The organism is Actinoplanes sp. NPDC051388, from assembly GCF_055586225.1.
In genome coordinates this window covers 741,819-852,035 of sequence record NZ_JBVJIP010000001.1, presented here as the reverse complement: position 1 = coordinate 852,035, position 110,217 = coordinate 741,819, and the positions used below count along the sequence as shown (strand labels likewise).

The window sequence follows — 110,217 nt, the reverse complement described above, 5'->3', positions numbered from 1 at the left end:
GCTGGAGCGCATCTCGGCCGATCCGGAGATGCAGCGCGGCCTGAGCGAAGAGATGCTCCGCACCTCGATCTACACCGGGGTGGGCGTCGCACTGCTCTTCTCGGCCGTGATCAGCTGCCTCGCCCTCTTCAGCGTGGCCAAGTTCGTGCACCGCCGGGCCTCGGACAAGGCGCGGGCCTTCGACCGGCGCAACGGCGCGCTGCTCTACGTGTTCGCGTTCGCGCTGCTCTGGCCGGACGTGTGGGCCGCGTTCGGCATCATCCAGCCGCTCGTGCTGCCGCTGTTCTGGGTCAGCCACCTCGCGCTCGCCTCGGTCATCGCCTGGCGCACCCGGGACGGCCGTCCCGCGGTCCGGCACTTCGCCTGGTGCCTCGGCATCTCGCTGCTGGGCGTGCTGCTGTGATGCGCGCCGTCGACCGCTGGTCCGCCGTCCTGGCCGGTGGCCTGCTTGCCGGCGCGGCGGCGTGGGCCTTCAGTTCAGCCGTCACCGAGAAGGAGAAGGGCGCATGCGCCGTCCTGCTGCTCTGCGCCCTCCTGGTCGCGGCCACCGCCTGGCTGGTCCGGGTCAGCGTGGCCGTCACGTTCATGATCCGGGCCCCGGCCGCGATCGCCGCGTTCGCGATGACTGTTGTCGTCCCGGCCGAGCCCCGCGTTGTGGTCTACGCCGCACTGGTCGGTCAGGCCGTCTCGTTGACCACCGTCGTCGGGCAGGTGATGGAGGAAACCAAGAACCGGCCGGTGTCCCACCTGTGACCGGGCGGCCCCTGCGCTCGGCGTTCGAGTCGGCCGTCATCCGCAACCTCCGGGCGTTCGGACTGGACATGGCCTTCAGCACGGCACGAACCCTGCTGATCGCAGTCGCGCTGGCCGCCATCGTGCCGATCGTCTGGCTCGCCACCGTGGCGATCGCCCTGGTCTCCGAGGGCGGGCAGACCGCACCGATCACCATCGGTGGCCGGCCTGCCAGCATCGCCGCGGCCGTGATCGCGTGCTGGTGGCTGGCCGCCGCGCTCGGCGAGTGGGCCCGCGCCAGTCGCTGGGCGGCCCGGCCGCTGGGTCGCCGGGAGCCGGCGTTGCGCTATGCGCAGGCGGCCGTCGGGTGCGACGTCCGCGGCGTCGCCCTGGTCGAGGTCGTGCTGCCCGGACTGGTCCGGATCGGCCCGCTCGCGCTGTGCACCCTGGTCGTCCTCGCCCGGCCGCCCGCACCGGCCGACCGGCTGCTGGTCGCAGCCGCGGTGGGCATCGGGCTCACGATGCTGCTGTCGGCCTGGCACCGGGCGGTGCGCCGGATCGGCGACTTCGATGTGACCGACCGCCCGCGCCTCGGCCCGGTGCTCGCGCCGGTCGTCGCGGCCGGCGCCGGTGTCCTGATCGGACTCCCCATCGGGGGCTGGCACAGCGGCGCCTGGGACAGCACGGCACCGAAAATCCTTCTACCTTCGTCGTTCACGCTCGTCCTGGTGTTCTTCGTCGCGGCCGCCGCGCTCGCCTGGAGCCTGACCCGAGTGCTGATCGCGGCGGGCGGGCAGCCGTTGCGGCCGGGCGTCGTGCCGGGCCCGGCAGGCGTCTCGAACCGCCACTGGACGACGTCCTTCTGGCTCCAGCCGCTCGCGGTCGGCGCGCTCGGTTCACGGGCGCTCGTGTTCGCCGCGGCCGTCGTGCTCAGCAGCCCGGTGATCGCCGGGCTCCTGGGCGGGCTGCGGCCCGCCCCGGTGATCGCCGGCCTCCTGGTGCTCTCCACCTTGGCCGCCGCGGGTGGTGTGGCGCCCGCGGGCGGCCTGGCCGGATCCGGTCCGGCCCACCGCACGCTCTACGAGATCGGCCACGCCGGCCGCTCCGGCTTCTGGCTGTGCGGCGCCGCCGACCTCGCCCGGGTGCTGGTCCCGGCGGCCGCGTCCACCGCGCTGTGGTCCGCGATCTGGCCCCGCACCTGGTACGTGCCGGTCGCCATCGCGCTGGCCGTGGTCGCCGGGTCCCGGCTCGCCGACGCGCTGACCGGCAGCACGTCGAACACCGCAGTGTCCGAGCTCCAGCGGGTGGCGTACGGCGCGATCGTGCTCGCCGTCGCCTATCCGGCCTGGCAGCTCGGTGTGCACGCCCTTCCCGCGGCGTTGGCAGTCATCGCCGGGGTCCTACTGATTGGCGAGGAGCTATGGGCTCAGCGGATTCAGAAAATGCGGTGGAGCTGACCCGGGTGTCGGCCGGCTACGCCGCGGGCTCGCCGATCATCGACGCGGCATCGGCGACGCTGCGCGGCCCGGGACTGCTGATCGTCGACGGGCCGAACGGCAGCGGCAAGTCGACCCTGTTCGAGTTGCTCAGCGGTCACCTGCGGCCGTGGTCGGGCACCGTCTCGGTCGGCGGCGAACAGCCGCGGGCCGGCCGGTCCCGGCGGATCGCGGTGGCCCGCACCGAACCGGCGTTCTTCCCGCACGTGTCCATGCGGGATCACTGTCACCTGTTCGCCCGCGGCACCGGGACCGTGCTGTCCGCGATCGCCGGCGGGGTGCGCGAACTCGAGCTCGGGAAGTTCCTGGATCAGTACCCGGAACAGCTCTCCACCGGCACCCGGAAGAAGTTCTGGTTCGTCCTGCACGTCCATCAGCCACCACCGGTGCTCGCCTTCGACGAGCCGTTCAACGCTGTCGACCGGCAGTCCCGGGAGTGGATGCGCGACCGGCTGTGGCAGGCGGCCGGGCGAGCCCTCGTGCTGCTCGTCTCGCACGAGATCCCGGCGGCCTGGGCGACCACCGCCGAACTGCCGATGTTCGGCGACATCCGCGCCGTATCCATGACACCGCACCCCGAAATGGTCAGGAGCTGAACATGGGAGGAAACCCCGTCGCGGCGCTCGAGAGCCGGGATCTCTCGGTGACGATCGGCGGCACCCGCATCCTGCGCGAGCTGAGCTTCGCGGTGGACACCGGCGCGGTCTGCGGGCTGCTCGGCGCCAACGGCAGCGGCAAGACCACGCTGCTGAAGGCGATCGCCGGGCAGCTGCCGCACTCCGGCTCGGTGCGCTGGCACGGCGGGCCGTCCCGGCCGCCGGGCACGGTCACCCTCGGGCTGCAGTCGAGCGGATGCCATCCGAAGCGGCGTACCCGTGATCATGTCGCCTTTCTTCTTCTCACCGGCCTCGTCGACGCCGCGGTGCTGGATCGGCTGATCGACCGGCTGGATCTGCGCAAGGCCTGGCAGGCACGGCCGGCCGCGATGTCCTTCGGGCAGCGGCAGTCGCTCAATGTGCTTGGCGCGCTGTCCGCCCGGGCCCGCGTCTATCTGCTGGACGAGCCGTTCGCCGGCCTGGACGCACGCCGGGTGGCGGTGGTCCGGCAGCGCATCCTCGAGCTGCGCGCGGCCGGCGCCACCGTGGTCGTCACCTCGCACGACCTCGCCCCGATCGAGAGCATCCTCGAGACGGTGGTGGTGTTGGACGCCGGAGAACTGCACTTCGCCGGGCCGAAGGCGGGCTTCGTGCGGCACACCGACGAGGTCGTCGTCCAGATCGCCAGCGCCGACGCGGACGGGCTGGGCCGGGCGCTCGCCGACACCGGGCTGGACCAGACGGCCTGCACGGTCTCCGACGGCGTGGTGACCGTGACCCATCCCGACTACCGAGAGGTGATCACCTTGGCGCTGCGCACCGGCGTGGAGATCGACGGCGTGGTGGTGAACTCGAGCCCGCTGCGGTCCGCGCTCGAACGCAACCTGGCCGCCTATCGCGACGAACCCGCGGAGGTGCGGGCATGATGCGGCCGACCGTCCTGCAGGCTCAGCTCTTCTGGTCGATCCGGCGCAATCGGGTGGTCGCGGTGACCATGGTCGCGGCCGGCGTCCTGTTCCTGATCGGCATGCACTACTTCATGCGGTCGCTGGTGAACGGCAACGTGATCGCGGCCGACCCGCAGGACGTCGCGAAGCTCGCCACTCGCAATCTCACACCGATCTACGCGTTGCTGACCATGGTCGGCCTGCACGTCGTCGCCTCCGACCGGCGGCACGGCACGCTGGGCTGGCGGGTCACGCTGCTCGGCGGCAGCGCACCGGTGTTCCGGTCCATCTGGGTGTTCGGCACGCTGGTCAGCGCGGGTGCGGCGGTCGTCCTGACCGCCCTCTCGACAGTCTTCGGCCAGATCGTGTGGCCCGGCACCGGGATCCCACCGGCGCCGGCCGTCGCGCTCGACGCGGCGTTGCTGTTCGCCGCGCTGCTCACCTTCTTCGCCTGGGGCGCGCTGGTCGCGTCCCTGACGTCGGAGACTTGGGCGCAGATCGTGTTCGGCTTCATGGTGCCGTGGATCCTGCTGCCGATCGCGCGCGCCACGGTGGTGGCCGCCGCGCCGGAGACCTGGACGGCGATCCGCCGCCTGGTGCCCTTCGAGGCCGCGCTGTCGCTGAGCTCCTGGATCGGCCGGCCCAACCCGCTGATCGACGAGTCCGGCGCGCCGCCCCTGCAGCAGCTGCTCTCCTGCGCGGCGCTGGTCGGACTGAGTCTGTTCCTCTGCCGCCGGCGACTCCGAAGTGGACTGATCGACGGCTAGTCCTTTCGTCCCATCTCTAGCATGCAAGCAGAGGAGGTTCCCCCTGATGGATGTCTCTCGCAAGGACGGTCTCGGCTGGACCGCCGCCGCGCTGGCGGCCTTCGGCACCTTGATCATCCTGATCAACGCCCTGGACATCGACTTCTGGTTCTTCGCCGCGCTCAACGCGATCCCCACGATCTTCGGAGTGATCGTGCTGGCCTGCGCGGCGGCGGTGCTCCTGACCGGCCTGTTCGGCGGCCGAGAGCACGGCAACAACCGGTGAGACTCTCGTCGTCGCGATGAGTTTCGGCGGGCCGCGGGGTTATAGGGGAATGAGCGACGACGAGAAAGAGATCCGCGACCTGATCGAGCGCTGGGCGGCCGCCGTGCACGCCGGGCGCATGGCCGAGGTGCTGGACCGGCACGCCGACGACATCGTCATGTTCGACGTGCCGCCGCCCTATGCCGGCGTGCGTGGGATCGAGGCCTACCGGGCGACCTGGCCGGACTTCTTCGCCTGGCAGGCCTCCGGCTCAGTCTTCGAGATCGTCGAACTGACGGTCGAGACCGGTGGCGACGTCGGCTTCGCCTGGGCGCTGCTGAAGTGCGGCAAGCCGGCCGACATCGGCGAGCAACGGCTGCGGCTGACGCTCGGGCTGCGGCGGGTCGACGGGCGCTGGGTGGTCGCGCACGAGCACCACTCGTTCTCCGACACCAGCGGCGACCCGGCCGCGGAGGCGGAGATCCGGGAGGTGCACGAGCGGTGGGCGGTGGCCACCGAGACCAGGGATCTGGACGAGATGATGACGTCCATCGCCGACGACGTTGTCTCCTACGAGCACCAGCCGCCGATCGAGTACCGCGGCATCGACGCGGTGCGTGAGTCCTGCCGCCAGGGTCTCGACTACGGCTCCGGGCGGGTCACCTTCACCGTGCCGGAGATGACCGTGCGGGTCACCCCGGACCTGGCGGTGATGTGGGGGCTCAACCGGATGACCCACGAGGAGCCGGACGGTTCGGAGACCGAGTCCTGGTCACGCGGCACGCGGGTGTTCGAGCGGCGCGAGGGCAGATGGATGATGATCCACCAGCACGTTTCATACCCCGTCGGATAGCACCGGCCGGAGCGCGTCCAGGACGGCCGGGTCGTCGATCGTCGACGGCACCGGCTCGTCCCGGCCGTCGGCGATGCCGCGCATGGTCCGGCGCAGAATCTTGCCGGAGCGGGTCTTCGGCAGGCCGGCCACCACGTCGATCCGGCGCAGCGCGGCCACCGCGCCGATCTGGTCCCGCACCATCGCGACCAGCTCGGCCGAGAGCACGTCCGGCGCGATCGTCTGGCCGCTCTTCAGCACCACCAGGCCGCGCGGCACCTGGCCCTTCAGCGGGTCCGCCACCCCGATCACCGCGCACTCGGCGACCGCCGGGTGCGCGGCCAGCACCTCCTCCATCGCCCCGGTGGACAGCCGGTGGCCGGCCACGTTCATGACGTCGTCGGTGCGGCCCATCACATAGAGGTAGCCGTCCTCGTCGAACCGGCCGCCGTCACCGGTCAGATAGTGGCCGGGATACGCCGACAGGTAGGACGCGACGTACCGCTCGTCGTCGCCCCAGAGCGTGGGCAGGCAGCCGGGCGGCAGCGGCAGGCCGATCACGATCGCGCCGTCCGCGCCGGGCGGCACGTCCGCGCCGGCGCCGTCGACCACGCGTACGCGGTAGCCGGGCACCGGGAACGACGGTGTGCCCGGCCTGGTGGGCAGGTCCTCGAGGCCACGCGGGCTGGCGGCGATCGGCCAGCCGGTCTCGGTCTGCCACCAGTTGTCGATCACCGGGACGCCGAGGCGGGCGCCCGCCCACGAGTACGTCTCCGGATCCAGGCGTTCCCCCGCCAGGAACAGCAGGCGCAGGCTGCGCACGTCGTACCCGGAAAGCAGTTTGCCCTCGGGGTCTTCCTTCTTGACGGCGCGGATGGCGGTGGGCGCGGTGAACATGACGTTGACCCCGTGCTGCGCGACGACCCGCCAGAACGCGCCCGCGTCCGGAGTGCCGACCGGTTTGCCCTCGTAGAGCACGGTGGTCGCGCCGGTCAGCAGCGGCGCATAGACGATGTACGAGTGGCCGACCACCCACCCGACGTCGGAGGCGGCCCAGAAGACGTCGCCGGGACCGGTCGCATAGATCGCGTCCATCGACCAGCGCAGTGCGACCGCGTGACCGCCGTTGTCCCGGACGACGCCCTTCGGCCGGCCCGTCGTACCCGAGGTGTAGAGAATGTAGAGCGGGTCGGTCGCGGCCACCGGCACGCACTCGGCCGGCTCCGCGCCGTCGATCGCCTCCGCCCAGGTCAGGTGCGCGCCGTCGAAGAGCCGCTCGGGCCGCTGCTGCACGATCAGGTGCTCGGGGCGGTGGCCGGCCGCGGCCAGCGCGGCGTCGAGCATCGGCTGATAGGGCACCACGCGGGTGGGTTCGAGACCGCACGAGCTGGCCACGATCACCCGGGGCCGGGCGTCGTCGATGCGGGCGGCGAGCTCCTTCGCGCCGAAACCGCCGAAGACCACCGAGTGCACCGCACCGAGCCGCGCGCAGGCCAGCATCGCGATCACCGCCTCGGGCACCATCGCCATGTAGATGACCACCCGGTCGCCCGGGCCGACGCCCAGCCGGCGCAGCCCGCCCGCGAAGACCGCCACCTGATCGCGCAGCTCGCGATAGGTGTATGTGCGCACCACGCCGGTCACCGGGCTGTCGTAGATCAGCGCGGCCTGCTCGCCCCGGCCTCCCTCGACGTGCCGGTCGAGCGCGTTGTGGCAGGTGTTGAGCGTGGCGTCCGGGTACCACCGGTAGATCGGCGCGGCGCTGTCGTCCAGGATCCGCTGCGGTGGGCGCACCCAGTCGATGCCCGCGGCCGCGTCCCGCCAGAAGCCGTCCGGGTCCTGGATGCTGCGGTCGTAGGCCTGCCGATACTCACCCATCAGGCCATCTGATCAGGCCAGGTGGCGGGTGTCCACCACAACGCCACCGGCGCCGTCGGGGTGGCCGACCCGGTGGATCTGCCGGTCGCGGGTCACCAGGAAGACGTCCGGCAGCAGACGTTGGCGCTCCGGGACCTGCGTCACCGCGTCGGCCGACAGCTCCGCCATCCGCCGCGCCGCCTTCAGTGCCGGCCCGCTGCCCTGCACATGATGGGTCATCGCGAGCCGCCAATAGGGCACGGTGAGCAGAAAGGCGGGCTTGCCGCGGCCGACGGTCGCGCGCTGGAACAGCTCGAGATCCCACAGGTGCGAGGCGAGGAACGGATGGTCGGTGGTGTGCGCGAGTATGGTCGCGTCGACCAGGTCGATGCGCGGTCTCTCCTGCCGCTTCAGGTTGCCCAGCGCCAGCGCGCGCGCCCGCTCCGGCCCGCCGATCCGGTCCATCAGCAGCTCCGGAAAGAGTCCGGCCTGGCCGTTGGTGAAGAGTGCGATGCCTTTCGTCAGCCCGGGCAGCGCCTCCTCGCCGGGTGTCACGTCCCGCCGCCAGACGAAGGGGAAGAGTGCCGCCTCCACGTCGGTGTCGGGCTGCACATCGGGTTCGGCCTTGCGTCTGCGCCCCCACATCGCGCCATGGTATCGATAGGCATGGCGTTGACCATCCGTCTCGCGCGGCACGACGACGTGCCCGCTCTGATGCCGCTCATCGAAGCGGCCACGATCCACCTCCAGAAGTCCTTTCTGGATGCTGCGCAGATCCGGTCCAGTCAGGCGATCATGGGCCTGGACACGCAGCTCATCGACGACGGCACCTACTACGTGGTCTGCGCCGACGACGAGCTGGCGGGCTGCGGAGGCTGGAGCCGGCGCGCCACCCTCTACGGCGGCGACCATTCCGCGGGCCGCGACGCCGCTCTGCTCGACCCGGCCCGCGACCCGGCCCGCATCCGCGCGATGTACACCCACCCGTCCTTCGCCCGCCGGGGCGTGGGCCGCCTGGTCCTCACCCGATGCGAGTCCGCGGCCGCCGCCGAGGGGTTTCAGGTGCTGGAGCTGATGGGCACGATGTCCGGCCGCCCCCTCTACGAATCCGCCGGTTTCGTGGTCTTCGAGGAGGTCATGGACTCGACCGGCGGCGCGGCGGTGCCCTTGGTGCGCATGCGGAAGAAGATCTGAATCGGGGTTATCTCGGGGCTCAACCCTGATGGGTCTGCGCCGGTGCTGGGACGAGGCTGCTGGCATGACCAGATTGATCGCCTTCGCGGCGCCCGCGCTGATGTTCGTTTATGGACTGTGCCGGTTCGGCGACGGCTTGGACGGCGACCGCGGGAACGGCTGGGCCTGGGATGTCGGTCACGTGGCGTTCTTCGTGGCGATCGTGCTCTTCGCGGTGCTCGGCGAGCTGCTGCGCCGGCGGTCGCCGAGCCTGCTCACGGCGGTCGCCGAGGTGGCCACGGTGCTCGGTGCGCTGTGCTTCCTGTGGGTCATCGTCGGCGACCTGTCGTCGTCGTTCCACGACGCGTATCCGCTGCCCGACGTGCTGGAGATGATCGGGCCGGCGCTGTTCCAGGTCGGGCTGCTCACGTTGCTGGTGCGCGAGTGCGTGGCGCGGCGGCTGCCCTATTGGAGTCCGATCCTGGTGCTGCTGGGCTTCATCGCGATCCCGATCAGCCTCGACCTGCTGCCGATCTCGGCGCTCGTGGTCGGTGCGGGCCTGTCCCCGCTCTTCCTGCCCCGCGCACCGGCCGCCACCGCGGCGCCGGCGGCACACCGCTGACCTTCCGGGTCCGGACGATGCCGGCCGAGCGGACGTCAGCGCTGGGCCCGGCGGCCGCGGGCGCCCAGCGGGACCTCGGACATGTCGACCGTCTGCGTGGTCAGGTTCTTGTAGCCGTAGCCCCGCTCCTCGAGCCAGGCCATCGCGTCCAGCTCGGCCTGAGCCGCCGCATCCGGGATGTCCTTCTCCTCGGCGACCTCCGCCAGGAACCGGAAGGTGAAGAACGGGCGGGCCGCGATGTCGTAGGCCAGGAAGCCCTCCGTCGTGTAGACCGTGTTGCCGAAGTCGTGCTCGGCCTGGGCGGCCAGCAGCGCGTCGCGCTGCGGCTCGGTGAGGCCGTCGAAGGCGCCGCGGACGGTGACCCGGATCGGACGAGTGCTCATGACCCGAGAAGGTAGCCGCCCGGGAGCCCGAAGCCCGAGTGATTTCACCGAGCAAGCCTCAGTGACCCAGCAGCCAGCCGTGCGGGGCGGCCAGTTTCCGAGCCCGGGCCGGTCCCCACGAGCCCTGCGGATAGGTCGCCAGCCGGGGGCGGTTCGTGAGCAGCGGTTCGGCCACCTTCCACACCGCGGCCAGGCCGTCCGGGCGGGTGAAGAGCGAGCGGTCGCCGATCAGCACGTCGTGGATCAGCCGCACGTAGGGCGGCAGCGGCTCGGCGTCGGGCAGTTCGGCGAGCGGCAGCCGGACCGACGCCGGGTCCAGATCGAGGGCCACGCCGGGCTTCTTGGCCAGCAGCGACAGGTCGATCTCGCCGTCGCCGGCGAGCGAGAAGGACAGCACGTTGGAGCGGGCCGGCAGCGCCGGGAAGGGTCCGGTCGGGGTCTTCAGGATCAGGCTGACCCGCTGCGCGCTCTGCGCCAGGCGCTTGCCGGTGCGCAGCAGGAAGGGCACGCCACGCCACCGCGGGTTGTCGATCCACAGCTTGGCCGCGACATAGGTGTCGGTCCGCGACCGGGCCGCGATGCCGTGCACGTCGCGGTATCCGCCGAACTGGCCGAGCACCACCTCGCTCGGGTCCAGCGGCCGGAACCTGCGGATCACCCGTTCCCGGGCGGCCTGCAGGTCCTCCGCCGCGAAGCTGGCGGGCGGCTCCATCGCGACCTCGGCGGCCACCTGGAAGAGATGCGTGACCAGCATGTCCAGCACCGCGCCGGTGGCGTCGTAGAAGCCCGCGCGGTCGGCCACGCCGAGCGTCTCGGGCACGTCGATCTGCACCGCCTCCACGTGGTCGCGGTGCCACATCGCCCCGATCATCTCGTTGGCGAAGCGCAGCACGTGCAGCTCCTGGGTCGCCTCCTTGCCGAGGAAGTGGTCGATCCGATAAACCTGGTCCTCGCTCAGCACCGAGTGGGCGAGCCGGTCCAGCTTGCGGAACTCCTCGGGCGACGTGCCGAAAGGCTTCTCATAGACCACCCGCGCGCCCTCGGCCAGCCCGTGCGCGCCGAGCGCCCGGGTGGTCTCCGGAAACGCCACCGGCGGAATCGCCAGGTAGTGCACCAGCTGCGCGTCCCGGCCGGCCTCGACCCGCGCCTCCGCGATCACGTCGAGCAGGCTGCCCGGGTCGTCGGACTGGAAGCCGCCGCCCGCGAAGCGCAGCCGCCGGGAGAAGTCCGGCCACAGCTCCTTCGACGGCTGCACCACGCTGCGCACGTGGCCGCGGAAGTCCTCGTGCGAGACGTCGCCGCGGCCGTTGCCGACCAGGATCCATTCCTTGGGCAGCAGGCCGGCGGCGGCCAGTTGATAGAACGCCGGCAGCACCATCCGCCGGGCCAGGTCACCGGTCGCGCCGAAGAGCACGAACACCGTGGGAGTCATGGTCGCCATCTTCCCCGGCCGGGGCGCGATCACACCGAAAGTGACCGGAACGTCCCGCGGTAGGCCTGCGGCGTGGTGCGCATGCGCTGCGCGAAGTGGTGCCGCAGCGTGGCCGCGCTGCCGAACCCGGCCCGGGCCGCGATGGTGTCCACGCCGAGATCGGAGTCCTCGAGCATCTGCCGGGCGAGCAGCAGCCGCTGGCCGGTGAGCCAGTCGTGCGGGGTGACCCCGGTCTCCGAGCGGAACTTGCGGGCGAAGGTGCGCGGCGCCATGTGCGCGAGCTCGGCCATCGTCTCGACGGTGTGTGCCGCGTCCAGCGTCTCGAGCACCCGGGCCAGCACCGGCTGCAGCGTCTCGCACTCCACCCCGTGCACCGGCGTCTCGATGAACTGCGCCTGGCCGCCCTCGCGGTGCGGCGGCACCACCATGCGCCGCGCGATGGCGGTGGCCACCGCGGAACCGTGCAGCAGGCGGATCAGGTGCAGCCCGGCGTCCACGCTGGCCGCGGTGCCGGCGCTGGTCAGCACGTTGCCGTCGAGCACATAGAGCACGTCGGGATCGACCTTGGCGGCCGGATAACGCTCGGCCAGGCTGTCGGTGTGCCGCCAGTGGGTGGTGCAGCGGCGACCGTCGAGCAGGCCGGCCGCGGCGAGCGCGAAGGCGCCGGTGCACACGCTCATCACCCAGGCGCCGCGGTCGTGCGCCCGGCGCAGAGCGCCGATCACCTCGTCGGGCGGCGGCGCCAGGTCGTTGTAGGGCACGACCACGACCAGGTCGGCCTCCTCGACCGGCGCGAGGTCGTGGTCGGGGACGATGGTGAAACCCGCATGGGTACGCACCGGAAGCCCGCCCGGGGTGCACACCGCGAACTCGTAACCCGGCAGCCCCTCGGCGGTGCGGTCATATCCGAACAGCTCACACATCACGCCGAGCTCGAAGACCGCGACATCGCCGAGCGCGATGACGGCCACTTTCCGCAACATGGCACCAGCGTACTCAAGGTTGGCAGGATTTTGTAGGCCTATGGCATCACTGCCACTGTCGCCGTGCCTCCGATCGGCGGATGCTGATGAGTAACAGCAGCTCAGGGCACAACATAGGGATGGTCGTCATGGCACTCGCACTCCTCACCTTCTTCGTCCTCATCGCCCTCGCCTCCGCCTTCGGGCTCGTCGCGGACAGCCGGGACGGCGCCGACTGGAACGCCTCGGACCACGGCATGCGCGTGGCGAGGCGGCATTGAACCGGGGAACTATCCGCTCTCGGCGAACACGCTCAGGGCGAACAGGCGGGCCGATCACCGGCCCGCCTGGCTACATTTCGGGGATGAACCCCGAGAGCCGCTATGTCGTGCCGCAGTTCACCGAGCGCACCTCGTACGGGACCATGTCCAAGGATCCGTACACCAAGATGTTCGAGGACCGCATCATCTTCCTCGGCGTGCAGGTCGACGACACCTCCGCGAACGACGTGATGGCCCAGCTGCTCACGCTGGAGGGCACCGACCCCGACCGGGACATCACCATCTACATCAACTCCCCGGGTGGGTCCTACACGGCGATGACCGCGATCTACGACACGATGCAATATGTGCGGCCGGACATCACCACGGTCTGCCTCGGCCAGGCGGCGTCCGCGGCGGCGATCCTGCTGGCCGGCGGCACCAAGGGCAAGCGGCTGGCGCTGCCCAACTCGCGCGTCATGATCCACCAGCCCGCTCTCGGCGGCTCGATCCAGGGCCAGGGCACCGACCTCGAGATCCAGGCCCGCGAGATCATGCGGATGCGCAGGCAGATGGAGCAGCTGCTCGCCGACGACACCGGGCAGTCGCTGGAAAAGGTCACCCGCGACATCGACCGTGACAAGATCCTCACGGCCGAGGAGGCCAAGGAGTACGGCCTGGTCGACGTGGTGCTGCCGACCCGCAAGAAGAGCCTGCTGATCGGCGTCGGCAGCTGACTGCCGGTCTGACGAAGCTCCGGGGGCGGGCCCGGTTGCCCACCCCCGAAGGAAGGCGTCAGGCGCCGCCGGCGGTCAGGGTGACCGTCTGCGGCTGGAAGGCTGTGCCGTTGACGTCGATGCCGGCCGTCTTGGCCTGGTCGATGGCCTGCTGGATGTAGTCGTTGGTGAAGGCCAGGCCCTCCGGCTGCTTGGTCAGGACCGTGTCGCCGGTGGCGTTCTTCGTGGTCATCGACAGGTCCACGGTCTGCTTCCAGGCCGCGTCCTCGATCAGGCCGACCCCGCCGGTGGACGGCCAGACCAGCTTGTTGACCTCGTTCATCTGCCAGAGCTGGTGGCTCTTGCCGAGCTTGGAGCCCTTGGCCACCACCAGGTCACGGCACTTCTCCGCGTTGTCCCGGCAGAACGCCCAGCCCTTGATCGTGCCGAGCAGGAACTTCACGGTCTGCTGCTGATAGGCGGGATCGTTGAGCTTCTCGGTGTTCGCCCAGACCGCGTCCTGCAGCATCGACGAGCCGGCCGTCTTCCAGTCGATGATCTGGAAGTCGTCGGCGGTGTAGAGCTTGCCGGTGGCCGGGTCGGTGGCCTCGAGCAGCTGCGCGTACTCGTTGTAGCTCATCGCCTGGGCGGCGTCGATCTCCTTCTTGAGCAGCGCCTGCATGTCGAACTGCTGCTGCACCAGGGTGACGTCCTTGCCGGGGTCGAGTCCGGCCTTGGTCATCCCGGCGAACAGCTCGAACTCGTTGCCGAAGCCCCAGTTGCCGATCTTCTTGCCCTTGAAGTCGGCGGCCGAGGTGATTCCGCTGTCCTTCCAGGCCACCTGGTAGGTGCCGCTGCGGGCGAAGATCTGGCCGACGTCGGTGATGCCGGCGCCCTGCTCGCGGGAGGCCAGCGCCTTGGGCACCCAGGCCACCGCGTAGTCCGCCTTGCCCTGGGCGAGCACGGTCTGCGGCACGATGTCCACGCCGCCCTCGAGCAGCTGGACGTCGAGTCCCTGCTCCTTGTAGAAGCCCTGGTCCACGGCGGCGATGTAGCCGGCGAACTGGGCCTGATAGAACCACTGCAGTTGCAGCTTGACCGGGGCCAGGGCGCCGCCGCTGCCGCCCGGTGCGGGGGTGGTCGGGGTGTCGGCGGTGCCGCACGCGGCGAGGACCAACAGGGAGGCCAGGAACAGACGGGATTTACGCACGCCAACCACCTAAGAGATCAGTTTGGTTTGCCAGGGCATTGCCAGGCGCTCCACGATGAGCGTCGTGAGATAGAAGACGAGTCCGAGCAGGCAGGCGCCGACCACGAAGGCCCAGGCACGGGGGTAGGCGGTGAACGCGGCCGCGGAGGTGATCCGGGCCCCGAGACCGTCCTGCAGCCCGCCGAAGTACTCGGCGACGACCGCGGCGATCACGGCCAGCGACGACGCCTGCCGCAGGCCGGTGAAGACGAAGGGCAGCGCGCCGGGCAGGCGCACCTTGCGGGCGAAGGTCCAGGAGCTCGCGGCATAGCTGGTCATCAGCTCGCGGTGCACAGGTTCGACCTCGCGCAGCCCGCGCAGGGTGTTGATGAAGACCGGGAAGAACACGATGATGCCGGCCACCAGCCGCCGCGGGAGGCTGCTGGTGGACTCGAACATGTTGTTGAGGATCGGGGCCAGCGCGATGATCGGGAGCGCGTTGAGCACCGCGGCGAACGGCACGCTGACTTCGCTCAGTGTCCGCGACCGGCCGGCCAGCAGGGCGGCCAGCACACCGAGCACGGCGCCGCCGGCCAGGCCGATCAGCGCGTTCGTGCCGCTGGCCAATGCGGCGTCCCAGATGTTGCCGCGCTGAAGAAGCAGCTCGCGCCAGATCGCGGAGGGCGCCGGCAGAATGAACGGCGCGATTCGCCCCAAAGAGACGGTCAGCTCCCAGGCGATCAGCGCGATCACGCCGACCACGACAGGCGGAAGCACGCGCCTCAAAAAAGTCATCCGCGCAGCGCCTTCCGCACGGTGGTGACCGCGTCGAAGTACGCCGCCGACTGCCGCACCGCGTCGTCGCGGGCCGGCAGGTCCACGTCGATCGCGGCGGTGATCCGGCCCGGCCGCGGCGACATCACCACCACCTTGCGGGAGAGGAACACCGCCTCCGAAATCGAGTGGGTCACGAAGACCACGGCCGCGCCGGTCTGCGCGCAGATGCCCAGCAGCTCGGACTGCAGCCGCTCGCGGGTCATCTCGTCGAGCGCGCCGAACGGCTCGTCCATCAGCAGCAGCGGCGGCGACACGGCCAGCGCGCGGGCGATCGCCACCCGCTGCTGCATGCCGCCGGAGAGCTGCGCCGGGTAGTGCCCGGTGAAGTCGCCCAGCCCGACCAGGTCGAGCATCTCGCGGGCCCGGGCCCGCCGGTCGGCGCGGGACATGCCGCGCAGCTCCAGCGGCAGCTCGACGTTGCGCTGCACGGTCCGCCACTCGAAGAGGCCGGCCTGCTGGAACGCGATGCCGTACTCCTGCTTGCGGCGGGCCTCGGCGGCCGGCATCCCGGCGACCGACACCGTGCCCGTGGTGGGCGGGATCAGGTCGGCGATCAGCCGCAGCAGCGTGCTCTTGCCGCAGCCCGACGGCCCGATCAGCGAGACGAACTCGCCGTCCCCGACGGTCAGGCCGACCTCGGACAGCGCGACCACCTCGTCGGCGCGGCCTTCATTGAAGATCTTCGTCAGTCCGTCGATGACCACAGCGGTCACAGCGTCACCACCTCCACCCGTCGGCGGTGCCGCATCAGCGGCAACTCCAGCAGCGACACCAGGCCGGCGACCACCAGGCCGAGAACGGCGGCGCCGAGCATGGCCGTGTAGACCTTCGCCGGGTCCGAGGTGGCCTCCCGCGAATATTCGATGATCAGGCGGCCGATGCCGCCGCGCGTACCGGTGGAGATCTCCCCCACCACCGCGCCCACGACGGCGGCCGCGCCGGCCAGCCTGAGCGCGGGGAACAGATAGGGCAGCGACGCCGGCAGGCGGAGTTTGACCAGCGTGCGCCACCACCCGGCGGCATAGCTGCGCATCAGCTCGACCCCGGCCGAGGCGGGCGATTGGAGGCCGCGCAGCATGCCGACCGCGATCGGGAAGAAGGCCAGGTAGGCCGCGATCACCGAGACCGTCATCCAGGCCGGCCAGATGGTGCCGCTCCAGCCGGCGATCAGCGGCGCGAGCGCGACCAGCGGCACGGTCTGGGAGAGGATCACGTAGGGCAGCAGGCCGCGCTCGACGATCCGGAAGCGCTGCATGGCGATCGCGAGCAGCAGCCCGACGACCGCGCCGGCCAGGAAGCCGGCCGCGGTGATGCCGAGCGTGAAGAAGCACCCCGACAGCACCACGAGCCAGATCGGGCGGCCGCCGGCCAGCTCGGGGTCGCCGAGCCGGGACAGCACCGTCCACAGGTGCGGCATGGACAGGTCGTCGGCGCGCGGCAGGATCCGCACGCCGAACAGCACCGTCCCGTCCGGATTTCCGACCGCCTTGTAGCCCTCCCAGAGCACGACGAAGGTCAGCAGAGCGGCCAGCGCGACGAAGAACCTTCTCACGGCAGCGCCGGGATGATCCGCGAACCGTAGGCCGCCAGGGTCTCCTCTTTCGCGTCGTGCTGCAGATAGACCGCGAACTGGTCGACGCCCAGCTCACGCAGCTCGGCCAGCCGCTTCAGGTGGTCCTCGACCGGGCCCAGCACGCAGAACCGGTCGACCACCTCGTCCGGCACGAAGGTGGTGTGGGTGTTCCCGGCGCGGCCGTGCTCGCTGTAGTCGTAGCCCTCGCGGGCCTTGATGTAGTCGGTCAGAGCCTTCGGCACGGCGCCGTCCGAACCGTAGCGGGCGACGATGTCCGCGACGTGGTTGCCGACCATCCCGCCGAACCACCGCGTCTGGTCGCGCTGGTGCGCCAGGTCGTCGCCCACATAGGCGGGCGCGGCCACGCAGAACTTGATGGCGGCCGGATCGCGCCCGGCCTTCTCGGCGGCGCTGCGCACCGCCTTGATCATCCATTCCGCGATGTCCGGATCGGCGAGCTGCAGGATGTAGCCGTCACCCACCTCGCCGGTCAGGGCCAGAGCCTTCGGACCGTACGCGGCCACCCACACGTCCAGCCGGCTGTCGGGCGCCCAGGCGAACTGGAGCTCCTGCCCGCGCAACGTGACCTTCTCGCCGTTCGCCAGCCCGCGGATCACGCCGATGCTCTCCCGCAGCCGGGCCAGCGAGTCCGGTTTCAGGCCGAGCACCCGCAGCGCCGAGTCGCCCCGGCCGATGCCGCAGACGGTCCGGTTGCCGTACATCTCGTTGAGGGTGGCGAACTGGGAGGCGATCACGGTCCAGTCGCGGGTGCCGGGGTTGGTCACCATCGGGCCGACGATCACCCGGGACGTCTCCGAGAGGATCTTGGAGTAGACGACGAACGGCTCCTGCCAGAGCACGTGCGAGTCGAACGTCCACACGTGGCTGAAGCCGGCCGCCTCGGCCTTCTTCGCCAGCTCGACCACCGCAAGAGCCGGCGGGTCGTTCTGCAATACGACACCGATGTCCATGCGCACCCCTCAGATCAGGTAGTCGGAGAGGCCGCGCTTGACGAACCGGCCGTGACCCTTGCGGCCGGTGTATTCGCCGCCCGCGCTGATCACCTCGCCGCGGGACAGCACGGTGTCGACCTTGCCGTCGATCTCCCAGCCCTCCCACGCGGAGTAGTCCATGTTCATGTGGTGTGTCTCGACGCTGATCCGGGTGCGCCCGTTCGGGTCGTAGACCACGATGTCGGCGTCCGAGCCGGGCGCGATGACGCCCTTCTTGGGATAGAGGCCGAACATCCGGGCCGGCGTGGTCGCGAGCGTCTCCACCCAGCGGGCCAGCGACAGCTTGCCGTCCACCACGCCTTGATAGAGCAGGTCCACGCGGTGCTCGACGCTGCCGATGCCGTTCGGGATCTTGGAGAAGTCGCCGACGCCGAGTTCCTTCTGGTCCTTCATGCAGAACGGGCAGTGGTCGGTGGAGACCACCGACAGGTCGTTGGTGCGCAGGCCCTGCCACAGATCGGCGCGGTGGCTCTCCTTGCCGGAGCGCAGCGGCGTCGAGCAGACCCACTTGGCGCCCTCGAACCCGGGCGCGCCGAGCTGGTCCTCCAGCGTCAGATAGAGGTATTGCGGGCAGGTCTCGGCGAACACGTTGCGGCCCAGGTCGCGGGCCGCCTTGACCTGCTCGAGCGCCTTGGACGCGGACAGGTGCACGATGTAGAGCGGGCAGTCCGCGGCCACACTGGCCAGCCAGATCGCCCGGCTGGTGGCTTCCGCCTCGAGCTCCTGCGGCCGGGTGATGCCGTGGAAGATCGGATCGGTCTCACCGCGCTCCAGCGCCTGCTTGACCAGCACGTCGATGGCCGGGCCGTTCTCCGCGTGCATCATGATCATCGCGCCGTTGCCGCGGGCCTTCTGCATCGCCCGCAGGATCTGCCCATCGTCGGAGTAGAACACCCCCGGATATGCCATGAACAGCTTGAAGCTGGTGATGCCCTCGTCGTTGACCAGCTGATCCATGGCCTTGAGCGACTCGTCGTCGACCCCGCCGAGGATCTGATGGAAGGCGTAGTCGATGTGGCAGTTGCCGCCCGCCTTGCCGTGCCAGGCGGCGAGCGAGTCCTGCACCACCTCGCCGTAGCGCTGCACGGAGAAGTCGATGATCGTGGTGGTGCCGCCGATCGCCGCCGCCCGGGTGCCGGTGTCGAAGGTGTCGCTGGCCTCGGTGCCGCCGAACGGCAGCTGCATGTGGGTGTGCGCGTCGATCGCGCCGGGGATCACGTATTTGCCCGTGGCGTCGACGACTTCCGGCCCGTCAGGGGCCTGGCCGGGGGCGAAGATCGCGGCGATGGTCTCACCGTCGACCAGGACGTCCGCCGCACAGGGGCCGGAGGCGCCGATGACTGTGCCGCCCTTGATCAGCTTGCTCACAGCTCCACCGTCCGGGTGTAGGACTCCGGGCGGCGGTCGCGGTAGAACTGCCAGCGCTCGCGCACCGTGCGGATCAGCGACAGGTCGAGGTCGCGCACGATCAGCTCGGGCTCGTGGGTGTCGCCGACCTCGCCGACGAACTTGCCCTCCGGGTCCACGAAGTAGGACTGGCCGTAGAAGTCGTCGTCGCCGAGCGGCTCGATGCCGACCCGGTTGATCGCGCCGATGAAGTACTCGTTGGCCACCGCGCTGGCCGGCTGCTCGAGCTGCCAGAGATAGCTGGACAGGCCGCGGCTGGTGGCGGACGGGTTGAACACGATCTGCGCGCCGCCCAGGCCCAGCTCCCGCCAGCCCTCCGGGAAGTGCCGGTCATAGCAGATGTAGACGCCGACCTTGCCGACCGCGGTGTCGAACACCGGGTAGCCCAGGTTGCCCGGGCGGAAGTAGAACTTCTCCCAGAAGCCGTTCACCTGCGGGATGTGGTGCTTGCGGTACTTGCCGAGGTACGAGCCGTCGGCGTCCACCACCGCGGCGGTGTTGTAGAGGACGCCCTCCTGCTCCTTCTCGTACATGGGCAGGACCATGACCATGCCGAGCTCGGCGGCCAGCGCCTGGAAGCGCTCGGTGGTGGGACCGGGGATGGACTCCGCGTACTCGTAGTAGGCCGCGTCCTGGACCTGGCAGAAGTAGGGTCCGTAGAACAGCTCCTGGAAGCAGATCACCTTGGCGCCCTGCGCCGCGGCGTCCCGGGCATACCCCTCGTGCGCCTTGATCATCGACTCTTTGTCGCCCGTCCAGGTGGTCTGGACGAGGGCGGCGCGGATGACGTCAGTCATGCGGCTGAGCCCCTTTCTGTGCCTGTGGCGTGGGTCACCAGACGATTGTGATCGTCCTTCCACAGCCTGTCATCGTCCCCGGGCCTTCGGGTTGACAACAGGGGCGGCTGCGGTAGGACACTACGACACAGATGATGGCGAACAATTGCTTGATCGTTACGTATTGTTTCGGAGATGTAATTGCTCTCGCTCATAACGGGCGCCGTGGAGGACCGCAGCGCCCGCGGAATCGCCGCGGCCGTGAGCCGCCTCGTCACCGCCGGCGACCTGCCGGGCGGGGCGCGGCTGCCCACCGTGCGCGATGTCGCGCGGGAGCTCGGGGTCAGCCCGACCACGGTGTCCGAGGCCTGGCAGAGCCTGCTGCGGGCGGGCGCGATTCAAACCCGCGGGCGGTCCGGCACGTTCGTCGCCGCGCTGCCACGGCAACGCCTCCGGTACGTGCGGATGGGCGGGCCGGCCCTGGCTCGGGACCTGTCGTCCGGCGTACCCGATCATGATCTTTTGCCGGATCTCACCGAAGCCCTCAAACGCATCGGCGACGGTCGCCTGACCAGCAGCTATCTGGACGCTCCGGTGCTGCCGGCACTCGAGCGGGAACTCCGCGAGCGGTGGCCCTTCCGGCCCGAGCGGCTGACCGTGGTGGACGGCGCGATGGACGCGCTCGACCGGATCACCGGCGCCGTGGTGCGCTTCGGCGACCGGGTGCTGGTCGAGGACCCGGCCTTCCCGCCGATGCTCGACCTGCTCGACGCGGTCGGCGCCCTCGCGGTCGGGGTGCCGCTGACGCCGACGGGCCTCGATCCGGCCGCGTTGCAACAGGCGCTGAGGTCGTCCGGAGCCGCTGCCCTCTTCCTGCAGCCGCGAGCGCACAACCCGACCGGCGTGAGCATGACCGCCGAGCACGCCGTCGAGCTCGCAGACGTCCTGCGCGACTTCCCGGACGTGGTGATCGTCGAGGACGACCATGCCGGGGACATCGCCACCGCGCCGCCGGTCAGCCTCGGCGCCCACCTGCCCGAACGCACCGTGCACGTGGCGAGCTTCTCCAAGAGCCACGGCCCGGACCTGCGGCTGGCCGCGATCGGTGGGCCGGCCCGGGTGGTCGACGCAGTGGCCGACCGCCGCCTGCTCGGCCCCGGCTGGTCGTCCCGTCTGCTGCAGGCCGTGCTGCTCGACCTGCTCACCTCGCCGGCCGCTACCGCGCAGGTGGCCGCCGCCCGCACCGAATACGCCCGGCGCCGCCGCTGCCTGCTCACCGCCCTCGCCGCGAACGGCGCGCGGGCCACCGCGGACGACGGCATCAACCTGTGGCTGACCGTCCGCGACCAGCAGTACGCGCTGGTCACGCTGGCCGGGCACGGCATCACCGTGGCGCCCGGCGCCCCCTTCCTGGTCTCCCCAACCGGAACGGACCACCTACGGGTGACCGCAGGCCTGGTCGCCGACGGGTTCGACGAGCTGGCTCTCATCCTGGCGACGGCGGCGGGCGCCGCCGACGCTTCCCAACGGAGGTATTGATGCACGACGACCTGCTCGCCCGGCACCAGTCCGTGATGCCCGCGTGGATGCCGACCTACTACGGCGACGAGGCGCTCGAGTTCGTCTCCGGCGCCGGCCGCCACCTGACCGACGCGCACGGGCGCCGCTACCTGGACTTCTTCGGCGGCGTGCTGACCAACATGATCGGCTACGACATCCCGGAGATCCGCGACGCGGTCGAGCGCCAACTGGCCACCGGGGTCGTGCACACCTCCACGCTCTATCTGATCCGGCAGCAGATCGACCTGGCCGAGAAGATCGCGCGGGTCTCCGGCATCCCGGACGCCCGGGTCTTCTTCACCAACTCGGGCACCGAGGCGAACGAGTCGGCCATGCTGATGGCCACCAACATCCGCAAGAGCAACCAGATCCTGGCGATCAAGAACAGCTACCACGGCCGCACCTTCGCGACCATGGCGATCACCGGGCACCGCAGCTGGTCGTCCAGCTCGCTGAGCCCGGTGCAGGTGTCCTGGCTGCCGTCCGGCGACCGGCTGCGCGGGCGGATGGCCGGGCTCTCCGACGGCGACCAGATCGACGTCGCGGTGGACGAGCTGCGCGAGACGCTGGCCACGGTCACCGCGGGCGACGTGGCGGCGCTGATCGCCGAGCCGATCCAGGGCGTGGGCGGCTTCGTGTCCGCGCCGGATGGGACGCTGGGTGCGTACAAGAAGGTGCTGGACGAGACCGGCATCCTGCTGATCGCGGACGAGGTGCAGACCGGGTGGGGCCGCACCGGCGAGCACTTCTGGGGCTACCAGGCGCACGGCGTGGTGCCGGACCTGATCACCTTTGCCAAGGGCATCGGCAACGGCTTCGCGCTCGGCGGCGTGGTCGGCCGCGCCGACGTGATCAACGCGGTGCCGGCGATCAGCTTCTCGACCTTCGGCGGCAACCCGGTCTCGGCCGCGGCCGGCAACGCGGTCCTCGACTACGTGCTCAACCACGACCTGCAGGCCAACGCGCTGCGGGTGGGCGCGATCCTGCTCGACGGGCTGCGCGCCGCGGCAGCTGAGCTGCCGATCGTCGCGGAGGTGCGCGGCCGAGGACTGATGCTCGCGGTCGAGATCGTTCGCCCGGGTACGACTGAGCCGGACGCGGCCGCCACGACGAGGGTGTTCGACGAGTGCCGCAAGAACGGCCTGCTGGTCGGCAAGGGCGGCCTCTACGGCAACGTGCTGCGCATGGGCCCGCCGCTGACGCTGACCGAGGAGGAAGCCCGCGAGGGCCTGACCGCCCTGGTCACGGCACTGCAGACGGTGCACGCCGAAGCGCTCTGACCACGGCGGCGGTGGTCAGGGTCAGTCCGACCGCGATCGCGATGTAGGCGTAGCGGGCGGCGAACGACGCGGTCTCGTTGCCCAGCAGGAAGACGCCGAAGCCCAGGACGATCGCCTGGGCGGCGGCGGCGCGCTCCAGCCAGACGGTCCGCTCGTCGCCGCCGATCGACGCCAACGCCAGCACGGCGCCGATGGCCAGCCAGATCAGGTAGAGCGGTGTGCTCTTCAGGTGGGCGTAGTCGAGTGGCACCAGCGTCTTGGAGTCCAGCACCAGCGAGCCGGCGGACGCGAAGACGAGAACACCGGCGGGGCCCAGCAGCCAGCGTCGCCAGTCCGGCACCTGGCCGGCCTGGCCGGCCCACATCACGGCAACGGCGGTGAGGTGCCAGAAGACGGCTTCGGACGCCGGATTGAACAGCAGGAAGAGGGCCGCGACGACGGACAGCGGAGCGCCGAGCGCGGCCGCCAATCCGCCGGCGAACTGGGCGGTGGTGGGTTCGGCGACGGCGTCGGGCGGCTCGGAGACCAGCGGCCGGACGGATGGTGATGGTGCTGCCCGGCCCTCGACTGCCCGGCCCTCGACTGCCCGGCCCTCGACGAACACCCGGATCGGCGTCGCGCCGGCCGACCCCCGCAGCGTGATCAGACCCTCCGCGGCGTGCCGCGGGCTCACCGAAACGGTCAGGTCGTCGCCGTCTCGGGTGACGTCGATCCAGTCGTCCGAGACCTCGACGCTCAACACCCGCGCGATCGCCGGCCCGCTCACCGTCAACACCGTCGATCGGGTGCTCGCATCGAAGTGGATCTCCGTCGACTCGACCCGCGGCAGGGCCTGGGTGAGCGCCTTCCGGGCGCGGGTGGCGACCTCCTCGACGTCGTGCGCCTCGATCTCGGTGAGCGCCTCGGCCGCGCCCGCCGCCACCGGCACGTTGTCGCTGAGCAGCCGGGTGCGCAGCTCCTCGACCGCGCCGATCCGGCCGTAGCGGTTGGGGTCGCTCAGCGCCGCCCGCAACTCCTCGGGGATCGGCTGCGGCTTGACCTTCATCCGGCCGCTGCGGGCGATCCACAGGTCGCCGTGCATCTCCACGGTGCGTTCGGGGGTCTGCTTGGGACTGCGCTCACGGACCCGTTCGTAGAGGTAGTCGTAAAGCTCGTCGACGGTGACCGTGCCGTCCTCGTCACGGTCGGCCTCACCCGTCCGCAGGCCCTCGACCAGGGCCGCGGTGAAGATGGACGGTTGCGCCGCGTTGTCCTCGGCGAGTTGGTCGCCTTCGAAGGCGTACTCGACGGCGCCGGACGCGGTGATCACGGCGCGTCCGCGACCGCCGCCCTTGAACTTCTCCAGGACGCCCGCGTCGCCGCCGGCGCGGGGCCGCATGCCGCGCGCGAAGGCGCCGCCGTAACAGCAGTCGAGCAGCAGCACGACCCCGCCGGCGCGGCTGTTGCGCATGCACTTCTGCACCAGGTCGGAGGGCACCGCGCTGCCCATCAGGCGATCCGGGCGGGTGTTGGCGGCGGCGAAGTAGAGCTCGTTCGACTCGTCCTTGAGCCCGTGGCAGGAGAAGTGCAGCAGCAACATGTCCTCGCGGCCACGGTCGGCGAAGAAGTCCTCGATCCGGGCCGAGATCTCGTGCGCGGGTTCGTTGTGCACGACCGCGACCTCGTCGAAGCCGCCGATCTTCGGGTCGGCGAGGACGCGTTGCAGGGCCTCGGCGTCCGCGGCCGGTGAGCGCAGGGCGCGCAGGCCCTCGTTCGAGTAGCTGTCGTTGGCCACGATCAGGGCGAGGCGGCGGCCGGTCACGGCGCGAGCCGCCTCTCCAGCCCGGCGCCGGCCCAGAGCAGGCCCAGCACGATCACGAAGAACGCATAGGTCCTGGCCAGAGCGGTGTCGGACGTTCCGGCGATCAGCACCGGCACAATGGTGCCGAAGACCACGGTGACCGCGCCGGACACCTGGTCCAGGATGGTCCACGGGCGGCGCGGGCCGAGCGTAGCGGCCACCGCCAGCAGGCCCGCGACCAGCCAGAACCAGGCCATCGGGGTGCCGACGAAGGCGTAGCCCTCCAGGTAGTACCAGTTGTTCACGATCATATAGATCACTGTGGTCAGGGTGCCGGCGCCGATCACCGCGGGCAGCACCCGGCGGGCGCCCTGCTCGATGGCGGCGCGGGCGGCCCCCACCGCGGCGTAGACGAACAGGTGGATCTCGGCGAGGCGCACGGCTTCGTCGTCGGTGCCCGCGCCGAGCAGGATCGCGCCGAGGATCACCGAGATGACGCCGGCGGCGATCAGGCCATAGTCGACGTAGGTCGTCGCCTTTTCCGCCTTCACCACCACCGGCCGAGGAGCGGCGGGCGGCGCCGGGACTTTCACAACCGGGGCGGACTCTTTCAAAGGCGGGGCCGGCTCGTCGGACAGGGCCGCGGTCGCCGCGTCGGCCACGTACCGGATGTCGCTGCCGGCGATCTCGCGCAAAGCCTCCGCCGCGCCCGCGGAGACGCCCTCGTCGGGGCTCTTCAGGCGGGCGCGCAGCTCGGTGACCGCGCCCATCCGGGCGAACATGTTCTCGCTGCGCGCCGCGGCCCGCAGGTCGGCCGGGATCGGCTGCGGTTTGACCCGGCGCCGGCCGCTGCGCGCGACGAAAAGATCGCCCTGCATCTCGACGTCGCGGCTCGGCGTCTGCCCGGCGTTGCGGTCGCGCACCCGGTCGAAGACGTAGTCGTAGAGCTCGTCGAGCGAGATCCAGCCGTCCTCGTCGCGGTCGGCGTCACCGGTGGACAGCCCCTCGACCAGGGCCGAGGTGAAGACCGACGGGGCCGGGGCGTGGTCGTCGGCGAGGCGGTCGCCTTCGAACGCGTACTCCATGGCGTTGGACGCGGTGATCACCGCGCGCCCCCGGCCGCCGCCGCGGAACGTGCCCAGCACGTCGGCGTCGCCGGCCGCCCGCACCGCGACGCCCTGGCCGAACGCGCCGCCATAGCAGCAGTCCAGCAGCAGGACGATGCTGCGCGACCGGCTGGCCCGCATGCAGCGCTGCACGAAGCCGGCGGCGACCGCGGTGGAACCCAGCCGGTCGGGACGGGTGCCGGTGGCCGCGAAGAACAGCTCGCCGGCCTCGCTCTTCAGTCCGTGGCAGGAGAAATGCAGCAGGAGCAGATCGTCCGGGCGCGCGTCGGAGAAGAAGTCCTCGATCCGGGTGGAGATCACGTGCGCCGGTTCGTTGTGGACCGTGGCCACCTCGAAGCCGCCGATCGCCGGGTCGCCGAGCACACCGGCGAGCGCGGCCGCGTCGGCCGCCGGCGAGACGAGTCGCCGCAGGCCCTCGTGGTCGTAGCGGTCGTTCGCCACGATCAGCGCGGCCCGCCGCCCGGTCATCGGCGGTGCCGCTCCAGGAAGGCCTCTACGAGCTCGGTCTGCTGCGCGCGGGTCGCGTTCGACAGCTCGAGGGTGTCGCCGTCGAGGGTCAGCTTCACCGTGCGCGGGCCGCCGCTCACCCACTTGCGGACCACGGTGACGATCTCGTCGATCGCGGTCGCCATGCTCGCCGCCGAAACCAGCAGGGCGCCGATCAGGGCGACGTCGACCGCCCGGGAGTCCTCCGGGGCGGGCCCGCCCGGCGCGCGCCGGACGTCGTCCACATCGAGCTGCAACAACTCGTCGCGTAGATATCCGGTGAGGACGTCCACCCGCTCGGGGTCCGCATCGTCCTCAGTGATCGTGATGTTCAGCTGCGTGGTCACGCGCCCAGTCTCTGCCGGTCACACCGGGTCAGGGAATAGCACGTCCGGCCGACAAAGCGGGCCGGCTGGATTCCAGCCGGCCCGCCCTTTCCACTGACGACCGTCAGCGGGTGCCGTTCAGGATGGACCGTGGGGCCGGCGTGGCCACCGGCGGCCGCCCGGACTCCACCGTGGCGATGCCGGTGGTGACCGCGGCGGAGAGCGGCTCGGCGAACGGCTGCGGCGCGTCGTCGCAGACCTTGCCCTTCGGCGGCAGGGCTCCGGTCAGCAGATACGCCTCGATCGCCCGGTCCGCGCACGGCGAGGTCCCGTACGCGGTGTGGCCCCAGTTGGTGCTGGACAGCAGGCGGCTGCCCGGCTGGCGCCTCGAGGCGGACACCGACGCGTCGTAGTTGGTCGCCGGGTCCCAGAAGCTGCCCACATAGAGCACCGGCGCCGCGGTCCGGCGGTCGAACGGCCCCCGGTACGCGTCCTCGTCCCGGACCGTCCAGCTGCCGCTCGCACACGGCGACGACACCCAGCTCCAGGCCCGCCCGAAGTACGGCGCCCGCCGGTCGGCCCGCGCGCCGGCCGGGATCCACTTGTTCGTGTCCTTCGGGAACGTGCCGTCGGTGCAGGTCACGCCGAGGAACGTCTCGAGACCGTTTTGATAGGGCTCATCCGCGGCGGCCAGTCGCGCGGCGGTGATCCGGCGGACCAGTGCCTCGTTGGCGCTCTCGCTGGACCGGTCCTCGAGCAGCGCCCAGAGCTCGGCCGCCAGCTGGGTCACCGAGTCGCCGGCGTCCGAGCCGTACAGGCTGCCGAGCGCGCCGCCGATGAAGTCCGCGTAGGTGATCCGGTAGGTGAACTCCCCGTCCACGATCTCCAGCGGCTCCGCCTTCAGCTGCCGCGCGATGCTCTCCCACCGGGCGAACGGATCGCCCGCCGCGAACGCGCAGTATTCCTCGCCCACCTTGTCGCACCGCTTCAGCACCTCGGCCAGCGCACGCCAGGCGCCGTCCGCCGAGTGCATCCGCTCGTCCAGGATCTCGGTGCGCCCGGTCTTCGACCCGGTCCACGCGATCGGGTCGATCACGCCGTCGACGACCAGCGCCCGGAACCGGTCCGGGAACATGTTCGCGTAGTACTGGCCCAGCGCGGTGCCGTAGCTGAAGCCCAGGTAGGTCAGCTTGCGGTCGCCGACGGCCCGCCGGACGACGTCCATGTCGCGGGCCACCTCGGTGGTGGACATCGCCCCGGACAGCGGCTTGCCGGTGGTCGAGCAGCCGCGGGCGATGCGCTGCGACGCAGCCACGTACGCCCGCTCCTCGGCCCGTCCATAGGGGAACGAGACGTTGAAGCCCTCGTATGCCGCCGCCTGTTCCTCGGACGACGCGAAGCACCGAACGTTGGCGCTCGCCCCGATGCCGCGTCCGTCCACGCCGACGATGTCGAACCGGTCGAGGATCTCGGCGCTCAGGAACTGCGGCGCGGCCGCCGCCATCTGGGTCGCGGAACCGCCCGGCCCGCCCGGGTTGACGAACAGGCTGCCGATCTTGTGGGCCTGGTCCCGGGCCTTCACGCGCAGGACGGCGACGTCGGTGGTGGCGCCGCGCGGCTGGTCGTAGTCGAGCGGGAGCTTCGCGGTCGCGCACTCGGCGCTGTCGAAGCAGGACGACCAGGCCAGGTCGGGCGTCGGCACCCGGTCGACCAGCCGGGCCTCGGCGCCGGGCCCGGCCGCCGGGGCTGCGGCCGCCGCGGGCACGGCGGCGCCCCCGGCGATGAGGACCCCGGTCACTGCCGCGGTCAGGACACTTCTGGTGCGGAGCAGCATCACGGCCACCCTTTCTCAAGAGGACCGGACACATAGTAGGAGATGGATGCCTACTACCCGATTCGTCGAGTGGGCGGCAGGCCCGCGGCCGCCTTGAGGCCGCCCGGTGTGGCCTTGTAGGCGGCCTCGGTGCGGATCACCTCGCGCTGGGCGTCCGCGTCGCCCGCCCAGGCGGCCAGGCACTTCTCGGGTACGACGTTCGCCACGGCCAGGATCGCCCCGGTGGCGCCGAGCCAGGACGCGTACCCGGCAAGGGCCGCCGATCCGGTGTAGACCGCGCCGTTCCAGTCGACGTCGAGTTCGGCCGCCAGGCGGCCGGGCTCGCCGGAGGAGTCCTTGATGCCCTGCAGGGGCAGATCGGCCAGCGCGTCGACCGGCACCGGCCCGCCCGCCCGGCCCGGGAAGTGATAGGCCAGCACCGGCGCACCGCCCGCCGCGTCGGCCACCGTCCGGTAGTAGGCGCCCAGGTCACCGCCGAGCCGTGGCGGCGCGACCAGCACCGCGTCGGCGCCCGCCTCGAGCACCAGCCCGGTGCGCGCGGCGGCCTGCCCGTGCCATTCCCCGGAGGAGCCGGCCACCACCGGCACGTCGGGGCAGGCCTTTCGCACGGCGGCGACCAGGTCGGCGCGCTCCCGGTCGGCGAGCGCGGCCGCCTCGCCGGTGCTGCCGGCCACCACCACGGCCCGCACGCCGGCCGCGACCAGCCGGGCGGCGTGCGCCCCGGTCTCGGCGGCCAGCAGAGCGCCGTCGTCGTCGAAGAGAGTCACCACGGCCACCGCGGGCCCGGTCCAGATCGGCTCAGCCATGCGTCCCATCTTCTCCCGTACGAACGGCGATTCGGTACGCACGAGCTGGTCCGTCCCCTACCATCAGCCGGTGCGTACCCCGCGCGTTGCCGCATCCGTCCTGGTCACGATGGTGATGCTGGCCGCCTGTGGCAGCGATCCCGAGTCCGATCCGCCCGCTTCGCCCGTCTGGTCCGATGGGCCGTCCGGGGCCGCATCCGGTGCTGCGCCGCCCTCCGGCCCCGGATCTGCGTCTCCGTCGGCGAAGCCCACCCCGACCCCGACGAAGAAGGCGGCGCCGCGCACCCTGCCCAAGCCGGGCAATCCGGCGGGTAAGGCGTCGATCCCGGACGAGGCGAAGGCGGTCGACACCAGCAATCCGACCCGGGTGATCGGCAAGGGCAACCCGGCGAGTTGCACCTCGGCCGCCGTGGTGGCGGCGGTCGCGGCCGGCGGGACGATCACGTTCAACTGCGGCCCGGCGCCCGTCAAGATCACCATGACCGAGACCGCGAAGATCAAGAACGCGAACGGCCCCCGGATCGTGCTGGACGGCGGGGGCCGGGTGACGCTCAGCGGCGCCGGCAAGCGGCGGATCCTCTACATGAACACCTGCGACGAGAAGCAGGGCTTCACCACGTCGCACTGCCAGGACCAGGACCACCCGCGGCTGACCCTGCAGAATCTGGTGTTCGCCGACGGCAACAGCACCGGCCAGAAGCAGGAGGGCGGCGGCGGGGGCGCGGTCTTCGTGCGCGGCGGCCGGGTCAAGGTGGTCAACTCGCGCTTCGTCGGCAACCGCTGCGACACCACCGGGCCGGACCTGGGCGGCGCCGCGCTGCGCGTGCTGAGCCAGTCCGGCCACAAGCCGGTGTACGTGGTGAACAGCACGTTCGCCGGCGGCCGCTGCTCGAACGGCGGCGCGCTGAGCAGCATCGGCGTCTCCTGGGTGGTGCTGAACAGCGTGTTCACCGGCAACCAGGCGATCGGCAACGGCGCCAACCCGGCCCGCGGCGGCACGCCCGGCGGCGGCAGCGGCGGCGCCCTCTACGGTGACGGCGACCTCTTCACCGTGACCTTCGCCGGCAGTGTCGTCGAGGACAACCGGGCCAAGGAGGGCGGCGGCGCGATCTTCTTCGTCAGCAACGACCGCACCGGCACGCTGACCATCAAGGACTCCCGCCTGCGCCGCAACAAGAGCGAGGGCTTCGAGACCGTGCCCGGCATCTTCTTCCTGGGCGCCAAGCTCAACCGCTAGCGGCTCGGCTGCGGCACCCGGGCCCGGCGGGTATACCCGATCGCGGGTTGCGGCTGACACAATCGCCCTGGTGACGTCCGAGTCGACCGCGCGGCCGCTGCTCGCGGTGAAGCGGATCGTGCCGCCACTGCGCGCCGGCGCGGTGCCCCGGGCGCGCCTCGAGCATCGCCTGCGGGCGGCCGGCACCCGGCTGACCGTGGTGGTGGCGCCGGCCGGGTGGGGCAAGACCAGCCTGCTCAGCGGGTGGGCGTCCGATCCGGACGAACGCGACCGCATCGCCTGGGTGTCCCTGGACGAGACCGACGACGAGCCGGGCCGGTTCTGGAGCTACGTGCTGACCGCGCTGCACGAGACCGGCGTGGTCAGCGATGCTCCGTTGCGCGCTGCGCAGACCGCCCGCATCGCGCCGGTCGACCTGGCCCTGCCGACGTTGCTCAACGAGCTGGCCGAGTCCACCGGCCGGCACGTCCTGGTGCTGGACGACTACCACGTGCTGCGCGACCCGGGCATTCACGAGTCGGTGGAGTTCCTGCTCGCCTATCTGCCGGCGGCGTTGCGCCTGGTGATCGCCGGGCGGGCCGATCCGCCGCTGCCGCTGGCCCGACTGCGCGCCCGCGGCGAACTGACCGAGGTGCGCGCCGCCGACCTGCGCTTCTCGGCCGACGAGGCGGTCGCGCTGGTCGCGTCGGTGGCGGGCGCGCAACCGGCCCCGGCGCAGGCGGCCACCCTCTGGGCGCACACCGAGGGCTGGGCGGCCGGCCTGCAACTCGCCGGGCTCGCGCTGCGCCTCGATCCGGCCCGCACCGGCGGCGACGGCCGGCACGTGCTGGACTACTTCACCTCGGAGGTGCTGCCCAGCCTGCGGCCGGAGCAACGCCGGCTGCTGGTCCGCGCGGCGCCCCTGGAACGGCTCTCCGGTCCACTGTGTGACGCCGCCCTGCGGGTGACCGGGTCGGCGGCGGTGCTCGAGGAACTGTCCCGCGCGGACCTGTTCGTGGCCGCCCTGGACGGCGACCGCGAGTGGTATCGCTGCCACGCCCTGCTGCGCGAGGCGCTGCTGCAGGACCCGGCCGCCGATCCGGCGGACGTCCTGGTGCGGGCCGCGGAGTGGTTCGCCGGGCAGGGCCGGATCGACGACGCCGCCGGGCACCTGCTGCGGGCCGGCCGCGACGACGACGCGGCCGCACTGCTGCTGCGGCACGCCGAGCCGCGGTTCCTCGACCTCGGTGACTCGGCGACCTACCTGATGCTCGGCGAACAGGCGGCCCGCCACGACGCCAGCCCGGAGATGGCGTTCACGCTGGCCACGGCGGCGAGCCTGTGCGGCCGGCAGGACCGGGTGATCCACTGGCTGGACGTGTGCGAGGCGGGCCGCACCCCCGGAACCGCCTTTCCCGGCTGGCGCGACGCCCGCGCCGCCACCCTGTGCCTGCGGGCGACGTTCGGCCTCTCCGACGGCGAGTCCGCGCGGTCGGTGGCGATGGCGCGGGAGGCCTTCGAGCTGGAGACGGCGGACGGTCATCCGACCGCGCACATCGCCCTCGGCTCGGCGCTGACCCGGGACGGGAAATTCGACGAAGGCCTGACCATCCTGCTCGACCGGTGGCAGCGCGAACGCCCGCGCTGGCAGCCGTGGATGCTGATGCAGACCGCCGGGAGCCTGGCGATCAGCCTGGCCGAGAGCGGCCGCGGCGAGGAGTGCGACCGGATCCTGCGCGAGATCGCGCCCCGGGCCGACGCGATCGAGCGGGACGGGCTGGCGGCGACCGTGCTCGGGCTGGCGTCGTTGCGCACCGCGGCCGGCCGCCGCCGGGACGAGCGCGGCGACCCGGAATCGGCGGTCGAGCTGCTGCGGCAGGCCGTCACCTATGCCGAACTGCACCCGCGCCCGCTCCTGCTGGTGCTCGCCCTGATCTATCTCTCCGACGCCGAGCTGGGCTGCGGCCGGCGGGCCGAGGCGCGGGCCGCCCTGACCCGGGCCCGGGACCTGGTCGAGGACAGCCCGGTCAGCGCCTTCGCGATGCGCCGGCTGGCCGACGCCGAGACGCGGCTGGGCCGGGGTGCGGCACGCGCGGCGGTGCGCTCCCGCGGTCTCGCCGAGGAGCTGACCGACCGTGAGCTCTCCATCCTGCGGGCGCTGCGTGGCACGGCCAGCCGGCGGGAGATCGCCGCGGCGCTGTTCCTGTCGATCAACACCGTCAAGGCGTACACCAAGAGCCTTTATCGCAAGCTCGGCGTCGCCTCCCGCCAGGACGCGGTCGCCACCGCTCGCACCCTGGGTTTGATTTGAGAGAGTGGAGCGGTGGAGATCCAACCGCCATTGGTGCTGTGGAACCGCTGGGTGACGCTGGCCTCGGCGCTCACCGCGGTCGGCTTCGGTGATGTCTGGACGGTCGGTGAGACCGGGGCGCACCACGACGATCACGGCGGAAACTGGGCGCATCTCTCGCTGATCGAGGGTGGCCGGGCGGTGTTCTACGGCTACGACCACGAATACAGCGAGACGGTCGACGCCGACCCGCCGATCGACCTGCTCGCCGCGGCGCCGGACTGGGTGCCGTGGGCCGAGCTGACCCGGCACGCCGGCGAGGACCAGCTCGGCTACCTCTACTGGCACGACGGGTCCGGCTGGGGACGGGCCGACTATCGCGAGACCGACGGGCTGATCGCGACCGCGGCGGCGGTGCTGGACGACGAGGCCGCGCTGGGTGAGCTGATCGACTTCGTGGTCGAGTGGGGGGACGCGCCGGAGGTGGACAAGGCGCGGCTGCGGGAGGCGGCGGTCGAGCTGCTGGCGGCGGGGGCTCGCCGGGAGGTGGACGATCGGGCGCTGCGGGCGTACCCGGGTCGTGCGGTCGAGGCCGGGATGGCCGTGGCCGCGGCCGGGGGGATCACCCGAGGCACCTATCCCCCGGTCCTGCTCGCCGGGCAACGCCCGGAACGACGTCGCGTGCGGCGGCTCAGCGACCGCGAGCACGACCGGCTGGTCTGGCGGGCGATGCGGGACACCGCGGAGTTGGCGAGGCCGGCGCCGATGCCCTCGCCCGCGCTGGACGAGCTGGTGGTGTGGCTGCGCGGGCGCGCGCCCGGCGGGGACGGCCGCTGCACGCTGTTGTTCTCGATGATCGGGAACAGCTCGTCGCAGCAGTCCGGCGAACGGCCGCCGGTCGAGCGGGCCGGCGAGCGGTCGTTCGACGTGTTCCGGCGGCTCGGCGAGCTGGTCGAGGCGGTGCGCCGCGAGGAGGGGCGCTGGCTGTTCCTGCGCGTCGAGACCACGGCGGAGGGTGCGACCGTCGAGCGCCGCTGGGACTCGTGGCCGCCGTGGTGGGAGGACAACGGCATCTCCGGCCCGCGGCGCGGCGACCTGCGCGACGAGCTGGACCGCCGGGACGAGGCGCTGCGCCCGGGGTGGGCGGCGCTGCTCTCCCCGGACGTCGCCTACCACTACGTCTGACGCTCGGAAACGGCCGTTCCGCACCTCAGTACAGTGTCCGCATGTCAGCGGTGGGAGACGACGTACTGCCACCGGACCAGCAGCACGCCTACCGGTTGCTGGTCCGGCATTCCGGCACGGACGCGGAGGGCCTGGCGGCCGACGCCGGGGTCACGGTCGACGAGGCGACCGCGATGCTCGAGTCGTTGCGTGACAAGGGTCTGGCCACGCCGGGCCCGGTGTTCCATGCGCTGTCGCCGGAGCTCGCGCTGGGCGAGATCCTGTTGCGCCGGCAGCAGGACCTGCAGGCGGCGCGGCAGATGATGGCCGCGCTGACCGAGGACTACCGGCTCAACACGCGGCGGCGCAGCGTCGAGCATCTGGTCGAGATCGTGGTCGGGGTGCCCGCGCTGCGGCAGCGGCTGCGCGAGATGCAGGACTCGGCGCAGCACGAGATCCTGTGGTTCTGCCGGGCGAATCCGATCGTGATGGAGGGCCCGGCGAACACCGAGGAGACGCCGGCGCTGACCCGCGGCGTGAAATATCGGGCGATCTATGAGCGCGCGCTGCTGGACATGCCGGGCGAGATGGAGAGCATCCTCGGCGCGATCGAACTCGGTGAGGAGTCGCGGTCACTGCCGACGCTGCCGGTGCGGCTGGCGATCGCGGACCGGTCATTGGCGATCTGCCCGCTGGTGCCGGACGACGACGCGATCGTGGCCGGTCAGCCGACGGCCGCGCTGATCCGGTCGAGCGAGCTGCTCGACGCGCTGGTCGCGCTCTTCGAGAGCCACTGGGAGCGGGCCATGCCGGTGGTCACCGGCAAGCGCGACGACGAGATCGACACGTTGCTGCTGTCACTGCTGGTGGCGGGCATGCCGGACAAATCCATCGCGACGCACCTCGGGGTGAGCCGCCGAACGGTGCAGCGCCGGCTCGACCGGATGATGGATCTGGCCGGTGTGGACACCCGCACCGGCCTGGCCTATCAGGCCGCCCGCCGAGGCTGGCTCTAGCGCTGTTTCCCGGCGGCGAGCGTCGTCACGGACTTGGCGATGCGCCGCTGCCGGGTCTCGTCGGTCTTCGCGCCGGCGATCTGGTCCACGTGATAGCGGCGGTTGCTGAAGGAGAGCTTGTCCCAGGTCGCCTGGGCGGCGGGCTCAGAAGCAAGAGCAGAAGCCAGATCCTCGGGTACGTCCAGAGTCCGCTCCGCCGTGTCGAGCACGATCTCCAGGTCGAGCACGTCCCCCGCCCGCACGCCCGCGGCGGCCCGGCGCTCCGAGCTGACCCCGAGCCAGAATTCGCCGCCCATCTTCGCGATCGACGACCGGAATTCGTAGCCCTTCATCGTCACCTTGACCTTCGGCCGGCCGCCCCCGCCGAGCTCCGCGACGAACTCGTCCGGAATCCGGAAACCGGTCGTCTTACCGCCCGTGGCCTGCAGCTCCGCCGTCATCCTCATGGCGGTGAGGATAACGGCGGAGCGCGGCCGTCATCCGCGGTCGAAGGCCCGGATGACCGTTTGTGTGACCGAATTGCCATCCCGGTCGGCGGCGGTCACCCGCAGCGACAGCGGGCCCTGGCCCGCCGGGATCGGCGCGGTCCAGGCCGCACCGCTCCCGCTCGCCTCGAGCAGCCGCCACGTCCTGCCGTCGTCGTCCGACATCTCGGCGGTCAGTGCGGTGCCGCGGGCCGGCTTGCCGGCCACGCTCAGCGCGAGCGCCACCTTGCGCGGCGCCACGTCATAGCCGATCTGCAGCAGCGGCAACCTGGCGTCGCCGGCCGCCGACCGGAACTTCCAGGTGGACGTGGTCGAGGTGCCGTAGATCCAGTCGTCGTTGCCGGGCGCGGTCCGCACGGTCAGCTCATATCGGCCGCTCGCCGGCGTGGTCGGCACGTCCTGCCAGCCGTCCGGCAGGGTGGCGACGGTCTGGCCGTCCCGGCGCAGTTCGGCGCTGGTGCCCACGTCGAAGGTGCCGTGCGCGTCGGACGAGTCGACCAGGTCGGCGATGCGCAGCCGCAGCGTGTCGCCGGCCCGGGTGGAGGGGTAGCCGGCCACCTCGGCCGGTCGCACCACCGGCGCCGCCCAGGACTCCTTGACCCGGCCCGCCCGCACACTGTGCGGCTGGTCGGCGAATCCGCTGAGCAACGAACCCCAGACGCCCGGGTACGCCGGGTGCACGAGGTGCTGCCACAGCGAGTCGCCGGAGGACACCCACTCGACGCGGGTGGACGGCGTCCGGACCGCGCGGGAGGTGTCGTTCCAGGCGTACTCCTGCCAGGGGCGCCAGCCGAAACGCTGCTCGTGCACCCAGTCGAAGCCGCCGTTGTGCGCGTAGTCGGTGACGATCCGCTGCGCGTTCGCCGGGGTCACCCGGTGCACGATCCGGTCCGGCACCCGGTTCTTCGACACCTGGATGACGTCGTAGAGGTAGGGGCTCGACACACTCAGGGTGAGCTGGACGGTCGCGTTCGGACGGGCCGCGCGGGTCAGCAGCCGCTCGCCGGTCTCGTGCGCGGCCAGCAGGGTGGGCAGCGGCAGCCGGTCACCCAGCGGCTCGATCACCGACCAGTGCGACCAGTCGGCCGGCCGGATCAGGATCGCGACCGCGGCGCCGGCCTCGTGCGCCTGCTGGATCTGGTCCTCCTCGCTCACGTCCAGCGACGAGGGGATCAAAACCGCTTTTCCGCGTACGTCCGCGGCGCCCCACGTCACCAGCGGGAAGCGCCTGTTCCCGTCGAACACCGGCGACGTCCCGCGCAGGTTGATCCGCAACGGTCCGGCCACCCCCGGCACGGCCGCCTGCACGTCCGGCTGGACGAGCTGCCACCGCGAGGAGAACTCGAAGCTGCCGTTGCGCACCCGCCTGGTCGGCGTCACGTTCACCTGCTGCACGTTGCTGAAGTGCATGACGCCGTGCGCGATCGACCGCCCCTCGCCGGTGACCCGGTGCACGTAGTAGCTGAGCACCGACTGCTGCTCGGCCGGCTGCGGTGTCTCGATCCGGATCGGGGTGCCGAGCCGGGCGTCCAGCACCACCTCGACGTCCCCGGCGACCGTCAGCTCCGGGATCACCACGAGCGTGGCCTGCTCGAACTGCGTGTTGTTGTCCTCGATCAGCGCGTGCAGGAGGTAGTCGCCCTCGCCCACCTCGAACGTCCGGCTCTCGGCGCCGAGATAGTCGATCAGGTCGGCGCGCATGTCCTCGCCGAACAGGGTGAAGAACGGCACCCCGGTGGGCCTCCCGTCGCGGTCGACGGCCCGCACCGTGACGGTGTGCTTCGGCGGGTCGAAGACGGCGCCGAACGCGGTGGTCACCTTCTCACCGGCGGGCCCGGTGGCGACGATCCAGCCGCTGTGCGTGCCCGGCTTCAGGGTGGCCAGGCCGAGCCGGAACGAGGTGCCCTGCGTGCCGTGCGCCGGCACGGTGACCGTGGCCGGCCCGTCCAGCTCGGCCGGCTTGGCGATGGTCAGGGTGACCGGCGCCGGGCCGTCGTTGGTGTAGGTGACGGTGCGGACGACCTCGCCCGGCGTCTCGCCGGCGCTGTGCAGGCCGAAGTCCGCGATGCCGGTGCCACGGACGGTCTGGCTGGTCGCCCGGGCCACGTCGACCCGGCCGGCGCCCTGCGTGTAGACGTTCGCGCCGGGACCGGTCCGCGCCGTGCTGATCAGGGCTTCCTTGATCTGCGCGCCGGTCCAGTCCGGGTGCTGCCCGGCCAGGATCGCGGCGGCGCCGGCCACGTGCGGCGTCGCCATCGAGGTGCCGGACATCGCGGTGTAGTTCGCGTCCACCGGGTCGCCGATGACGGCGCCCTCCGAGCGGGCCGCCACGATGCCGACGCCGGGCGCGGTGATCTCCGGCTTGAGGCCCAGGTCGCCGATGCGCGGGCCCTTGCTGGAGAAGTCGGCCGGTCGCTCGTCGCGATCCACCGCGCCGACCGCCAGCGCGGACGGGGCGACCGCGGGCGAGCTGACGCTGGACGGGCTGCCGTCGTTGCCGGCCGCCGCCACGAAGAGCGTGCCGGTGGCGGCGCTGATCCGGTCCAGGGACTCGCTGACCGGGTCGGTGCCGTCGGTCGGTCCGGCGCCGAGGCTCAGGTTGACCACTTTGGCGCCGGCGTCGGCGGCCCACTGCATGCCCTCGATGACGCCGGACTCCGAGCCGTACCCGTCGTCGCCGAGCACCTTGCCGATCAGCAGCTCGGCGCCGTACGCGATGCCCTTGCGCAGCCCCGCGGAGCCGGCGCCGGACCCGGCGACCGTGGCCGCGACGTGGGTGCCGTGCCCGAACCGGTCCACCCCATCGGGGCTGCCGCTGAAGTTCTGCGCCGCGGAGACCTTCCCGGCGATGTCCGGATGGTTCGTGTCGATGCCGGTGTCCAGCACCGCGACCTTGACGCCGCGGCCGTCGTATCCGGCCGCCCACGCGTCCGGCGCACCGATCTGCGCCGCGCTGCGGTCCAGCGACGCGCGCACCCGGCCGTCCAGCCAGACCTTGCCGGCGCCGCGCATCGACGTCCCGCGCCAATATCCGGCCAGCGATTTCTTGTCCGCCCGCACGGCGGTCGCGCCGAGCGCCGGCAACGAGCGGGCGGCGGTGGTACGCATCCCGCCCGGCGACGTGACGATCAGCGGGAGGGTCGTCGACGTGGCATCCCCATACCCGTCGGCGACCAGTTTCTCGACGTCGAACAGGTCGGCGTCGACCCGTCCGTCGCTGATCAGCGGAACCACGTCGCCGGGCAGGATGCGCAGTCCCCCGTCCGCCTCCACCGTGTGGAAGGTGATCCGTTCCCGGCCCGGAGCCGGCTTCACGGTGGCGGCGGTCCTGTCACCGGCCTTGCTGAGAGTGACGACATCGCCCGTGATCAGGGTGATGGTCTGAACGCGGGATGTCGTCGGGGCGACCGGCGGCGCAGCGGTGGCAGCGTCGGCGGCCGCGATGACCAGGGCACCGGGTCCGATCAGGAGGGTGGCGACCACTCCGGTGATGCGGCGCATGTGACAGGGCTCCTTCGCGTGGGCGATGCACGCATTCTGTAGCCCATCGACGCTGGTGGAACCGGTCCCGGCTTACGGCTTTGCGACATGGCGCGATGTGGACACGCCTCTCTAATCAGCGTCCGCGGGTCCTTCGAGGCCGGCTTTCTCGTCTCGCTCGGCCCATTCCAGCAGCGTGTCCAGCCGATGCGCGGTGTCGTCGATCGTGGCGTGCAGGTCGCCCAGCGCGGCGAACCGGGCGGGCACTGTCCGCAACGTGAAGTCGTCCGGCGCGACGTCGGCGATCTCGTCCCAGCGGATCGGCGTCGACACCGTGCCGCGCTGGTTGCCGCGCACCGAGTACGCGCTCGCGATGGTGTGGTCCCGCGCGTTCTGGTTGTAGTCGACGAACAGCGCCTCGGGATCGCGGTCCTTGCGCCACCAGGTCGTCGTCACGTCCCGTGGCGCCCGTCGCTCCACCTCGCGGGCGAAGGCCAGCGCGGCCCGCCGCACGTCGCCGAACCCCCACTCCGGCGCGATCCGGACATAGACGTGCAGCCCGCGGCCGCCGGAGGTCTTCGGGTAACCCACGATGCCCAGCTCGTCGAGCACCTCGTGGGCCACCCCGGCCACCTGGCGCACCCGGTCGAACGGGCACTCCGGCATCGGGTCGAGGTCGATCCGCCACTCGTCCGGCTTCTCGGTGTCGGCCCGGCGGCTGTTCCACGGGTGGAACTCGACGGTCGACATCTGCACCGCCCAGATCACGTCCCCGATCTTGGTGACGCACAGCTCGTCGGCCGTCCGGTTGTATCGCGGGAACTTGATGCGCACAGTCTCCAGCCAGGGCGGGGCGCCGTGCGGCACCCGTTTCTGGTGCACCTTGTCGCCGGCCAGCCCGTCCGGGAAGCGGTGCAGCATGCACGGCCGCTCGCGCAGCGCCCGGACGATGCCGTCGCCGACGCTCAGGTAGTAGTCGACGAGATCCCGCTTCGTCAGTCCGAGCTCCGGGAAGTAGACCCGGTCCGGATTCGAGACGCGGACGGTGTGGTGCCCGGCCTCGATCTCCACCGACGGGCTCTTGGTCGCCATGGACCAAATCTAGGTCAGGTTTCAAATTCGCACCCGGGGCTTGGCCTCGCGAGGCGAATTTGGAACTTGACCTTGTGTGATCGACTTCTTGACTCCGCTTCAAAACTGCATACACTTTTGCCCAAGCGAGGCCCTCAGTTCCCTCGGCCCGCTGGTCACGGACCTGCCCGGTCCCGCAGCGGCGCGCTCCTTGAGAGGTGATTCCTTCATGACGTCCACGGTCGAAGACAATCTGGCCACCCGCCTGGCGGGACAACTCGCCGGTTTCCGGGGCGAGATCATCACCCCCGAGGACCCCGGGTACGACCAGGCGCGGCGGCTCTGGAACGCGATGGTCGACAAGCGGCCGGGGGTGATCCTGCGGCCGCTGGACGTCGACGACGTGGTGCTGGCCGTCAAGGTGGCTCGCGCCAACGGCATCTCTCCCGCCGTGCGCGGCGGCGGCCACTCCGTCTCCGGCCGGGCCATGTCCGAGGGTGGCATCACCATCGACCTGCGCAACCTGCGTCAGGTCACGGTCGACGTGCCCGGCCACCTGGCGCACGTCGGCGGCGGTTGCCTGCTCGGCGACGTGGACGCGGCCACCGGCCCGGAGGCGATGATCGTGCCGGCCGGCATCATGTCGGAGACCGGGGTGGCCGGGTTGTCGCTCGGCGGCGGCATCGGCTGGTTCTCCCGCAAGCACGGCCTCACCTGCGACAACTTCGTCTCGCTCGAGGTGGTGCTGGCCAGCGGCGAGGTGGTCGAGGCGTCCGCCGATTCGCACCCCGACCTGTTCTGGGCGCTGCAGGGCGGCGGTGGCGCGTTCGGCATCGTCACCCGGTTCACCTACCGCACCTATGACTTCGGACCCAAGATGCGGATCGGCGTCTCGCTCTACCACCCCGAGGACGCCCGCGAGGCGCTGCGGCAGTACTCGAAGATCTACGGCACGCTCGGGCGGGACGTGGGGTGGCACGCCGCGTTCAAGCCGGAGATGTCGCCGCTGCCGTTCGTGCCGCCGGAGCTGGTCGGCAAGCCGATCCTGATGCTGATCGGGATGTACCTGGAGGACGCCGAGGCGCCCGCCGGCGTCGAGCTGATCGACCGGCTGATCAACGTCGGCGACCCCTGCGTCAAGGCCGCCACCGTGCTGCCCTTCGGGGCCGGCGTGCAGCACCTGATCGACGACGACTTCCGCGACGGCCACCGGTACTACACGAAGGAAGCGCACCTCGAAGAGCTCACCGACGAGGTGATCGACCGGCTGATCGCGTTCTGGAAGGACATGCCGCCGGCGCTCGGCGGCGAGATCGAGATCCTCGGGCTGGGCGGCGCGATCCTGGACGTCGCCGAGGAGGACACCGCGTTCTCCAACCGGAACTACGCGATGTGGCTCAACCTCGCGATGAGCTGGGACGACCCGGCCGACGACGAAGATTTCATGGCACGGTCGCGGGCCGTGATCCAGGACCTCAAGCCGTGGACCGGCAAGGGGGTCTACCTCAACATGCTCAACGCCGACGAGCTCGACCGGGTGGTCGAGGCCTTCGGCCGGGAGAAGTACGCCCGCCTGGGCCGCGTGAAGGCGCAGTACGACCCCGAGAACCTGTTCAGCACCGGCTACCAGATCATCCCGGAGAAATAAGATGCGAGACGTCAAGCCCATCTTCGCCGCGATCGACGCCCAGCAGGCCGACGAGTTCGTCGCCTGCCTGACCGAGGACGTGACCTTCCGCTTCGGCAACAACCCGCCGGCCCACGGCCGGGAAGAGGTCAAGCAGGCCGTGATCGCCTTCTGGGGCATGATCGGCGGCCTGTCGCACCACTTCCTCAACACCTGGGACGTCGGCGACACGACCATCTGCCAGATCGACGTGGAGTACAAGCGCCAGGACGGCGGTGTCGTCGTCACCCCGAACTGCGACATCCTGGTCTTCGAGGGCGACCTGGTGAAGAACTGGCAGATCTACATCGACCTGGCCCCGGTGTTCGCCTGACATCCCACGTTCGTCGTCGTTGAGGGAGGCGCCATGATCGAGTTGACCGACATCGCCTACGTGCGGTCCGGCGTCGCGGACCTGGACAAGGCCGTGGGCTTCGCGACCGAGATCGTCGGGCTGGAACTGGCGGCGTCCACCGAGGACGGTGTCGCGCATCTGCGAGCGGATGCGCGGCACCACTGCCTCTCGCTGGTCGAGGGCACGTCCGGGGTGATCGCCTCCGGCTTCCAGGTGGCCGACGGCGATGCCCTCGCCGCCGCCGAGACCGAGCTGGAGGGCGCCGGCTTCCGGGTGCGGCGCGGCGATCCGGCCGAGGCGCGCAGCCGGCGGGTGCGTGACTTCATCGCCTTCGACGACCCGTTCGGCAACCGCCTGGAACTGGTCTCCCAGCAGGAGTCGATCACCCGGCCGGTGCGGTTCGGGCGGGAGGCCGGCATCACCGAGTTCGGGCACCTGTGCCTGGACGCGCCGGACGTGCACGAGGCGTACCGGTTCTGGAACACCCGCTTCAACGCGCGCGTCTCGGACTGGATCGGCGACAAGGCGTGCCTGCTGCGGATCGACCCGGTGCACCACAAGCTGGCCGTGTTCCAGGCCGACGGTCCCGGGCTGTGCCACATGAACTTCCAGGTGGCAACCATCGACGACGTCTTCCGCAACTGGCACTTCCTGGTCGAGAACGGCGTCGAGATCGAGATGGGCCCGGGGCGGCACCCGCAGTCGACAGCGGTGTTCCTCTACTTCCTCGGGCCGGAGGGCTTCACCTACGAGTACTCGTTCGGGGTGCGCCGGATCGAGGACGAGGCGGCGTGGCGGCCGCGCACGTTCGACCCGGACGAACCGGGCTCGATCGACATGTGGCTCGGCCCGACCCGCCGCACCACCAGCCAGGCCCAGATCCCAGCCCAGGAGGCTTCATGACGGTGGATGTCGGCGGGGTGCCGACCGCGGTGCTGGACACCGGCCCGGCGGACGGCGCCGAACCGCCGGTGCTGCTGCTGCACGGCTCCGGCCCCGGCGTCAGCGCCCAGGCCAACTGGCGTCCGATCATCCCCGCCCTGGCCAAGACGCGCCGGGTGATCGCGCCGGACCAACTCGGTTTCGGGGGTACGGCGGACGGCAGCGACCGCACCTACGGCCGGGAAGCGTGGACGTCGCACGCGCTGCGGTTGCTGGACACGCTGGACGTGCCGCAGGTCGACATCATCGGCAACTCGATGGGCGGCGCGATCGCGCTGTCGCTGGCGGTGGCCCGGCCGGAGGCGATCCGGCGGGTGGTGCTGATGGGCACGATGGGCGTGGCGATGGCGCTGCCCGACGGGCTGAACACCGTGTGGGGTTACCAGCCCGGCGTGGAGAACATGCGCGAGGTGATCGGGCTGTTCGCCCACGACCGCTCGCTGATCACCGACGACCTGGTCCGGATGCGTTACGAGTCGAGCCTCGACGAGCCGGTGCGCGACTCGTGGGCGGCGATGTTCCCGGCGCCGCGTCAGCGCTGGGTGGACGACCTGGCCCTGTCCGGCGCCGAGCTGGCGTCCATCACGCAGCCGGTGCTGATGGTGCACGGCCGTGACGACCGGGTGGTCCCGTGGCAGCGTTCCTCACTGCCGCTGGTCGACCTGCTGCCGGACGTGCGGCTGCACGTGATCGGCGGCTGCGGCCACTGGACGATGATCGAGAAGACCGCCGACTTCCTGGCGGTCGTCGAGCCCTTCCTGGGGTGAGACGCAAGTGGTGGCTCAGGCGTGCATCGGCAAGCCGGATGCACGCCTGAGCTACCAGTGGGTTGCGCCGCCAACCCGAGTGGTAGGGCAGCCGTGTATCGCGTGGGCGGATGCCCGGCTGGCCTACCACTGCGGGTTTCTGTGGATCAGAGGCGGAGGATCGCCAGGATCTGGTTGAGCAGCTGCACGATGAACTGCAGCGGGAGGTTCACTCCGCCGTTCAGCAGGTTCGTGATGGCGCACAGCAGGTTGCCGAGCAGGTTGCCGGCCCCGGTCTGCGCCACGATGTCGAGGACGACCCGGTTGAGGTCGACCACGAGGCCCAGCAGGTCCAGGTGCAGCGGACCGAGGACCAGGTTGAGGATGTCGCAGGTGATCTGCGGCGCGTTGCCGTTGGCGGTCTGCGTGGCGGGCAGCACCACCGGCATGGTGACGGTCTTCTGCACGGTGCCCAGCACCGTGCCGGCCGAGTCGGTCAGCGTCGAGGTCAGCGTGCCGGTCGCGGTGATCTGCCGCTGCGCCGACTGGAACTTGGTGGGGCTGAACGTGCCGGTGACCGAACCGAGCCCGCCCAGGACATCGGTGAAGGAGCCGGTCACCTGCGACGTCATCGTCCCGACCGCTTCGGCCTGGGGAGCAGGAGCCCGGTCGACCGCCGGCGCAGCGGCGGCGCCGCTGCCGGTGACGGCCACGGTGGACAGCACGAGCGCGCCTGCCACCAGCACCTTCGAGATAAAGCCAAGTCTCATGTGGATTCCTTCCATCGATGAATGACGAAGCCCGCAGTGCCCGCAGCGACCATCCGAAAACACTCGATTAACGGAAAGAGATTCATTTAGCGCGAACTTGACCTTGGAGTCCGAGTCGTCACCGATGCACGGAACGACCGTTTCAGGGCGCGCGGCGACCCCGGCCGCGCTCGGCCGGCCAGTGGTCCAAAATGGATACAGGGTGCGCTGGTCGGGCAAAGCTGTCAACTCGAGAAAAATCAGACCAACCAGCGCCTGAAAATAATCTCGCCCAGAAAAGTGTGATCGACGGGCGTGGATCCCGTCAGGCGACCGTCAGGGATCGCTGATCCACCAGCGCGACCGCGTGGGTGACCGCTTCGATCTGATATTGCGGCGCGCAGTCGGCCAGCACGCGCTCGGCGGTGCGGGCCAGGTGATGGGCCAGGTTGGTGATGGCGGCCGGGCGGTCGTGCGCCACCACCGCGTCGAGGATCGCCTGGTGCTCGGCGTCGCCGGCCATCTGCCAGCTGTTCGGCTCGGACAGCTGATAGATCCGGATGTAGCGGATCGACCGGTCCGCGAACGTCGCAAGCTGGCGCCGCATCGGGTCGCCCACGCCGGTGTACATCAACCCGTGGAACTGCGCGTGCGAGCCGAACCAGGTGCGGAAGTCACCCTTGCGCGCGGCCGTGCGCATGCCGGCCAGCAGCGACTTGGCCTGCTTGGTGTCGGCCGGGGTGAAGCTGTCGATGGTCAGCGAGAGGGCCAGCGTCTCGAGCAGGATCCGGCTGGCATAGAGCTCGTCCAGCTCCTGCGGGTCGAGACCGGCCACCCGGGTGCGCTGGTTGGGCTCGATCTCGACCAGGCCCTCCTCCTGCAGCATGCGCAGCACCTCGCGCAGTGGCGTGCGGCTGACGCCGAGCTGCTCGGCGAGGGCGACCTGAGACAGCTTGGTGCCGGGCTCGAGGGTGCCGTCGAGGATGCACTCGCGGAGATATCCGTGCAGCACCGGGATGGCCTGGCGGACCTCGGGGAGATGCAGCTTCTGCAACTGGGGCGATCGAGCGGCGGCATGTGGCATGCAGCAATTATCACTGATGTCTCCGGCAAACTGCATACACCCTGGTAGTGGAAACACACTCTTGACGCCGCCGTAAAACTGCATACAGTTTTGGGCATGGAAAACGTTGATCGCGCGAAGCTGCTCGGCCGGGACTACTGGCTGGTGCGATCGACCCCGCTGCCGGCCACCACGGCCGCCGACGTCGAGGCACACGTCGAGGCCCACCTGCGCTGGCTGCTCGCCCTCGAGGCGGACGGCACGCTGCTGCTCAGTGGCCCGCTCACCGAGGGGCCCGGGGTCGGCCCCGGCGCGGGGGTGACCGTGCTGCGGGCGGCCGACGCGGAGCAGGCGGCGAAGCTCGCGGCCACCGACCCGTTCGTGGTCGCCGGGCTGCGCACCGCCGAGGTCTTCGGCTGGCGGGTCAACGAGGGATCCATCCAGGTCCGGGTGTCCCTGGGCACCGGCACTTACGCGTGGGAGTGAGGCGGCGATGACCGACGTAGGCATCATCGGGCTCGGCAAGATGGGGATGCCGATCGCGCGCAACCTGATGGCCAAGGGCTTCGGGGTGGTCGGTTACCGGCGCACGGCCGGCGACGGGCTGGCCGAGGCCGGCGGGCTGCGGGTCGACTCCCCCGCGGCGGTCGCCGAGCGCGCCGACGTGCTGCTGTCGATCCTGCCGGACGCCGCCGCGGTCGAGGAGGTCGTCTGCGGGCCGCGCGGCACGCTGGCCGGGTTGCGGCCGGGCACCGTGCACATCGAGATGAGCACGGTCGAGGTGGACCGCAAGGCCAAGGTGCGCGACGCGGTGCGCACGGCCGGTGGCGACCTGCTGGACGCGCCGATCAGCGGCAGCCCGCCGATGATCGAGCCGCGGATGGCCACCACGTTCGTCTCCGGCGACGAGGAGGCGGTGGAGCGGGTCCGGCCGGTGCTGGAGGCCATCTCCGGCCCGTGGGTCTACGCCGGCGCGTTCGGCAACGGCGCCAGCCTCAAATACGTGTCCGCCATGCTGATGGCCGCGCACACCGTGGCCGCCGCGGAGGCCCTCGCCTTCGCCCGCCGCCAGGGCCTCGACCTGGAGCTCGTGCAGCGCACCCTGGACGGCTCGATCGCCGCCTCCGCCCTGCTCAAACAGCGCGGCCCGTGGATGCGCGAGGGAAGGTACGAGCCCGCGCCCGGCCCGATCGACACCCTCCAGCAGATTCTCGACCAGGTCTCCGGCATCGTCCCGGCGGACCGCGCGCCGGTCTACGCGGCCGCCAAGGCGGTCTTCGACCGGGCCCGGGCCGACGGCAACGGCCACAAGGACATCGCCTTCGTGCACGACCAACTGGCCGGGGAGGCCCTGTGACGTTCTCGTTGGTCACCTATCGAGCGGGCGGCGAGCCGCTGCTGGGCGCTCGGCTCGACGACGGCACGGTGGTCGCGCCGCCCGAGCTGAAGCAGTGGTCCGGCATGCTCGAACTGCTCGAGGAGTGGCCGGCCGACGGGCTGCTGGAGCTCTCCCTGACCGGCGCGCCGGTGGTCGCCGACGCGGAGCTGCTGGCGCCGATCCGCTATCCGCGCAAGGTGCTGTGCGCGGGCGTGAACTACCGCCGGCACATCCGGGAGATGGGCGGCGAGGTGCCGGACTCCTCCTGGCGCCCGTTCTTCTTCATGAAGCCGCCGTCCACCGCGGTGGTCGGCCCCTACGACCCGATCGTCATCCACAACGGCGACGCCGCCCGCTACGACTGGGAGGCCGAGCTGGCGGTGGTGATCGGGGCCGGTGGGCGGGACATCCCCGTCGGCCGGGCGTGGGAACACGTCGCCGGGTACAGCGTCGCCAACGACGTCACCGCCCGCGGCTATCACAAGCGGGTCGGAGTGCCGATCGAGGCGTTCGCCTATGACTGGTTCGCATCCAAGGCGATCGACGACTCGCTGCCGCTGGGTCCCGGCATCACCCCGGCGGCGCTGGTGCCCGATCCGCACGACCTGCGGCTGCGGCTGTGGGTCAACGACGAGCTGCAACAGGACGAAACCACCGGCGACATGATCTGCCGCATCGACGAGCTGATCGCGGCGGCCAGCAGCATCACCACCCTCGAGCCCGGCGACGTCATCTGCACCGGCACGCCGGCCGGTGTCGGCGCCGGCCGCGGGCTCTTCCTCAACCCCGGCGATGTGGTCCGCGTGGCCGTCGACGGCCTCGGCGAGATCAGCAATCGCGTCGTCACCTCCCGGGAGGCACAACCATGATATTCGTGACCCACCAGCTGCCGGTGAACGAGTCCGGCCACCCGCACCTCGACCGCGCCGCCGTCTGGGACGGCCTGGTGATGAAGGCCAACAACGCGTTGCCGTTCGTGCCCGCGATGACCTTCTGCGAGGTCACCCAGCGGATCTCGGACACCGTCTTCGACCGCGACATCGACTTCCGCGGCGACCGCTTCACCGAGCGGATCACGCTGGAGGAGCCGCACCGGGTGGTCTTCACCCGGATCGCCGGCCCGGTGCTCGGCACCATCGCGAACGAGATCGAGGAGACCGCCGGCGAGCTGTCGCTGCGGTTCAGCTTCGCGCTGGTGGTCTCCGGCGTCGAGGGCGGCTCGGCCGAGGAGCGCGGATACGCCGACGGCATGACCGGCGACTACCTCAAGGCCGTGGCGGCGACGCTCGCCGCCATGCGCCGCGTCGCCGCGGGTGAGAGCTCGGTGCCGGCGTGAGCGGCCGGCTGTCCGGCCGCGTCGCGGTGGTCACCGGCGCGGCCTCCGGGATCGGCCGGGTGTACGCGCAGCGACTCGCCGCCGAGGGCGCGGACGTGGCGGTGCTCGACATCGCGGACGGTTCCGCCACGCTGGCCGACATCACCGCGGCCGGCGCCAAGGGCCTCGCCCTGCGGGTGGACGTGACCCGTCCCGACGAGGTGGCCCGCGCGGCCGACGAGGTGCGAGCCGGGCTCGGGCCGGCCGACATCCTGGTGAACAACGCCGGGATCTATCCCAACCAGGCGTTCCAGGACATGAGCTTCGCGGACTGGCAGCGGATGTTCGCGGTCAACGTCGAGTCGATGTTCCTGCTCACCCAGGCCTTCCTGAGCCAGCTCAAGGAGCACGGGCACGGCCGGATCGTGAACATGACCTCGAACACCGTCGGGCTGGTCATCCCCGGCTTCACGCACTACATCGCGTCGAAGATGGCGGTCATCGGGCTGACCCGCGGGCTGGCCACCGAGCTCGCCGCGGACGGCATCACGGCCAACGCGATCGGGCCGTCGCTGGTCCGCACCGCGACCACCGAGGCCGGCCCGGAGGTGTTCTTCGAGGTGGTGCCGCAGATGCAGGCCATCAAGCGGCTGCAGACGCCCGCCGACCTGGCCGGCACCCTGGCGTTCCTCGCCTCCGACGACGCCGCGTTCATCACCGGGCAGACCTTCTACGTCGATGGCGGGCTGGTTCGCGCCGGGTGATGTAGACCTTGAAGGTATGACACGAGTTGCAGTGACCGGTGGCAGCGGGAAGCTGGGCCGGGCGGTCGTCACGCACCTGCTCGACCACGGCTACGACGTGACGAACCTGGACGCCGCCGCGCCGCCCGGCGACCAGGGCTGTCCGTGGCGGCGCATCGACCTGACCGACTACGGGCAGGTGATCGACGCGCTGACCACGATCGACGAGGGCGGCGGGGCGTTCGACGCGGTGGTGCATCTGGCGGCGATCCCGGCGCCGGGCATCACCGCGAACGCGGCCACCTTCGCCAACAACGTGCCGACCACCTACAACGTCTTCGCGGCGGCGCGGGCGGCCGGCATCGTCAACGTGGTCTGGGCGTCCAGCGAGACGGTGCTCGGGCTGCCGTTCGACACCCCGCCGCCCTACATCCCGGTGGACGAGGACTACCCGGCCCGGCCGGAGTCGACCTATTCGCTCGGCAAGCATCTGGAAGAGCAGATGGCGGCGCAGTTCTGCCGGTGGAACCCGGCGCTGAAGATGATCGGTCTGCGCTTCTCCAACGTGATGGAGCCGCACGACTACGCGAGGTTCCCGTCCTTCGACGCGGACCCGTCCCTGCGCAAATGGAACCTCTGGGGCTACATAGACGCCCGAGACGGCGCCCAGGCAGTCCGCAAGGCACTCGAACACCAGGCGACGGGCGTCGACGTTTTCGTCATCGCCAACGCCGACACCGTGATGAGCCGGTCGTCGGCGTCGCTCGCCGCGGAGGTCTACCCCGGCGTCGAGGTGCGCAAGGATCTGGGCGAGCACGAAACGATGCTCGGCATCGACAAGGCGAAACGAGTGCTGGGCTTCGACCCCCAGCACTCCTGGCGAGACCAGGTTTAAGCGCAACCAGAGTCGCATTTCGCCGCCGGTGACTTGCGGCCGAAAAAGTGCTAGGCGAAGCCGAGGGACTTTTTCGGTCGCAAGTCACCGGGTAAAAGGCGAAATGCCGGAGGAGCGAAGCGACGACCAGCTAGCTCTGCGGTTCCTGGTTTGCCAGGAACGTTTCCGGCGGCGGGCCGCCCCAGAGGTGCGGTGGGACGTCGTAGTCGCCGGCCACCCAGCAGTCGTCGATCTGGTCGATGTCGGAGAACCACTCGATCCAGCTGCCCCACGGGTCGGGGTTGTAGTGGAAGAAGTTCGATCCGATGGTGTGCCGGCCCAGCCCCCAGCCCGGTTCGCGCCCCTGTGCCCGCATCCGCTGCGAGCCCAGCGCGATCGCGTCGATCGACGGCACCTCGAAGCTGGAGTGGTGGAAGCCCGGGTGGGTGCTGTTGATGAAGCCGAACACGTGGTGGTCGCCCGGTCCCGCGTTGAGGAACGTGACCATGCCGCCGTGGATCCGGTCGCTGACCCGCAGCCCGAGCACGGTGGTGTAGAACGCGGTCATCTGGGCCGGCTGCGGGGTGAACAGCAGCGTGTGCCCGAGCCGCCGGGGCAGCACGTCCTCGGTCGCCGCCAGCCACTGCGCCGAGCCGATGCGCTGCCTGCTCGCGCCGATGTTGACCAGCACCTCGGCGATCGGGCGCGGCTTGGCCGGCTCGGTCTCGTGCAGCTGCACCGCGGTCCCGTCCGGGTCGCGGGTCCACAGGCCGTCCTCGGGCGCGCCGTCCGGCGGGTCGATCACCGCCGATCCGTTGCGCTCCAACGCCTCGCGCAGCCCGTCGAGCGTGCCCGGCTGCACGGTGAACGACACGTAGTGCAGCTGTTTCGCCGCGCCGCCGTTCTCCACCAGGCGCACCTGATCCTGACCGCGGCCCGGGCAGCGGGCGACGAGACTGCCCTGCGCCTCGGCCGTTTCCAGACCGAAGTCGCGCAGGAAGCTGTCGGCCACCCCGAGGTCGGGCACCCGCAGTGAGTAGTGATGCAGACCGGAGATCATGTCTTCCCCTTTCCCGCCAAACTGCATACAGTTTAGGGCGTGACGGTGCATGCGCAAGGGTCCGCGACCGACGTGTTCGCCGAGGTGGCGGTGGCCGCGCGGGTGCTCGGCCGGCTTGGCCTGGTCACTGCGTTCGGGCACGTGTCGGCGCGTACCGAAATGGGTTTGGTGATCACCCCGGCCACCGACCTGGCCGCGGCCTCTGCGGAAAGCCTGATCGAGATCTCCGCCGAGGCCTCTGCCCTGCCGGTCGGCGCGCCCGCCGAAACGTGGGCCCACCTGGCAATCTATCGCGCCCGGCCGGATGTCGCGGCCATCGCGCGGGCGCAGCCGCCGGCGGCCTTTCCGGCCGCGGCGCCCGGCGAAACCATCTTCCCGCTGTACGGGCAGGCGTGCTGGCTCGGCGCCACGGTGCCGGTGCACGACAACGCGCGCTTGTTGCGCAGCCTGCCGCTCGCCTCGGCCGCCGCCGAAACGTTCGCCGAAGGCGCGGCGCTGCTGCTGCGGGGCAACGGCGGCATCACCACCGGCGACTCCCCCGGCCTGGCGGTGGCCCGGATGTGGCTGCTGGAGCAGGCGTGCCGGGCCTGGATCGCCCTGACCCCGCCGGAACGCCGCGCGCTGGACGCCGACGAGATCGCGTCCTGGCGCGCGGTCGCCGCCGAGTTGCTGCCGCGGCTGTGGCGCCATCTGTCAACGGAGGTGCATTGATGACCGACCTCGAAGCGATCGCCGGCGATCTGCGGGATGCCTACGACGCGAAACCGATCGCGCCGATCTCCGCCGGGCTGTCGGTGGACGACGCCTATGAGATTCAGCAGATCCAGACCCGCCGCCGGATCGCCGAGGGCGCTCGCGTGGTCGGCTGGAAGGTCGGGCTCACCTCCGCGCCGATGCAGGAGCAGCTCGGCATCGACCAGCCCGACTTCGGCGTGCTCTTCGACGACATGGCCTGGGCGGCCGACGCGCCCATCCCGGTCGGCCGTTTCCTGCAGCCGCGCGCCGAGCCGGAGGTCGCGCTGGTGCTCGACAGGCCTCTCGACGGCCCGGGACTGAGCGTGGCCGACGTGCTGGGCGCGGTCCGCTACGCGCTGCCGGCCATCGAGATCATCGACAGCCGGATCGCGGACTGGAAGATCGGGCTGGTCGACACGATCGCGGACAACGCTTCCAGCGGCGGGTTCGTGCTGGGCGCGACGCCGTTGCCGCTGAGTTTCGACGCGGCGCTGATCGGTTGTGTGTTCCGGCGCAACGGCCGGATCGTGCAGACCGGCGCGGGGGCGGCGGTGCTGGGCTCGCCGCTGCACGCCGCGACCTGGCTGGCGAACACGCTCACCGCGCGCGGGGCTCGCCTGGAAGCCGGTCACGTCATCCTGACCGGCTCGGTGACCGCGGCGGTGCCGGTTTCGGCGGGCGACACGGTCACCGCGACCTTCGATCGGCTCGGCTCGGCGACGGCGGTGTTCTCGTGACGCTGAACGCGGCGATCGTCGGCTCCGGCAACATCGGCACCGACCTGATGATGAAGCTGTTGCGCAGTGACGGCGCCGTGGTGCCGCGCTGGATGGTCGGCGTGGATCCGGCGTCCGACGGGCTGGCCCGGGCCCGCAAGCTCGGCCTGCTGGCATCGGCCGAGGGCGTCGACTGGCTGCTGGCCCAGGATCCGCTGCCCGATGTCGTCTTCGAGGCGACCAGCGCCGGTGCGCACCTGGCGAACGCGCCGCGCTATGCCGACGCCGGGGTGCGCGCGATCGACCTGACGCCGGCCGCGATCGGACCCTACGTGTGCCCGCCGGTGAACCTGGACTCGCTGGGCGCGGCGATGAACGTCAACATGATCACCTGTGGTGGCCAGGCGACCACGCCGATCGTGGCGGCCGTCAGCCGCGTGGTCCCGGTGGAATACGCCGAGATCGTGGCGTCGATCGCGTCGCGGTCGGCCGGGCCGGGGACGCGGGCCAACATCGACGAGTTCACGGTGACCACGGCGCGGGCGCTGGAGGTGGTCGGTGACGCCTCGCGGGGCAAGGCGATCATCCTGCTGAACCCGGTGTCGCCGCCGATGATCATGCGGAACACGGTGTTCTGCTCGGTTCCCTCCTCGGTCTTCGACTCATCCTCCCTGCGGGCCGCCGTTTCGGCCTCCATCCACGAGATGGTCGCCACCGTGCGGGGTTACGTGCCCGGCTATGCGCTGCGGGCCGATCCGCAGTTCGATCCGCCGACCGCGCTGTGGCGCGGGATGGGCCGGGTGGCGGTGCTGCTCGAGGTCCGTGGCAACGGCGACTACCTGCCGGAATACGCCGGCAATCTCGACATCATGACCGCTGCCGCCGTGGAAGTGGCCCGCTCGCTGGAGAGGACGCCGGCATGACCTCCGTGAGGCTCACCGACTCGACCCTGCGAGACGGGTCGCACGCGCTCCAGCACCAGTTCACCTCCCCGCAGGTGCGGGCCATCGTGCACGCCCTGGACGCCGGGAACGTCGATGTCATCGAGGTGGCCCACGGCGACGGGCTGGGCGGGTCCAGCTTCAACTACGGGTTCTCCAAGGAGGACGAGTTCGACCTGATCGCGGCGGCCGTCGACGAGGCGTCCCGGGCCCGGATCGCGGTGCTGCTGCTGCCCGGCGTCGGCACCACCGAGCACCTGCGGCACGCCCACGACGTCGGCGCCTCGGTGGCCCGGATCGCCACCCACTGCACCGAGGCGGACGTGTCGCTGCAGCACTTCGCGGCGGCCCGCGAGCTCGGCATGGAGACCGTCGGCTTCCTCATGCTGAGCCACCGGATCGGCCCGGCCGAACTCGCCGCGCAGGCCCGGATCATGGTGGACGCCGGCGCCCAGTGCGTCTACGTGGTGGACAGCGCCGGCGCGCTGGTGCTGGCCGACGCCCAGGAACGGGTCCGCGCCCTGATCGACGAGATCGGCACGCAGGCCGAGGTCGGCTTCCACGGCCACCAGAACCTCTCACTCGGCGTGGCGAACAGTGTGCTGGCCGTGCAGGGTGGGGCGCGACAGGTGGACGGGGCGTTGTGCGCGCTCGGGGCCGGTGCCGGGAACGCGCCGACCGAGGTGCTGGCGGCCACCTTCGAACGGCTCGGCATCAAGACCGGACTGGACGTGAACGGCGTGCTGGCCGCGGCGCAGGACGTGCTGCGGCCGATGATCCCGCGGATGCCGGTGATGGACCGATCGGCGATCGTGCAGGGCTACGCCGGGGTCTACAGCAGCTTCCTGCTGCACGCCGAGCGGGCCGCCGAGCGCTACGGCGTGCCGGCCCACGAGATCCTGCAGAAGGTCGGCGAGGCCGGCTACGTGGGCGGCCAGGAGGACATGATCATCGACATCGCGCTGCAGTTGTCTCAGGCGGGCGGCTGATCGCCGGTTCGCTGAACACCCACGGCCGGCAGGCACAACAAGCGTGTGGCCCGCCGGCCGTGGGTGTCTTCGACGCCTAGAGCGTGCCCACGTAGAGCAGACGGTTCGGTGAGCCGCTGCCCGGGCTGGTGACCACGCCGGTCGTCGCGCCGCCCACGATCGCCGCGCTCACCTGTGCGGGCGTGTCGGTCGGGTGCGCGGCCAGATAGACCGCGGCGGCGCCGGCCACGTGCGGCGTCGCCATCGAGGTGCCGCTGATCGTGCTGGTCGCGGTGTCGCCGGTGCCCCACGCCGAGGTGATGTTGATGCCCGGCGCGAACAGGTCGACGCAGGTGCCGCGGTTGGCCCAGCTCGGCTTCGCGTCGGTGTTGTTGGTGGCGGACACCGTGATCGCCTCGGCCACCCGGGCCGGCGACTGGGTGCACGCGTCCAGCGCGAAGAGGCCGAGGAACCCGTTGCCGGCCGCGATCGCATAGCTCACCCCGGACCCGATCGACCCGCGCACCGCGTTGTCCAGCGCCGTGTCCGCGCCGCCGCCCAGACTCATGTTGGCCACCGCGGGCTTCTGCGCGTTTGCCGTGACCCAGTCGATGCCGGCCACCACCTGCGCGGTCGTGCCGCTGCCCTCGCAGTTGAGCACCCGCACGGCGACCAGATCAACACCCTTCGCCACACCGTACGCGCCGCCGCCGACCGTGCCGGCGACGTGCGTGCCGTGCCCGTTGCAGTCGTCCGCGGCGCCGCCGTCGATGGCGTCGAACCCGCTCACCGCCCGGCCGCCGAAGTCCTGATGGGTGGTGCGGATGCCGGTGTCGATGATGTAGGCGTGCACGCCCGATCCGTTGCGCGGATAGGTGTAGGAGTTGTTCAGCGGCCGGTTCCGCTGGTCGATCCGGTCCAGGCCGTAGGACGGCGGGTTGGTCTGGGTGTCGCTCGCCCGGTGAATGACGTTCGGCTGCACGAACGCGACCGCCGGGTCGGCCGCCATCCGCCGCGCCTGCCGCGCGGTCATCGAGGCGGCAAAACCATTCAAAGCATGCCGGTACGTGGCCCGCACGGTCGCGTCATGCTTTCCGGCGAGCGTCCTGGCGTCCCCACGCCCGGCCTTGAACACCACCACGTAGCTGTCCGGCACGACCTCGGCGCCGGCCACCGAGAGCACATCGGCCTCGGCCGCGGCCGGTGCCGGGCTCGGCATCCCGAGCAAGCCGATCGCGACGGCTCCCGCAGCCGCGATCCCATAACGCACGATCCGATTCATCAGCGCCTCCCCACCTGGGCAACCAGTGAGCCGACGCTAACAAATCCATCGATCAATGAGAATGTCCATCTGCCGCACCCGCTCCTCGACCGGTGCGGGCGGCACTTCGATCAGCTCGAAGCCGTGCTCGCGGTAGGCGTCCACATGGAACCTCTCGAAGCGGATCGACTGTTCGAGCGTGATGCGGCGGGCGGCGGTCGGCGTGATGAAGCCGAGCAGGTGCACGAAGAACACCCGCGGCTGGTAGATCCGCTCCGCGACGATCCGCTCGACCTCGCGGGCCAGCGCGTCCGGCACCGGTTGGCCGCCGTAGCGGGCCAGGGCGACCGTGCAGATCGGCGACCGGTCGAACACCTGCACCCGGGTGCCGGGCGGCACCGGGCTCAGTTGCCGCTCCCGCTGCAGCGCCGTGATCGCCTCCAGGAATCCGGGCTCCCGCCAGGCCTCTTGCCGGCCCCGCGCCTGCTCCACCGCGATCACGTCGGTCGCGGCCTCGTCGACGACCGGGTAGCCACGCGCCCGCAGCCCCGCCAGGATGCTGGTCTTCCCGGCCCCCGGCGCGCCGGTGATGACGAATCTCTTGATCGTGGTCATCCGATCTCCGCGGTGACCATGCCGACCTCCAGGTCCGGCACCTGCGCGACGACCTCGCCGGCCGGGCTGATCACGCTGGTCGGCCCCAATCCGATGTGGTCCGTGCCGCGCAGCCCGGTGACGTCCGCCGAGACCAGCCACATCCCCGTCTCGCGGGCGCGTTCGGCCCGGATCGTGTTGTGCAACGGTTGCCAGCGCCCGGCGTTCACCCGGCGCATCATGTTCTGCGCCGGCACCAGCAGCACCCGCGCGCCCTGCTCGGCGACCGCCCGCGCGGCCGCCGGGAACCTCGAGTCGTAGCAGATGTTCACGCCGAACCGGACGCCGCCGACCTCCCACACCGGGTATGCGTCCCCGGCCGTGAACGTGCGCTCCCCCTCGGTCAGGTGCGTCTTGCGATAGGCGCCGAGCACCCGCCCGCCGGCGATCACGACGGCGGTGTTGAAGAACACACCGGCACGCTCCTCGATCATGCCGAGCACCAGCGTCTGCCGGATCCGCGCGAACCGGGCCAGCACCGCGCCGAACTCGTCGGAATCCAGCGCCAACCCGTTGCCGCGCAGGAACTCCGGCGTCGTCAGATAACCCTGCAGAAAGCACTCCGGGAAGACCAGCAGGTCGGCATCCGCCTGCGCCGCGAACGACTCCACCACATCGAGCGCGGCCGGCACGTCCGCCAGCAGCTCAGGAGTCTGACACGCACCGATCCGCATCCCCTGACCCTAGGGCGGTGCACGACTGGGATCACGAGGGTATGCGGACTCCGGTGACCGTGGAACGCGGCAGGCGGCCGGCCCGCGCCGTGCCGGTCATCGTGTCGCCGTCGACGACGACGTCGAAGTGCAGGGTCAGGCGCATCGGCCTGGTGACCGACTGGCGCCAGGTCAGGTGGTCGCCGACGGCCTCGAAGTCCTGCAGCGGGACCGTCTCCGCGTCGCTCGCGGCGGAGCCTCCGGAGCCGGTCAGCGTCAGCGTGACGGGCAGCGTACCCAAAGGGGTTTTGATCTCGAGGGCCCAGGCGCCGGTCATGCCGGCACCGGGTCGCGGCCGGTCTCGCTCCAGACGACCCCGCGGCGTTCGTATTCGAAGAGGCGTTCCACGGCGTGCGCGACCCGCGGGCCGAAGGATCGTTCCAGCAGGTACAGCCCCAGATCCAGGCCGGAGGTGACGCCGCCGGAACTGATCAGGTCGCCGTCGTCCACCACCCGCGCGTCGATCGCCCGCACCCCGGTGGCGTCCAGCAGATCCATCCCCTGCACGTGGGTGACGGCGGCGCGGCCGTCCAGCACGCCGGCCATCGCCAGAGCCAGCGCGCCGCCGCAGACCGTGGCGACCGTGACGTCCGGCCGGGTCAGCGCGTCGGCGATCAGGCCGGGCAGGGCGGTCCCGCCGACCCGGGCCAGCAGCACCGGAATCGTGTCGACCTCGTCCGGGTCGGCGGCGACCGGACCGGATGCGCCGGGCACCACGATGTAGCCGGGCAACCCGGGGTCGAGCGCCGCGGTGGCGTCGAGCGCGATGCCGGGGGTGCCGCTGACGACGCGGCGCGGGCCTTCGGCGGAGACCAGCCGGACCTGGAGAGCCCCGCCCGCCGCGGCCCCGCCGGCGGTGAGCACCTCGTAGGGCGCGACGACATCGAGCGGGTCGAACCCGTCGAAAAGAACGAATTGTGCGTGCATGTGGTCGACGCTAGCGATCACCGCCGGGCCGCAGGAGTGGCTGGAATGCCACGTCTCAACGGTTTTCCGCCAACCAGGCGGCCCCACGACGGGCCGAGGCCTGGGCCAGCCACGCGTCCTGGATCACCTCGGCGAGCTCCTCGCGGCTCAGCTCACCGAGCCGCGACGCCCGGACCAGCACCGACGGGTGCCCGTTGAAGTGCGCGGTGGTGAAGAACGGCGTCGACTCGTCCTGGATCAGGGCCTGCTTCTCAGCCTCCGAGGACACCCAGAACACGATCACGTCCGGCAGACGCTCGCCGGTCTCCGGGTCGACCGCGTCCGGGCGGGGGTTGCGGAAGAACACGAACGACTTGCCGCCGACCTGGTAGACGGGATTCTCACCGGTGCCGTACTCCACCTTGACGTGCGGCATCCCGGACGCCAGCTCATGCACATCATCGACGGTCGCCATGCCGCCCACCGTAGAGTATGTACTCGGTGTATACCTCGGGTGTATGGTCCTCCGCATGAGCGTTCCCCTCACCCTGCTGGGGCTCCTCGACCGGGAGCCCAGCCACGGTTACGACCTCAAGCGCGAATACGACACCTACTTCGGCCGCGGCAAGCCGTTGCCGTTCGGCCAGGTCTATTCGACGCTCGGCCGGCTCGCCCGCGACGGCAAGGTGGTGATCAGCGAGGTCCGCCCCGGCGACGGTCCGGACCGCAAGCGCTACATCATCACCGACACCGGGGCGACCGAGGTCGACCAGTGGCTGACCCAGCCGGTCGAGCCGGAGCCGCACCTGCAGACCACGCTCTTCGCCAAGGTCGTGCTGGCCCTGATGCTGGACCGCCCGGCCGAGGAATACCTCGACACCCAGCGCCGCGCCCACCTGCAGCGGATGCGCGAGCTGACCGAGATCAAGCGCACCGGCGGCCTGGTGGACGGGCTGCTCGCCGACCACGGCCTCTATCACCTCGAGGCCGACCTGCACTGGATCGAGACCACCGGCGCCCGGCTGGACGCCCTGCGCAAGGAGGTCCGGCCATGACGATCGCGGTGGAAGCGCGCAACGTGGTCTATTCGTTCGGCGAGACCCCCGCGCTGCGCGACGCGAGCATCGCCGTCGAGTCCGGCGAGATCGTCGCGGTGATGGGCCCGAGCGGCTCGGGCAAGTCGACGCTGCTGCACTGCCTGGCCGGCATCCTGCTGCCCGACTCCGGCGAGATCCTCTTCGACGGCGACCGGGTGGACACCATGTCCGAGACCCGGCGCAGCGCGTTGCGCCGGGAGCGCTTCGGGTTCGTCTTCCAGTTCGGACAGTTGGTTCCCGAGCTCACCGTGGTGGAAAACGTCGCGTTGCCGCTGCTGCTCAGCGGGGTGCGCCGGGGCGAGGCGGTGCGCCGGGCGAGCGCCTGGTTCCCGCGGCTCGGCCTGGACGGCATGCAGCAGCGCCGGTCCGGCGAGCTGTCCGGCGGGCAGGCCCAGCGGGTCGCTCTCGCTCGCGGGCTGGTCGCCGAGCCCCGGGTGCTGTTCGCCGACGAGCCGACCGGCGCCCTCGACTCGCTGACCGGCGAGCAGGTGATGGACCTGCTGGTCGCGTCGGCGCGCGAGCAGGGCACGACGGTCGTCGTGGTGACCCACGAGCCGCGCGTCGCGGCCTATGCGGACCGCGAGGTCATCGTGCGCGACGGCAAGGTCAACGCACCGGACCGGATCGCCTCGTGATCCGCTTCGGACTGCGCCTCGCCGTGGCCGGCGGCCGGGAGGCGCTGACCCGCCTGATCGTCGTCGCCGTCGCCGTCGCGATGGGCTCCGGCCTGCTGCTGGTCACGCTGGCCGGGGTCAACGCGGTGAACGCTCAGCTCACCCGTTACGCGGCGCTCTATCCCAGCCCCGCGCCGGAAGGCGCCGCCGATCCACTGTGGTGGGTGACCCGCGCGGACTTCTTCCAGGGCGACGAGATCTCCCGGGTCGACGTCGCCGCCACCAGCCCGGCCGCGCCGACGCCGATCGGCATCCCGCGCACCCCCGGCCCCGGCGAGTTCTACGTCTCGCCGGCGCTCGCCGATCTGATCTCGGACCATCCCGCGGAGCTCGGCGCCCGCTATCCCGGGCGCAATCTCGGCGTCATCGGCGATGCGGCGCTGTCCTCGCCGGACACCCTGGAGATCATCGTCGGCGGCGCCCCCGCCCAGGTCGCCGAACTGCCGAATGCCAAGCCGATCACCGAGGTCGTGGCGGCCGCACCGGCGCTGCCGGAGGCGGTGATCGACCTCATTCTGGGGGTCATCGCCGGCGGTCTGCTCTTCCCGGTGCTGATCTTCATCGGCACCGCCACCCGGCTCAGCGCCGCGCGCCGGGAGCAGCGCTTCGCGGCCATCCGCCTGGTCGGCGCCACGCCCCGGCAGATCTCGGTGATCGCGGCCACCGAGGCGGTGGTGGCGGCCGTCGCCGGGGTGGCGATCGGCTTCGCGCTGTTCTTCGCCTTCCGCGGCCAGGTCGCCGCGATCCCGTTCACCGGCATGAGCTTCTTCCCGTCGGACGTCTTCCTGCGCCCGCTGGACGTGCTGGTGGTGGCGATCGGCGTGCCGGCCGGTGCGGCGCTGGCGGCGTGGGTCTCGCTGTCCCGCGTGCGGATCTCCCCGCTCGGCGTCACCCGCCGGGTCACGCCGCGCCCGCCCCGGGCGTACCGGCTGATCCCGCTCGTGCTCGGCCTCGCCGAGCTGACCTACTTCCTCGGCCGCCGGCCGCAGACGTCGGACGGGCAGACCGCCGCCTTCCTGCCGGGCCTGCTGCTCGTCATGATCGGCCTGGTCGTGGCCGGGCCGTGGCTCACCATGGTCGCCGCCCGGGTGATGGCCCGGCGCGCGCGGCGACCGGCCGCGCTGATCGCCGCGCGGCGGCTGGCCGACAATCCGAAGGCGGGCTTCCGGGCGATCAGCGGCATCATGGTCGCGCTCTTCGTCACCAGCGTGGCGGTCGGCGTGATCACCACGATCGTCGCCGAGCGCGGCCCGGCGGCGGCCGGTTCGTTCGACGCGGGCTCGCTGTCCACGGTCTTCGACGACGGACCGCGCGAGGTGCCGGAGACCGTGCTGGCCGACCTGCGCGCGATACCCGGCGTGCGCACCACCACGGTCGTCTACGCGAACCCGGACATGACCGTCGACGTCGGTGCGATCGCCTGCGCCGACATCCCGCCCGCCTACGGCCACTGCGCCGGCGGGGTGACCTATGCCGCCGTGCCGAGCAACCTGATCCCCTGGGGCGAGAGCGCCTCGGCGACGCGGATCTGGCCCGCCGCGACGCTTTCCGCCGACCAGTTCGCGAAGCTGCCGGCGAACGCCGTGGTGGTCGACACCGACGGCTCGCCGGCCGCGATCGAACGGGCGCGCACGATGCTGTCGCTGGCCTTCCCCGACTTCTGGGTGGCGCCGAACACGGCCGGCGACTTCGAGTCGAGCTTCGCCGACCAGTTGCACGGCTGGCAGCAACTCGCCGACGTGATCATCATCGCCGGTCTCGTGCTGGCCGGCTGCAGTCTGGCGGTGAGCGTGATCGGCGGCCTGACCGAGCGGCGCCGCCCGTTCAGCCTGCTGCGGCTCAGCGGCGCGCCGGTGCGCACGCTGCGCCGCGTGGTCGCCCTGGAGAGCGCCGTCCCGATGCTTACCGTCGCGGTCGTGGCGATCGGCATGGGCCTGCTCTCCGCGCAGCTCTTCCTCAAGGCCCAGATGGACTACACGCTGATCCCGCCGGGCCCGGCGTTCTATCTGATCGTGATCATCGGCCTGGCCGCCTGCCTGGCCATCATCGCCGCGACCATGCCGCTGCTGGAACGCATCACCGGTCCGGAAACCGCCAGAAGCGAATAACGGGATAGGCCGATAGGCATAGGTGTAGTTCCGCCGCCCGCCAGATGTGCGGCGGGCGGCGGTTCGGCGAGGCTCTGCGGCATGACGAGACCGCCGGCGCGATTGACCGACCGGATGATGCCGGTATCGCCGGACGGGCAATTCGCCGTCGAAGCGGCAGAAAACCGACCGACCGGATGAGGCCGGACGACCCTCGCGGCCCACACCATATCGACGTGATACGAAAACTGCTGGGTCTTGGGCTGGTCGTCGCCGCGGCGACCGCCGGCCTGGTCGCGAGCGGGTCCCAGCCGCTCGCCGCGGCCGGCAGCCCGGCCGCCCTGGACGTGCTCTTCGTCGGCAACAGCCTGATCGGCACGCCCGCGGTCAGCGGCGAGGACACCCCCGACGTGGTGCGCCGGCTGGCCCGGGCGAGCGGCCGGATCGTGCACACCACCAAGGTGATCCGGTTCGGCAGCACCCTGCAGAAGAGCTGGGACTCCGGCCGGGCGCGAAACGCGCTGAACGGCGCCACCCAGTACGACTTCATCGTGCTGCAGGAATACAGCACGCTCGTCGCGACCCGGCCGGCGATCGCGCAGGCGACGCTGGACACGTACGCCCCGGCGCTGGCCCGGTCGCTCAAGCCCGGCGGCAAGGTGGTGCTCTTCAAGAACTGGGCGCTGGTCAAGCCCGCGCCGTTCGCCACCCGCCGGCAGAACGTGGCGGCCATCAACGCCGGCTACGCGCGCCTCGCCACCGCGCTGCCGTTGCCCACTGTGGTCGCCCCGATCTGCGACGAGTTCGAGGCGGTGGTGGCCCGCGCCGGCACGCGGTCGCTGATCAGCAAGGACGGCAAGCACCCGACCAGCCAGGCCGTCTACCTGGACGCCGCCACGCTCTACGGCGTCTTCTTCCAGGACTCGCCCCGCCATCTGCCCGACCTGTTCCTGCCCCCGACCACGGCCGCCCAGCTGCGCGACGTGGCGGCGACGGCGCTCAGACTCTAGGCGTCGAACCGGACATTCAGCGCTCGACCAACCAGACGAATCCGAGCGCCGGCAGGTGGGCGCGTCCCTCGCGCACTTGCAGCGGCCCGTCGCTGCTCAGCGCGGTCTCCAGCCAGCCGTGGCGGCCGATCGGCCCGGCGTCGATCGACCGCGGCTCGTCGCTGAAGTTGGCCAGCCCGATGAACGTGCCGCTGCGGGGATGGCGGCGCCGCCACGCGAAGACCGCCGCGTCATCGACCCCCAGAACCTCGATCTCCCCACCCGTACGCAAGGAGAGAAGGTCTTTGCGGGCCCAGCAGAGCTCCCTGATCCGGGTGAACACCCGGCCCTCGATCGACGCCGGATCGTGCCGGCGCGCGGCCGCCGCCCAGTCCATGTGCGGGCGGTGCATCCAGCGGTTGTCGCCGGCCAGCGCGGGATCGTCGAGATAGGAATGGTCGTTGCGCATCGCCAGCTCGTCGCCCATGTAGATCAGCGGGATGCCGCCGAACGCGAACGTCACCGCGTGCAGCAGCGTGAGCCGGCGGACCGCGGCCTCCAGGTCGGCGCTGTCGAAGCCGGCCAGCGACGCCGCCGTGCCGGAGATGCGCGCGTCGCCGGTTTCCGGGTTCTCCTGGAACAGCGCGCCACGGGCGAACGACCCCGGGAAGCGGCCGGAGAAGAAGGCGTTCAGGAAGTTGCGATGGTTCCACCAGTCCCAGCCGACCGCGGCCGCGTCCTCGGCGCTCACCGCCCAGCCGATGTCGTCGTGCCCGCGCACATAGGTGCACCAGGACGCCTCGGCCGGGATCGGGCGCATCCGGCGCAGCGACTGGGCCATCAGCCGGGCGTCCCGGGTGGCCAGGCTGCTCCACAGCATCACCATGAGCTGGTTGTGGTAGGCCAGCTCGCACTCCGGGCGGTAGCGGTCGTGCCCGCCGAGATAGGGCACCAGGTCGTCCGGCGACACGATCGCCTCGGCCTTGAACACCACCGCCGGCGCGGCCAGCCGGACCAGCGCGTGCACGGCCTGCACCAGCCGGTGCACCTCGGGCTGGTTCATGCAGGTGGTGCCGAGGCGCTTCCACATGAACGGGACCGCGTCCAGCCGGAAGATGTCCACGCCCCGGTTGGCCAGCCACAGGATGGTCTCGAGCATGGCCTGCAGCACGGCCGGGTTGCGGTAGTCCAGATCCCACTGGTAGCTCCAGAAGGTGGTCCAGATCCACTGCTTCCGTTCCTCGTGCCAGGTGAACGAGCCCGGCGCCCGGTCCGGGAAGACGTCGACGATGGTGCGCTCGTAGGCGTCCGGCATCTCCCGATCCGGGAACGCCAGGTAGAAGTCCTCGTACGCGGGATCGCCGGCCAGCCACCCCCGCGCCCACGGGTGCTCCTGCGCGGTGTGGTTGAGCACCAGGTCGATGCAGAGGCTCATGCCGCGCTCGCGCAGCGCGGCGGCCACGTCCTCCAGGTCGTCCATGGTGCCCAGCCGCGGGTCGACCGCGCGGTAGTCCATCACCGCGTAGCCGCCGTCGTTCTCCCCCGGACGCGGCTCGAGCAGCGGCATCAGGTGCAGATAGGTGACGCCGAGCTCGGCGAGATAGTCGAGCCGGTCCGGAATCCCCTTGAGCGTGCCGGCGAACCGGTCGGCGTAACAGACGTAGCCGATCATGCCGGCCCGCTGGTACCAGCCGCGGTCGATCTCGCGCTTGCGGTCCAGCTCGCGCAGGGCCTCGGGCCGGGCCGCCGCGGCGTCCAGCGAGACGCGGACGAAGCGCTCGAGCAGCGGGGTCCGATAGACGATGTCGAGTGGCTCGAAGATGTCGAGCAGGGTGGTCTCGAGCCGGGCGAGGAAGGCGACGGCGTCGGAGCGCCCGAGCTTTGCCACGGCTTCGATCTCCAGGGCCGGAAGCAGCTCTGCCAGGGCATCCGCGGCCCGGCGCCGCACCGCGATCTCCATCAAATCAACCTACGGCACTCCGCGGCCAGGATCTCGAGTAGCGCGGTGGTGGCGGGCGGATCCGGCGGTTCGCCGTACGTGGCGGCGTAGATCCGGCGGACGTCGCCGGCGAGTGGGGTGGCGTGGACGCCCGGCGCCCGGTGCGCGCGCAGCGCGAGGCCGTTGACGATCGCGACGCCCATGCCGGCCTTGACCAGCGCCTGGGTGATGACCGTGTCGTCGCAGGAGAAGGCGATGCGCGGCGCGAAACCGGCCCGCTCGCACGCGCTGATCGTGGCGGCCCGGCAGCGTTCGCAGCCGCCGACCCAGGCGGAGTCACGGTGGTCCTCGACGCGCTGATCGGGTCGGTCCGCGACCAGGTAGACCGGGTCGTCCAGCAGATGCGTGAGCCGGAATCCGGCCGCCTCGTCCGGCGGCGTGCCGGCGTTCCGGAAGATCAGGGCCACGTCGACGTGTCCGGCGCGCAGCATCTGCAGGCCATCGGCGGGGTGGGCGTCGACGATGTTCAGCTCGATGCCGGGGTGCGACCGGGAGAGCACGGTGGCGGCCTTCGGCACGATGGTGCTGAGGACGGTCTGGAAGCCGGCGAGCCGCACCCGCCCGGCGCGGAGTCCGACGTGGGCGGCCAACTCGGCGCTCGCGGCGTCCAGCCGGCCGATGATCTCGGCCGCCCGTCGCGCCAGCAGCTCACCTTCGGGGGTGAGCCGGATCCCGCGGCCCACCCGCTGGACCAGCCTGGCGCCGGAGGCGGTTTCCAGCCGCGCCAGGTGGTGGCTGACCGACGGCTGGGAATAGCGCAGTTCCCGCGCGGCCTCGGTCACCGATCCGTGGCGGGCGACCGCCTCCAGAACCTTGAGTTGGGTCAGGTTCAGCATTCATCAAGTTTATCTATGAGATCTCGGCCGACTTGGCATTGGACGTCATGATTCTGGGCTGCCAGCATCGAACGCATGTCTCTCGTTCGCGTACAGAACTTCTCCATCTCGCTCGACGGCTTCGGGACCGGTGAGGGTCAGGGGCCCGACGCGCACTTCGGGCACGCCGGCGATCGGCTGCACCAGTGGATGTTCGCCACCCGATGGTGGCAGCCCGGCGGCAGCGGCGGCGTCGACGACTTCTTCGTGCGGCAGTTCGACGCCGGGATCGGCGCCGAGATCATGGGCGCCGGGAAGTTCGGCCACCCGGGCTGGCACGAGGATCCGGACTGGAAGGGCGCGTGGGGTGACAACCCGCCCTTCCACACGCCGGTCTTCGTCCTCACCCACCACACGCACCCGTCCATCGAGATGCAGGGCGGCACGACCTTCCACTTCCTCGACGCGTCGCCGGCCGAGGCCGTGGAGACCGCCCGGAAGGCGGCCGGGGACAAGGACATCCGGCTCGGCGGCGGGCCCAGCCTGATCCGCGACTTCCTCGCCGCCGGGCTCGTCGACCATGCGCACGTCGCGGTGGTGCCGATCGTGCTCGGCCGGGGCGTGCGCCTCTGGGACGGGCTGGAGGGCATCGAGCGGGACTACCGGGTCGAAGCCACCCCCTCGCCCAGCGGCGTCACCCATCTGACGTTCACCCGCGCCGGGATCTGACCTCAGGTGCGCAGGAACAGCAGGACCGCCAGGACGCGGCGGCTCTCGCTGCCGGTCGCGGGCAGGCCCAGCTTGCCGAAGATGCTGGACACGTATTTCTCGGCGGCGCGCACGGTGATCGTCAGACGGTCCGCGATCCCCTGGTTCGAGGTGCCCTCGGCCATCAGCTCCAGGACCTCGCGCTCGCGGGGCGTCAGCGCGGCCAGCGGATCGTCGCGGCGGCGCCGGGACAGCAGCGTGGACACGATGGTCGGGTCGACCGCCGAGCCGCCGCCCGCCACCCGGCGCACCGCCCCGATGAACTCCGGCACGTCGCTGATCCGGTCCTTGAGCAGGTAACCGACGCCCTCGGCGGAGTCGGCGAGCAACCGCATCGCGAGACCGACCTCGACATACTGCGACAACACCAGGACCGCCAGACCCGGGTACGCCGACCGCAACTCGATCGCCGCCCGCAGCCCCTCGTCGGTGTGCGTGGGCGGCAGCCGGATGTCCACGATCACCACGTCCGGCACCGACACGCGCAGCTCGGATTTGAGCTGCTCGGCGTCGCCGCACCGGGCCACCACGTCGAAGCCGGCATCGGTCAGCAGCCGCGCGATGCCCTCCCGCAGCAGCACGCTGTCCTCGGCGATGGCTATCCGCATGGGAGCTCCGCGCGTACCCGGGTGCCTTGATCCTTGGGGGTCCAGACCCGCAGCCGGCCGCCCAGGGTCTCCACCCGGTCGGCGAGGCCGCGCAGGCCGCTGCCGCGCTCGGTGTCGGCGCCGCCCCGGCCGTCGTCGGCGACCTCGATCACCATCGTCGGGCCGGCCACCATCACCTCGACCGTCGCGGACTTCGCCTCGGCGTGCTTGCCGACGTTGGTCAGCGCCTCACACACCACGTAGTACGCCGCCACCTCGATCGCCTCCTCGACCCGGCCCGGCAGTTCCACGACAAGCCGCACCGGCACCGGCGCGCGGGCCGCGAGCGACTCCAGCGCCACCGCGAGGCCGTGCGCGGTGACCACCGCCGGGTGCAGCCCGCGGGCCAGGTCGCGCAGCTCCTCGAGCGAGACGGCGATCTCCTTGCGCGCCTCGGCCAGCAGCGACTCGGCATCGGGGTCGCCGCCCATCCGGGTCTGCAGCACCCCCAGGCTCAGCGACAGCGCGACGAGGCGCTGCTGGGCGCCGTCATGCAGGTCGCGTTCGAGCCGCTGCCGCTCGCGCTGACCGGCCTCCACCACTCGGGCCCGGGATCCGCGCAGCTCCTCCACATTGGCCCGCAGCTGGGTCTGCAGGCGGCCGGTGCGCAACGCGATCGCGGCCGCGGCGGTGACCGCGTCGAGCAGCGCCGGCTCGTCCCGCAACGCCGGATCGTGCACCAGGGCGGCCATCGGCGCGCCGTCCTCGTCGATCAGCGTGACCCGCCGCCTCTCCGCCGGAAGATCCACCGGGCGTCCGGCCTCGTCGGCCCACGACCCGAACTTGGGCAGCCAGTAGAGCAACCGCAGCGACGGGTCACGCAGTGCCCGGGACAGCGGTTCGCGCAGGTCCACCGGATTTTCCCGGAGCGCCAGCATCAGCTCGCCGATCGAGCTGCGAGCCAGCCACGCCTGCAGCATGCCGGCGACGAAAGCGACCGGCGCGAGGCCCATCAGGAACAGGCTGATCCGCTGCACGGCCGGGAACGCCGGACCGCCCAGGGCGCCGACCAGCAACAACACCGCGATCATCAGCAGCCCGACGGTGAACGAGTCGAGCAGCAGCCGGAACGATCGGCGCAGCGGACGAGCCTGCCGGCGACGCCGGGTCAGCAGCAGCGCGGCCGCGGACAGGGCGACGGCGCTGACCACGACGAGCTCGACCTTGAAGAGGGCCAGGGCCGCGTCCGGGGCGTCGATCACGGTCAGCACCTGCGGGCGGAGGCCGCCGAGCAGCATCACCACCAGCTGGCTGGCGAGCGCGCCCGCGTACCCGACGCCCAGCAGGACCTTCTCCAGCCGGCCGCGCAACCGGCCGGTCGGGAAGGAGAGGAAGACGTGCACGATGAGCACCAGCGGGAGCAGGTCGAGGAACTGACCGATGGTGTGCAGGACGCCGTTCTCCGCCCAGGTCAGCGAGCCGAGCAGGGCGCACGCTCCGGTGAGGACCATCAGCGGCCCGAACCGGTTGCCCGGCCGGGCACGCCAGGCGATCAGGCCGCTGATCGTGTACGTCGAACTCAGCCAGCAGATCACCGCCACGTGCACCGGCGACATCTCGTTGCGCAGGCCGAGCACGGCCACGCCGGCCAGCCCGATCAGCAGGATTGCGCCGAGCGAGCCGAGCAGGGTGGCACCGGGGCGTGACATCGACGATGACGTTACTTCGCCGGGGACGGTCGGCACATACCAGAAAACCGGCCAATCGAATGGGAGGCGTACCTCCTTACCCAGCGCCGCTTCGTGGACGACCGTGAACGCATGACGCCGAAAATCGTCCGCGCGCCGCTCGGCCCGACCGGCTTCCTCTTCGCCCTCGTGTTCTTCTGCGCGGCGTTGACGCCGTCGCTGCTGCCCCGCTCGTGGCTGTTCCAGGGCATCGTCAGCGGCCTGACCGCGGCGCTCGGCTACGGCGTGGGCGCCACCGTCGGCGCGCTCGCCCGGCTGGCCCGGGTGCCGGCGTCGGCGCGGATGATCCGGATCTTCTGGTGGGCGATGCTGGTCTGCGCGCCGCTCGCCGGTCTGCTGTTCCTGGCGCTCGGCACGAAGTGGCAGCAGGACCTGCGGGTGCGGCTGGAGATGCCGCGAATGGAAAGCTACGACCTGATCCGGATCGTCGCGGTGAGCGCACTGACCTTCGCCCTGCTGGTGATCACCGCGCGGGCGCTGCGGCTCGGCTCCCGCCGGCTGGCGCGTCTCGCCGCCCGGATCGTGCCGCGGCCGGTGGCGCTGGCATCCGGCGGGATCCTGGTGACCTACATGGTGGTCGGGCTGTTCGACGGGTTCCTGGGCGAACAGGCGCTGACCATCGCCGACCAGACGGCGGCCCTGGCGAACGGGCGCACCAGCGTGGGAGCTCTCGCACCGATCACTCCGATGCGGTCGGGCAGTGATTCGTCGCTGGCGCCGTGGAAGACGCTGGGCATGCAGGGCCGCGACTTCATCGGCACCGGGCCGTCGGCGTCGGAGCTTTCCGCGTTCGCGGGACGGCCGGCGGAGGAGCCGATCCGGCTCTATGCCGGGCTGGACTCGGCCGGGTCGCCCAAGGAAAGAGCCGCGATGGTGGTGCGGGAGATGGACCGGACCGGCGCGTTCGACCGGTCGGTGGTCGCGGTCATCACCCCGACGGGTACGGGGTGGGTCGACTCCGCCGTGACCGATTCCCTGGAATACATGTACGCCGGGGACACCGCGCTCGTGTCCATGCAGTATTCGTATCTGCCGAGCTGGATCTCGTTCCTGGTGGACCGGTCCAAAGTGGCCGAGTCGGCCCGTGAGCTGATCGGCGCGGTGCAGGCCCGCTGGTCCCTCTTGCCACCCGCGACGCGCCCCAAGCTGTTGTTGTTCGGCGAAAGCCTGGGTTCCTACGGCACCGAGGCGGCGTTCGGGTCGGCGCCCGCGCTCACCGCGGGAGCCGACGGGGTGCTGCTGGTCGGGCCGCCGTTCGCCAACCCGATCCGGAATCAGCTGTTGCCGGCGCGTTCACCGGGGAGCCCGGCCTGGGATCCGGCCTTCCCGGGGCAGCCGATCGAATTCAGCCGCGATCCCGCCGACCTCCGAGGGTCCGCCGATCCGACCGTCGTCTACCTGCAGAACGCGTCCGATCCGATCGTCTGGTTCCGGCCCAGCCTGCTGGTCCGATCCCCGGAGTGGCTGGACACGCCACGAGGTCCGGACGTGTCGCCGGACATGCGCTGGTATCCGGGGGTGACGTTCTGGCAGACCATGGTCGACCAGTTCGCGGCCAACAGCGTCCCGGCCGGGCACGGTCACCGATACGGGTCCGGGGTGGCCGACGGCTGGGCGGCGGTCGCACCCCCGCCGGGCTGGACCGGCGCCGACACCGCCCGGCTGCGGGCGATGATGGACGTTCAGGCGCCCGCCTGATCCAGCTTGTGCAGCACCTGCTCGGTGGCGCCGCGCAGGGCGCGCTTTCCGGCGACGACCAGCAGCGCGGCGACCAGCCGTCCGCGCAGCGTCGCCGGACGCCGATCGACGGTGACCTTCAGGTGGCTGCCGGCGCCGGCCGGAGTGACCTCATAGAGCCAGAAGCTGCCGGGTTTCCAGGTGTTCGACTCGGTGGTCTCGATCCGGACCGTGCCGGGGGTGGACCAGTCGTAGCGGTTGCGCTCCCAGACACCGCCCGCCAGCGAGGAACCCTCGGTGACGTCGGCCGAATCGGGTCCGACCTCGTGGACCTGGAGGTGCTCGGCGTCGACGTTGGGCCAGGTGTCCGCGCGGGCCGGCGAGAAGTCGGTCAGGGCGCCGATGAACCGGTCCGGCGGAACGGTGCTGCTGGTGATCTCGAACTCGATCCGCGGCATGTGGGGACCCCTATCGGTCGGAAGGATCGATCATCCTTGGGGGGTGTCCTCGGCACAAGGTTGCGGCTGCGGTGGGTTCCGCATCGATGGGGTTCGTTGTGGCGTCGGACCCTTGGTGGGTTGGCGGCGGCTCTTCTTCCAGCCTGTTGCTGGTTGGTGGGGGCGTGATGGTCGCCGTTGGGCCTTTGAGCATCGGCGTTTTGAGGTTGTCGTGCTCTCAAACTCGGGGCCTTGAACCCGGGCGTTTCTTGCTTCGGTGATCTGCTCGGGCGTGGTGGGTGGGCCTGGTTGGTGCTCTGTTGGTCGGGCTGGGGGGCGGGGCTTCGACGCGGGCTCTGCTCTCTGGGCGCTCGGGGCTTGACCCCGATTCCGTTGCCTTCGAGACGGGGTAGGTGGACCAGCATTGTGTAGCGGCTGACGCGCTCCACGACAGTGTCGATGGCGGAGCGGTTCAGTCCGATCATGAGGTCGCCTTCCCAGTGGCCGGGTATCGCTCGATCCTCGACCTCGGCGGGTCGTTCGCTCAGGACCTCGGCGGTGATGTGCCCTTGCGGCTTGGTCCGCGAGCGTTGACGGGGCTTGCCCAGTGCCCGGCTCCGGGCTCCGGGCTGTCGCCCAGCGGCGGTCAGCGCGGTTCGGCTTGTTCAGCCCTGCCAGGTCGTCGGCGGGCCGGCGGCAGCTTGCCGGCTTTGCTGGCTTGGGCCGCCGGGTCGCGACCTGTGCTTCCACTACGCCGCGGGGGCTTGGTCGCGCCCAGATCGAGCACGGCGGCCTCGGCGTCGTCGAGGTCGTCGACGAGCAGGTCCAGGTGCATCTGCTGGGGTCGCGTTTGGGTCGGCCACGTCGGCGGGCGGTAGTCGGCGACCCGGTGGAAGGAGATGCACTGGCCGTGGTCGGCGCAGGCCGACGCCCGGTCGGTGGAGACGTCTGTTTTCCAGTCCAGCATCGCGCCGTAGAACCTGGCCAGCGTGCCGGGATCGGGGCAGTCGATGACGATGAGCGGTGAATGAGCGATGGCCATGCCGGCGATGGTAGTGAGCTGCCGGGGTGGCTAGAGCGGGAGATTCCGTGGGGTTCCGTTGACGACCGTGAAGGGGACGTAGTCCTCGCGGGATCGGTCCAGGGCCAGGAAAGTCGCCGGGCGGCAGCGGACCACCCAGTCGAGGACCTCGGCTCGTGAGCCGGTGATGTCGGCGTAGCGGTGGTGGTCGGCGCCGTCGCCCTGCCAGATCGCGGTGTAGTCGTCGTTCCGGAGGTGGCGGACGAAGACTGTGCCGGTGCCGTCCGGTGGGGGCATGGTCACTCTCCCCCCGTGTACTGGTGTGAGGACGAGCGGCCGGGCGGGTGGGTGCGGGTGGTCATCCAGTTATGCCGCATGGCTTCCGCCCGCCGGCGCTCGTCGTCAGATCTACTCTGACCTGGCATTTTGCAGTCGGCAACGGCTGCCGGTGAACTACAAGATCGTAATTTACGGTGGGGGGCGGCGTGGCTGTCGATTATGTGTCTCGGTTCGCGGTTGATGACGGTGCGGTGAACGAACTGCATGCTCGGGCGTTCGGTGGCGAGGTGGGCTCGGTGTCCTGGGCCCGGCAGCTGGACCGGCATGCCCTGAGCTGGGTGGGCGCGTTCGACGACGGGCTGCTCGTGGGGTTCGTGCAGGTCGCCTGGGACGGCGGGCAGCATGCGTTCCTGCTGGACACGGCGGTGGATCCGGACCGGCAGCGGCTCGGCGTCGGGGCGGGGCTGGTGCGGCGGGCCGTCGCGGACGTGGCCGCGGCGGGGTGCACCTGGCTGCACGTCGACTTCGAGCCGCACCTGTCCGACTTCTACCTGGACAGGTGCGGCTTCCGGCGGACCGAGGCCGGCCTGCTGCGGGTGACGGACCCTCAGGCCGGCGGGTAGTCGATGACCTGGCGGATCATCGGGATGACCGACTCGTGGTGGCCGGCCAGGTCGGGGCCGACCGGGATCACGCCGGTCACGTCGATCTCGGAGAGCGGCGGGATGCTGCCGGGGCTGTCGAAGGAGCGGAAGACGAAGGGCAGGCCCTCCGAGCCGAGCGGCGACAGGCCGTCCATGATCTGGAAGTGCACGTGCGGCAGGTCGCTGTTGCCACTGTTGCCGATCAGGCCGAGGACCTGGCCCGCGCGGACCCGCTGGCCGACGGCGACCCGGACGCTGCCGGGAGCCAGGTGCGCGAAGTAGGCATATCGGCCGTTGCCGACGTCCAGGACGACGTGGTTGCCGGAGATGGTGACCGGCTCGCCGGGCTCGGGGGCGTTGAACGGCACGCGGTCCGGAGTGCCGTCGATCGCGGTGACCACCTTGCCGTCGGCGACCGCGTGCACGGGGGTGCCGTAGGCGGGATAGCTGTGCACGTCGTCGATCGGCCCGTCGAAGAGGCGTCCGTTCGGCAGCAACTGCGTGGTGTCGTAGGCGAACCGCTGGCCCACCGTGAGTCTGCCGTTGATGCCCTGCAGGATGAGCCGGTGCGCGTCGGGCGCGCAGCAGCCGGTGATGTTGATCCATCGTGGACCGCGCAGCGGCGGCGCCAGCACGATCGGCGGCTGCTGGGCCACCTCGGTGCGGGCGGCCAGGAAGGGTGAGGCCAGCACCGGCAGTTCGGGGTCGGTGGTCACGGTCAGCCGGTGCACCAGCGTGCGTGGCCGGGCGGCCCGCGGCACGGTGACGTCGAGCACCGCCTTGTGCATCGTGCCGGGCGCCACCACCCGCCCGGGCACCTGGGTGATCGAGCTGGTCACGGCGTCCAGCGCGGCGCCCTGGTAGTCCGCGAGGACGCGGTGGCCGTCGAGCACCTCGATCCGCTCGACGGTGGCCTGAAGTTGGGTCCAGTTCAGCAGCATCAGCTCGTAGGCCAGGTGCCGCCGGCCGTCCGCGCCGGGCACCGAGTGCGGCTGGGACAACACCTGCGCGGTCAGAGCGGTGTAGTGGTCCTCGACGGCCGAGGGCGGTGGAGAGGCGGGCGCGGAAGTCGCCGGAGAGGCGAGCGAGGCGGTCGGCAGGATCAGGGTGAGAGCCACCGCGCCGATCAGCGCGGTGGAACGGAGCACGTGCATGGTCGTCTCCTAACTCAGGGGCACGGAAGTCATCTGTCGTAGACCGCGGAGGGCGGGGCGCTGCGCCAGGCCGGGCGGTCCCCGACGATCAGGATCAGCGCCACGGCGGTCCAGGCGAAGAACTCGAGCAACTGCTGGCGGGCCAGGGCGTCCCCGGTGTAGCCGAGATCCCGGAACGTGACGAAACCCTGGGCGTTGTGGAACAGCAGCACGAGCAGCACGCTGCCGCCGGTGCGGTTGAACAGCCAGACGTACACGAACGTGATGACGAAGGTGGTGACGAGGCCGATCACGCCGGTGTCGCCGATCAGCGGCAGGTGCCAGCCGGCCACCAGGACGCCGAGGATGGCGGCGGAGATCAGCGGCGAGTGCTGCCGCTGCAGGCGCGGCACGGCGAAACCGCGGAACGACGGCTCCTCGGCGCCGGGCCCGTCCATCGGGTTGACCAGGCGGATCAGGAACGACAGCGCGAAGGCGCTCCACGAGAGGTGCAGCCAGTCCGGCGACTGCGCGTCATTGGAGAACGACATCACCACCCTCAACACCACGGGTACGCCGAGCGCGAACGCGTAGTAATACCAAGGCACCCGCCAGCGGATCAGCCGCCGGCCGAGGTCCTTGAAGCCGGCCTTCCCGTCGGCCACCGCGATCACGATGAGCGCGGCGAGCAGGGCTCCGATCGCCTGGAAGGCCTGCCGTGGCCAGACGTCGAGCTGATCGAGCGGCCAGGACCACCAGGCGAGCACATAGGCGAGCGTGAAGAAGGTGATCAGCCGGTGCCGGCGGATCCAGTTGGCGATGCCGCCGGTGGCGGGTGTGGGATCGGTTTGAATGACTCGGGTTTTCATGCCTCCGACGTTGTCAGCGCGCGACCCCGGGAAGAAGCCGGTGCACCACCGGACAGCGACACCAGAAAACCGCCCTAAGCACCGTGGTGGAAGGCCCTGACCTGGTCCTCGACCCGCGCGCGGAGGGCCAGGAAGGACGGGCTGCGCTTGACCGTCAGCTCCCGCTCGGCGGGCAGGTCCACGGTCAGGTCCGCCGCCACCCGGCCCGGATCGCAGGCCAGCACGACGACCCGCTCCCCCAGGAACACCGCCTCCTCGACGTCGTGCGTGACCATCAGCACCGTGGTGCCGGTGTCCCGCCACACCCGCCGCAGAAAGACCTGCATGTCCTCCTTGGTCTGCACGTCCAGCGCGCCGAACGGCTCGTCCAGCAGCAGCACCGACGGTTCGCAGGCGAGCGCCCGCGCGATCGCCACCCGCTGCCGCTGCCCGCCGGACAACTCCTTGGGCAGCTTGCGGCGCAGCGCGGTCAGGCCGGTCTCGGCGAGGTACCAGTCGATCCGGCGGGCCCGTTCCGCGCGGCTGAGGTCGAGCAACTCCAGGCCGAAGCCGACGTTGCGTTCGACCGTACGGAAGGGATAGACCGCACCCGACTGGAAGACCAGCCCCCGGTCCGGGCCCGGCCCTTCGACCAGCTCGCCGGAGAGGCTGATCGCGCCGGACGTCGGCCGGCTGAGGCCGGCGATCAGCGAGAGCAGCGTGGACTTGCCGGATCCGGAGGCGCCGACCAGGCAGACGAACTGGCCGGCCGGCACGTCCAGCGAGATGCCGTCCAGGGCGGTGAACGCGCCGAACCGCATGCTCACGTCGTCGAGCGACAGCAACGCCATCAGACCCACCGCCCGACGCGATCGCGCAGCAGCCGCAGCAGCACGTCGATCGCCAGGCCCAGCACGGCGATCACGATCAGCACGGCGAAGATCCGGTCGCTGGCCAGGAAGCGCTGACTCCGCGCGATGCGGTAGCCCAGGCCCTCCTCCGAGTTGATCAGTTCGGCGACGACCACGAAGTTCCACGCGGCGGCGGCGTTCACGCGTACCGCATCGATCATGCCCGGAAGGGCGTGTGGCACCACCACCTTGCGCAGCACCTCGCCGCGCCTCGCTCCCAAGGTGTAGGACACGTCGATCAGGCTGATCGGCACCTGGCGCACCGCGTCCGCCGTCATCAGCGTGTTGAAGAAGACGGTGCCGATGAACAGCAGCATGATCTTCGAGGGTTCGCCGATGCCGAGCCAGATGGTCAGCAGCGGGATGAAGGCGCTCGCCGGCAGATAGCGGAGCAGGCCGACCACCGGCTCGACGAGTGCCTGGCCCGCCTGAAAACCTCCAAGCAGGATTCCCAGGGGGACAGACACAAGAACTGCCAGGCCGAATCCAATGAGGACTCGCTGCACGCTGGCCCAGGTGTCCGCCGCCAGCGTGCCCGAGCGGGCCATCTCGACGCCGGCTTCCCAGACGGCGAGCGGCGACGGGAGGAACCGTTCGGGCGCGAGGCCGGTCGCCGACACCAGCACCCACGCCGCGAACGGCACCAGCACCGAGCACGCGATCAGGATCGCCTTGGCCCGCCTCGAGATCGGCGCCCGGATCGCCCACAGCCGTTGTCGCCGCGGCGGCCGGCGCCGAGGCAGCGACGGCCAGTCCGGCCGGGTCGGCGCCGGGTCCGCCACGGTGGTGCTCATTCCTTCACGGCCTGCACGAACTGGGGCTCGAGCAGCCCGTCGAGCGGCGGCTTCTCGTCGGCCAGCCCGGTGGACACCAGGAACTCCGCGATCTGCCCGGCCTGGAAGTCGAGGTTGGCCGGGGTGCTGCCACTGGCGAACGCGTCCAGGTTCTGCTGACGCGTGAAGATGGTCGTACCGGCGTCGTAGCTCTTGTAGTCGGCGGCGCTGACGCCGCCGCGCTTGGCCATGACCTCGATGGCCGCGTCGGGGTTGGCCTTGATGTACGCGACCGTGTCGAACCAGGTCTGCACCATCGCCTGCACCTCGGTCGGGTGCTCCTCGGTGAAGTCGGCGCCGAAGACCAGGTGGTCCGGGATCGCGCCGGGGAAGTCGGCCGAGGTGGCGATCGCCTTGCTGCCCTTCAGTTCCAGCGCGGTCGTGGTGAACGGCGCGAAGACACCCACCGCGTCCACCTTGCCGGCCACGAACGCGGCCGCGGCGGCGTCGGTGAGCAGCGGGGTGAACTCGACGTCCTTCTCGGTCAGGCCGGCCTTGCGCAGGGCGAGCAGCAGCAGGTAGTGGTCGACCGTGCCCTGCTCGGCGGCGACCTTCCGACCCTTGAGGTCGGCCACCGAGTTGATGCCGGGCCGAGCGATGATCTGGTCGTTGCCGGTGGAGTTGTCGTTGACCAGCACCACGGTCTGCGCCGCGCCGCCGCTGACCGAGGAGAGCGTGTCGTTCAGCGTCTGGCTGTTCGCGTCCAGGTTGCCGGTGCTCAGCGCGGTCAGCGAGTCGGTGTAGCTCTCGAAGTACTTGAGGTCGACGGTGACGCCGTTCTTGGCGAACAGGCCCTGTTCCTGCGCGACCTGCCAGGGGAACCAGCCGGGCCAGGCGGAGAAGCCCAGTCGCACGGTCGTGGTCTCGGTTTCTGCGGTGGCGCCTTCGCCGCCGCAGCCGGCGATCAGAAAGGCGGTCGCGAAGACCGCGATGAGCTTCCTCATGATTTCCCCTTGGGCAGGTGACCGGACCGCACGAGGCAGCCGAGGGTGTCGCAGATGACGCGGGTGGCGAGCAGGGCGGTGATCTCGGCGGTGTCGTAGGCCGGCGCGCACTCGACGATCTCGATGCCGGCCAGCGGCCGGGCGTCGGCGATGATCTGGATGAACTTGAGCACCTCGCGGGGCAGGAAGCCGCCCGGCTCGGGCCAGCCGGTGCCGGGCACGAACGCCGCGTCCAGGCAGTCGACGTCGAAGGACAGCCAGACCGCGTCGGCGCCGTCCCAGGCCACCTCGAGGGCGCGCTCGGCGGCCTGCTGGATGCCCATCTCGACGCAGTCGGTGACGGTCATGATCGTGGTGCCGCGCTCCCGGCCGACCTTCACCCCGGGCCGCGGCGCCTGCCAGCCGCCGATGCCGATCTGCACCAGGTTCTTCGGCGGCACGTTCGGGATGTCGGTGGCATGGAACCAGGGCGTGGTGTGCATCCGCTCGTCGAGGTCGGTCTCCTGGGTGTCGACGTGCCGGTCGAAGTGGATGATGCCGAGGTTGCCCTGCAGGTGCTGGGCAACGCCGCGCACGGTGGGATAGCCGATCGAGTGGTCGCCGCCGAGCACCACCGGGAACGCGCCCGACTCGTAGACGTGCGCGACCGCCTTGCTGATCTGGTCGAACGTCTTCTCGATGTTGGCCGGGATGGTGAAGATGTCGCCGAGATCGCACATCGTGATCGACTCACGGAGATCAACACCAAGCTCGAAACTGTACGGCCCGTAGAGCGCGCTGATCTTGCGGATGCCCTGCGGCCCGAACCGGGTGCCGGACCGGTAGGTGGTGCCGCCGTCGAACGGCGCCCCGAGGATCGCCACGTCGTATTCACCGCAGCGGCGGACGTCCTCCACATATGGCGCCTTGAGGAAGGTGTTGATCCCGGCGAAGTGCGGAAGCTCACCCCGGGAGAACGTCGGGATGGTCCGGTCCTTGATCGAGTCCGCGCCCTGGAGTCCGTATTCGAGGCCGCGGGCGATCTCCTCCTGCCACTTCGTGGTGGGAAGTTTCGCCTCGGCGGCGACCGCGAAGGCCGCCTCCGGCCCGTAGCGGTCGTGCAGGGTCGGCTCGGTCTCGGTCGGTGGCTCGTGCGAGTGGTCGTGATGCAGGCCCATGGGCGCCTCCACGAGGTGCGGGGCCCGGCCGGAGAGCAGCCAGGACCGTGGCTGTCTCCCGGGCTTTTGTCCCGCCGTGGAGCACCCCTCGCGGGACGCCTGCGCCTCTCGGACCAGCCCGCCGGTCTTTCGGCGGCGGCGGAACCCTAGGCGCGCCTCACCATTCGGTGAGTCACCTGGCAGTAGAAACCCGGATCATTGCCCGCCCATATCTCCTCGGTTTCCGCCGCGTGACCTCCGCCCGGCCGTCCTTTGCAGACAGATGCATGACAGACATCGACGTTCACCCATGGTGGGGTCGGAGTAATCCACGGGGGAGGTAGTAGCTACATGTCCACATCGAGTCGATTTACCAGGGTTCGCTGGCTTTCCACTTTTCTAGCCGTTCTGCTGGCCTTCACGCTCGGGCCGCCGATGTCCAACCCGGCGCAGGCCGAGCCCGGCGACACCCCGAGCACCACGGCCGGCCGCGCGCCGCAACAGCGCGGTCTCCCGGCCACCGCCACCACCGGCGACGCGGTGGCTCCGAACAACCGCCCACCCGTCGTGCCACCGGTGGTGCGCGCCGGCGGCGAACCGGAGAAGCTCAGCAAGCAGCAGCTCACCCGGGCCCGGCAGGCCGCGCCCGGCGAGGCGTTCACGGACCTGCTGCTGCGCCCGGGGTACGTGGTCGGCGACACCTCGCTGGTCGTCTACTTCAACCTCGCCGACGAGGCGTTCACCTCCTGGCGGGTGGACCTCTTCGACGTCTCCACCGGCACCCGGCAGGAGTCGGTGACGCTCGGCAAGGACGCGCTGGCCACCAGCATCTGCCGGCAGCCGCGCAAGTACTGCAAGTCGCTCGGCACGGCCGAGGGCTGGACGCTGGACGCGGGCAAGGACTACTTCGTCACGATCACCGCGATCTATCCCGACGGCGACGTCCCGTCCGCCGCCTCCGAGCAGTCCAAGCCGCGGGTCACCGTCGACCCGCCGGCCATCCCGAACCGCCAGGCCGCCGGCTGCGGTTGCAGCGGCGCGCTCGGCATGACCGACGCCAGCCAGGCGATCCGGGCGATCGGCGTGAACACCGGCACCGGCGCGTTCACCCGCAGCGAGCGTGACCTCTCGCTGTCGTCCTACGGCGTCTCGTTCTCGTCGTCCCGCGCATATTCGTCGCTGAACACCGGACCGTCCGCGTTCGGCCCGGGCTGGGCCTGGATCTACGACATGAAGGTCACCGAGTCCGAGGGCGGCGCCGTGGTGCGCGCCGAGGACGGCTCGGACGTGCTCTTCGCCGCGGACGGAGACGCCTATTCGAGTCCGCCCGGCGTGCGCAGCACCCTGCGGCGGGCGGGCACCGGCTGGGAGCTGGTCACCCGCAACAACATCGTGTTCGGCTTCGACGCCCAGGGCCGGCTCGCCTCGATCCTGAACCCGCGCCAGGCCGGCCTGCGGCTGACCTACGCGGCGAGCTCGATCACCGTGAAGGACCAGTCGGGGCACGAGGTGCAGGTCAAGGTCGAGGACGGGCTGATCCGCTGGATGCTGCTGCCCGATCTGCGCCGGGTCAGCTACGACTACACCGACGGCCTGCTCACCAGGGTGCGCGACGCCCGCGGTGAGTACTGGAGATACCGGTACGACGCGGCCGGCCGCCTCACCCAGGTGATCGACCCCTATCAGAAGACCACGCTGACCAACGAATACGACCCGGCGACCGGCCGGATGGTCAAGCAGACGGACGCCCTGGGCGCCGCCACCACGTTCCTGTGGGACGCGGGCAAGCAGGAGGCCAAGACCACCGACGCCGACAACGTCGTGGTCTGGGACGGCTACAAGGGCAACGTCCTGCTCTATTCGCAGCGCGGCAACGGCGACACCAACAACCACCGGTACGACGGCCGGCTCAACCGCAACCTGGTGGTGAACGGCAACCAGAACCAGCACGAGTCGCAGTACGACGCGGCCGGCAACCTGATCGAGCAGTTCGCCCCGCAGAAGCGCTTCAGCTCGAAGATCCAGTACGACGCCCGCAACAACCCGACCACCCACGTGGACGCCGAGGGCCAGACGTGGAAGGACGAGTACAACCAGTTCGACGAGCTGATCAAGAGCACCGACCCGGAGAACCACTCGGTCACCTACGAGTACGACACCCGGGGTCTGCCGGTGCGGGTCACCGACCAGCGCGGCAAGATCACCACGATCGAGTCCATCGCGGACGGCCGGCCGAACGCCGGGCTGCGCTTCGCGACCGTCACGCCGGAGGGCCGGCGGATCGAGACCGGCTACGACAAGACCGGCCGGGCGGTGTCCTACACCGACCCGCGCGGGTTCGTGCCGGGCGCCCGCAGGTCCGACTACACCACGCTGACCTACTACGACGAGCAGGACCGCACGGTCGCCACGCTGGAGCCGGGCAAGCGCAACGCCGCGAAATCGGAGTTCGACGCGGTGGGCCGGCTGCGGAAGTCGATCACTCCCGAGGGCGTCACCACGACCTACGCGTACCTCGACAACAGCGCGCTCAAGGCGGCGTACGAGGAGCGGCGGACGCTGCTCTACACGTACACGCCGGCCGGGCGCCGGGCCACCATGGCGATCGACATGCAGCACTCGCCGGACCTGGTGAACAGCTGGGCGTACAACGCCAAGGGGCTGGTCGAGTCGGTCACCTCGCCGCGCGGCAACCTGCCCGGGGCGAACAAGGCCGACTTCACCACGACCTATGTGTACGACGCCAACGACAACCCGGTGCAGATCTCCCGCCCGTACCCGGGTGGCATCGTGGTCAAGCGGGACATCGCGGTCGACGATCTGGACCGCACGGTCGAGACCACGGACGAGTTCGGCGCCAAGGCGAAGTTCGACCGGAACAACGCCGGTGACGTCAAGGGGTCGACCGACAGCCTCGGCCGCAAGACCTCGATGACCTATGACAAGAACGGCCGGCAGACCGGGATCAGCGACCCCAAGGGCGCCGAGACCAAGACGGAATACGACGCGGCCGGCAACAAGATCAAGACGATCTCGCCGACCGGCGGCATCACCACCTACGAGTACACCGACGACGGTCTGCTCTCCGCGCTCACCGAGCCGCGCGGCAACGTCGCGGGCGCGGACAAGGAGCGCTACACCGCCCACTTCGAGTACGACAAGGCGGGCAACCAGGTCCGGGCGATCGACGCGCTGGACAACGTCACCACCACGAAGTACGACGCGAACAACCGCACGGTGTCCACCACGGACGCGCTGAACCACACCACGTACTTCGACTTCGACGAGGACAACCGCACGTCGAAGGTGATCGGCCCGGACGCCAACGCGCTCGGGGCGACCACGTACGAGTACGGCGAGGACGGCGCGATCGCCGCGGTGCGGGACCCGAAGGGCCGCTGGACCCGGGTGGACTACGACGAGGCCGGCCGGATGGTCCGGACCACCGACCCGCTGGGCCGCAGCACCTACGCGTCCTACGACGCGGACAGCAACCGCACCGAGACGCTGGCCCTCGACCGGCTCGAGGTGCCGTGGCTGCTCTCCGACAAGGAGCGGGCCAAGCGCACGGTGGTGGACGAGTACGACATCGTCGGCCGCCGCACCAAGCGCATCCTCGGCACCGGCGGCCCGGTCTACACCTGGGGCTACGACGCCAAGGACCGCACCACGTCGGCCGGCGACCCGACCGGGGTCCGGGAATACACGTACGACGACGAGGACCAGATCAAGACGGTCACCCGCAAGGAGGCGGACCGGCCGGACGAGGTCTTCACCTACGGCTACGACGAGCGCGGCAACGTCACGTCCCGGCAGTACCCGAACGGCACCACGGTCGGGTTCGGCTACGACGCGGCCAGCCGGATCACCTCCCTGACCACCGCGGCGGCGAACTGGTCGTTCGGTTACGACGTGGCCGGCCGGCGCACCAGCACCACGCTGCCGGGGGCGACCGGGCTCACCGAGAACCGGTCCTACGACGACGCCGGGCGGCTCACCGCGATCGGCACCGAGCGCACCGGCGACCCGGTGGCCGGCGTGCAGGACCCGGTGTCGCGCTACGACCTGACCCTGGACGCGGTCGGCAACCCGACCCGGGTGATCACCACCCGCGGCGGCACCGCCGAGTCGGTGGCCTACGAATACGACCGGGCCGACCGGGTCACCGCGGCCTGCTATGCCACGGACAGCTGCGACAGCCGGGCCAAGCCGGCCGGCCGCATCGACTACGACTACGACCTGGTCGGCAACCGGACGAGCCAGAAGCGCTCGGGCACCGCCGGCAGCGACCTGACGACGTACAGCTACGACGCCGCCGACCAGCTGCAGTCCGAGCTGCTGCTCGACGGCGCGCACAGCCGGCTGACCACCTACGACTACGACGAGCGGGGCAACCAGACCAAGGCCGGCGGCGACCGGCTCACCTACCACCTGGACAACAGTGTCGCGACCGCGAACGTCAACGGCCGGACCACCGCGTTCGACTACGACGCGGCCGGCCTGCGGCAATCGTCCACCACCACGGCGCCCGGCCAGGGCGCCACGAAGCAGCGGTGGACCTGGGACGTGGCGGGCACGCTGCCGCAGATCGCCCAGGACTCGACCGCCGACGCGGCCGGCACGGTCACCGAGAGCCGCAGCTTCACCTATGGCCCGGACGACGAGCCGCTCGGGCTGCTCGATTCGTCGGGGGCGGCGCACGCGTACACGCACGACTGGCTCGGCGGGGTGGCGAACATGCTGTCGCCGACCGGCACGCTGGAGAAGGGCTACGACTACGACCCGTTCGGCAATCCGCGGGTCGGCGCGACGCTGGCCGCACAGGAGATCCCGTCCGAGGGCACCGGGGTGCAGAACCCCATGCAGTTCCACGGCGCCTATCAGGACTCGACGACCGGCAGCGGCAACTACTTCATGCGGGCGCGGAACTACGACCCGGGCACCGGACGGTTCGCCACCCGGGACCCGATGCCGACCGCGGCGGGCTCGACGTCGGCGTACACGTACGCCGACAACAACCCGATGGCGATGTCCGACCCGACCGGCATGATGCCGGACGCCGGGCCCACCACCACGACCGAGGGCACGGCCGAGACCACCGGCCCGTCGCCGGAGGACCTGGCCAAGGCCAAGCAGCTCCAGAGCAAGAGCACGCTGGACGTCATTCTCGAGGCCGGCGGCCAGATCCTGATGGAGATCCTGGGGATCAACGACATCCTGAACTGCCTCAAGGGCGACCTGATGGCGTGTGTCTCGATGATCGTCGGCGCGCTGCCCTGGGGAAAGATCTTCAAGGCCAAGAAGATCGCCGAGGCCATCTTCAAGGCCGGCAAGGCGGTGCTGACCTTCTTCCAGGAACTCAAGTGGGCGAAGGCGATCATCAGCGGCGCGGAGAAGGCGGCCGAGGCGGCCAAGGCGGCAGCCGCGGCAGCGGCCAAGGCAGCCGCGGAGAAGGCGGCGAAAGCCAAGGCGGCAGCGGAAGCGGCAGCGAAGAAGGTCGCCGCGGAAGCCGCCGAGAAGGCCAAGGCGCTGGCCGCCAAGGCGAAGGCGAAAACCAAGAAGTCGGCCGGCGACAGCGGCGGTGACGGGCCGTCCTGCCCGATCAACCCGGGCAAGCACAGCTTCGTCGCGGGCACGCCCGTGCTGCTGGCCGACGGCACCGAGAAACCGATCGAGAAGGTCGAGCCCGGCGACACCGTCAAGGCCACCGACCCGCAGACCGGCGAGTCCGGCGACCGGCAGGTGACGCACACCATCCGCACTGACGACGACAAGGAGTTCATCGACGTCAGCGTCACCGGCGCGGACGGCGAGCAGCACACCATCACCACGACCGAGTCGCACCCGTTCTGGTCGGTCACCCGCAAGGCGTGGGTGGACGCGGGCAAGCTCAAGGAGGGCGAACTGCTCAAGACGGCGGCCGGCACCTATGTGCAGGTCTCCGCGGTCAAGGCGTATGCGGACGACGAGCGCACCTACGACCTCACGGTCGACGGGCTGCACACGTACTACGTGGCCGCCGGTGACACCTCGCTGCTCGTGCACAACTGTGGCGGCGCCGGCGTCACCAACGGCCGGCCGCACTCGTCGAGCTGCACCTGCGCGAGCGGCGGTCCGGAGCGGATCCCGAACAACCCGTGGGGCGGCAAGGGCAAGCCTTCCACCCAGGCCCAGAACGAGGACCTGCAGCAGCAGTTCATGGACGCCAACCCGGACTGGAAGCACGAGGCCGGCGGCACGAAGCCGGAGCAGAATGTGGACGGCCCGAACGGTGAGGTGCGCCGGCCGGACCTGATCTTCGAGCACCCGAGTGGGCAACGCATCTACATTCAGACCGTCACCACCTACAAGAACGGCGCGGCGATCCCGGAGGAGCTGGAAGCGGCACTGGACATCGCCAAGTGGGGCAACGGCCTGGTCATCATGTATCCGAAGGTTCTCTGACACATGGGTAAGCGGCGAACGAAGCAGATCATGTTCTTCCTCACCGAGGAGGACGAGGTGAACCTCGCGGCCCGGCTGGCCGAACGCCTGCCGGCGGCGTTGCTCATCGACGAGTGGCACTGGGAGCACGTCGACGTGCCACCCGTGCGCGATTCGCCGCTGCACTGCGACAAGGTCATCGGGATCTGGAACTCCCAGGTCCCGGTGACCGGCGTCGCCCGCTCGAACGGCGTCATCGACGGGCCGGACACCGGCGCGATCGTGCAGTGGCGCCGCAGCCGCCCGGACGGTCCGGCCCTGCGGGCCGGCCGCTGGGCGGCGCTCTACGACGAGTCCGACGCGGTGGCCGCCGAGTTCGTCCGGGCGCTCTGGCGGGTGATCAACCCGGTCACGACGAACAACCTGGTCCGCACCTCGGGCGATCCGGGCGGGGACCGCTCGGAGCGGCGGTTCCGGGTCGGCGCGGACGCGCTGCGCCGAGCCGCCGCGGGCGAGTTCACGCTGGTCTCGGACGCGCTGGTGCTGGCACCGGCCTAGGCCGCGGCGCGCTGACGCTGGGCGCGCAGGGCCGCCCGCAGGCAATGGGCCAGCCCGATCGCCTGCAGCAGGGTGAGCACCGGCTGGTCCACCACGAACCGCAGGTCGTACGGCCGGTAGTTGAGGTCCGAGCGGCTCGTGCCGCGCGCCTGGGCCATCCGGCGCCCCAGCACGTCGGTGAGCACGATCTCCTCGTCGGCCCACGCGCCGGTCAGCACCGGCCCGTCGCGCAGCAGGATGGTCGACCCGCGGAGCGCGACCAGCGGCGCCGAGCCGCGGGTGCGGGCGATCGCGGTCGCCGTGCCGGAGGCCCACCGCTGCCCGTCCGCGCCGTGGATCCCGACCCGCCGGCGCGGCGCCAGGACCGCCCGCCGGATCGTCGCGATCGGCTCGCCGCCCTCTCCGGTCACCGGCCACCGCCACCGCGCCTGCGGCAGCAACAGCACGCCCTTGAAGGGGCCGTCCGGATCCATGGCGGGAGTCTGCCACCATCCGAGGCATCGACGCCCGTGCCGATCGGCGCGATCTCCGGTACGTTCCCGAGACATGAGATCGTTGCGCCCGCTCGCCGCCGCCGCCCTCGGACTTGTCGTGCTCGCCACCAGCAGCGGCTTCACCCGGGAGAAGACGCTGACCTGGTCGCTGACCGAGACCGGGGTGACCACCCAGTTCCGCGGTCTTTCCCCGGTCAGCAACCGGGTGGCCTGGGCGGCCGGCGCGGCCGGCACCATCCTGCGCACCGTGGACGGCGGCCGCAGCTGGCAGCAGGTCGGCCCGCCCGGCGTTGCGGAGCTGCAGTTCCGCGACATCGAGGCGTTCGACGCGCGCAACGCGGTGGCGCTGACCATCGGCGAGGGCGAGGACTCCCGCATCTACACCACGTCGAACGGCGGCCAGAGCTGGACGGAGACGTTCCGCAACGACGAGCCGACCGCCTTCTACGACTGCGTGACGTTCCTGGACCGCCGGCACGGGCTGGCGCTGTCCGACCCGGTCGGCGGCAAGTTCCGCATCGCCGCGACCTCCGACGGCGGCCGCAGCTGGGCCGTGCAGTCGAACGCGGGCATGCCGGCCGCGCTGACCGGCGAGTTCGCGTTCGCGGCCAGCGGCACCTGCCTGGTCACCGCGGACCGGCTGAACGGCGGCCACGCGTGGTTCGCGACCGGCGGCGGCGAGCGTTCGCGGGTCTTCTCCACTCGGAACGGCGGCCGCACCTGGAGCGTGACCGACAACCCGATGCCGGCCGGCCCGTCGGGCGGCATCTTCAGCCTGGCCTTCAGCGACCCGTGGCACGGCATCGCGGTCGGCGGCGACCTGGAGACCCCGACCGCCTCGCCGAACGCGGCGGCCACCACGCGCGACGGCGGCCGCACCTGGCAGCTGGCCACGACCGCGCCGGGCGAGTACCGCTCCGGCGCGACCTGGGTCGGCCCGAGCCCGTTCGCGCTGGCGGTGGGCCCGAGCGGCAGCGACTATTCCTACGACGGCGGCCGCACCTGGCGCCGTTTCGACACCGGCACCTTCGACGCCGTGCTGTGCGCGCCGGATCTCTCCTGCTGGGCGTCGGGGTCCGGCGGCCGGATCGCGAAGCTGAAGCTCAGCCGTTGAGATAGGTCAGCACGGCCAGCACCCGGCGGTTGTCGTCGTCGGACGGCGCCATGCCGAGCTTCGTGAAGATGTTGTTGATGTGCTTGCTGACCGCCTTCTCGGTGACGAAGAGCTTGGCCGCGATGGCCGCGTTGGAGCGGCCCTCGGCCATCTCGCCGAGCACCTCGCGCTCGCGGGCGGTCAGCACGGCCAGCGGCTCGCGCCGGGCCAGCAGCTGCGACACCACCTCGGGGTCCATCGCGGTGCCGCCGTTCGCCACCCGGCGCACCGCGTCCACGAATTGCGTGACGTTGGACACCCGGTCCTTGAGCAGGTAGCCCACGCCGCCGGTTCGGTCGCTCAGCAGCTCGCGCGCATAGAGCGGCTCGACGTGCTGGGACAGCACCAGAACGGGCAGGCCGGGCACTTCGGTGCGGGCCTGGATCGCCGCCTGCAGACCCTCGTCGGTGAACGTCGGCGGCAGCCGCACGTCCACCACGGCGACGTCCGGGCGGTGCTTGACCAGCGCGGGCAGCAGGGCGGGACCGTTGTCGACCGCCTCCACCACCTCGAAGTCGAACGCCTCCAGGATCCGGGTCAGGCCATCCCGGAGGAGGGCGAGGTCTTCGGCGATGACAACGCGCACGGCAGCTCCATGGTCACGACGGTCGGCCCGCCCGGCGGGCTGGACAGCGTCATCGTGCCATCGAAAGCTGCGAGGCGGCGCTCGATGCCGCGCAGACCGGTGCCGGCCGACGGGTCGGCGCCGCCGCGCCCGTCGTCGCCGACCATCAGGAACAGGGTGTGGTCCTCGTGCCGCAGGCTCACCCAGGCGCCGGTCGCGCCGCTGTGCTTGGCCACGTTGCTGAGCGCCTCGGCCACCGCGAAATAGGCCGCCGACTCGACCGGTGTCTCCGGCCGCCCGGGCACCCCGCCGTCGACCGAGGTGGGCACCGGCAGGCTCAGCGCCAGCGCCCGGACCGCACCGTCCAGCCCACGTTCGGCGAGCACCGGCGGGTGGATGCCGCGCACCAGGTGCCGCAGCTCGACCAGCGCGATCCCACTGGACTCGCGGGCCTCGGCGAGCAGCTTGCGGGCCGCCGCCGGGTCGCGGTCGACCAGCTCCTCGGCCAGCCCGATGGTCATGCCCAGCGAGACCAGCCGGGCCTGGGCGCCGTCGTGCAGATCACGCTCGATCCGGCGGAGCTCGGCGGCCTGCGCGTCCACCGTGTCGGCCCGGGTCTCGGTCAGCTCGGCGACCCGCAGACGCAGCTCGGCGGCCTGGGTCGGTGCCAGCAGGATCTTCGCGAACTTGGCGTCCAGCCAGCGGAACCAGGGCGCCGCGAGCAGGCCCAGGGCGAGGATCACCGCGCCCTGCGGAAGGGACAGGAAGCCGTCGCCGAGGGAGTTGATCGGCCAGATCGCCGCATATCCATATGTCCCGGTGCCCAGCCAGATCCAGAGCGGGGTCAGGGTCACGCCCTCGAGGCCGTAGAGCGGCAGAGCCAGTGAGAGGATGCCGAGGGCCAGCCCGACGAGCGCGCCCGGCAGCAGCCAGGCGAAGTCCCGCCAAGTCGCCGGGTCCCGGATGATCCACATATAGCGCCGCCAGCCGACCCCGGTGCCCTTGGTCGGCCGCGGCGCATAGGGCCGGGCGATGAAGACGCCGGAGCGGGCGGCCCGGCGCCGCTCCAGATCGGCCCGGGCCCGCACCACGCTGGTCATCAGCGGCAGCAAGACCAGGCCGAAGCCGGGAATCATGCTGAGCACCAGGGCCAGCACCCACAACACGAAGAGTGGAAAGTTGATGACCGCGAGCGCGATGGACAGCACGCCGCCCGCGACGGCCCGGAGCCCGCGGCGCGTCCACTCCCCCAGCTGCTCGTCGGTCACCATCTCCACCCCCCGATTCTGACCCTTCCGCGCTGCGAACGCCCTCCTTCGTCAGGAACGGTTACGCAGCGGCTCGCCGATCTCGTGCAGGTGCACCAGCGCCTGCCGGTACGAGTCGATCAGCCCGGTGATCTCGTAGTCGACCCCGATCTCGGCGCAGTAGCCCTGCACGATCGGCTGCGCGTGCCGCAGGTTCGGCGACGGCATGGCCGGGAAGAGGTGGTGCTCGATCTGCCAGTTGAGCCCGCCGAGCGCCACGTCCATGGCCCGGCCGCCGCGCACGTTGCGCGAGGTCAGCACCTGCTTGCGCAGGAAGTCCTCGTCGCCGGTCGGGTGCGGCATGCCCTTGTGGTTGGGCGCGAACGTCATGCCCAGATAGACGCCGAACACGGCCTGGTGGATCGCGAAGAAGGCCAGCGCCTGCAGCGGGCTGAGCACCAGCACCAGCGCGGTCAGGTAGCCCACGAAGTGGATGCCGAGCGTGAGGGCCTCGAGCCAGCGCTGCTTGACGTAGTCCTGGCGCAGCGCCGCGACGCTGTCCTTGCGCAGGCTGATGCCGAGCAGGGTGAGCAGCGGGAAGAACAGCCACGCCTGGTGCCGGGTCATCCAGGCGCCGATGCCGCGGCGTTCACCCGCGGACTCCAGGTCCCAGACCAGCGCGCCGGGGCCGACGTCCGGGTCGAGGTCGTCGTGGTTCGGGTTGGCGTGGTGCTTGGTGTGCTTGTTCTGCCAGTAGCCGTAGCTCATGCCGATGCCGAGGTTGCCGGCGATCATCCCGGCCCGGCCGCTCGCCTTCGCCGTGCGGAACACCTGCCGGTGCGCGAGGTCGTGGGCGACCAGCGCGAGCTGCGCGAACGTGACGCCCATCGCGACCGCCACGAGCAGCGTCCACCACGAATCACCGACCAGGAAGAACGCCGTCCACACGCCGCCCACCAGGAGCGCCACCAGAGAGAGCCGCACCACGTAGTAGAACGGCCGCCGATTCAGCAACCCGGCCGCCTTGATCCGGCGGTTGAGTTCCGCGAAGTCACTTCCGGCGGCGGTTTTCGCCGTCATCGTCGTCATGCCATGCAAGCATTCCGGGCAGGCGAGCCGGCGTCAGGAGTGCAGTCCCCCTCGGCATGGTGGTGCTATCACCCCTGTTTTCCGCGCGACTGTCTGGGTGATGATCTCCGACCGGTTGGGAGAAAGTGATGGATCTGCAGCTCAACGACAAGGTGGCGGTGGTCACCGGGGGCACCGTCGGCATCGGCCTGGCGATCGCCCGCGGTCTGGCCGCCGAGGGCGCGCACGTGGTCCTCTGCGCCCGTGACGCCGATCGGCTCGCCGAGGTGACCACCCGGATCAAAACCGATTTCGGGGTACGCGCCACCGCGGTGGCCGCCGACGTCGCCACCACCGAGGGCACCGATCGGCTCATCGCGGCCGTCTCCGGGATGGGCGGCGCGGACATCCTGATCAACAACGCCGGCACCGGCAGCGAGGAGACCATCCTCGAGGCCCCGGACGCGCGCTGGCAGGCGTACTGGGAATTGCATGTGATGGCCGCGGTCCGCCTGGCCCGCGCCCTCGCACCGGGGATGAAGTCCCGCGGCGGCGGGGTGATCCTGCACAACGCGTCGATCTGCGCGACGCAGCCACTCGGTTACGAGCCGATCTACAACGTGACCAAGGCCGCGCTGGTGATGTTCTCGAAATGCCTGGCCAACGAGCTCATCGGGGACGGCATCCGGGTCAACGCGGTGAACCCGGGGCTGGTGCGCACGCCGGACTGGGAGAAGACCGCGAAGCTGCTCACCGCGGGCACCGACCGGTCCTGGGAGGACCATCTGCAGCAGATCGCCGACGACAACGCGCCGATCGGGCGGTTCGCCGAACCCGAGGAGATCGCCAACCTGTTCGTCTTCCTCTGCTCGCCGCGGGCCTCATACATGGTCGGATCCACCTATTACATCGATGGCGGCTGGCTCAACGTCACCACATGATCTGCACCTTCTATGCTCTTGCGGGCCGTCGAGCACCTGGTGGTGGTCACCCACGGCCGGGCGCTGCTGTCGTCGCCGCGGACCGCGATGATCCACGGCGACCTGGTCGGCCCGGCGGCGCTGCTCGACGACACCGACCTGCGCAAGCTGATCGACCTCGACCAGCCGGTCGGCATCCTGATGATGTACCTGCTGCACCTCGTGCCCGACCGCGACCGGCCGCAGGACGCGGTGGCGGCCTATCGGGACGCGGTCGCCCCGGGCAGCCTGCTGTCCATCAGGCACGCGGCGAACGACAAACGCCCGGACTACATGGCCCGCATCGCGGCCATCTATGAGCGGGCGAACCAGCCGTTCACCCCCCGCGGCAAAGAGGACATCGCGGCGTTCTTCGGCGACTGGGAGCTGGAGGCGCCGGGTCTGGTCAATGTCTGGCCGCACCCGGCGCCGCCCGCCGACATGGATCCCCAGCTGCTCGATCTGGGTTACTCCGGCATCGCGCGCAAGCCCGTCTAGAGGTCGGCGACCTCGACCAGCACCTTGCCCACCGCGGCGTTCTCCACCGCGCGGTGCGCCTCGGCGGCCTCCGCCAGCGGGAAGCGCAGCAGCGGCAGCCCGTGCTCCTCGCCGACCGGCAGAGCGCCGTCCCGCACGGCCGCGGTGATGTCCTCGGCCGCCACCGCCAGCGCCTCGGGACCCACCGTGTAGAGCACCAGGAACTGGTAGCGGGTGTTCAGCATCATGTTCTGCCGCACGTTCAGCTCGAGGCCGGCGCCGCCGTCGTCGGCGTAGATCGCGATCGTCCCGTGGTTCTTGATCACTTTCAGGTCCAGCTCGATGTTCCGCGATGCCGCGACCTCGACCACGATGTCCACCCCGTCCGGCGCGGCCCTTCGGATCTCGGCGGCCGGGTCGCCCTCGCGGTAGTTCACCACGTGGTGCGCGCCGGCCGCGGTGGCCAGCGCGGCCTTCGCCGGGCCGCTGATCGTGGTGAGCACCGTGGCGCCGGCCCACCGGGCGAGCTGGATCGCCGCGTGCCCGACCGCGCCCGCGCCACCGGCGACCAGCACGGTCAACCCGTCCAGCGCCTTCGGGGCGAGCCGGCGCGGGCCGCTCTCGGAGACGGTGAGCGCCCGATGCGCGGTGATCGCCGGCACCCCGAGCGAGGCGCCGAGGTCGAACGACGCCGCGTCCGGCAACGGCACGACCGCCTGCGCGGGCAGCACGGCGAGCTCCTGCGCCGTGCCGCCCGGCCGGTTGAGCTGCGCCATGTAGGTCCACACCCGGTCACCGGGCGCGAGCCCGGTGACCCCGGACCCGACCGCGTCGACCACGCCGGCGCCGTCGTGATGAGGGGTGATCTCGGGGAAGGCCATCGGGACGGACGACCCCGATCGGTTCTTCCAGTCGGTCGGGTTGACGCCGGAGACGGCGATCCGGACGCGGACCTCGCCGGGGCCGGGCTCGGGAACGTCGCGGTCGACGAGGCGGAGGACGGACGGGTCACCGGTCTCGCTGTAGATGATGGCCTTCATGACTTCAGGTCTACCCCGTCGGCGGGCGTGAACTCGACCCTTGACCGGATTTGCCGGAACCCGGTGCGTTCCAGATCACTCACCGCGGCCACCCGGTGCGCGTCGACGTCCGCCGTCACCTCCGGCACGTCCTCGAAGACCCGCACCGCGGCCGCGATCAGCTCAGGCCGGGCGGTTTCGTCCAGCACGCCCAGATAGACCAGCAGCGGAAAGCACGCCTGCACCGCCGTGCCCGCCACCCCCACCGGAACGCCGTGGTCGAGCGCCACCACCCACTCCGCCGGCTTGCTGTGCAGCCAGGCGAGCGGCTCGGCGGCCAGGTCGACGCCGCCCACCACGAGCGCGATCTCCCGCCCGGTCAGCACCTCGGGCTCGGCGATCCGCGCCACCATCTCCTCGATCTCGGCGAGATCGGCGGCCGGCCGGAAGGTGTATCGCCCCGACCCGTGCGGCAGCGGGGTCCCGGTCCACGAGCAGCGCAGCCGCTCGCCACGCTCGACGAGCCCGGCCAGCCGCGCGGCCGCCATCGGCGCGGTCACCACGGCCCGGACGTCGGGCCGCCGCCGCCAATGCGCGGGCATCGCGGCGTAGTAGGTCTTCGGTCCACCGAGCGCCTCGTGCGCGGCGGTCAGCAGCTCGGCGCCGACCCACGGCTCGGCGACCAGGTCGAAGTGCTCCAGCCACGGCTCACCGACCGCGCCGGGCGGCAGCAGCCAGGCCGCGCGCCCGACGACGAGACCGTCGAGGATGGCGACCCAGGTGTGCTCGGGCCGATAGCCACCACCGGCGATTCCGGCGGCGTAGGGCATGCGGCGCACATCCGGGAGCGGGTCAGGCATGGATTCGAAGAGGGCTTCCTCGCCGGCGACGAGCGGGCGCACAACAAGATCAGACATGGCGAAACCTCCGGGCGACGAACGCCCCGAGGACTCAGTGCCGCTGTTACGCCAGAACGCGGCCGGGGCGCAGAACATCGGACATTGTTCTGACCTCCCTCCCGGCTGACGGCGTGCCGACAGCTTAGCGGTCCGGCCACAATGGTGCGGGTGGAGGGATTCGAACCCCCTAGGCGCGAAGCAACCGGTTTACAGCCGATCCCGACCCTCCCGCGTCGGCGCACCCGCTCGGCGTGCCGCCGTCTCGCTGGACGGCGGGCACGGATCCGTTGCAGGGGCGGGATTTGAACCCGCGACCTCGGACTTATGAAACCCGTGAGCACTCCGAACTGCTCCACCCTGCGTGGACCCGACCGGACTCGAACCGGCCACCTTCCGCTTGCAAGGCGGACGCTCTCCCTGATGAGCTACGAGCCCTCTGCTGCGTACCCGGAGCGCGATTCGAACGCGCACTGTCGCCGACCTGAACGGCGTGCCTCCTGCCAGTTGGGCTACCCGGGCCTGTCCAGTTGTCCTCCCCTGCCGGGAAGGTCGTGCCCTCGGCGCGATTCGAACGCGCACCACCGGCGCCCTCGACGCCGTGCCTCTGCCAGTTGGGCTACGAGGGCCCGTGTTGTGCGGGGACGAAGTGCGGCGTTCCGTGCCGTTGGCGGGGTAGCGCAAGTAGTCCCCTCCAGCGAGCCCCGGCGTGCGTTCCGCCGCGGCCGGCCCGGCCCGGCCGTCACCCCTCGTCCCCGCACCCCGAGCGACCCGTGGGCATCGAACCCACTTCTCCGGCTTGGAAGGCCGGCATGTCCGCCGAGTCCACCAGAATCGCAGAATGCGGTTTGGTCTCCATTTCCGCGCACCATTGTCACCCGGGAAAAGGGGACCGGGAAAGGCGTAGGCTCGTTTCTGCTCGTGCGAGGCCAGGCACTTCCGCCCGCCTCGGAGAAGTGTGAGCCGGCCGATCCCTTCGCCGGACAACCTCATCCCGGTCGGCTTTGCCCGGATCCCTGAAGACCGCCGATCCGGACCGGCAGCGGCCCTCGCGCCGGACCCACAGAGACCCGCGTTGGATCTGCAGCAGTAGCGGCCGATCCGTCGGCGCCGCGGCCCGTCCCCGCACTGGTGATGCGAAGAAAGTCGCAGCTCAGGACCGCCGGGACAACAAAAAGCCGCCCGACCCGGAGAGGGTGGGCGGCGGCTCGACCGCGGGTCTCACCCGTGCAGTCGGCCCACCACCCTGGTCCCCAGAAGCTGACCCAGGAGCTCTCCATAGGCGTCGCCGGAGTCGAGCAGATAAAGCTCGGCCCCACGACGCGGCGATAGCCGTCGCGCGCTGGTGGCGGCCTGCCGAATCATCTCGAACTCCTTAGCTCAGTCTCACGTCTGCGCCACACCGTGCCGGTGCGACTGACGGAAACGATAATGCCTCCGCACCGCATTCCGCAATGCTTTTCCGTCAGCTATTCCGTGACGCGCCCGAGTACCGAAACCTGCGTCGGCGCCGGCGCCGACGATCATTTCGCCGAACATCGGTGCGGGTCTCGGTCATCTCGCCGGCCGACAGCAAAGTTGGCGGATCGAGTAGGTGTCCCGCTCGATCATTCCGCCGGGTGGCTGACCATCACCGCATGCGACGAGTTCACCTCGACGGTGCGCGCGCCGGCCCGCTCGGCCATGAAGCGCTCCAGACCGGGAGTGATGGCAACGGTCGTGTGGGGGCGGCCCTGATCGAATCGCTGTCGGACGGCTGGAGACGGCGGTCGGCGAACCTGGCTGCCGGCTCTCCGACAACGACCAGGCACCAGGACGGGATGGACTGTCCGGCTGGCGACTTGCCGGGAACGGCGTCGGCACTAGTCTGCCGCCGTGATGGAAACGGCACGACTGCGTCTGACAGACCTCGACCCCGGGACGGCGAAAGCCATCGTGGCCGGCGACCGGGACGGCCGTTCGTGGCATCCGGAGTTCCCCAGGGAAGACGATCAGGACGCGGCGACCATGTGCGCGCGGCATCCCGACCCGGTCTTCGGCTCATGGGTGATCGTGGACAAGGGCACGGACCTGGCGGTGGGCACGATCGGGTTTTTCGGGCCGCCGGATGACACCGGGACCGTGATGCTCGGCTACGGCCTGGTGGCGCCCGCGCGCGGCCACGGCTATGCGACGGAGGCACTGCGCGCGGTGGTGGCTTACGCCTTCGCTCGGCCCGAGGTCAGCACACTCACGGCCGACCCGCTGCAGGACAACGTCGCCTCCCACCGCGTGCTGGAGAAGGCGGGCTTCACCCGCACCCACTCCACCGGCGAAGCGCACTGGTACACCCTCGCTCGCGCCGACAACTGAGGCCGGCGCGGCCCATCGCGCACGCTGCCACACCACCGGAACAACGGGAGACCACCGCGGGAGACCGCGGGAACCAGCGCCCGGAAGGTGTTGCGCATATGTGTGCAGAGCAAAGGGGCCGCCCCGGACCACGGCGGTCCGGGGCGGCAGGTCGTCGGCCGTGCTACGAGGCGCAGGTGCTGTCCGCCGGCGGCAGGGTGCCGGACCGGAGGTAGGCGTTCACCGCGTCGTCCACGCACTCGTTCGCCCGGTATACGTAGACGCCGTGGGTTCGGGCGCCGGCCAGGGTGATCATGCGGGAGGCCTCGAGGGCACGGTGCATCGACTTGGCGGCGGGCAGCTGGGAGTTGATGTCCTTCTCGGCCTGGACCACCAGGGCCGGCACGCGGTTGTCGATCCGGACCCGCGGCGTCAGCGGTGGCGGGGCGAAGGCGCACGGCGTGATGGTGCGGGACATCGGTTCGAAGATGGGCGATGCGGCGCGATGGGCTTCGATGTCGCGGCGATACCAGGACGGGTCGCGCGGGACGGTCGCGTCCGCACACATGATCGCGGTCTGTGCCGAATGCAGCGGTGACTCGGCGCCGGTCAGGGCGCTGGCGACCACCTCGGCGATGGCGTCGGTCGGGGTGGCCGGTTCGCCACGCGCCGCGGCGGCCAGCTGGACCATGGTCTCGGCCAGCGCCCGGTCGTCGGTGTCGTCGCTGAGCAGCCGGGCGATGATCGGTGGCAGCACGGTGTCGTCCAGCGCGAAGTCGCCCACCCGCAGCGGTTTGCGGGCTGAGGCCGCGTAGACGCGTTCGACTGTGGCCAGCACCGCGGCTCTGGTTGAGCCGAGGTGATATTCGGCGTCGAGCGCGGCGGCGCGGGTGGCCCATTCGCCGAGCATCGCCTGGCGGAATGGGGCGGTGCCACGGAGCAGGAGTGTGCCGGGGGTCGAGGGATCGACGGCGCTGTCCAGCACGATGCGGTCGGCTCGGGTGGGGAAGAGCTGGGTGTAGACCGCGCCCAGATAGGTGCCATAGGAATAGCCCAGGTAGGAGAGCTTCTCGTCGCCCAGGCCGGCGCGGATCGTGTCCATGTCGCGGGCGATGTTCGCGCTGGAGGCGTACCGGAGGCGTTGATCTTTGCAACGGCTCGCCAGGTCGCGGCTCAGCGCGCTGATCCGGGCGAAGCTGGAGACGCCGGCCGAGCGCGGCAGCCAGCTCTGCGGCCAGCCGCAGTCGATCGGCGTGCTGCGCCCGGCGAAGCGCGGGTCCATGCCGATCAGGTCGAAGCGCGCCGCGGCCTCGCCCATCGCGGCGCGGGCGTCCGGCACGACGCCGAGCACGGGGCTGGCCGGGCCGCCCAGGTTTAGGATCATCGCGCCGACGCGGTGTCCGGCGTCCGGCGCCTTGCTGCGCGCGATCGCCACGGTGATGGTCCGCCCGCCCGGCCGCGAATGGTCCAGCGGCACGGTCACGTCGGCACAGTCCACACCGGCCTCGTCGAGCGCCCGGCCTTCCTCGTCGTCCGGCCCGAGCGCGCAGCCGTGCCAGGAGATCGGCGCCGGCGAGACCGCGGCCTGGGCGGGCGGGGCCGTCAGGCACAGGCCGACGGTCAGCGCACCGATCAGGACTTTCGACAGGGAGTTCATCGGTACCTCACAACCAGAGTGCCGGCCGCCAGCGCGACCACGACATAGAGGGAGAAGACCGCGAAGCCGGTCCAGGGGGTGAGAGACGCCGCGTCGTGGCCGACCGTGGTGATCGCCGCGGCGGCCGGTTCCGGCAGGTAGGGGTAGATGCGGTCGGACAGCGACGGCGGCAGGAAGCCGGACACGATCTGCGGGCCGAACAGCAACCCGAGCAGCACCGCCACGGCCGCCGTGCTGTTCCGCAGCAGGGCGCCCAGGCCGAGCCCGAGCAGCGAGACCATGGTCAGCATCAGCGCCCCGCCGACCACCGCCCGCAGCACGCCCGGATCGCTCAGCGGCACGTCCAGCGCCTCCCGCGACAGCACCCGCTGCCCGAGGACGAACGCCGCGAACGACCCCGGCAGGCTCAGCGCGAAGGTCGCGCCCGCGACCACCACGGCCTTGCCGACAAGCACGGGGGTACGCCGCGGCACCGCCGTGAACGTGGTGCGGATCAGCCCGGTCCGATATTCGCCGGTGATCAGCAGCGCGCCCAGCACCCCCACCGCGATCTGCGCCAGCTGCACGCCGGCCAGGCTGACGGCGGTCGCGTCGAACCCGGACGGATCCGCCGGCGGCCGGGTCACCCGCACCATCGAGTAGAGGAAGCCCAGCCCCACGGTCAGCGCGGCGGCACAGGCCAGCGCGTAGTAGGTGGACGGCACCGAGCGGAACTTGGTGAACTCCGCGCGCACGACGCTCATCGCGTCACCAGGTGCAGGAACGCGTCCTCCAGCGAGGCGTGCCCGGCGGTCACCGACGCCAGCGAGCCGTCCGCGACGATCCGCCCGCCGGAGATCACCAGCAGGTGTTCGGCGGTCAGCGCCATCTCGGACATCAGGTGGGAGGAGACGAACACCGTGCGCCCGTCGGCGGCCAGCTCCCGCAGCAGCGCGCGGATCCACCGGATGCCCTCGGTGTCGAGCCCGTTGAGCGGCTCGTCGAGCAGCACCGTACGCGGATCGCCGAGCAGCGCGGTGGCCAGGCCGAGGCGCTGTTCCATGCCGAGCGAGAACCGGCCGGCCGGCTGTCGCATCACCTTCTCCAGCCCGGCCGCCTGGATCACGTCGTGCACCCGGCTCCGCGGCAGGCCGTTGGTCTGGGCCAGGGCGAGCAGGTGGTGATAGGCGCTGCGGCCGGGGTGGACGGCCCGCGCGTCGAGCAGCGCGCCCACCTCGATCAGCGGCCGCCGGTGCTGCCGATAGGGCACGCCGTGCACCGTGATGGTCCCGGCGGTCGGGGTGTCCAGCCCGAGCGCCAGGCGCATCGTGGTGGACTTGCCGGCGCCGTTCGGGCCGAGGAATCCGGTGACCGCTCCCGGCCGTACCGTGAATGTCAGGTCCTGGACGGCGATCTTGTCGCCGTAGCGTCTGGTGAGGCCCTTCGCTTCGATCATGTGCTCCACGTTTCCGGAGCGCGGCGGAAAGGACAGTGGGGTGCGCGCGCCGCCGGGGGTGGGGTTTTCCGCACCCCCGCGCGGGAGCCCGCCGGATACTCTCTGAGCTGTGCGGGGCCGACCGTGGAGAGCATGACCACACCGACGAAGTCACGCGTCGCCATGCACCTTGCGCACGGCGGCCTCCTCGCCGTCGCCACCGGACTCACCTTCTTCTTCATCGTGCTGCTCTGGGGCGCCGCGATCTGGAGCCTGGCCGAGGGTCCGACCGGCGCGCCGATCCTGGCCTGGATCTATGCGCTGGCCGTGCCGCTCGGCCCGATCGTGTTGCTCTGGGCGATCCGCCGGTTCGCCGACCGGCAGCGGATGCGCCTGCGCAAGATCGGCGTCGACGTGCCCACCCCGGCGCGGCCACGGCGTGGCGGGCTGTGGCGGCTGATCGACCCGTGGCGCACCGGCAGCACCTGGCGGCAGGTCGCGTTCCATCTGTATGCGGTCGCTGTGGACGTACCCGGAAGCATCCTGGTCGTGGCGCCGCGGACCGGTGGGCGCGTCGCCGAGCTGGACGCCGTCGTGGGCCGCGTGCTCCTCGGGCCCAACCGGGCCGAGCGGCTGGCCGAGCGGGTCGCGACGCTGTCCCGCAGCCGCGACGAGATCATCTCGGCGACCGACGCCGAACGCCGGCGGATCGAGCGCGACCTGCACGACGGGGTGCAGCAGCGGCTGGTGTCCATGGCGATGAACCTGGGCATGGCGCGCTCGGCGCTGCCGCCGTCGCCGGAGCGCGAGGCGATCGAGATGGCGCACGACGAGGCGGTGGCCGCGCTGACCGAGCTGCGCGAGTTCGTGCGCGGGCTGCATCCCGCGGTCCTCGACGACCGCGGGCTGGATGCGGCGCTCTCCGGGATCGCGGCGCGGGCTCCCCTTCCGGTACGGGTGCGCGTGCACGTCGAGCCCCGCTGTCCGGCCGCCATCGAGGCGATCGCCTACTTCACGGTCTCCGAGGCGCTCACCAACGTCGCCAAGCACGCGTCCGCGACCGCCGCGGAGGTGGTCGTCACCCGGCAGGACGACACGCTGCGCATCGAGGTGACCGACGACGGCAAGGGCGGCGCGACCGTGGCGCCGGGCAGTGGACTCAGCGGCCTGGCACAGCGCGCCGCCGCGGCGGACGGCAAGCTGACCCTGACCAGCCCCGAGGGCGGGCCGACCGGACTGATCGTGGAGCTCCCATGCGGGTAGTGCTCGCCGAGGACTCGGTGCTGCTGCGCGCCGGCCTGACCAGGCTCCTCAACGACGGCGGCTTCGAGGTGGTGGCCGCGGTCGGGGACGGCAACGAGCTGCTCAACGCGGTCGACGAGCACCAGCCCGACCTGGCGGTGATCGACGTCCGGATGCCGCCGACGCACACCGACGAGGGCATCCAGGCCGCCCTGGTCATCCGCAAACTGCACCCGTCGGTCGCCGTCTGCGTGCTCTCCCAGTACGTCGAGGAGCGCTACGCCACCGACCTGCTGGGCACCTCGACGAACGCGGTCGGCTACCTGCTGAAGGACCGCGTTGCGCAGGTGCGCGACTTTCTCGACGCGCTGCGCCGGGTGGCCGCCGGCGGCACCGCACTGGATCCGGAGGTGGTCGCGCAGCTGCTGGTCCGCCGCCGCGACGACCCGCGCGACCGGCTCACCCCGCGCGAGCAGGAGGTCCTGCGGCTGATGGCCGAGGGCCGGTCCAATGCCGGCATCGTGGACGCCCTGCGGGTCAGCCACAGCGCCGTCGAGAAGTACGTGAGCAGCATCTTCGCCAAGCTCGACCTGCCGCCGACGGACACCGACCACCGCCGCGTCCTGGCGGTTTTGAAGTTCCTGGACGGATAGGTCTGCGGTAATGTCCGGGCATGGGTGACAGTCGATCTCTGAAGGAGCCGGCGGACCCGCTTACCGGCTCGTCCGAGGACCCGGCCGCCGTCCATTACGACGATGAGGAGAGGCCCGCCCGGGAGCTCACCGGCCGGATCGGACTGGGCGTCGCGATCGTCGCCTTCCTGGTCGCGATCCTGGTGCTGTGGCAGGTGTTCCGGCCGCTCGCGCAGGGCAGCCAGTTCTATCTGATCATCTTCCTGGCGGGCACCCTCCCGCTGGTCTTCCTGTGCTACCACCCGGGCTTCGGCCGCCGGGACCGCCCGACCGTTCTGGACTGGGTGCTCGCCGCGCTCACCCTGCTCGTCTGCCTCTATCCGATCAACCCCTTCGACGGCGGGTACGACGCCTTCCTCAACCGTCAGGGCCTGCTGGACAGCCCGGACGTGATCGCCGGCGCGTTGCTGCTGGTGCTCACCGTCGAGGCGTGCCGCCGCACCACCGGCTGGGCGCTGCCGGTGGTGTGCCTGCTCTTCCTGGCATATGGCTACTACGGCGGGCTGCTGCCGCAGAGCTGGCCGATCGCGCACGTGGGGCTCGACTTCGGGCAGATCATCGACGCGCTGTTCAACTCGGGCAGCGGGTTCTACGGCACTCCGCTGGACGTCGCGGCCACGTACATCGTGCTGTTCACCATCTATGGCGCCGTGCTCGACCTCTCCGGCGCGAGCCGCTTCTTCGTCGACCTGTCGGTCGCCGCCTTCCGCAAGTCGCGCAGCGCGGCCGGGCGCACCGCGGTCGCCGCCGGTTTCCTGCTCGGCACGGTCTCCGGATCCGGCACGGCGACCGCGGTCAGCGTCGGCGCGGTGACCTGGCCGATGCTGAAGCGGGCCGGCTACCCGCCCGAGCAGGCCGGCGGCATGCTGGCCGCGGCCGGCGTCGGCGCGATCCTCTCGCCGCCCACGCTCGGCGCCGCCGCGTTCATCGTGGCGGAATACCTGGACGTGTCCTATCTGACCGTGCTCGGCTGGGCGATGATCCCGACCGTCCTCTACTACCTGGGCATCCTGCTGGCGGTGGAGATCGACGTCCGGCGCTTCGGGGTCAAGGCTCTCGACGTGCCGCAGACCTCGGCGTGGCGGCTGCTGCTGCGCTTCGGCTACCACTTCTCGTCGCTCGTGCTGATCGTGCTGCTGCTCGCGGTCGGCATCAGCGCCACCCGCGCGGTGGTCTATGCGACCATCCTCGCCGCCGCGCTGTCCTTCCTGGACCGGCGCTCCTGGCTCACCCCGCGGCGGCTGTTCACGGCACTGTCCGTGGGCGTGCGCGGCGTGCTGCCGGTCGCCGCGGTGTGCGCCGCGGCCGGCATCATCACCGCCACCACCACCAAGACCGGTCTCGGCGCCCAGCTCGCCAGCCTGCTGGTCAGTGGCGCCAAGGCGGTCACCGACAACCCGACCGCGGTGCTCGCGCTGACCGTGGTGCTGGCCGCGATCGCGCTGGCCATCCTCGGCCTGGCGGTGCCGGTCACCGCCAGCTTCATCATCGGCTGGGTGATCATCGGCCCGGCGCTGCTCGGTCTCGGGGTCAGCCCGGCCGCGGCGGCGATGTTCGTCTTCTACTACTCGGTGCTCTCCGAGGTCACCCCGCCCACCGCGCTCGCCGCGGTCGGGGCCAGCGCGATCACCGGCGGCCGCACCGTGCCCACGATGTGGCAGGCGCTGAAGTACGCGCTCCCCGCGTTCCTCGCGCCGATCGCGTTCGTGCTCACCGAACCGGGCGAATACCTGCTCGCCCGCGGCCCGCTGCTGGGCATCCTGTGGACCACCCTCGCGGCCGCGCTCGCCGTGCTCGGCCTCGCCGTCGCCACCGGGGGGTGGGTCCTCGGGATCGGCGCCGCGCCGTTGCCCGCCCGCATCCTCGGCGGTCTCGCCGGATTGCTGTTGCTCTATCTGGCCCCGGTCACCATCGCGGCCGGCGTCATCGCTCTCGCTCTGGCCGCCGCGCTCGCGGCCATCCACAAGAGAACGGGGAGTCAATCGCCATGAGACGAACGCAACGCAGTGGTAGCCCAGCCGTGCATCCGGGCGCCCGATACAAGGCTCACCTACCACTACTGGCACTGTGCCTTGTCGCATCGCTGGCGGCGTGCGGCGGGCGGCAGGACTCCGCCACCACCGACGCCGGCGGCGAGGTCACCTGCGAGGTGGCCAACGAGACCCGGATCGGCATCGCCACCGGCAACGCGACCGGCGTCTACTTCGCACTCGGCAACGCCTATGCCGAACAGCTGGGTGCGACCGGCGGCAAGGTGAAGGCCACCGCCTCCGAGACCGGTGCCTCGGTGCAGAACATCCAGCAGCTGGTGGCGGGCAGTTTCGGGCTGGCGTTCTCGCTGGCCGACACGGCGGCGGACGCGGTCAACGGCACCGGCAGCTTCACCGCGAAGCAGCCGGTCGCCGCGATCGCCCGGATCCACACCAACTACACACAGGTGATCGTGCGCAAAGGTGCCGGCATCACCGACGTGGCCGGCATGAAGGGCAAGCGGGTCTCCACCGGCTCACCCAAGAGCGGCACCGAGGTGATCGCCAACCGCATCCTGAAGTCGGCCGGCCTCGATCCGGCCAAGGACATCAGCGCGCAGAAGCTCGACCTGACCAAGACCGTCGACGGCATGAAGGACGGCAACATCGACGCCATGTTCTGGTCCGGCGGCCTGCCCACGCCCGGCGTCACCGACCTGCTGACCACGTCGGGCGGGCAAGTGGAGTTCCTCGACATCACGCCGCTGCTCCCCGAGATGCAAAAGATCAATCCGGTGTACGAGGCCAGCACCATCCCGGCGGCCACATACAAGACGGCGGCCGACGTGAAGACGATCGTCGTACCGAATGTCCTGCTGGTGAAGGACGACCTGGACGCGAACGTCGCGTGCGTGCTCACCAAGGCCCTCTTCGACCGCAAGCCGCAGCTCGAGCAGGCCAACGCGGCGGCCAAGGAGATCAGCCTGGACACCGCACGCAAGACCGACCCGGTGCCGCTGCACCGCGGCGCGGTCAAGGCCCTGGACGACCTGGGCGCGCCCAAGTAGCGATCCCGTACGGTCTACCCACGTGGCCACACACGCCGGGAAGATCGTCGACGTCGTGGTCCCGGCCCGTCTCGGGCCGGGATTCCGCCGTCTGCTCGCATCCTCGTGGAGCACCAACTTCGGCGACGGCATCGCGGCCGCGGCCGGCCCACTGCTGCTCACCTCGCTCACCGACGATCCCTTCCTGATCTCGATGGCCGCGCTGCTGCGCTGGGCGCCGCCGCTGGTCTTCGGCCTCTATGCGGGCGCGCTCGCCGACCGGCTCGACCGGCGGCGCATCGTGATCACCGCGAACGTGGCCCGGGCCGTGGTGCTGGTGGTGCTGGTGGCCGGCCTGGCCGCCGGGGTGGTGACGGTCTTCTCCGCGCTGCTCGCGCTCGCGCTGCTGGCCACCGCCGAGGTGTTCGCCGACGGCACCACGTCCACGCTGGCGCCGATGCTGATCGGCCGGGACGATCTGGCGCTGGCCAACGCCCGCCTGCAGGCCGGCTTCATCACGCTGAACCAGCTCGCCGGGCCGGCCGTCGGCGCCGCGCTCTTCGCCGCCGCCGTGGTCTGGCCGTTCCTGGCCGAGTTCGCGCTGGTCGCCGCGGCGGTGCTGGTGCTGACCCGGATGCGGCTGCCGGCACACGGTCCGGCCGGCCCGGCGGGCATCCGCCGGGAGATCGCCGAGGGGCTGCGCTGGACCGTCCGCCACCCCGCCGTGCGCACGCTCTCGCTGACCATCCTGATCTTCAACTTCACCTTCGGCGCCGCCTGGTCGGTGCTGGTCATCTATTCGATCGAGCGGCTCGGCCTGGGCGCGATCGGCTTCGGCCTGGTCAGCACGGTGTCGGCCGCCGGCGGCCTGCTCGGCATCGGCGCGTACGGCTGGATCACCCGCCGGGTCAGCCTCGGCAACGTGATGCGCGCCGGCCTGATCATCGAAACGCTGACCCACCTGGCGCTGGCGCTGACCACCACGCCGTGGGTGGCGATGCCGATCTTCTTCGTCTTCGGCGCGCACGCCTTCATCTGGGGCACCACCTCGATCACGGTCCGCCAGCGCGCGGTGCCGGCCGCCCTGCTGGGCCGGGTGAACAGCGTGAACACGATCTGCGTGTTCGGCGGCCTGGTGGTCGGCTCGGCGATCGGCGGCACCCTGGCCACCCACTTCGGCGTGGTGGCGCCGTTCTGGTTCGCGTTCGCCGGCTCGGCCCTCTTCGTCGCCCTGATCTGGCGCTCCCTGAGCGCCATAGCCCACACCGACGCCGCCGCCTAGCACTCTCCGTGCACCACATACATACTCTTCGTTATGTCGCCCTCCCCCGCTCCCGACCCGGGCCAAGTGGCCACCTCGATCATTTCCTGGTCGGGATTCGTGCTGACCGGCTTCAGTTTTCTTTTGGCGGTGTTCACTGCTTTCCTGTTGCTGGCCGCGGTGTTCGGATTGAAGGAACTCCGGAACATCCGCCAATCGGCGCGGGACGTCGGCGACGAGGCGAACCGCATTCTGCAGGACGCCAACGGACTCCTGACGCAATTGCGGGACGAGATCGCGGGCATCGACGGGCGGATGAACTCGCTCGTCGAGGTCTCCTATCTGTTCAACCAGGGCGAGCTCGCCTACCGCGGCGGAGAGTATCTGAGGTCGGTGGATTTTCTGGGACGTGCCGCCCTGCTTGATCCCAAGAACGCCAGAGTCCTCTATCGACTGGGCCGAGCCCTGACCAACGCCGGTGACGATGTCGCGGCACCCGACCGGTTCAAGGAGATGAAGGCGCTCGGGCCATATTCGGGCGAGCCGGAACGCGGTCTCGCCTACCTCTTCCGCTACAGCGATCCCAGCCAGGCCTTCCGCTATGCGCAGGAGGCGACGGCGGTGGACCCCAGGAATCACCACAACTGGAATTGCCTGGGCATCATCCAGCGGGACGCGGGCGACATCACGGGATCGACAAGATCCCACGAAAAGGCGGCCGATCTCGAACCCAAGTCGGTTGTCACTCCTTTCTATCTGTCGCTGCTGCGAGCCAGGCTGGGTGCTGCGGACCGGGCGCGAAGCGACTGCAGTGCGGCGGTCTACCGCCTCCGGGTGCAGGAGCAGCGGAGCCCGGTGAAATCCATCTGGGCGGACCTGATCCTGTGGGCGGAACGCGTTCTTGCCGGTGATTACGACGGCGCCGACCCGTTGTGCGCGTCGCTCGCGGCCGGTTGCACCTCACGCCGCCGAGCGCGCGAGGTCGGCGGCCACATGGACTTCCTGCTGCGTTCCCTGAAGCGGGAGAACTTTCTCAGCAGGTACCTCGGCCCGATCGAGGAACGGTGGCCGCCCCAGCCCGGCGAGTAGATCGGCTTCCGCGCGGCGGCCGGTCGAATTGGTTGTGTCGGCCGCCTGCGTGATGTGCACATCCACTACGCTGGCGCGGTGCCCGTCACAGATCGCCCGGGAGTCGTGCGCTCCGGCCGGCAAGTCACCCGCGGGTCGGGCGTTTATCTGGCGTCCGAGCCGGAGGAGAACGCGCCCCGGCAGATCGTCGTCGACGGTAAGCGGCTCTCGCGATTCATGGACTCGATCTATCTGGATCGCCCGTGCGAGAAATTGGATCAGAAGAAGATCCAGGTGCTGAACGAGGTCCGCCGGCCGCTCCTTGAGCGCCACCCGATCAGCGCTGTCAACCGGCGTGTCCGCGGCGCCTTTGCCCGGGCGGTCGGCACTGTTCGGCCGGGCACGGTTCTCGAGTGGGGATGCGGATTTCATCCCATCCTCGAACTGCTCGAGTCGACCACCTATACCGGAATCGACATCGATCCGTCGGTGATCTCGCACAATCGTCTGCGCCACCCCGAAGTCTCCTGGCACGAGGCGGACCGGGAACTGTCGAACATCGGCGCCGCGAGCCAGGACGCGATCGTCAGCTCGTTCGTATTCCACTTTCGCCTCTCGCGGCAGCATGTCTCGACCATGCGGCGGGTGTTGAAGCCGGACGGCATCCTGCTGGCCAACGTCTATCGCCGCTCGTCGCATTCGAGACGTGAGCTCGTCGCCCTGTTCGAGCAGGCCGGATTCCGCGTGCACCGGGCAAAGGACAGCGCCGGGCTCTGCACCGGCCACGAGTTCTGGTGTCTGCTGCGCAAGGACCATCCGGATCCCGGCGTGGCGGACACGCTCCTGCGGGAAATCTCCGCCGGGATCGTCGGCGAGCAGGTTGTCGCCGGACCGGGTGGTGCGGAGTGATCGGCAGGCGCAGGATGGCCTGAGGAGCACCGGGAGGTCAGATGGCGCAGGAGTCTGCGGGAACGGCGACTTTTCGACAGGCGCGCGATTTTCTGCTCGCGCATCGGGAGGACTATGCCGAGGCCTCCGCTCAGTTCGGGTGGCCCGTGCTCGACGAGTTCAACTGGGCGCTGGACTGGTTCGACGTGATCGCGGAGGGGAACGACTCCCCGGCCCTGTGGATCGTCGAGGAGGACGGGCGCGAAGGGAAGTTCTCGTTCGCCGAGATGCGGCACCGGTCGAACCAGGTGGCGACCTGGCTGCGCGGCCAGGGGGTCGAGCGCGGCGACCGGATCGTGCTGATGCTGGGCAATCAGGTCGAGCTCTGGGACACCATCCTCGCGGTGATCAAGCTGGGCGCCGTGCTGATCCCGGCCACTCCCCTGCTCGGCCCGGCGGACGCCCGCGACCGGGTGGCCCGCGGTGCGGCGAAGCACGTCATCGCCGCCTCCTCGGCGGCCGGGAAGTTCCCGGACGGCGTCACCCGGATCGCGGTCGGTGAGCCGGTGGACGGGTGGCTCGACTTCGCGGAGGCCTATCGGGGCGACGGCACGTTCGAGCCGGACGGCGTGACGCGGGCCTCCGACACCCTGCTGCTCTATTTCACCTCCGGCACCACCGCCCGGCCCAAGCTCGTCGAGCACACCCACGCGAGCTACCCGGCCGGGCACCTCTCGACGATGTACTGGATCGGCCTCGAACCGGGCGACGTGCACCTGAACATCTCGTCGCCGGGCTGGGCCAAGCACGCCTGGAGCAACGTCTTCGCGCCGTGGAACGCGCAGGCCTGCGTGTTCATCCACAACTACACCCGGTTCGACGGCCCGCGCCTGCTGGCCGAGATGCAGCGCTGCGGCGTGACCAGCTTCTGCGCGCCACCGACGGTGTGGCGGATGCTGATCCAGTCCGACCTGGCCGCGTTGCGCACCCCGCCGCGGCTGGTGGTGGGCGCCGGTGAGCCGCTCAACCCGGAGGTCATCGACCAGGTGAACAAGGCGTGGGGGGTGACCATCCGGGACGGCTTCGGGCAGACCGAGACGACCGTGCAGATCGCCAACTCGCCGGGGCAGCGGGTCTTGCCGGGGTCGATGGGCCGGCCGGTGCCGGGCTACCAGGTGGCGCTGATCGACCCGCTCACCGGCGAGCACGCCGAGGAGGGTGAGATCTGCCTGCGGCTCGACCCGCGGCCGCTCGGGCTGATGGTCGGCTACCACGGCGACGACGAGCTGACCGCGGAACGGATGGCCGGCGGTTACTACCACACCGGCGACATCGGCTCCCGCGACGCGGACGGCTACATCACCTATGTGGGCCGCACCGACGACGTGTTCAAGGCGTCGGACTACCGGATCTCGCCATTCGAGCTGGAGAGTGTGCTGATCGAGCACGAGGCGGTGGTGGAGGCCGCGGTGGTGCCGTCACCGGACGAGCTGCGGCTGGCGGTGCCGAAGGCGTATGTGGTGCTGGCCGAGGGCTGGGCGCCGGACGAGGCCACCGCGAAGGCGATCTTCGAGCACTGTCGCGAGCACATGTCGCCGTTCGCCCGGATCCGGCGGCTGGAGTTCGCCGAACTGCCGAAGACCATCTCCGGCAAGATCCGCCGGGTGCAGCTGCGCGACGCCGAGCGCGACAAGCACGCCACGCCCGGCGTCACTCCGCCCGGAGAGTTCAGCGGCTAGATTCCTCGTGTGGGCGCGAAAACGGCACTGGTGGCGTTGGTCCGCGGCGATGCCACGATGGCATCGGGAAAGGCCGACCCGTCGGCCACGGCCGCGTTGATCGGTCACGCTTTTCCCGGCTGGCCCGCCGAGCAGATCAATGGCATCTTCCTGTACGAAGGCACGTATCCCCCGGACGGCGTCGCCTATGCCGGCGCGTTCCCGGGCGTAGACCTGGTGTGTGACCGCCGGCTGGCCGACGGTGTGCCGGAGCACCTGCTGGAAGCGGGCAGCGACCGTCGCGTCATCCATCACGCGATGCACAGCGGTTCGGACACGTTCACGTTCTCGGTGTGGGAGAAGGGCGAGCTGATCCGGTCACTCGGCGTCTCACCGGACGACGTGGCGGAAAATGTCGGCACACCGTTCGCGTTCGAGGAGCCGTTCTGGGCCGGCGAGAAACCGCTCGACTTGGGCGAGGCGGCGCTGCGCGAGTTCCTCGGTTTCCGCATCGAGGGCCGCCCCGAGCCGGACGACCTCGACGCGGAAGCCGTGTGGTTGCACGGCTTCCGCGGTCCGCTGGATCCCGAGGTCCTCGACGAGCAGGCCCGGATGGCCGAGCTGATCAAGGGAATGCGACGCCGGAGCTTCACCATCGGCCCCGACGGGTCGATGGTCGAGGTGACCGACTAAGGGCTTAACAGCGGCCGAGGTCCTCCCACTGCTGGGTCCAGCCGGGCTCGGAGCCCTGCGTCCACCACTTGGCCCGCCACAGGTGCACGCCGTCGCCGGAGCGCGGCCCGTTCGGGTCGCCGTTGCGGCTGCGCTCGTGCTTGGCGAGCTGCCCGCCGGTGTAGATCGCGCTGATCGTCCAATTCGGAGCGTTGTCACAGTTGGTGGCCGGCGGCGGGTCAGAAGGCGGAGTTGTCGGCGGATCGGTGGGCGGGTCGGTCGGCGGGGTCGTGGAGCAGTCGCCGCTGCCGTTCACCGTGTCGTTGAACGAGGTGCCGGCCGAGCGGTACGCGTCCTTGCGGCTGGTCACCTGCGCCGGCGACAGCACCGTGTTCTTGGCGAACAGCATCCAGTCGACCTGCTGCACATAGGTGCTGCGGCCGCCGCTGTGGGTGGCCAGGTCGATGAACCACTGGTTCCAGTTGATCGTCATCGTCTGGCGCGGGTAGTACTTGCCGGAGTGGTCGCCGACCAGCGCGCCGTCGATGTAGTACTTCACGTGCCCGCCGGACACCTGCACCACCAGGTCGTGCCAGCCGGCCAGGCTGCTGCGCTGCTCGGAGTGCACGTTGTCGGCGAACCACGGCTCGTTCCGGTACGTGTACCAGGTGGTCTGGTAGTTGATCGGCCCGGTCTCGCCCCACCCGCCGTTCGGCAGATACTCCGACACGTCCAGTTCGGAATAGGTCGGGTCGAGGTCGTAGGCCAGCGGGCTGATCGTGAAGAAAGTCTGGTTGACGTGATCCCCGTCGTTGCCGCTCACCGGCGTGTCGGTGAACCGCACCCGGCTGGCATAGGTGCCCTCGAAATAGCGCTTCTGTGCCGAATACAGCTCGGCGTGCCCGGTGCCGCCCGCCGTCCCGTCGGTGTACGCGGTCAGCTGCATCACCTTCTGCCCGTCCGCGGTCGGGAAGGTGATGTTGGCCGGCGACCACGACGCGCCGGCCACCCCGGGCCCGCCCTGATAGCTGCGCGGCACCCAGCCGTGCCCGGTCAGCGCCGAGTCCGACGAGGACGAATAGGCGAAGTCGTCGAACAGCTGACCACAGTCGGCGGCCGCGGCTGACGCGTTGGGCAGCACGACGACAGCGCCTACCAGGGCAGCCACGCCAGTCAGCGCAAGTGATCGACGTTTGTCGATTTTCATGGATGGAGTCCTTCCTTCCGAGGGGATGCGGGAAGATCAGCGGTG

At 70.9% G+C, this 110,217-nt stretch carries 106 protein-coding genes, 6 tRNA genes, 2 pseudogenes and 1 riboswitch (2 of these 115 running past the window's edge); of the genes and pseudogenes, 54 read left to right on the top strand and 60 right to left on the bottom strand.

Annotation, left to right across the window (positions count from 1 at the left end):
* The 8 genes in view from ACZ6TI_RS04125 to ACZ6TI_RS04090 are tightly spaced (at most 49 nt apart) and all read left to right on the top strand, a layout consistent with a single transcriptional unit that may run on beyond the window.
* On the top strand, window positions 1–403 hold the 3' portion of the coding sequence (locus tag ACZ6TI_RS04125) for a hypothetical protein (protein ID WP_465343495.1). Its footprint begins 134 nt before the window's first position; the window shows 403 of its 537 coding nt (coding positions 135–537); its start codon lies off the left edge, out of view; it ends in the stop codon at window positions 401–403.
* Window positions 403–753 (top strand): hypothetical protein, encoded by a 351-nt coding sequence (locus ACZ6TI_RS04120; RefSeq protein ID WP_465343494.1) that lies wholly within the window; start codon window positions 403–405, stop codon window positions 751–753. Before ACZ6TI_RS04125 ends, ACZ6TI_RS04120 begins: the two co-directional genes overlap by 1 nt.
* Window positions 750–2,189: a hypothetical protein gene (locus tag ACZ6TI_RS04115; RefSeq protein WP_465343493.1), complete on the top strand. Its 1,440-nt coding sequence runs from the start codon at window positions 750–752 to the stop codon at window positions 2,187–2,189. Before ACZ6TI_RS04120 ends, ACZ6TI_RS04115 begins: the two co-directional genes overlap by 4 nt.
* Window positions 2,180–2,824, top strand: coding sequence for an ATP-binding cassette domain-containing protein (locus ACZ6TI_RS04110; RefSeq protein WP_465343492.1), 645 nt, complete (start codon window positions 2,180–2,182; stop codon window positions 2,822–2,824). Before ACZ6TI_RS04115 ends, ACZ6TI_RS04110 begins: the two co-directional genes overlap by 10 nt.
* Window positions 2,825–2,826: 2 nt before the next feature.
* Complete coding sequence (locus tag ACZ6TI_RS04105) at window positions 2,827–3,750, top strand: ATP-binding cassette domain-containing protein (protein WP_465343491.1); 924 nt, start codon at window positions 2,827–2,829, stop codon at window positions 3,748–3,750.
* On the top strand, window positions 3,747–4,538 hold the full coding sequence (locus ACZ6TI_RS04100; protein ID WP_465343490.1) for a hypothetical protein: 792 nt from the start codon (window positions 3,747–3,749) through the stop codon (window positions 4,536–4,538). Before ACZ6TI_RS04105 ends, ACZ6TI_RS04100 begins: the two co-directional genes overlap by 4 nt.
* A 46-nt stretch (window positions 4,539–4,584) precedes the next feature.
* Complete coding sequence (locus ACZ6TI_RS04095) at window positions 4,585–4,803, top strand: hypothetical protein (RefSeq protein ID WP_465343489.1); 219 nt, start codon at window positions 4,585–4,587, stop codon at window positions 4,801–4,803.
* A 49-nt stretch (window positions 4,804–4,852) separates the two neighbouring features.
* The gene (locus ACZ6TI_RS04090) at window positions 4,853–5,635 is read left to right on the top strand and encodes a YybH family protein (RefSeq protein WP_465343488.1); all 783 of its coding nucleotides are present in this window, start codon (window positions 4,853–4,855) and stop codon (window positions 5,633–5,635) included.
* Here ACZ6TI_RS04090 and ACZ6TI_RS04085 read toward each other — a convergent pair.
* Both ACZ6TI_RS04085 and ACZ6TI_RS04080 read right to left on the bottom strand, forming a co-directional pair.
* Window positions 5,618–7,492: a propionyl-CoA synthetase gene (locus ACZ6TI_RS04085; RefSeq protein ID WP_465343487.1), complete on the bottom strand. Its 1,875-nt coding sequence runs from the start codon at window positions 7,490–7,492 to the stop codon at window positions 5,618–5,620. The two genes, ACZ6TI_RS04090 and ACZ6TI_RS04085, sit on opposite strands and share 18 nt — an antisense overlap.
* Window positions 7,493–7,504: 12 nt before the next feature.
* On the bottom strand, window positions 7,505–8,116 hold the full coding sequence (locus ACZ6TI_RS04080) for a hypothetical protein (protein ID WP_465343486.1): 612 nt from the start codon (window positions 8,114–8,116) through the stop codon (window positions 7,505–7,507).
* Between the two features lie 21 nt (window positions 8,117–8,137).
* On the opposite strand from ACZ6TI_RS04080, the gene ACZ6TI_RS04075 reads away from it, so the two are divergent.
* The gene (locus ACZ6TI_RS04075; protein ID WP_465343485.1) at window positions 8,138–8,665 is read left to right on the top strand and encodes a GNAT family N-acetyltransferase; all 528 of its coding nucleotides are present in this window, start codon (window positions 8,138–8,140) and stop codon (window positions 8,663–8,665) included.
* A 64-nt stretch (window positions 8,666–8,729) separates the two neighbouring features.
* Window positions 8,730–9,266, top strand: coding sequence for a hypothetical protein (locus ACZ6TI_RS04070; RefSeq protein ID WP_465343484.1), 537 nt, complete (start codon window positions 8,730–8,732; stop codon window positions 9,264–9,266).
* Between the two features lie 35 nt (window positions 9,267–9,301).
* On the opposite strand, the gene ACZ6TI_RS04065 is transcribed toward ACZ6TI_RS04070, so the two are convergent.
* The 3 genes from ACZ6TI_RS04065 to ACZ6TI_RS04055 are packed head-to-tail and all read right to left on the bottom strand — an operon-like array spanning window position 9,302 to window position 12,064.
* Window positions 9,302–9,649: a DUF6204 family protein gene (locus ACZ6TI_RS04065; RefSeq protein ID WP_465343483.1), complete on the bottom strand. Its 348-nt coding sequence runs from the start codon at window positions 9,647–9,649 to the stop codon at window positions 9,302–9,304.
* Between the two features lie 58 nt (window positions 9,650–9,707).
* Window positions 9,708–11,081 carry a glucose-6-phosphate dehydrogenase gene (locus ACZ6TI_RS04060; RefSeq protein ID WP_465343482.1) on the bottom strand — a complete coding sequence of 458 codons (1,374 nt, stop codon included), beginning with the start codon at window positions 11,079–11,081 and terminating at the stop codon, window positions 9,708–9,710.
* A gap of 29 nt (window positions 11,082–11,110) precedes the next feature.
* The gene (locus tag ACZ6TI_RS04055; RefSeq protein ID WP_465343481.1) at window positions 11,111–12,064 is read right to left on the bottom strand and encodes a GlxA family transcriptional regulator; all 954 of its coding nucleotides are present in this window, start codon (window positions 12,062–12,064) and stop codon (window positions 11,111–11,113) included.
* A gap of 128 nt (window positions 12,065–12,192) precedes the next feature.
* Between ACZ6TI_RS04055 and ACZ6TI_RS04050 the strand changes: the two genes are divergently transcribed.
* Window positions 12,193–12,324, top strand: coding sequence for a hypothetical protein (locus ACZ6TI_RS04050; protein WP_465343480.1), 132 nt, complete (start codon window positions 12,193–12,195; stop codon window positions 12,322–12,324).
* Window positions 12,325–12,407: 83 nt separating this feature from the next.
* A complete protein-coding gene (locus ACZ6TI_RS04045; RefSeq protein ID WP_465343479.1) occupies window positions 12,408–13,040 on the top strand; it encodes an ATP-dependent Clp protease proteolytic subunit in 633 nt (210 codons plus the stop codon).
* A gap of 58 nt (window positions 13,041–13,098) precedes the next feature.
* Here ACZ6TI_RS04045 and ACZ6TI_RS04040 read toward each other — a convergent pair whose 3' ends face one another.
* From ACZ6TI_RS04040 to ACZ6TI_RS04010, 7 genes are read right to left on the bottom strand one after another with little or no spacing between them, the layout of a single operon-like run.
* Window positions 13,099–14,229 carry an ABC transporter substrate-binding protein gene (locus ACZ6TI_RS04040; RefSeq protein ID WP_465343478.1) on the bottom strand — a complete coding sequence of 377 codons (1,131 nt, stop codon included), beginning with the start codon at window positions 14,227–14,229 and terminating at the stop codon, window positions 13,099–13,101.
* Window positions 14,230–14,238: 9 nt separating this feature from the next.
* Complete coding sequence (locus ACZ6TI_RS04035; protein WP_465343477.1) at window positions 14,239–14,985, bottom strand: ABC transporter permease; 747 nt, start codon at window positions 14,983–14,985, stop codon at window positions 14,239–14,241.
* A gap of 14 nt (window positions 14,986–14,999) precedes the next feature.
* Window positions 15,000–15,758, bottom strand: a complete 759-nt coding sequence (locus tag ACZ6TI_RS04030; RefSeq protein WP_465343476.1) for an ABC transporter ATP-binding protein — start codon at window positions 15,756–15,758, stop codon at window positions 15,000–15,002.
* A complete protein-coding gene (locus tag ACZ6TI_RS04025) occupies window positions 15,755–16,597 on the bottom strand; it encodes an ABC transporter permease (protein ID WP_465343475.1) in 843 nt (280 codons plus the stop codon). Before ACZ6TI_RS04025 ends, ACZ6TI_RS04030 begins: the two co-directional genes overlap by 4 nt.
* Complete coding sequence (locus ACZ6TI_RS04020; RefSeq protein WP_465343474.1) at window positions 16,594–17,589, bottom strand: TIGR03842 family LLM class F420-dependent oxidoreductase; 996 nt, start codon at window positions 17,587–17,589, stop codon at window positions 16,594–16,596. Before ACZ6TI_RS04020 ends, ACZ6TI_RS04025 begins: the two co-directional genes overlap by 4 nt.
* A gap of 9 nt (window positions 17,590–17,598) precedes the next feature.
* Entirely contained in the window at window positions 17,599–18,999 is a 1,401-nt protein-coding gene (gene hydA / locus ACZ6TI_RS04015) for a dihydropyrimidinase (protein WP_465343473.1), read from the bottom strand.
* Entirely contained in the window at window positions 18,996–19,835 is an 840-nt protein-coding gene (locus tag ACZ6TI_RS04010) for a nitrilase-related carbon-nitrogen hydrolase (RefSeq protein WP_465343472.1), read from the bottom strand. Before ACZ6TI_RS04010 ends, hydA begins: the two co-directional genes overlap by 4 nt.
* Before the next feature lie 204 nt (window positions 19,836–20,039).
* On the opposite strand from ACZ6TI_RS04010, the gene ACZ6TI_RS04005 reads away from it, so the two are divergent.
* Together ACZ6TI_RS04005 and ACZ6TI_RS04000 are read left to right on the top strand one after the other, a co-directional pair.
* A complete protein-coding gene (locus ACZ6TI_RS04005) occupies window positions 20,040–21,353 on the top strand; it encodes an aminotransferase-like domain-containing protein (protein ID WP_465343471.1) in 1,314 nt (437 codons plus the stop codon).
* Complete coding sequence (locus ACZ6TI_RS04000; RefSeq protein WP_465343470.1) at window positions 21,350–22,654, top strand: aspartate aminotransferase family protein; 1,305 nt, start codon at window positions 21,350–21,352, stop codon at window positions 22,652–22,654. Before ACZ6TI_RS04005 ends, ACZ6TI_RS04000 begins: the two co-directional genes overlap by 4 nt.
* On the opposite strand, the gene ACZ6TI_RS03995 is transcribed toward ACZ6TI_RS04000, so the two are convergent.
* The 5 genes from ACZ6TI_RS03995 to ACZ6TI_RS03975 all read right to left on the bottom strand — a co-directional run bounded on the left by ACZ6TI_RS03995 (window position 22,617) and on the right by ACZ6TI_RS03975 (window position 29,013).
* On the bottom strand, window positions 22,617–24,455 hold the full coding sequence (locus ACZ6TI_RS03995) for a caspase family protein (protein WP_465343469.1): 1,839 nt from the start codon (window positions 24,453–24,455) through the stop codon (window positions 22,617–22,619). The genes ACZ6TI_RS04000 and ACZ6TI_RS03995 overlap by 38 nt on opposite strands.
* Window positions 24,452–26,029: a caspase family protein gene (locus ACZ6TI_RS03990; RefSeq protein WP_465343468.1), complete on the bottom strand. Its 1,578-nt coding sequence runs from the start codon at window positions 26,027–26,029 to the stop codon at window positions 24,452–24,454. The genes ACZ6TI_RS03995 and ACZ6TI_RS03990 overlap by 4 nt, the downstream gene beginning before the upstream one ends.
* Window positions 26,026–26,394: a hypothetical protein gene (locus ACZ6TI_RS03985; RefSeq protein WP_465343467.1), complete on the bottom strand. Its 369-nt coding sequence runs from the start codon at window positions 26,392–26,394 to the stop codon at window positions 26,026–26,028. Before ACZ6TI_RS03985 ends, ACZ6TI_RS03990 begins: the two co-directional genes overlap by 4 nt.
* Before the next feature lie 103 nt (window positions 26,395–26,497).
* Complete coding sequence (locus ACZ6TI_RS03980) at window positions 26,498–28,207, bottom strand: alpha/beta hydrolase (RefSeq protein ID WP_465343466.1); 1,710 nt, start codon at window positions 28,205–28,207, stop codon at window positions 26,498–26,500.
* A 53-nt stretch (window positions 28,208–28,260) separates the two neighbouring features.
* On the bottom strand, window positions 28,261–29,013 hold the full coding sequence (locus ACZ6TI_RS03975; RefSeq protein WP_465343465.1) for a dihydrodipicolinate synthase family protein: 753 nt from the start codon (window positions 29,011–29,013) through the stop codon (window positions 28,261–28,263).
* Between the two features lie 115 nt (window positions 29,014–29,128).
* Between ACZ6TI_RS03975 and ACZ6TI_RS03970 the strand changes: the two genes are divergently transcribed.
* The 4 genes from ACZ6TI_RS03970 to ACZ6TI_RS03955 all read left to right on the top strand — a co-directional run bounded on the left by ACZ6TI_RS03970 (window position 29,129) and on the right by ACZ6TI_RS03955 (window position 34,699).
* The gene (locus ACZ6TI_RS03970) at window positions 29,129–30,250 is read left to right on the top strand and encodes a hypothetical protein (RefSeq protein WP_465343540.1); all 1,122 of its coding nucleotides are present in this window, start codon (window positions 29,129–29,131) and stop codon (window positions 30,248–30,250) included.
* A 70-nt stretch (window positions 30,251–30,320) separates the two neighbouring features.
* Window positions 30,321–32,540: a helix-turn-helix transcriptional regulator gene (locus ACZ6TI_RS03965; RefSeq protein WP_465343464.1), complete on the top strand. Its 2,220-nt coding sequence runs from the start codon at window positions 30,321–30,323 to the stop codon at window positions 32,538–32,540.
* Between the two features lie 12 nt (window positions 32,541–32,552).
* Window positions 32,553–33,704 (top strand): hypothetical protein, encoded by a 1,152-nt coding sequence (locus ACZ6TI_RS03960; protein WP_465343463.1) that lies wholly within the window; start codon window positions 32,553–32,555, stop codon window positions 33,702–33,704.
* Window positions 33,705–33,745: 41 nt separating this feature from the next.
* Window positions 33,746–34,699: a helix-turn-helix domain-containing protein gene (locus tag ACZ6TI_RS03955; protein ID WP_465343462.1), complete on the top strand. Its 954-nt coding sequence runs from the start codon at window positions 33,746–33,748 to the stop codon at window positions 34,697–34,699.
* Here ACZ6TI_RS03955 and ACZ6TI_RS03950 read toward each other — a convergent pair.
* The 3 genes from ACZ6TI_RS03950 to ligD form a co-directional block, all read right to left on the bottom strand.
* The gene (locus tag ACZ6TI_RS03950; RefSeq protein WP_465343461.1) at window positions 34,696–35,145 is read right to left on the bottom strand and encodes a YdeI/OmpD-associated family protein; all 450 of its coding nucleotides are present in this window, start codon (window positions 35,143–35,145) and stop codon (window positions 34,696–34,698) included. The two genes, ACZ6TI_RS03955 and ACZ6TI_RS03950, sit on opposite strands and share 4 nt — an antisense overlap.
* 30 nt (window positions 35,146–35,175) lie before the next feature.
* Entirely contained in the window at window positions 35,176–38,685 is a 3,510-nt protein-coding gene (locus ACZ6TI_RS03945; protein ID WP_465343460.1) for a S8 family peptidase, read from the bottom strand.
* A 111-nt stretch (window positions 38,686–38,796) separates the two neighbouring features.
* Window positions 38,797–39,756, bottom strand: coding sequence for a non-homologous end-joining DNA ligase (gene ligD, locus ACZ6TI_RS03940; RefSeq protein ID WP_465343459.1), 960 nt, complete (start codon window positions 39,754–39,756; stop codon window positions 38,797–38,799).
* 208 nt (window positions 39,757–39,964) lie between these two features.
* Here ligD and ACZ6TI_RS03935 point away from each other — a divergent pair, with 208 nt between their 5' ends.
* The 4 genes from ACZ6TI_RS03935 to ACZ6TI_RS03920 are packed head-to-tail and all read left to right on the top strand — an operon-like array spanning window position 39,965 to window position 43,465.
* A complete protein-coding gene (locus ACZ6TI_RS03935) occupies window positions 39,965–41,383 on the top strand; it encodes an FAD-binding oxidoreductase (RefSeq protein WP_465343458.1) in 1,419 nt (472 codons plus the stop codon).
* A gap of 1 nt (window position 41,384) precedes the next feature.
* Entirely contained in the window at window positions 41,385–41,735 is a 351-nt protein-coding gene (locus ACZ6TI_RS03930; RefSeq protein WP_465343457.1) for a nuclear transport factor 2 family protein, read from the top strand.
* Window positions 41,736–41,768: 33 nt separating this feature from the next.
* A complete protein-coding gene (locus ACZ6TI_RS03925) occupies window positions 41,769–42,659 on the top strand; it encodes a VOC family protein (protein WP_465343456.1) in 891 nt (296 codons plus the stop codon).
* The gene (locus tag ACZ6TI_RS03920) at window positions 42,656–43,465 is read left to right on the top strand and encodes an alpha/beta fold hydrolase (protein WP_465343455.1); all 810 of its coding nucleotides are present in this window, start codon (window positions 42,656–42,658) and stop codon (window positions 43,463–43,465) included. The genes ACZ6TI_RS03925 and ACZ6TI_RS03920 overlap by 4 nt, the downstream gene beginning before the upstream one ends.
* Window positions 43,466–43,611: 146 nt before the next feature.
* Here the strand turns inward: ACZ6TI_RS03920 and ACZ6TI_RS03915 are convergent, their stop codons facing one another.
* Both ACZ6TI_RS03915 and ACZ6TI_RS03910 read right to left on the bottom strand, forming a co-directional pair.
* Window positions 43,612–44,214, bottom strand: coding sequence for a hypothetical protein (locus ACZ6TI_RS03915; RefSeq protein WP_465343454.1), 603 nt, complete (start codon window positions 44,212–44,214; stop codon window positions 43,612–43,614).
* A 304-nt stretch (window positions 44,215–44,518) separates the two neighbouring features.
* Window positions 44,519–45,277, bottom strand: coding sequence for a GntR family transcriptional regulator (locus ACZ6TI_RS03910; protein WP_465343453.1), 759 nt, complete (start codon window positions 45,275–45,277; stop codon window positions 44,519–44,521).
* Window positions 45,278–45,373: 96 nt separating this feature from the next.
* Between ACZ6TI_RS03910 and ACZ6TI_RS03905 the strand changes: the two genes are divergently transcribed.
* The 6 genes from ACZ6TI_RS03905 to ACZ6TI_RS03880 are packed head-to-tail and all read left to right on the top strand — an operon-like array spanning window position 45,374 to window position 49,587.
* Window positions 45,374–45,742, top strand: a complete 369-nt coding sequence (locus tag ACZ6TI_RS03905; RefSeq protein ID WP_465343452.1) for a YciI family protein — start codon at window positions 45,374–45,376, stop codon at window positions 45,740–45,742.
* 7 nt (window positions 45,743–45,749) lie between these two features.
* Window positions 45,750–46,613: an NAD(P)-dependent oxidoreductase gene (locus ACZ6TI_RS03900; protein ID WP_465343451.1), complete on the top strand. Its 864-nt coding sequence runs from the start codon at window positions 45,750–45,752 to the stop codon at window positions 46,611–46,613.
* On the top strand, window positions 46,610–47,503 hold the full coding sequence (locus ACZ6TI_RS03895) for a fumarylacetoacetate hydrolase family protein (protein ID WP_465343450.1): 894 nt from the start codon (window positions 46,610–46,612) through the stop codon (window positions 47,501–47,503). Before ACZ6TI_RS03900 ends, ACZ6TI_RS03895 begins: the two co-directional genes overlap by 4 nt.
* Before the next feature lie 5 nt (window positions 47,504–47,508).
* Complete coding sequence (locus ACZ6TI_RS03890) at window positions 47,509–47,970, top strand: SRPBCC family protein (RefSeq protein ID WP_465343449.1); 462 nt, start codon at window positions 47,509–47,511, stop codon at window positions 47,968–47,970.
* Window positions 47,967–48,713, top strand: coding sequence for an SDR family NAD(P)-dependent oxidoreductase (locus ACZ6TI_RS03885; protein ID WP_465343448.1), 747 nt, complete (start codon window positions 47,967–47,969; stop codon window positions 48,711–48,713). Before ACZ6TI_RS03890 ends, ACZ6TI_RS03885 begins: the two co-directional genes overlap by 4 nt.
* Window positions 48,714–48,729: 16 nt before the next feature.
* Window positions 48,730–49,587 carry an NAD-dependent epimerase/dehydratase family protein gene (locus tag ACZ6TI_RS03880; protein WP_465343447.1) on the top strand — a complete coding sequence of 286 codons (858 nt, stop codon included), beginning with the start codon at window positions 48,730–48,732 and terminating at the stop codon, window positions 49,585–49,587.
* Window positions 49,588–49,717: 130 nt separating this feature from the next.
* Here the strand turns inward: ACZ6TI_RS03880 and ACZ6TI_RS03875 are convergent, their stop codons facing one another.
* Window positions 49,718–50,626 carry a VOC family protein gene (locus ACZ6TI_RS03875; protein WP_465343446.1) on the bottom strand — a complete coding sequence of 303 codons (909 nt, stop codon included), beginning with the start codon at window positions 50,624–50,626 and terminating at the stop codon, window positions 49,718–49,720.
* Window positions 50,627–50,665: 39 nt separating this feature from the next.
* On the opposite strand from ACZ6TI_RS03875, the gene ACZ6TI_RS03870 reads away from it, so the two are divergent.
* The 4 genes from ACZ6TI_RS03870 to dmpG are packed head-to-tail and all read left to right on the top strand — an operon-like array spanning window position 50,666 to window position 54,007.
* Window positions 50,666–51,337, top strand: a complete 672-nt coding sequence (locus ACZ6TI_RS03870; protein ID WP_465343445.1) for a class II aldolase/adducin family protein — start codon at window positions 50,666–50,668, stop codon at window positions 51,335–51,337.
* Window positions 51,337–52,098 (top strand): 2-keto-4-pentenoate hydratase, encoded by a 762-nt coding sequence (locus ACZ6TI_RS03865; RefSeq protein WP_465343444.1) that lies wholly within the window; start codon window positions 51,337–51,339, stop codon window positions 52,096–52,098. Before ACZ6TI_RS03870 ends, ACZ6TI_RS03865 begins: the two co-directional genes overlap by 1 nt.
* Complete coding sequence (locus ACZ6TI_RS03860) at window positions 52,095–53,000, top strand: acetaldehyde dehydrogenase (acetylating) (RefSeq protein ID WP_465343443.1); 906 nt, start codon at window positions 52,095–52,097, stop codon at window positions 52,998–53,000. The genes ACZ6TI_RS03865 and ACZ6TI_RS03860 overlap by 4 nt, the downstream gene beginning before the upstream one ends.
* Window positions 52,997–54,007 carry a 4-hydroxy-2-oxovalerate aldolase gene (dmpG, locus tag ACZ6TI_RS03855; RefSeq protein ID WP_465343442.1) on the top strand — a complete coding sequence of 337 codons (1,011 nt, stop codon included), beginning with the start codon at window positions 52,997–52,999 and terminating at the stop codon, window positions 54,005–54,007. The genes ACZ6TI_RS03860 and dmpG overlap by 4 nt, the downstream gene beginning before the upstream one ends.
* A 76-nt stretch (window positions 54,008–54,083) precedes the next feature.
* On the opposite strand, the gene ACZ6TI_RS03850 is transcribed toward dmpG, so the two are convergent.
* Genes ACZ6TI_RS03850 through ACZ6TI_RS03825 form a run of 6 tightly spaced genes read right to left on the bottom strand, consistent with a single transcriptional unit; the run spans window position 54,084 to window position 57,995 of the window.
* A complete protein-coding gene (locus ACZ6TI_RS03850) occupies window positions 54,084–55,268 on the bottom strand; it encodes a S8 family peptidase (protein WP_465343441.1) in 1,185 nt (394 codons plus the stop codon).
* Window positions 55,269–55,304: 36 nt separating this feature from the next.
* A complete protein-coding gene (locus tag ACZ6TI_RS03845) occupies window positions 55,305–55,862 on the bottom strand; it encodes an AAA family ATPase (RefSeq protein ID WP_465343440.1) in 558 nt (185 codons plus the stop codon).
* Window positions 55,859–56,575 carry a carbon-nitrogen hydrolase family protein gene (locus ACZ6TI_RS03840; protein ID WP_465343439.1) on the bottom strand — a complete coding sequence of 239 codons (717 nt, stop codon included), beginning with the start codon at window positions 56,573–56,575 and terminating at the stop codon, window positions 55,859–55,861. The genes ACZ6TI_RS03845 and ACZ6TI_RS03840 overlap by 4 nt, the downstream gene beginning before the upstream one ends.
* 31 nt (window positions 56,576–56,606) lie before the next feature.
* Window positions 56,607–56,891 (bottom strand): hypothetical protein, encoded by a 285-nt coding sequence (locus ACZ6TI_RS03835; protein ID WP_465343438.1) that lies wholly within the window; start codon window positions 56,889–56,891, stop codon window positions 56,607–56,609.
* Window positions 56,888–57,541 carry a DJ-1/PfpI family protein gene (locus tag ACZ6TI_RS03830; protein WP_465343437.1) on the bottom strand — a complete coding sequence of 218 codons (654 nt, stop codon included), beginning with the start codon at window positions 57,539–57,541 and terminating at the stop codon, window positions 56,888–56,890. Before ACZ6TI_RS03830 ends, ACZ6TI_RS03835 begins: the two co-directional genes overlap by 4 nt.
* Before the next feature lie 55 nt (window positions 57,542–57,596).
* Window positions 57,597–57,995 (bottom strand): MmcQ/YjbR family DNA-binding protein, encoded by a 399-nt coding sequence (locus tag ACZ6TI_RS03825; RefSeq protein ID WP_465343436.1) that lies wholly within the window; start codon window positions 57,993–57,995, stop codon window positions 57,597–57,599.
* Between the two features lie 55 nt (window positions 57,996–58,050).
* Here ACZ6TI_RS03825 and ACZ6TI_RS03820 point away from each other — a divergent pair, with 55 nt between their 5' ends.
* The 4 genes from ACZ6TI_RS03820 to ACZ6TI_RS03805 all read left to right on the top strand — a co-directional run bounded on the left by ACZ6TI_RS03820 (window position 58,051) and on the right by ACZ6TI_RS03805 (window position 62,388).
* The gene (locus ACZ6TI_RS03820; protein ID WP_465343435.1) at window positions 58,051–58,575 is read left to right on the top strand and encodes a PadR family transcriptional regulator; all 525 of its coding nucleotides are present in this window, start codon (window positions 58,051–58,053) and stop codon (window positions 58,573–58,575) included.
* The gene (locus ACZ6TI_RS03815) at window positions 58,572–59,252 is read left to right on the top strand and encodes an ABC transporter ATP-binding protein (RefSeq protein WP_465343434.1); all 681 of its coding nucleotides are present in this window, start codon (window positions 58,572–58,574) and stop codon (window positions 59,250–59,252) included. Before ACZ6TI_RS03820 ends, ACZ6TI_RS03815 begins: the two co-directional genes overlap by 4 nt.
* Complete coding sequence (locus tag ACZ6TI_RS03810; RefSeq protein ID WP_465343433.1) at window positions 59,249–61,399, top strand: ABC transporter permease; 2,151 nt, start codon at window positions 59,249–59,251, stop codon at window positions 61,397–61,399. The genes ACZ6TI_RS03815 and ACZ6TI_RS03810 overlap by 4 nt, the downstream gene beginning before the upstream one ends.
* A 215-nt stretch (window positions 61,400–61,614) precedes the next feature.
* Window positions 61,615–62,388, top strand: a complete 774-nt coding sequence (locus tag ACZ6TI_RS03805; protein ID WP_465343432.1) for a hypothetical protein — start codon at window positions 61,615–61,617, stop codon at window positions 62,386–62,388.
* 16 nt (window positions 62,389–62,404) lie between these two features.
* Here ACZ6TI_RS03805 and ACZ6TI_RS03800 read toward each other — a convergent pair whose 3' ends face one another.
* On the bottom strand, window positions 62,405–64,327 hold the full coding sequence (locus ACZ6TI_RS03800) for an amylosucrase (RefSeq protein ID WP_465343431.1): 1,923 nt from the start codon (window positions 64,325–64,327) through the stop codon (window positions 62,405–62,407).
* Window positions 64,327–65,202, bottom strand: a complete 876-nt coding sequence (locus tag ACZ6TI_RS03795) for a LysR family transcriptional regulator (RefSeq protein WP_465343430.1) — start codon at window positions 65,200–65,202, stop codon at window positions 64,327–64,329. Before ACZ6TI_RS03795 ends, ACZ6TI_RS03800 begins: the two co-directional genes overlap by 1 nt.
* Before the next feature lie 75 nt (window positions 65,203–65,277).
* On the opposite strand from ACZ6TI_RS03795, the gene ACZ6TI_RS03790 reads away from it, so the two are divergent.
* Window positions 65,278–65,910 carry a dihydrofolate reductase family protein gene (locus ACZ6TI_RS03790; protein WP_465343429.1) on the top strand — a complete coding sequence of 211 codons (633 nt, stop codon included), beginning with the start codon at window positions 65,278–65,280 and terminating at the stop codon, window positions 65,908–65,910.
* Between the two features lie 2 nt (window positions 65,911–65,912).
* On the opposite strand, the gene ACZ6TI_RS03785 is transcribed toward ACZ6TI_RS03790, so the two are convergent.
* Window positions 65,913–66,557, bottom strand: a complete 645-nt coding sequence (locus ACZ6TI_RS03785; protein ID WP_465343428.1) for a response regulator — start codon at window positions 66,555–66,557, stop codon at window positions 65,913–65,915.
* Window positions 66,548–68,245 (bottom strand): sensor histidine kinase, encoded by a 1,698-nt coding sequence (locus tag ACZ6TI_RS03780; protein WP_465343427.1) that lies wholly within the window; start codon window positions 68,243–68,245, stop codon window positions 66,548–66,550. The genes ACZ6TI_RS03785 and ACZ6TI_RS03780 overlap by 10 nt, the downstream gene beginning before the upstream one ends.
* A gap of 111 nt (window positions 68,246–68,356) precedes the next feature.
* Here ACZ6TI_RS03780 and ACZ6TI_RS03775 point away from each other — a divergent pair, with 111 nt between their 5' ends.
* Window positions 68,357–69,982, top strand: a complete 1,626-nt coding sequence (locus ACZ6TI_RS03775) for an alpha/beta hydrolase (protein ID WP_465343426.1) — start codon at window positions 68,357–68,359, stop codon at window positions 69,980–69,982.
* Here the strand turns inward: ACZ6TI_RS03775 and ACZ6TI_RS03770 are convergent.
* From ACZ6TI_RS03770 to ACZ6TI_RS03755, 4 genes and pseudogenes are all read right to left on the bottom strand, one after another.
* Window positions 69,967–70,419 carry a hypothetical protein gene (locus ACZ6TI_RS03770; RefSeq protein ID WP_465343425.1) on the bottom strand — a complete coding sequence of 151 codons (453 nt, stop codon included), beginning with the start codon at window positions 70,417–70,419 and terminating at the stop codon, window positions 69,967–69,969. The genes ACZ6TI_RS03775 and ACZ6TI_RS03770 overlap by 16 nt on opposite strands.
* Window positions 70,420–70,787: 368 nt before the next feature.
* A pseudogene (locus tag ACZ6TI_RS03765) lies at window positions 70,788–71,012 on the bottom strand (IS30 family transposase); the annotation flags it as partial.
* 32 nt (window positions 71,013–71,044) lie between these two features.
* Window positions 71,045–71,440, bottom strand: coding sequence for a VOC family protein (locus ACZ6TI_RS03760; RefSeq protein WP_465343424.1), 396 nt, complete (start codon window positions 71,438–71,440; stop codon window positions 71,045–71,047).
* A 30-nt stretch (window positions 71,441–71,470) separates the two neighbouring features.
* Window positions 71,471–71,716, bottom strand: coding sequence for a hypothetical protein (locus ACZ6TI_RS03755; protein ID WP_465343423.1), 246 nt, complete (start codon window positions 71,714–71,716; stop codon window positions 71,471–71,473).
* Between the two features lie 233 nt (window positions 71,717–71,949).
* On the opposite strand from ACZ6TI_RS03755, the gene ACZ6TI_RS03750 reads away from it, so the two are divergent.
* On the top strand, window positions 71,950–72,321 hold the full coding sequence (locus tag ACZ6TI_RS03750) for a GNAT family N-acetyltransferase (RefSeq protein ID WP_465343422.1): 372 nt from the start codon (window positions 71,950–71,952) through the stop codon (window positions 72,319–72,321).
* Here the strand turns inward: ACZ6TI_RS03750 and ACZ6TI_RS03745 are convergent.
* The 6 genes from ACZ6TI_RS03745 to ACZ6TI_RS03720 form a co-directional block, all read right to left on the bottom strand.
* Complete coding sequence (locus tag ACZ6TI_RS03745) at window positions 72,306–73,496, bottom strand: M23 family metallopeptidase (protein WP_465343421.1); 1,191 nt, start codon at window positions 73,494–73,496, stop codon at window positions 72,306–72,308. The two genes, ACZ6TI_RS03750 and ACZ6TI_RS03745, sit on opposite strands and share 16 nt — an antisense overlap.
* Window positions 73,497–73,525: 29 nt before the next feature.
* Complete coding sequence (locus ACZ6TI_RS03740) at window positions 73,526–74,344, bottom strand: CPBP family intramembrane glutamic endopeptidase (RefSeq protein ID WP_465343420.1); 819 nt, start codon at window positions 74,342–74,344, stop codon at window positions 73,526–73,528.
* 74 nt (window positions 74,345–74,418) lie between these two features.
* Complete coding sequence (locus ACZ6TI_RS03735) at window positions 74,419–75,174, bottom strand: ABC transporter ATP-binding protein (RefSeq protein ID WP_465343419.1); 756 nt, start codon at window positions 75,172–75,174, stop codon at window positions 74,419–74,421.
* A complete protein-coding gene (locus ACZ6TI_RS03730; RefSeq protein ID WP_465343418.1) occupies window positions 75,174–76,028 on the bottom strand; it encodes an ABC transporter permease in 855 nt (284 codons plus the stop codon). Before ACZ6TI_RS03730 ends, ACZ6TI_RS03735 begins: the two co-directional genes overlap by 1 nt.
* Window positions 76,025–77,011 (bottom strand): ABC transporter substrate-binding protein, encoded by a 987-nt coding sequence (locus ACZ6TI_RS03725; protein WP_465343417.1) that lies wholly within the window; start codon window positions 77,009–77,011, stop codon window positions 76,025–76,027. The genes ACZ6TI_RS03730 and ACZ6TI_RS03725 overlap by 4 nt, the downstream gene beginning before the upstream one ends.
* Window positions 77,008–78,168, bottom strand: coding sequence for an agmatinase family protein (locus ACZ6TI_RS03720; protein ID WP_465343416.1), 1,161 nt, complete (start codon window positions 78,166–78,168; stop codon window positions 77,008–77,010). The genes ACZ6TI_RS03725 and ACZ6TI_RS03720 overlap by 4 nt, the downstream gene beginning before the upstream one ends.
* 53 nt (window positions 78,169–78,221) lie before the next feature.
* Window positions 78,222–78,329, bottom strand: a riboswitch (guanidine-I (ykkC/yxkD leader).
* Between the two features lie 169 nt (window positions 78,330–78,498).
* Between ACZ6TI_RS03720 and ACZ6TI_RS03715 the strand changes: the two genes are divergently transcribed.
* On the top strand, window positions 78,499–84,591 hold the full coding sequence (locus ACZ6TI_RS03715; protein WP_465343415.1) for a polymorphic toxin-type HINT domain-containing protein: 6,093 nt from the start codon (window positions 78,499–78,501) through the stop codon (window positions 84,589–84,591).
* Window positions 84,592–84,594: 3 nt separating this feature from the next.
* On the top strand, window positions 84,595–85,128 hold the full coding sequence (locus ACZ6TI_RS03710) for a hypothetical protein (RefSeq protein WP_465343414.1): 534 nt from the start codon (window positions 84,595–84,597) through the stop codon (window positions 85,126–85,128).
* On the opposite strand, the gene ACZ6TI_RS03705 is transcribed toward ACZ6TI_RS03710, so the two are convergent.
* Window positions 85,125–85,601 (bottom strand): hypothetical protein, encoded by a 477-nt coding sequence (locus ACZ6TI_RS03705; RefSeq protein WP_465343413.1) that lies wholly within the window; start codon window positions 85,599–85,601, stop codon window positions 85,125–85,127. The genes ACZ6TI_RS03710 and ACZ6TI_RS03705 overlap by 4 nt on opposite strands.
* Before the next feature lie 73 nt (window positions 85,602–85,674).
* On the opposite strand from ACZ6TI_RS03705, the gene ACZ6TI_RS03700 reads away from it, so the two are divergent.
* Window positions 85,675–86,736, top strand: coding sequence for a WD40/YVTN/BNR-like repeat-containing protein (locus ACZ6TI_RS03700; RefSeq protein WP_465343412.1), 1,062 nt, complete (start codon window positions 85,675–85,677; stop codon window positions 86,734–86,736).
* On the opposite strand, the gene ACZ6TI_RS03695 is transcribed toward ACZ6TI_RS03700, so the two are convergent.
* Genes ACZ6TI_RS03695 through ACZ6TI_RS03685 form a run of 3 tightly spaced genes read right to left on the bottom strand, consistent with a single transcriptional unit; the run spans window position 86,726 to window position 89,676 of the window.
* Complete coding sequence (locus tag ACZ6TI_RS03695; RefSeq protein ID WP_465343411.1) at window positions 86,726–87,361, bottom strand: response regulator transcription factor; 636 nt, start codon at window positions 87,359–87,361, stop codon at window positions 86,726–86,728. The genes ACZ6TI_RS03700 and ACZ6TI_RS03695 overlap by 11 nt on opposite strands.
* Complete coding sequence (locus ACZ6TI_RS03690; RefSeq protein ID WP_465343539.1) at window positions 87,313–88,611, bottom strand: sensor histidine kinase; 1,299 nt, start codon at window positions 88,609–88,611, stop codon at window positions 87,313–87,315. The genes ACZ6TI_RS03695 and ACZ6TI_RS03690 overlap by 49 nt, the downstream gene beginning before the upstream one ends.
* A 48-nt stretch (window positions 88,612–88,659) precedes the next feature.
* On the bottom strand, window positions 88,660–89,676 hold the full coding sequence (locus tag ACZ6TI_RS03685; protein ID WP_465343410.1) for a fatty acid desaturase family protein: 1,017 nt from the start codon (window positions 89,674–89,676) through the stop codon (window positions 88,660–88,662).
* Between the two features lie 128 nt (window positions 89,677–89,804).
* Between ACZ6TI_RS03685 and ACZ6TI_RS03680 the strand changes: the two genes are divergently transcribed.
* Window positions 89,805–90,596 carry an SDR family NAD(P)-dependent oxidoreductase gene (locus ACZ6TI_RS03680; RefSeq protein ID WP_465343409.1) on the top strand — a complete coding sequence of 264 codons (792 nt, stop codon included), beginning with the start codon at window positions 89,805–89,807 and terminating at the stop codon, window positions 90,594–90,596.
* 12 nt (window positions 90,597–90,608) lie between these two features.
* Window positions 90,609–91,112 carry an SAM-dependent methyltransferase gene (locus ACZ6TI_RS03675; protein ID WP_465343408.1) on the top strand — a complete coding sequence of 168 codons (504 nt, stop codon included), beginning with the start codon at window positions 90,609–90,611 and terminating at the stop codon, window positions 91,110–91,112.
* Here the strand turns inward: ACZ6TI_RS03675 and ACZ6TI_RS03670 are convergent.
* The 8 genes from ACZ6TI_RS03670 to ACZ6TI_RS03635 all read right to left on the bottom strand — a co-directional run bounded on the left by ACZ6TI_RS03670 (window position 91,109) and on the right by ACZ6TI_RS03635 (window position 93,844).
* On the bottom strand, window positions 91,109–92,131 hold the full coding sequence (locus ACZ6TI_RS03670; RefSeq protein ID WP_465343407.1) for an NADPH:quinone reductase: 1,023 nt from the start codon (window positions 92,129–92,131) through the stop codon (window positions 91,109–91,111). The two genes, ACZ6TI_RS03675 and ACZ6TI_RS03670, sit on opposite strands and share 4 nt — an antisense overlap.
* Window positions 92,128–93,027, bottom strand: a complete 900-nt coding sequence (locus ACZ6TI_RS03665) for an acetyltransferase (protein WP_465343406.1) — start codon at window positions 93,025–93,027, stop codon at window positions 92,128–92,130. Before ACZ6TI_RS03665 ends, ACZ6TI_RS03670 begins: the two co-directional genes overlap by 4 nt.
* Before the next feature lie 142 nt (window positions 93,028–93,169).
* A tRNA-Tyr gene (locus ACZ6TI_RS03660) sits at window positions 93,170–93,255 on the bottom strand.
* A 41-nt stretch (window positions 93,256–93,296) separates the two neighbouring features.
* Window positions 93,297–93,371 (bottom strand) — tRNA-Met (locus tag ACZ6TI_RS03655).
* A tRNA-Ala gene (locus tag ACZ6TI_RS03650) sits at window positions 93,372–93,444 on the bottom strand.
* A 9-nt stretch (window positions 93,445–93,453) separates the two neighbouring features.
* Window positions 93,454–93,528, bottom strand: a tRNA-Leu gene (locus ACZ6TI_RS03645).
* Window positions 93,529–93,561: 33 nt separating this feature from the next.
* Window positions 93,562–93,635 (bottom strand) — tRNA-Leu (locus ACZ6TI_RS03640).
* 136 nt (window positions 93,636–93,771) lie between these two features.
* Window positions 93,772–93,844: transfer RNA gene (locus ACZ6TI_RS03635), tRNA-Gly, on the bottom strand.
* 1,040 nt (window positions 93,845–94,884) lie between these two features.
* Here ACZ6TI_RS03635 and ACZ6TI_RS03630 point away from each other — a divergent pair.
* On the top strand, window positions 94,885–95,358 hold the full coding sequence (locus ACZ6TI_RS03630) for a GNAT family N-acetyltransferase (protein ID WP_465343405.1): 474 nt from the start codon (window positions 94,885–94,887) through the stop codon (window positions 95,356–95,358).
* Window positions 95,359–95,521: 163 nt separating this feature from the next.
* On the opposite strand, the gene ACZ6TI_RS03625 is transcribed toward ACZ6TI_RS03630, so the two are convergent.
* From ACZ6TI_RS03625 to ACZ6TI_RS03615, 3 genes and pseudogenes are all read right to left on the bottom strand, one after another.
* A complete protein-coding gene (locus ACZ6TI_RS03625; protein ID WP_465343404.1) occupies window positions 95,522–96,994 on the bottom strand; it encodes an alpha/beta fold hydrolase in 1,473 nt (490 codons plus the stop codon).
* Window positions 96,991–97,737, bottom strand: coding sequence for an ABC transporter permease (locus tag ACZ6TI_RS03620; protein ID WP_465343403.1), 747 nt, complete (start codon window positions 97,735–97,737; stop codon window positions 96,991–96,993). The genes ACZ6TI_RS03625 and ACZ6TI_RS03620 overlap by 4 nt, the downstream gene beginning before the upstream one ends.
* A gap of 68 nt (window positions 97,738–97,805) precedes the next feature.
* Window positions 97,806–98,429 (bottom strand): annotated as a pseudogene (locus ACZ6TI_RS03615) (ABC transporter ATP-binding protein); the annotation flags it as partial.
* A gap of 132 nt (window positions 98,430–98,561) precedes the next feature.
* On the opposite strand from ACZ6TI_RS03615, the gene ACZ6TI_RS03610 reads away from it, so the two are divergent.
* The 9 genes from ACZ6TI_RS03610 to ACZ6TI_RS03570 all read left to right on the top strand — a co-directional run bounded on the left by ACZ6TI_RS03610 (window position 98,562) and on the right by ACZ6TI_RS03570 (window position 108,986).
* Window positions 98,562–99,671, top strand: a complete 1,110-nt coding sequence (locus tag ACZ6TI_RS03610) for a sensor histidine kinase (RefSeq protein WP_465343402.1) — start codon at window positions 98,562–98,564, stop codon at window positions 99,669–99,671.
* Window positions 99,662–100,303, top strand: coding sequence for a response regulator transcription factor (locus ACZ6TI_RS03605; RefSeq protein WP_465343401.1), 642 nt, complete (start codon window positions 99,662–99,664; stop codon window positions 100,301–100,303). Before ACZ6TI_RS03610 ends, ACZ6TI_RS03605 begins: the two co-directional genes overlap by 10 nt.
* Window positions 100,304–100,323: 20 nt before the next feature.
* Window positions 100,324–102,333, top strand: coding sequence for a TRAP transporter permease (locus tag ACZ6TI_RS03600; protein ID WP_465343400.1), 2,010 nt, complete (start codon window positions 100,324–100,326; stop codon window positions 102,331–102,333).
* On the top strand, window positions 102,330–103,379 hold the full coding sequence (locus ACZ6TI_RS03595; RefSeq protein ID WP_465343399.1) for a TAXI family TRAP transporter solute-binding subunit: 1,050 nt from the start codon (window positions 102,330–102,332) through the stop codon (window positions 103,377–103,379). Before ACZ6TI_RS03600 ends, ACZ6TI_RS03595 begins: the two co-directional genes overlap by 4 nt.
* A 22-nt stretch (window positions 103,380–103,401) precedes the next feature.
* A complete protein-coding gene (locus tag ACZ6TI_RS03590) occupies window positions 103,402–104,640 on the top strand; it encodes an MFS transporter (protein ID WP_465343398.1) in 1,239 nt (412 codons plus the stop codon).
* Window positions 104,641–104,706: 66 nt separating this feature from the next.
* Window positions 104,707–105,708 carry a tetratricopeptide repeat protein gene (locus tag ACZ6TI_RS03585; protein WP_465343397.1) on the top strand — a complete coding sequence of 334 codons (1,002 nt, stop codon included), beginning with the start codon at window positions 104,707–104,709 and terminating at the stop codon, window positions 105,706–105,708.
* 54 nt (window positions 105,709–105,762) lie between these two features.
* Window positions 105,763–106,596, top strand: a complete 834-nt coding sequence (locus ACZ6TI_RS03580; protein ID WP_465343396.1) for a class I SAM-dependent methyltransferase — start codon at window positions 105,763–105,765, stop codon at window positions 106,594–106,596.
* Window positions 106,597–106,637: 41 nt separating this feature from the next.
* Window positions 106,638–108,314, top strand: coding sequence for an AMP-binding protein (locus ACZ6TI_RS03575; protein ID WP_465343395.1), 1,677 nt, complete (start codon window positions 106,638–106,640; stop codon window positions 108,312–108,314).
* 9 nt (window positions 108,315–108,323) lie between these two features.
* Window positions 108,324–108,986, top strand: a complete 663-nt coding sequence (locus tag ACZ6TI_RS03570) for a DUF6928 family protein (protein ID WP_465343394.1) — start codon at window positions 108,324–108,326, stop codon at window positions 108,984–108,986.
* A 4-nt stretch (window positions 108,987–108,990) separates the two neighbouring features.
* Here ACZ6TI_RS03570 and ACZ6TI_RS03565 read toward each other — a convergent pair whose 3' ends face one another.
* Window positions 108,991–110,133, bottom strand: a complete 1,143-nt coding sequence (locus ACZ6TI_RS03565) for a glycosyl hydrolase (protein WP_465343393.1) — start codon at window positions 110,131–110,133, stop codon at window positions 108,991–108,993.
* 75 nt (window positions 110,134–110,208) lie between these two features.
* Window positions 110,209–110,217 carry the final stretch of a MurR/RpiR family transcriptional regulator gene (locus ACZ6TI_RS03560; RefSeq protein WP_465343392.1) on the bottom strand. 867 nt of this gene lie beyond the right edge of the window, so only the last 9 of its 876 coding nucleotides appear in the window; its start codon lies beyond the right edge, outside the window — the gene reads right to left on this strand; it ends in the stop codon at window positions 110,209–110,211.

Bases quoted from the DNA above. Each gene is read 5' to 3' on its own strand.
- ACZ6TI_RS03825 (WP_465343436.1), bottom strand. From the start codon at position 57,995: ATGGCGACCGTCGATGATGTGCATGAGCTGGCGTCCGGGATGCCGCAC.
- ACZ6TI_RS03625 (WP_465343404.1), bottom strand. From the start codon at position 96,994: ATGAACTCCCTGTCGAAAGTCCTGATCGGTGCGCTGACCGTCGGCCTG.
- ACZ6TI_RS03815 (WP_465343434.1), top strand. From the start codon at position 58,572: ATGACGATCGCGGTGGAAGCGCGCAACGTGGTCTATTCGTTCGGCGAG.
- ACZ6TI_RS04080 (WP_465343486.1), bottom strand. From the start codon at position 8,116: ATGTGGGGGCGCAGACGCAAGGCCGAACCCGATGTGCAGCCCGACACC.
- ACZ6TI_RS03980 (WP_465343466.1), bottom strand. From the start codon at position 28,207: ATGCTGCTCCGCACCAGAAGTGTCCTGACCGCGGCAGTGACCGGGGTC.
- ACZ6TI_RS03945 (WP_465343460.1), bottom strand. From the start codon at position 38,685: ATGCGCCGCATCACCGGAGTGGTCGCCACCCTCCTGATCGGACCCGGT.
- ACZ6TI_RS03785 (WP_465343428.1), bottom strand. From the start codon at position 66,557: ATGCGGATAGCCATCGCCGAGGACAGCGTGCTGCTGCGGGAGGGCATC.
- ACZ6TI_RS03905 (WP_465343452.1), top strand. From the start codon at position 45,374: ATGGAAAACGTTGATCGCGCGAAGCTGCTCGGCCGGGACTACTGGCTG.
- ACZ6TI_RS03910 (WP_465343453.1), bottom strand. From the start codon at position 45,277: ATGCCACATGCCGCCGCTCGATCGCCCCAGTTGCAGAAGCTGCATCTC.
- ACZ6TI_RS04010 (WP_465343472.1), bottom strand. From the start codon at position 19,835: ATGACTGACGTCATCCGCGCCGCCCTCGTCCAGACCACCTGGACGGGC.
- ACZ6TI_RS03880 (WP_465343447.1), top strand. From the start codon at position 48,730: ATGACACGAGTTGCAGTGACCGGTGGCAGCGGGAAGCTGGGCCGGGCG.
- ACZ6TI_RS04020 (WP_465343474.1), bottom strand. From the start codon at position 17,589: ATGGACATCGGTGTCGTATTGCAGAACGACCCGCCGGCTCTTGCGGTG.
- ACZ6TI_RS03955 (WP_465343462.1), top strand. From the start codon at position 33,746: ATGTCAGCGGTGGGAGACGACGTACTGCCACCGGACCAGCAGCACGCC.
- ACZ6TI_RS03715 (WP_465343415.1), top strand. From the start codon at position 78,499: ATGTCCACATCGAGTCGATTTACCAGGGTTCGCTGGCTTTCCACTTTT.
- ACZ6TI_RS04055 (WP_465343481.1), bottom strand. From the start codon at position 12,064: ATGTTGCGGAAAGTGGCCGTCATCGCGCTCGGCGATGTCGCGGTCTTC.
- ACZ6TI_RS04095 (WP_465343489.1), top strand. From the start codon at position 4,585: ATGGATGTCTCTCGCAAGGACGGTCTCGGCTGGACCGCCGCCGCGCTG.
- ACZ6TI_RS03675 (WP_465343408.1), top strand. From the start codon at position 90,609: ATGCTCTTGCGGGCCGTCGAGCACCTGGTGGTGGTCACCCACGGCCGG.
- ACZ6TI_RS03755 (WP_465343423.1), bottom strand. From the start codon at position 71,716: ATGCCCCCACCGGACGGCACCGGCACAGTCTTCGTCCGCCACCTCCGG.
- ACZ6TI_RS04075 (WP_465343485.1), top strand. From the start codon at position 8,138: ATGGCGTTGACCATCCGTCTCGCGCGGCACGACGACGTGCCCGCTCTG.
- ACZ6TI_RS03800 (WP_465343431.1), bottom strand. From the start codon at position 64,327: ATGGAGATCGCGGTGCGGCGCCGGGCCGCGGATGCCCTGGCAGAGCTG.
- ACZ6TI_RS03740 (WP_465343420.1), bottom strand. From the start codon at position 74,344: ATGAAAACCCGAGTCATTCAAACCGATCCCACACCCGCCACCGGCGGC.
- ACZ6TI_RS03730 (WP_465343418.1), bottom strand. From the start codon at position 76,028: ATGAGCACCACCGTGGCGGACCCGGCGCCGACCCGGCCGGACTGGCCG.
- ACZ6TI_RS03900 (WP_465343451.1), top strand. From the start codon at position 45,750: ATGACCGACGTAGGCATCATCGGGCTCGGCAAGATGGGGATGCCGATC.
- ACZ6TI_RS03575 (WP_465343395.1), top strand. From the start codon at position 106,638: ATGGCGCAGGAGTCTGCGGGAACGGCGACTTTTCGACAGGCGCGCGAT.
- ACZ6TI_RS03930 (WP_465343457.1), top strand. From the start codon at position 41,385: ATGCGAGACGTCAAGCCCATCTTCGCCGCGATCGACGCCCAGCAGGCC.
- ACZ6TI_RS03790 (WP_465343429.1), top strand. From the start codon at position 65,278: ATGTCTCTCGTTCGCGTACAGAACTTCTCCATCTCGCTCGACGGCTTC.
- ACZ6TI_RS03705 (WP_465343413.1), bottom strand. From the start codon at position 85,601: ATGGATCCGGACGGCCCCTTCAAGGGCGTGCTGTTGCTGCCGCAGGCG.
- ACZ6TI_RS03600 (WP_465343400.1), top strand. From the start codon at position 100,324: ATGGGTGACAGTCGATCTCTGAAGGAGCCGGCGGACCCGCTTACCGGC.
- ACZ6TI_RS03845 (WP_465343440.1), bottom strand. From the start codon at position 55,862: ATGACCACGATCAAGAGATTCGTCATCACCGGCGCGCCGGGGGCCGGG.
- ACZ6TI_RS03975 (WP_465343465.1), bottom strand. From the start codon at position 29,013: ATGGCTGAGCCGATCTGGACCGGGCCCGCGGTGGCCGTGGTGACTCTC.
- ACZ6TI_RS03925 (WP_465343456.1), top strand. From the start codon at position 41,769: ATGATCGAGTTGACCGACATCGCCTACGTGCGGTCCGGCGTCGCGGAC.
- ACZ6TI_RS03630 (WP_465343405.1), top strand. From the start codon at position 94,885: ATGGAAACGGCACGACTGCGTCTGACAGACCTCGACCCCGGGACGGCG.
- ACZ6TI_RS03595 (WP_465343399.1), top strand. From the start codon at position 102,330: ATGAGACGAACGCAACGCAGTGGTAGCCCAGCCGTGCATCCGGGCGCC.
- ACZ6TI_RS03690 (WP_465343539.1), bottom strand. From the start codon at position 88,611: ATGGTGACCGACGAGCAGCTGGGGGAGTGGACGCGCCGCGGGCTCCGG.
- ACZ6TI_RS03745 (WP_465343421.1), bottom strand. From the start codon at position 73,496: ATGCACGTGCTCCGTTCCACCGCGCTGATCGGCGCGGTGGCTCTCACC.
- ligD (WP_465343459.1), bottom strand. From the start codon at position 39,756: ATGGCGACCAAGAGCCCGTCGGTGGAGATCGAGGCCGGGCACCACACC.
- ACZ6TI_RS03780 (WP_465343427.1), bottom strand. From the start codon at position 68,245: ATGTCACGCCCCGGTGCCACCCTGCTCGGCTCGCTCGGCGCAATCCTG.
- ACZ6TI_RS03990 (WP_465343468.1), bottom strand. From the start codon at position 26,029: ATGACCGGGCGGCGGGCCGCGCTGATCGTGGCGAACGACCGCTACGAC.
- ACZ6TI_RS04085 (WP_465343487.1), bottom strand. From the start codon at position 7,492: ATGGGTGAGTATCGGCAGGCCTACGACCGCAGCATCCAGGACCCGGAC.
- ACZ6TI_RS03605 (WP_465343401.1), top strand. From the start codon at position 99,662: ATGCGGGTAGTGCTCGCCGAGGACTCGGTGCTGCTGCGCGCCGGCCTG.
- ACZ6TI_RS04045 (WP_465343479.1), top strand. From the start codon at position 12,408: ATGAACCCCGAGAGCCGCTATGTCGTGCCGCAGTTCACCGAGCGCACC.
- ACZ6TI_RS03935 (WP_465343458.1), top strand. From the start codon at position 39,965: ATGACGTCCACGGTCGAAGACAATCTGGCCACCCGCCTGGCGGGACAA.
- ACZ6TI_RS03685 (WP_465343410.1), bottom strand. From the start codon at position 89,676: ATGACGACGATGACGGCGAAAACCGCCGCCGGAAGTGACTTCGCGGAA.
- ACZ6TI_RS03735 (WP_465343419.1), bottom strand. From the start codon at position 75,174: ATGGCGTTGCTGTCGCTCGACGACGTGAGCATGCGGTTCGGCGCGTTC.
- ACZ6TI_RS03865 (WP_465343444.1), top strand. From the start codon at position 51,337: ATGACCGACCTCGAAGCGATCGCCGGCGATCTGCGGGATGCCTACGAC.
- ACZ6TI_RS03725 (WP_465343417.1), bottom strand. From the start codon at position 77,011: ATGAGGAAGCTCATCGCGGTCTTCGCGACCGCCTTTCTGATCGCCGGC.
- ACZ6TI_RS03700 (WP_465343412.1), top strand. From the start codon at position 85,675: ATGAGATCGTTGCGCCCGCTCGCCGCCGCCGCCCTCGGACTTGTCGTG.
- dmpG (WP_465343442.1), top strand. From the start codon at position 52,997: ATGACCTCCGTGAGGCTCACCGACTCGACCCTGCGAGACGGGTCGCAC.
- ACZ6TI_RS03770 (WP_465343425.1), bottom strand. From the start codon at position 70,419: ATGCCGCGGATCGAGTTCGAGATCACCAGCAGCACCGTTCCGCCGGAC.
- ACZ6TI_RS03680 (WP_465343409.1), top strand. From the start codon at position 89,805: ATGGATCTGCAGCTCAACGACAAGGTGGCGGTGGTCACCGGGGGCACC.
- ACZ6TI_RS03875 (WP_465343446.1), bottom strand. From the start codon at position 50,626: ATGATCTCCGGTCTGCATCACTACTCACTGCGGGTGCCCGACCTCGGG.
- ACZ6TI_RS03920 (WP_465343455.1), top strand. From the start codon at position 42,656: ATGACGGTGGATGTCGGCGGGGTGCCGACCGCGGTGCTGGACACCGGC.
- ACZ6TI_RS04060 (WP_465343482.1), bottom strand. From the start codon at position 11,081: ATGACTCCCACGGTGTTCGTGCTCTTCGGCGCGACCGGTGACCTGGCC.
- ACZ6TI_RS04100 (WP_465343490.1), top strand. From the start codon at position 3,747: ATGATGCGGCCGACCGTCCTGCAGGCTCAGCTCTTCTGGTCGATCCGG.
- ACZ6TI_RS03835 (WP_465343438.1), bottom strand. From the start codon at position 56,891: ATGACCGGCGCCTGGGCCCTCGAGATCAAAACCCCTTTGGGTACGCTG.
- ACZ6TI_RS03840 (WP_465343439.1), bottom strand. From the start codon at position 56,575: ATGCGGATCGGTGCGTGTCAGACTCCTGAGCTGCTGGCGGACGTGCCG.
- ACZ6TI_RS03820 (WP_465343435.1), top strand. From the start codon at position 58,051: ATGAGCGTTCCCCTCACCCTGCTGGGGCTCCTCGACCGGGAGCCCAGC.
- ACZ6TI_RS03670 (WP_465343407.1), bottom strand. From the start codon at position 92,131: ATGAAGGCCATCATCTACAGCGAGACCGGTGACCCGTCCGTCCTCCGC.
- ACZ6TI_RS04065 (WP_465343483.1), bottom strand. From the start codon at position 9,649: ATGAGCACTCGTCCGATCCGGGTCACCGTCCGCGGCGCCTTCGACGGC.
- ACZ6TI_RS04105 (WP_465343491.1), top strand. From the start codon at position 2,827: ATGGGAGGAAACCCCGTCGCGGCGCTCGAGAGCCGGGATCTCTCGGTG.
- ACZ6TI_RS04090 (WP_465343488.1), top strand. From the start codon at position 4,853: ATGAGCGACGACGAGAAAGAGATCCGCGACCTGATCGAGCGCTGGGCG.
- ACZ6TI_RS04120 (WP_465343494.1), top strand. From the start codon at position 403: ATGCGCGCCGTCGACCGCTGGTCCGCCGTCCTGGCCGGTGGCCTGCTT.
- ACZ6TI_RS03610 (WP_465343402.1), top strand. From the start codon at position 98,562: ATGACCACACCGACGAAGTCACGCGTCGCCATGCACCTTGCGCACGGC.
- ACZ6TI_RS03795 (WP_465343430.1), bottom strand. From the start codon at position 65,202: ATGCTGAACCTGACCCAACTCAAGGTTCTGGAGGCGGTCGCCCGCCAC.
- ACZ6TI_RS03970 (WP_465343540.1), top strand. From the start codon at position 29,129: ATGCTGGCCGCCTGTGGCAGCGATCCCGAGTCCGATCCGCCCGCTTCG.
- ACZ6TI_RS03665 (WP_465343406.1), bottom strand. From the start codon at position 93,027: ATGTCTGATCTTGTTGTGCGCCCGCTCGTCGCCGGCGAGGAAGCCCTC.
- ACZ6TI_RS03775 (WP_465343426.1), top strand. From the start codon at position 68,357: ATGACGCCGAAAATCGTCCGCGCGCCGCTCGGCCCGACCGGCTTCCTC.
- ACZ6TI_RS03830 (WP_465343437.1), bottom strand. From the start codon at position 57,541: ATGCACGCACAATTCGTTCTTTTCGACGGGTTCGACCCGCTCGATGTC.
- ACZ6TI_RS03915 (WP_465343454.1), bottom strand. From the start codon at position 44,214: ATGAGACTTGGCTTTATCTCGAAGGTGCTGGTGGCAGGCGCGCTCGTG.
- ACZ6TI_RS03620 (WP_465343403.1), bottom strand. From the start codon at position 97,737: ATGAGCGTCGTGCGCGCGGAGTTCACCAAGTTCCGCTCGGTGCCGTCC.
- ACZ6TI_RS04050 (WP_465343480.1), top strand. From the start codon at position 12,193: ATGGCACTCGCACTCCTCACCTTCTTCGTCCTCATCGCCCTCGCCTCC.
- ACZ6TI_RS03710 (WP_465343414.1), top strand. From the start codon at position 84,595: ATGGGTAAGCGGCGAACGAAGCAGATCATGTTCTTCCTCACCGAGGAG.
- ACZ6TI_RS03720 (WP_465343416.1), bottom strand. From the start codon at position 78,168: ATGGGCCTGCATCACGACCACTCGCACGAGCCACCGACCGAGACCGAG.
- ACZ6TI_RS04070 (WP_465343484.1), top strand. From the start codon at position 8,730: ATGACCAGATTGATCGCCTTCGCGGCGCCCGCGCTGATGTTCGTTTAT.
- ACZ6TI_RS03950 (WP_465343461.1), bottom strand. From the start codon at position 35,145: ATGAGGATGACGGCGGAGCTGCAGGCCACGGGCGGTAAGACGACCGGT.
- ACZ6TI_RS03760 (WP_465343424.1), bottom strand. From the start codon at position 71,440: ATGGCCATCGCTCATTCACCGCTCATCGTCATCGACTGCCCCGATCCC.
- ACZ6TI_RS03850 (WP_465343441.1), bottom strand. From the start codon at position 55,268: ATGAATCGGATCGTGCGTTATGGGATCGCGGCTGCGGGAGCCGTCGCG.